Genomic DNA, 114254 nt, shown 5'->3' on the forward strand with positions numbered 1-114254 from the left:
GAGAATTCGAGGAAGGTCTGGCGGAAAACGCCCTGTGCACGGTCACGTGACAGAACCTTCTGGTCGATCTGTGCGCCAGCCAGCGCTTTGTCTACGGCTTCAGCGGGCACGCCCTTGCCAATGGCTTCCGTCTTTACGCCTTGCAGGAAGGTGTTGAGATCGCCACCGCAGGCGACCTGCTTCGGGTCATCCGGCGAGGTAACGAGGGGGACGGCCAATGCGGAGCCGCAAGACAATGTGAAAAGGCTGGCAGCAAGTGCGAAGCTGCGTGGCGAGAAGCTGAACATCCGAATTCCTCAAATGAAATGGTGCCCCTGCGTTCGCCAAGATTTTGGCAGAAGCGTGGGCAAGACGTGGGAAAAGCGTAACCGGACGGTTTGTTTCCAACGCCAAGCGATTATTTCGCAGCACATCTGCCGTATCTGATGGAAAAATCAAGCCACAATCATCAGCTTCTTGGCTTGGATGTGGAGGCCACCCATGTGCGCCAGTTCTTTTCTGACCCGGCAAAGACATTGATATCGGTCGGCGTGCTGATACCGGGGATGACGCCGGTGCCGGTATATTGCCAGAATGACCACTGCCGGTCGTTATAGATATCCGTTGGATGGGCCGCGACGGAGCGCACCCAGAACGGATAGGTCTTGAACTGGCCGACCAGATTGTCGCGGTGGAAATCGACGCTGGTATAGATGATCGGGCGCTTGCCGTAATAGGTCTCGATGCGGCTGAGAAAGCGCTGCATTTCTGCGCGCACCACATCCGGCGCGGGCCGTGTCTTGCAGGTGGGGGAAGCGGGGTTCCACTCCACATCCAGAACCGGCGGCAGCTTCATGGATTCCTTCGGCACGTTGCGAATGAACCAGTCCGCCTGCGCGTCAGCCGTCGCGCAGAAATAATAGAAATGGTAGGGCGCGTGCGGCACGCCAGCCGCCGATGCTTCGCGCCAATATTCATCGAAGCGCGTGTCGATACGGTCCGTGCCTTCGGTGGCCTTGATGAAGGCGAAGGAAACGCCGGATTTGCGCACCGTCGCCCAGTCGATATCGCCATTCCACTTGGACACGTCGATACCGTGGACCTCGTGCTTGTGCGGCGACCGGGAGCCGAAATCCTGTGGGTCATTATCCTTGAAGCGGGGCTTGGCGACGGAGGCGGTTTCCAGAAAATCATAACTGGTGGAGGTGCAGCCGCTCAACAGGAGCATGGTTGATAATAGAGCCGGAAGTAGCCGCTGCATGATGATCCCAGAACGTATGATTTTCCCGCCGGCTGCTTGGTGAGAAGCGCCGTAATCTCCTGTTTACCATAACAGGGTAAACAAGCCGTTATGGCAAGATGGGTGGCGGGAAATTCTGCTGCTCAGCGTAACGTCGAATCAGCACACGGCAGTGGGTGTGGCTAGCCCCCCTCTGCCCTGCCGGGCATCTCCCCCACAGGTGGGGAGATCGACTCGCGGAGAGCTCTTGGCAAACTCTGTCGTCGAAATTGAAGCGCCGCCTGTTCGCCCAGCCAATCTCCCTCCTTGTGGGGGAGATGCCCGGCAGGGCAGAGGGGGGAAACCACAACCACTGCCATGTGTTATGTTTCGACCTCAGCCCTTCGGCAGCGTCAGCACCGCACGCCACGCATATCCCCGCGCAATCGGCTCAAACTCCAGCGTCGCATTGTGGCTGCCTGCCAGAGCTTCCAGCACATAGCGCATATTGGCGCGCGGTGTGACGTGGAACTTGGTCAGCCATGCCTGAAGCAGGTTGCGGAACCAGCGTGGCAAGTCTTCCTGCTGGCCGAAATCGACAATGTGCAGCGAGCCGCCGGGGGCGAGTGACTGTACGGCGCGTTCCACGGCCTTTTCCCATTCGGGGATCATCGAAACCGCATAGGAAATCATGATGCGGTCGAAACCGTTGGCGCGGCCGAATTCACTGAGCCGGAAGGTGGTGGCATCGGAGACGCGCAGTACCGGGCGTTCGCGGTGGCCACCGAAGTTTTCGGCAGCCGTCGTCAGCATCTCGGCGGAAATATCGAGGCCGTAGAGCTTTGCCGTTGGGAAAAGTTTCGAGGCGCGCAGAAGATTGCGGCCTGTGCCACAGCCGACTTCCAGCAGGTTGCCGCCTTGCGGCACGTCTAGCTTGTCGATGGTGGTGTCGCGGCCCAGCAGATAATATTTGCGGGTGATGTCATAGATGTGCCGCTGGTGGCGGTACATGCGGTCCATCAGGTTTGCGTGCTTGATATCGCCAAGGCTGATATTGTCGCCGATGCTCTTCATGCCTGCGCCCTCTGATAGATGTGGAAACCGCCATAGATGGCGGAACGGTCGCGGGCGTTGAGCTCTTGCGAACGCTCGGCCAGATAGGACCACTGCGCGCGGATATCCGGTGACAGACGACCCTCGATGACGCTCTTTTCGGCAGCGGTGCGGAAAATGACACGGGCATCCGGGGCCGCCGTGCGGCTGATCTGCGACCACAGCTCGTTGATCTGCGTGTCGCTCATCCAGTCCTGCGCATCCAGCAGCACGTAACGGTCAACGCAGGAGGCAGGCTTGGAGGCCAGCAGCTCGGTGAAGGTGGCGTGGTGGACATGGACGCGCGCGGCATTTTCGCGGATCGCCTGATAATAATCATCGCGCAGATAGTCCGGCAGATTGCCTTCCTGCGCCTGCGGATAGCGGCGAGCGAAGGCCTGCCATGCGAAGTAATTGTCCTTCAGCGGGAAGTCGCAGGCCAGTTTTTCCAGACGCTGGCGCAGAACCGGTGCGATGGTATTGCCATCCGAAAGGCTTGCAAGTTCGTCATACTGACGCGGTGGAATGCCGAGGCCGAAGAGCGAGCTTTTGCGCTTCGTCAGCCAGCGGATCATTGGCTTGTCGAAGAGCGGTGCTACCTTCTCATCGAAGAACTGACGCTGCTCGTCCATGGAACGGGCATTGGCCATGTCCTGAAGCTTCACGCCGTGCAGGCGGGCCAGCACATGGCCAGCGCCGATGAAGCGACCCAGAAGGCCGGTGCGATAGATATTGCGGTTGAAGACCGAAATGCGACGGCGACCGGTCAGCGTGCGCTTCGACCAGTAGGCGCGGGTCTGTGCGTCGAGGTTCGGCGCAATGAAACGATCATAGCCATCGCTGTTAGAGCGGACATTGGCCACGCCGAACTGGCGCACGACATCGCCATGCGCAGGCAGGTGGCGGAAGGCGGCGAGCTTCAGCTTGTTGAGCGCGATGTGATGCGGGTTGAGATCCACGACATCAATGCGCGACGGATTGCGCGAGAGATAGGCCAGCACATTGCAGCCGCCCGAGCCGATGGTGACGATGCTATGATCATCCCGCAGTTCCATGGCTTCCATATCCACTGCCGGGTCTTCCCAGATTTGCGGATAGACAAGGCCGGAAAACAGCACGCCGAACAGGCGCTCGGACATGCCACTGGTGGACAATGCCTTGTGCTGCAGCAGCGCGGCTTTGAGTTTTACGTTTTTGCTGAAACCGGTTTTCGGCGCGACACCCGTCATATGATTCCACCTCTCGTTCGGTTGAGAGGCGTTTAGCGCTGTGACGCAACAGTTTGATGACGGGGTGTGGATGCTTCGTTAAACGTTGGAGGGCTTGGCTCACCCCCCTCTGTCCTGCCGGACATCTCCCCCTCAGGTGGGGAGATTGGCTGGGCGCGCGCACCTCATCTCATCCTCAACGTTCAATATGGGCAAGAGCTCGCCACGATTCGATCTCCCTCCTTGAGGGGGAGATGCCCGGCAGGGCAGAGGGGGGTAGGCCGCAAGTGCCGACATTTAAAGTGTGGAAAAGACCGAGTCGCCGTCACTTCCGCAGAACGTGCAGCATGCCCTTGCGCTTGGCATCGTAATAATATCCACGAGCATAAAGCCGAACGGCATTGTCGCGGTCGTTGTCGGCCACCAGCCAGGCGCCGCGCAGGTACTTCACGGCATATTTCAGATTGGTTTCCGCATCGAACAGGCCAGACGCCGGGCCGTCGAAGCCCATGGAGCGGGCGGTGGCGTGTTTGATCTGCATGAGGCCGAAATGGCCGCCGTTGACGGCACGGGGATTGTAGCGGCTTTCACGCATGACCACGCGGTGCACCAGATCTTCGGGCACATTATACATGGTCGCGTATTTGGTGATGAGGCCGCTCAGCTGCTGACGGCCCATCATTGTGGGCGCGTCCGGCGCAGTTGTCAGGCTCTCGCGGGTGCTGATGGCGGCAAGCGCTGCATTTTGCGGGGCCGAAGCATAGGCGAGCATGGCGCCTTGCGGTTTCGGAACCGGGATGACGCTCTGCTGCTTCATCATTTCTTCGGTCAGCGGTATGGGGGCTGCCGATGGCGTGCCCGGTGCGCCAGGCGCAGGCGGGAAGCCGCCCTTCAGCGCAACGACCTGTGGAAGAGTGGCAGCGGTGCTTGTCTGATGCGCGACGGCGGCGACTGCTGGCGTTGCCGCCGCTGGCGCTGCGAGCGCAACCTGCTGGGTTGCGGCCTGCGGCTGTATTTGTGCGTCGATGGCGGATGCTGCTGCCGCAGCGGCAATTTCCGAGGCTGGGGGAAGGGCAACGCGACCGCCCTTGACGGCGGCGGTTGAAGGCAGGGCTTCTGCTGCGGAATTGGCTGCGATTTGTGTGGTGGCCGGTGCCGTGCCGGGCAGGGTAGAGGTCGCGCCTGCCGGAGTGGCGGCTGCGGTTTCCTGCGTCTTTTCGGTGGTTGTGGTGGCTGCCGTCTGGGCGGCGGTGCTATCCGGCGTGGCCGGGGCAGATGCTATTTTGGGCTGGGCAATATCGCCTTTGGATGCAACTTCAACACTTGTGCATCCTGCCAGTGTCAGCGCAATGCCCACCGTGGACGACAAAAGTAGAGCCGATTTTCGGCGTAAACTGCCAGAAATTTTCATGCTGCCGCCCTTGAGTGCGCCTGTCGCTTGATACCCCCGTTTCAAGCGAAGCAGGCAGTCCCTATCCGGCGATCATTAACCTATCGTAAGGATTCCGGCAAGCGGCGACTGAACAGCAATTGCTTAAGCAGCGATCCGGCGATATCCGGCGGTCACGGCGCGGCCCGCTATGAAGTGCGTTCTCTTGGGATTACGCAGCTTTTTGGTGACCGACATGCGCCGCACGGAGCGGATTGTCAGGCGGGCAAACGAGGCCTGAATCGTCAGGCAGGCAAAGGCAATCAGCAGCGCGACCGCCTGCATTTGCGACACCATTTCAACGACGTCGCGGGTGCCGTTGACGAATTGTACGATGAAGGCAACGAAGAAGCCGAAATAGCGCAGGCGAAGGGCGGCAAGCACGAAGCAATCGGTAAAAATGGTGCCGAAGCTCTTGCCGCGCAGATTGTCGTTATCGGCATTGGCCTCGCGTGCCGCAGGCGTCGCAATGGTCCACAGGCTGAACAGCATCAGCCAGCCGGTTCCGGCCCATTGAACGATATCGAGAACGGTTGAGGGGAGAAATTCCGCGCCAGCAACCAGAATAGATGCGGCTGTGATGGTGGTGACGATGCCGATGGTGGCGCCGGTTACGGCAGCAATCAGCGCGCGCTTTCCGCGTATGGCGGCATAGCTCGCGACTTTATAGGAAATGGGCGAGGGCAGCGCGAAAAGAATGGCACAGGCTGCACAAAAGACCAGCCAGACTTGTGCGGACATATGCTTTCCTCCTTGCCCTCCCCGACGTCATTTTCTTTTAACCTACAACATCGGCCCAGAAACCGAAACGGATTTCTGGGCTGAAAGTTCATAACGTCGAGAGCGGTGTGTTTACGCCACAGTATTTTAGCGTAACCACATAATGCGGCATAAAGAAGCGCTTTTGCGAATAATCACGCAGCCTTATAGGGCTGGCCGATGTGGTCCATGACCTCACCGAACCACTTTGCCGACAAATCAAAATGCTTGCCGCCCTTGATGCGCGGGAATTCAATGGTGCGCAGCTTGCCACCCTGGTCTTCATCATGACCGGTCACGCCGGAAACCTTGTTCAGGGCGCTTTCCACGGCCAGATCGACCATGCTCTGGATGAGGCGAAGGTCTTCGCCATTGGCCGGGGCGGAGCGGGCGTAGTAGCCGGATTTCTGCACCATGGTCCGCTCCGCGCCGATGAGGCCCGCAAACTGCTTCTGGAACCACCCGCCGACATTGATCGTGTCGATCTTGACGTGACCGAAGGCGTCGCGCTTGACGGTGTCGCCTGCGGCTTCACGCTCGGCAACGATGGAATCGAGGCCCGCACCTTCGGAAACGAAGAGGGTGACGAAGCCGGTCTTGTCCATGATCTTCTTCAGCCGTTCTGCTTCGGCCTGAATGTCGAAGGCCATTTCCGGCAGATAGAGGCCATCGATGCTCTTTAGCTGCTCTCCCATCAGGAGGCCTTCGACATATTCATTGCCCTTGGTCTTCTGAATGTAAGCGCGGGCTGTGGCTGCCGTCAGCCAGCCGCAGTGACGGCCCATGACTTCGTGGATGACGAAGGTCTTGGGCGCAGCACTCTGCTCGTTGCTGACATTGTCGAAGAAATTCGCGCCGACTTCGGCGGCTGTCCATGCGCCGAGCGACTGCTTGATCGGCACGACGTCGTTATCGACCGTCTTTGGCAGGCCGACGACGGTGAGGTTGTAGCCGTTGGCGCCGAGATAGGCGGCTAGATCTGCTGCCGTGGTGTTGGTGTCATCGCCGCCGATGGTGTGGAGAATCGTTACGCCGTCTTTTGCCAAACGGTCTGCTGCCACGGCCAAGGGATTTTGGCCTTCCTTGACGAGGCCGCGTTTGGCACAGTCTGCGGCGTTGGTCAGCTTCACGCGGCTGTTGCCGATGGGCGAACCACCGTAGCGGTGCAGGAGAGGCGCTTTTTCGCGCATGTCCTTGGTGATCTGGATGCTGTCACCCAAAAGAACGCCCTGATAACCGGAGCGGTAAGCCACGATGTCGATGTCTGGTGCAATGTCGCTGTAGCGTTCGATCAGTCCGCCCACGGCGGAAGAGAGGCAGGGCGCGAGACCGCCTGCGGTCAACATTGCGACTTTCTGTTTAGCCATCGTGGCTCTCCTTCGTGTTCATTGCAGAGATAAGGTGTGGCAAATGGATGCGTGAGAGAATGTGGCATGTAAAGTGAATTTCTCAAGAAAATCGCGGAATTTCAAAGCGATTGAATGAGTTAGCCGATATAATCGTTTCAATTGATACCGCAGCCGCGACGATAATGCCGACCTGTGGAAAACCGATTTGCACCACGGAGCGTATTAGAAATCAATGTCAGCCGATATGATCTCAAGATGAAGAAAAGTTAATGACATGCGACCTTTATGCATATTGCAATCAACCGTAGGGGCCGTATGCTGGGAGGCATGATGTACGATTTCGCCTGTTTGCAACTTTCATCTTTGTGGGAACGGCTGCTCGGCGCAATCGGCGATGCAGCAGGTAACGTGCTTGGCCGTGTTATCGAGGCGGTTCGCACCGTCTTTGAAGGCGACCCGGAAACCCGTCGTCAGGTCTCTTTCTCCGTCGCAATCATCGCTCTTTCCGCCAAGATGGCGAAGGCTGATGGCATGGTGAACGATGCCGAAGTGAAGGCGTTTCGCCAGATATTCGATTTTCCCGAGGAAGAAGCCAGAAACGTCGCGCGGCTCTATAATCTGGCGCGTCAGGACGTTGCCGGTTACGAGGCCTATGCGGAGCGGTTGGCGGGCCTCTGCGGTTCCGGTGATCAGAACTGCGAAATGCTGGAAAGCGTCATCGACGGTCTGTTCCACATCGCCAAGGCCGACGGGCTGATTCACGAGCGCGAACTGGCGTTTTTGGGACGCATCGCAGAGATTTTCAGAATCACCGAAGATCATTTCGAGATGATCATGGCGCGGCACGTGCATATGGAAGGACGCGATCCCTACCGTGTGCTGGGTGTTTCGCCAGCCGACGATTTTCTGGATATTCGCAAGCGTTATCGCTCGCTGGTGGCGGAACACCACCCGGACAAGCTCATTGCACGTGGCGTTCCCATGGAATTGCATGCGGCTGCGAATGAGCGTATGGCGGCACTCAACGCCGCCTATGCGGCAATCGAGAAAGAACGCCGCGTCGCATGAGTGAGTTTACAGCGGATTATGCGGGCGCTTCCGTTGTGCCTTCGCCCAACCATGGCGAAAGGGTCGATGTTAGCGCGCCCGACATGATCATTCTTCATTACACCGGCATGCAGAGCGCGGATGGCGCGCTTGCCTGGCTGTGTAACCCTGAGAGCCAGGTTTCCAGCCACTACTTCGTTTATGAAGACGGGCGCGTGGTGCAGATGGTGCCGGAAAGCCGCCGGGCTTGGCATGCGGGCAAAAGCGCCTGGAATGGCGCTGACGACATCAACTCCCGCTCTGTTGGCATCGAGATCGCCAATCAGGGCCACCCTGCAGGCCTGCCGGAGTTTCCTGAACCCCAGATTAACGCGGTCATCGAATTGTGTCGCGATTGCGGCGCGCGCTGGTCCATCGCGCCGGAGCGGGTGCTTGGGCACTCCGATATTGCACCCATCAGAAAGATCGATCCGGGCGAAAAATTCCCGTGGGACATCCTGTCGCAGAAGGGTATCGGGCACTGGGTGGCGCCTGCGCCCATCGGCGGCGGTCGTTTCTTTCAACGCGGCGATAGCGGTCAGCCGGTGGAGGCCCTGCAATCCATGCTGTCTCTCTATGGATACGGCGTTGAAATAACAGGCAGTTATTGCGAGAAGACCGAAGGCGCGGTAGCTGCCTTTCAGCGCCATTTCCGGCCCGCTCTGGTGGATGGTATCGCGGACTTTTCCACCATCGATACGCTGCACCGGCTGATCTCGGCGCTGCCGAAATTTCGTGGCGTTTAAACGCGTTTTTCAGAAAAAGGTTCCCCTGAAGTTGGCTTTGGTAATCGTTTTTTCTGCCTTGCCACAGTAAATCCTTATTAGACCCCTTTATAAGCCTCATCAAACCGCGACATGTTTCAGTGTGAAGCGTTGGTCGTCAATATCAATGGTGAGGACTTATCACGGATGGTTCCGATGAACTTTCCGGTTGGCCCGGCTTTGCGCTGGTGGTCTTGAAGTCTTCACGCCCGGAGACCCTTAATACTAATGAGAAGACTAATTGTTGCTGTCTCGGCTTGTCTTGCCATGCTTGCCGCGCAGAGTGGACCCGTTTTTGCCAAAGATGAAGTGAAGACCAAAACCGTCACTCTGGAAACCTACTTCCGCAAGCCTGGCTATCCCATCCCCGAAAAGACGCTTCCAACCGGTCTGAAGAACAACTACTCCGACCTCATCGTCAAATATGCCAAGCGCTACGGTGTCCCGACCAATCTGGCCCATGCGGTGATCTCGGTCGAAAGCCGCTTCAACCCGAAGGCGCGCGGCAGCGCTGGCGAAGTTGGGCTCATGCAGATCAAGCCAGCCACGGCGCGCATGATGGGCTATCGCGGCACCACCAAGGCGCTCTACGATCCCGAAACCAATATCCGCTGGGGTATGCAATATCTGGCAACCGCCCACCAGCTCGGCGGCGGGCAGGTCTGCAGCACGATTCTCCGCTACAATGCCGGTCATGGTGCCACGCGCATGAACCCGGTTTCCAAGCGCTATTGCGGCAAGGTGCAGGCACTGCTGCAGAGCTGAATGAGGATTGCCGCTTTTGAAAGCGGCCTGACTTTGCTAGGCAGCGCATTCGGCAGCGGGAGCAAGGTCATGGTGGATTTCAAATATATCGTCGTCGGTGCAGGCATGATGGGTGCGGCGGCGGCGCGGCATCTTTCAGCGCAGACGGATGGCGTGGCCTTGATTGGGCCTGCCGAGCCAGTGGATATCAAGAGCCACAAGGGCGTCTTTTCCAGCCATTACGACGAGGCGCGCATTACCCGCGGCTTCGATGGTGATCCTGTCTGGGCGGAACTGGCGAAGCGTTCGATTGCTCGTTATGCCGAGATCGAAGCCAGGAGCGGCATTCGGTTTTACCACGAGGCCGGTTGCCTCTTTACCGGCAATAGCAAAGGGCTGGGCGGCGATTATGTAGCGGGGGCTATGGCAGCGCGGGACCGGCTGGGACTTGAGGTCGAGGAATATGCTGCCTCGCAACTCGAAGCGCGTTTCCCGATGTTTGCTTTGCCTGATGATCACGACGGCTGGTTCGAGCCGCGCAATGCCGGCTACGTCAATCCACGCGCGCTGGTGAAAGCGCAGGTCGCGATTGCCGAAAGCCAGGGTGCCACGCTGATGCGCGAGACCGTGGTGAGAATCGATGACACCGCTTCTGGCGTCACGGTGGTCACGGAGGAGGGACGGCGATACACGGCGGAAAAGGTGATCGTTGCGGCGGGTGGCTTCACCAACATGGCCGATCTTCTGCCCTCGAAAGTCGATATGGCGGCAACAGGCCGGACCATTGCGTTCTTCGAACTGGACGAGCAAAAGCAGCGCGATTTCGCTGATATGCCGTCCACAATCGTGCTGGCGGAAAACGCTGACGACATCGTCTATATTCTGCCGCCGGTGCTTTATCCCGATGGCAAGACCTATCTGAAAATCGGCGGTGAAAGCGAGAAGGGCAGGCTCGAGACGCTGGATGACGCGGTGAGCTGGTTCCACTCCGATGGGACGGCGAGCGAGGTCGCGTTTCTGGTGAAGCGGGCCGTGGAACTCATGCCGAAGCTTGAGGGCTGCCCGCTCACGTCAGGCTCCTGCGTCGCATCCATCACCCGCACCGGATATCCCTATATCGGTTACACGCAGTCATCGAATATTGCGGTGCTGACTGGTGGCAATTTTGTTTCGGCCAAGTCTTCCGATGAGATCGGACGGCTGGGGGCGGTGCTTTTGCTGGATGGGCAGCTGGCGGAAGAGGATTTTGCGGGGCAGGTGGGGCCGGTGTTTGTGTGAGGTGGGTGTTTACGGTTAAGGTTGGCGGGTGTGGTTCACCCCCCTCTGTCCTGCCGGACATCTCCCCCTCAAGGGGGGAGATCGACTCGTGGTGAGCTTTCGGTGATCTCGAACGTTGCGAATGAAGTGAGGAGCGCGCCTCTAGCCGATCTCCCCACCTGAGGGGGAGATGCCCGGCAGGGCAGAGGGGGGTAAGCCACACCCACTGCTCTCAACTATCTTCGTAACCCAAAACCTCTGGAATCGATTCACCAAACCGCTACAACACCTTGTAACAGAGTCTAAAATCGGTGAGCGCAAACATGGCAACACAGTTCAAATATATCGTGGTCGGTGCAGGCATGATGGGGGCTGCTGCGGCGCGTCATCTTGCTGGAAGCGGCGATGGCATTGCGCTGATCGGGCCGCGAGAGCCTGACGATATCAAAAACCACACCGGCGTTTTTGCGAGCCACTATGATGCGGCGCGCATTACCCGGACCATCGATAGCAACGCAGACTGGGCGCGGCTCGCCAATCGCTCCATTGCCAGATACGCCGAGATCGAGCGCGAGAGCGGCGTGGAATTTTACGGCGAAGTCGGTTGCCTCATTGTCGGCAAGAAGCGTGGCACGGGGTTTTCCTATATCGAGAATGTCTGCGCGGCGGCGGAGACGCTGGGTGTCGAGACCGAGATTCTGGATGACGCGGCGCTTGCGGATCGCTTTCCCTATTTTGCTTTCGAGAACGGATGCGAAGGTGTGTTCGAGAAGAGCAATGCCGGATGGGTCAATCCGCGCGAGCTGGTGCGGGCGCAGATCGTCAGCGCCGAAAAGCGCGGTGCGACGCGGATTGATGACATCGCAATCAGTGTGCGGGAACAGGGCGGGGTTGCGACCGTGACGACCGGTTCCGGCCAAACCTACACCGCAGAGAAGGTGATCGTTGCGGCCGGTGGTTTTTCCATTGCCGAAGGGCTGTTGCCGCAGGCGCTGGAGATGGAAGTCTATGCCCGCACAGTAGCGTTTTTCGAAATTCCCGAGGACGAGCTGCATCGCTATGCGGGCATGCCATCGCTGATTTATGAGCCTGCCGACCCGCGCAAGCATATCTATCTCTTGCCGCCGGTGCGTTACCCGGATGGGAAGTTCTATCTCAAGATTGGTGGTGAGCCCGTGGATGTCCCGTTGCGCACAGACCCTGAGATTCGCGACTGGTTCCGTTCAGGCGGAAACGCAACCGTTCGCGATGATTTCGTTGAGATCATCGATAGCCTGATCCCCTCGATCGACACAACGCGCGTGTCTATGGCCGCTTGTGTAACGTCTTACACACCGAGCGGATTTCCCGCCATCGGTTACACGGCCTCGCCCAACATTGCAGTGCTGACCGGCGGATGCGGTGCTGCTGCCAAAAGCTCGGATGAAATCGGGCGGCTGGGTGCGGAGCTTCTGGTCGAAGGGCGGATCATCGATAGGGGCTATGAAGCGGATTTCGCGCCGGTTTTCTCTTCGTAATAATGCGTTTGCGGATTTTGTGTTGGCTTTCACGGTCGAACCCGTCTAAGGAGCCCCTGCCAGTTGGCCGGGCAGCCGCGCTTTACCAATGTCGAAAGACGGTAGGGTGAGGAAAGTCCGGGCTCCACAAAGACACGGTGCCGGATAACGTCCGGCGGGGGCGACCCTAGGGAAAGTGCCGCAGAGAGTAGACCGCCATCTTTAAGATGGTAAGGGTGAAAGGGTGGGGTAAGAGCCCACCGCGCCGCTGGTAACAGGGGTGGCATGGTAAACCCCACCGGGAGCAAGACCGAATAGGGATAACGCGGGGTGCGCGCAAGCGTATCTACAGCCGGTTTTTGGGCGAGTTATCCGGGTGGGTTGCGAGAGGCGGTGTGCAAATGCCGTCCCAGATGAATGGCTGCCACGTTCCGGGTCAAACCGGGGCCATACAGAACCCGGCTTACAGGCCAACTGGCAAATTCCTTTTATGAAATAGTCTCATGGGCTTAACCCGAAAGGGTTAGGCAAGTATTTGTTATTGCTTATGAAATTAAATTTCAGAGGCCGTTTTTTATTTGCTTTGGCCAAGTGCTTGAATGCACACGGTAAACCATTCGTTAAACTTAACGGGATATGAATATTCGATCCGAAGCTGGCATTCTGCTGGCTTCTCCCATTGACGCCCAAAGTGTCCCATGGTATCCCAAATGCACACCACAAAGGGTCGTGTTTTTGACCCGCAATCTCTGAAACGGAGAGGCCTGCAAGGGTCCGATGGGCATTACGTCCTACCGGTCAGCGATGTGTCGTGCGTAACGGTGTTGCCGGGCGGTGCGGGTTTTTGCCCGGCATCAGGCGGTTTTGGCGAGTTTTGCAATGGGTCGCTTTTTATCGAACGTGACGAACAGGATCGACGCCAAGGGGCGCGTTTCGGTTCCGTCGCTGTTTCGTTCGGTCTTGGCGGAGCGCGGCATTCAGGAGCTTTATTGTCTTCAGGATTTCGCATTTCCGGCGATCAGTGTTGGCGGACCGGACTTGCTGGAACGATACGAACGGCAGATCGCGTCCATGGACGCGTTTTCGCCGGAAGCGAACGCGATGTCGCTGCTGGTTCACGGTGGCGGCGTTTTCATGAAGCTCGATGCAGAAGGGCGGTTGATGGTGACGGATTTCATCCGGGAATTCACCGCCATCACCACGGAAGTCACCTTCGTCGGTCGGGCGGATCATTTTCAGTTGTGGCAGCCGGAAGCGTTTCACGAGGCGCAGAAGGCAGCAAGAACGGGGCGCGGATTTTCTGCTGTTCGCCCCGGATAGGACGGGGAAACGGAATGGCGGCGAATTCTGGCGGACGATCTTCTGATGCCGGTGGCGGACCGGTTCGCCACATTCCGGTTCTTCTCCATGAGGTTCTGACGGCGCTGGAGCCAGCGCCGGGTAAAGTCATTCTCGATGGCACATTCGGTGCCGGTGGCTACACACAGGCTATTCTCGATCAGGGCGCCAACGTCATCGCTCTGGACCGCGACCCCACGGCGATTGCCGGCGGGCAGGCGATGGTTACGGCCAATGGCGGGCGTCTTTCGCTGATCCAGTCCCAGTTTTCCAATCTTGCAGACCATGCGCCAGCCGAAGGGCTGGATGGCGTCGTACTGGATATCGGCGTTTCCTCCATGCAGATCGATGAGGCAGAGCGCGGCTTCTCGTTCCAGAAGAACGGTCCGCTGGATATGCGCATGTCCGCATCCGGTGTTTCGGCGGCAGATGTCGTCAACCGCGCCAAGGTTTCCGATCTCATCCGTATTTTCGGTTTTCTCGGAGAAGAAAAGCAGCCGGGTCGCATCGCCCGCGCTATCGAAAAGAAGCGCGCCGAAGAGCCTTTCCGCACCACACGTGATCTGGCCGGGCTGATCGAAATCGTCACACCACGCAAGGCCAAGGACAAGATTCATCCGGCAACGCGGGTGTTTCAGGCGCTGCGCGTCTTCGTCAATGATGAGCTGGGTGAGTTGGCGCAGGCGCTGTTTGCGGCAGAGAGAGCGCTGAAGCCCGGCGGGCGGCTTGTGGTCGTCACGTTCCATTCGCTGGAAGACCGCATCGTCAAAAAATATTTCGCGGACCGTTCCGACCGTGCGGCTGGCTCGCGCCATATGCCTATGGTCGCCGCAAAGTCGGCCATTTTCGATTCTTTGGGCAAGCCGATGATTGCGGCGAGCGACGAGGAGGCGGAGATCAACCCACGCGCCCGCTCCGCCAAGCTGCGCGCCGGTGTTCGTACGACTGCACCGGTTCGGCCTGCCGATTTCTCGATTTTCGAACTTCCCGACCTTGCCAGCCTTGAAAAGATGGGAGGCTGATATGCTGCGGACCTTTGACCTCGTTCTCATGGGTGTGATGGTGGCGGCGGCCGTCGTGACCTATTCCATCAAGCATCAGGCCGATTTGAAACTTGAATCGGTGAAGAAGCTGGAAGCCGAAATCAAGCTGGAGAAGGACACCATCGACCTTCTGCGCGCAGACTGGGCGCTGCTGACCCAGCCAAACCGCCTGCACCGGCTGGTCAACGCTTACCAAGGCGACCTTTCGCTGGCACCCACGCAGCCGACGCAGCTTTCGCAGCCAAAGGAATTGCCGATGCTGCGCTCGCAATTGCCGCAGCCGCCTGAGCCGCAGGGCATGAGCGTGGAAGACGTGATTGCCGCTGCCATGAACGGCTCCAAGCCGGGCGCGACGCTGGGTGGCGTTAAGCCGAAGTCGACACCCGCAGGTCAGATTGCGGCAACGGGCGGCATTCCCGTGCCGCAGCCGCGTGCGGCTGGCGCTGCGCGTCCTGCCGCCCCAATGCCGGTTGCGCGCGGCGAGCTGGGCGACGAAACGGGTGATATGGATGAAACGATAACTGGAGCGGTTGACTGATGTCTTTTCTGTCTCGCGTCATGGTTCTGAAAAGCAGGGCTCATTTTTCCGCCAGCACAAGCGGTTTTACCGACCATGCTGCCTTTGAAGGTGCGCGCAAGCGGCGTGCATCGCAGGCAAAGACCCGCGTCGGTCTGCTGATTTTCGGCTTCATCGCTTTTTACGGCGTCGTTGGCGGTCGTCTGGTTCAATATGGTATGACGCAGCCGGAAACTGTTTCCAGCATTGCGCCCGCAGACCGGCTGATGGCCTCGCGCCCCGATCTTCTGGATCGCAATGGCGAAGTGTTGGCAACCGACATCCGCACCGTTTCGCTGTTTGCCGAACCGCACCGCATCGTTGATGTGGATGAAGCCATCGAGAAGCTGCGCACCGTTCTGCCCGATCTCGATACGCGCGGCACCTATCAGAAACTGAAATCCGAATCACGCTTCCAGTGGCTGCGCCGTCAGTTGACGCCGAAGCAGCAGAGCCAGATTCTGGCGCTGGGTATTCCCGGCATCGGCTTCCGGCCTGAGAAGCGCCGCTTCTATCCCGGCGGCCCGACTGCGGCCCACGTCGTCGGTCACGTCAATATTGATAACCGCGGCGTTGCGGGCATGGAGCGCTATCTGGACAGCCAGGGCCTTGCCGACCTGACGGCGCTTGGCATGACATCCGATCAGCCGCTGGAGCCGGTCAAGCTTTCCATCGACCTGCGCGTTCAGGCGATTGCCCGTGAAGTCGTGAGCGAATGGATCAAGAAAACAGAGGCTCTCGGCGCGGGCGCCGTCGTGATAGACGTGCATACCGGCGAGATCCTCGCCATGGTTTCCGAGCCTGATTATGATCCGAACAACCCGGCGGAAGGCGCTAAGGAAGGCTGGCTCAACCGCATGTCGAACGGCACGTTCGAGATGGGCTCCACCTTCAAGTCCTTCACTATCGCCATGGGTCTGGATTCCGGCAAGGTCCGCATCAACGATATGTTCGATGCCCGCGCGCCGATCCGCATCGGTGGCTTCACCATCAAGGATTTCCACGGCAAAGGCCGCATGCTGTCTGTGCCGGAAATCTTCCAGTATTCGTCCAACATCGGTACGGCCAAGATTGCCGACACCGTGGGCATTGACGGCCACAAGGACTTTTTGACCAAGCTTGGCCTGCTGTCGAGGATGAAGACGGAACTGCCGGAAGTGGCGATGCCGTCGCAGCCGCGCACATGGAAGAAGATCAACTCCATCACCATCTCCTTTGGTCACGGTGTGTCGACAACGCCGTTGCAGACGGCGATTGCCGGTGCGGCGCTCGTCAATGGTGGAAAGCTTATCGAACCGACCTTCTTGCCTCGCACCAGAGAGCAGGCAGATCAGGTAGCAACGCAGGTCATGAAACCCACGACCAGCAAGGACATGCGCTTTCTGTTCGACTGGAACGGCACCAAGGGTTCCGGTCGTAACGCGCGCGTCGAAGGCTTTGACGTTGGCGGCAAGACTGGAACGGCAGATAAGGTCGTGAACGGTCGTTACGTGCACGACAAGAACTTTAACGCGTTCCTGGGTGCTTTCCCGATCTACGACCCGCAATATGTGGTGCTGACCTTCATCGACGAGCCGCGTACTGACAAGGGCAATGGTGCCGCGCTTGCCGGTAATACGGCAGCGCCAATGGTGAAGGATATCATCAGCCGCTCTGCCGCCATTCTCGGTGTAAAGCCAAAGTTCGGCAGCGACGGTTCGGCCTTGCTGGTGTCTTATTGATTGTTACAGCTTACCATGGACCGGCGAATCGCGCCGGGGGACAAGACGGACATATCGATGAAATTGCGAGATCTCTCGGGGAGCGAATTCCCGGAACTGAATGAGTTGCTGCGGACGGACACCGGAGCGCTGGATATTTCCGGGATTACGGCGGATAGCCGTAAAGCCCAGCCGGGATCGCTGTTCGTGGCGGTGGCCGGGACGAAAGCCGATGGCAGCACCTATGTGCAGGACGCCGTGGCCAAGGGTGCCGTTGCCGTCGTCTCCGGTCATGCCATAGACGCCGGTGTGCCGGTTCTCGTTGTTTCCGACCCGCGCCTGTATCTCTCGCTGTCTGCCGCCCGCTTCTACGGAAAACAGCCGGACACCATGATTGCCGTGACCGGCACTGCGGGCAAGACCTCCGTCGCCTCTTTCATTCGTCAGATTTGGAAGTCTGCGGGCCATGCCGCAGCACAGATTGGCACGACGGGCGTGATTGCGCCGGGCCGCGAAGAGTATGGTTCGCTGACGACGCCGGATCCGGTTTCGCTGCATAAACTTCTGGCAGAACTCGCCTCCGAAGGCGTGACCCATGCCGCAATGGAAGCCTCCAGTCACGGCCTCGACCAGCGTCGTCTGGATGGTGTAAAGCTCAAGGCCGCCGGGTTTACCAATCTCGGTCGCGACCACATGGATTACCATCCGACCATCGAAGACTACATGGCCGCCAAGATGCGGCTGTTCGATACGCTTTTGCCGAAGGGTTCACCGGTCGTCATCTTCTCGGACGATCCATGGTCGGACCGCGCCATTCAGGTGGCGAAGGAAGCGGGGCACGATGTGCGCACCGTCGGTCGCAAGGGCGATTATCTGGCGCTGAAGCGCGTCGAGCATTTCCGCCATAAGCAGATGATCGAGGTGCACCACCAGGGCACGATCTACGAGGTGGATATCCCGCTGGCCGGTGATTTTCAGGTGGCCAATGCGCTGGTTGCCGCAGGGCTTGCGATTTCCACTGGCGTTTCGGCGTCCGTGGCGCTGAAGGCGTTGGAAAAGCTGGTGGGTGCCGCTGGCCGTCTCGAATTGATCGGCCAGACGAAAAACGGTGCGCTGGCCTATGTGGATTATGCCCACAAGCCGGATGCGCTGGAAAATGTGCTGACCTCCGTGCGGCCCTTCACATCGGGTCGCATCATTACCGTGTTCGGTTGCGGCGGAGACCGCGACAAGGGCAAGCGCCCGATCATGGGTGAGGTCGCGACGCGGCTTTCCGACATCGTCATCGTGACGGATGACAATCCGCGTTCGGAAGAGCCGCAGACCATCCGTTCCGAAATCATGGTGGGGGCCCCCGGTGCGCTTGAAATTGCGGATAGGGCAGAGGCTATCAGCCACGCGGTTTCGCTGCTGGGGAATGGCGATACGTTGATTGTAGCGGGCAAGGGGCATGAGGAAGGTCAGATCATCGGCGGCGTCACGCTGCCATTTTCGGACCATGAACAGGTGCGTACTGCGCTGGAAGGATTGAAAATTTGAACTGGTTATGGACAGTGCCGGAAATGGTCGCCGTCATGGCAGGCCGTCCGGTTGGCAATCTGCCGCAAGGCATCACAGGCATTTCTATCGATAGCCGCACCGTTCAGGCGGGCGAAGCCTTCTTCGCCATCAAGGGCGACCGGGTGGACGGCCATGATTATGCAAGCTTTGCCGTGGCAAACGGTGCGGGGCTTCTGGTGGTGTCGGAATCCAAACTACCAGCCCTTGGCCGTTTGACCGTACCAATGATCGTCGTGGAAGATGTGCTCGCAGCCATGGTCAAGCTGGGTATTGCTGCCAGAGAGCGGACATCTGCACGCATCATCGCCATCACCGGTTCCGTCGGCAAGACGACGACAAAGGAAATGCTGCGGCAGGTCCTGTCGCCCTCCGGTAAGGTCCACGCAGCCGTTTCCTCCTTCAACAATCACTGGGGCGTGCCGCTGACGCTGGCGCGTATGCCTGCCGATACGGAATTCGGGATTTTCGAAGTCGGCATGAACCATGCGGGTGAAATCAGCCCGCTGGTCAAACAGGTAAAGCCGCATCTCGCCATCATCACCACCATCGCAGCAGCGCATCTGGGCAATTTCAACAGCTTGGAAGAGATTGCTGCGGCGAAGGCTGAAATCTTCGACGGCGTATTGCCGGGCGGAGCTGTCATTCTCAACCGCGACAATGCCCAGTTCGAGCAACTGGAGCGAGCAGCCTATGATGCAGGTATCGAGCATGTGCTGACATTCGGCCAGCATGCCAAGGCCGACTTCCGCCTTGCCGATTATGAGAGCACGCCAAACGGTTCCACCATCTGGGCCATCATCAATGGCGAAACCAGCGAGCTGCATATCGGTGCCGCCGGTCGCCACATTGCCGAAAACGCTATGGCCGCTCTTGGGACTGTCGCGGTGACCGGAGCCGATCTCGACCGGGCCTTCGCCGCGCTCGGAACATTGGAAGCCGTGAAGGGCAGGGGCCAGCGCCACCGTCTTTCGGTCGGCGAGGGCTCGTTCCTTTTGATCGATGAGAGTTACAATGCCAACCCGGCCTCCATGCGCGCAGCCATTGCGCTGCTTGCCTCTGCGGAAGTGCGTGGCAACGGACGGCGCGTCGCGGTTCTCGGCGACATGCTTGAAATGGGCGAGTTTGCGACGGAAGTGCATGAGGAATTGTCCGGTCCGCTTCTGTCTGCCGGTATCGAACATGTGTGGCTGGCGGGTGAGTCGATGGCTGCACTTCGCGATGCCCTGCCGGAGAGCGTGACCGTTGCGTGGTTCCCCACCACTGCCGAACTCAATGAATTCGTGCTCAAATGGGTCCAGCCTGGCGATGTGGTGATGATAAAATCATCACTTGGCATCGGTTTCGGCAAGATCGTCACTGCCCTTCTTGACAAGCATCCGGCATTCCCCGAGACGGAACGCCAAATCTGAGCATTTTAGCCGGACGCAAGTAGCTGCCTCCGGCGACACGGTGCTGAAACGAAAACTTGGAGCGGCGCAGGCTTACCCCTTGTCTGCCCGCCGCTTTAACCGGCCTTTTGAAAGGGCAAACATGCTGATCTGGCTCGTTGAACTGTCGGACAAAGTTCAAATCTTCAATCTGTTCCGGTACATTACGTTCCGGGCCGGTGCGGCACTGTTTACCTCTGCCCTCATCGTCTTCCTGTTCGGCCCCGCCATCATCAATTCGCTGCGCATCCGTCAGGGTAAGGGTCAGCCGATCCGCGCCGATGGTCCGCAGACGCATTTCAAGAAGGCCGGTACGCCCACCATGGGCGGGCTGATGATCCTTGCGGGCATTCTCGGCGGTTCGTTGCTGTGGGGTGATCTCTCCAACGTCTACGTCGTCGCCGTGCTGATGGTGACGCTCGGCTTCGGGGCCATCGGCTTTTACGATGACTATCTGAAAGTCACCAAGCAGAGCGACAAGGGCTTTTCCGGCAAGGCGCGTCTTGGCATCGAATTCGTGATTGCGGCCATTGCCGTCTTCTTCATGATGGAAGTTGCGCTGGCAACCGCGCCGCATGGCGGCACGCTGGGAAGCTCCATTGCCTTCCCGTTCTTCAAGGAATTCGTCGTCAATCTCGGCTATTTCTTCGTGCTGTTCGGTGCCTTCGTCATCGTCGGTGCGGGCAATGCGGTGAACCTGACGGATGGTCTCGATGGTTTGGCTATTGTGCCTGTGATGATTGCGGCGGCAACCTTCGGCGTCATCTCCTACCTCGTCGGTAATGCCATCTTCGCCAATTACCTCCAGATCAATTTCGTACCCGGTACGGGTGAGCTTGCCGTCATCGTCGGTGCGGTCATCGGCGCTGGCCTAGGCTTCCTGTGGTTCAACGCACCGCCCGCCGCTATCTTCATGGGTGACACCGGTTCGCTGGCACTTGGCGGCCTCATCGGCTCCATCGCCGTTGCCGTCAAGCACGAGATCGTCATGATCATCGTCGGCGGCCTGTTTGTCATGGAAACGCTGTCGGTCATCATTCAGGTGTTCTGGTTCAAACGCACCGGCAGACGTGTCTTCCTCATGGCCCCCATCCACCACCATTTTGAAAAGAAGGGCTGGACGGAAAGCCAGGTCGTGATCCGCTTCTGGATCATCTCCGTCGGTCTTGCCATGCTCGGCCTTGCCACGCTGAAACTGAGGTAACGGCATGATCCCTGTCACCTCACTTGCTGGAAAAAAGGTAGCCCTGTTCGGTCTCGGCGGCTCGGGCCTCGTCACCGCAAGGGCGCTGGTCGCTGGCGGTGCTGAGGTGACAGCGTTCGATGACAATCCCGATAGTGTCGCCAAGGCTCAAAGCGAAGGCATTCACACGGCAGACCTTCGCACGCTTGACTGGTCGAAGCTTGCGGCCTTCGTTCTGGCACCCGGTGTTCCGCTGACGCATCCAAAGCCGCACTGGTCTGTCGATCTGGCAAAGGCGGCGGGCGTCGAAGTGATCGGCGATGTCGAGCTTTTCGTGCGCGAACGCCGGGCGCATGCGCCCGATTGCCCCTTTATCGCGATCACCGGCACCAACGGCAAATCCACGACGACGGCGCTGATCGCGCATATTCTGACATCGGCTGGACGCGATACGCAGCTCGGCGGCAATATCGGCACGGCGGTCTTGAGCCTCGATCCGCCGAAAGCGCAGCGCTTCTACGTTGTCGAATGCTCATCCTACCAGATCGATCTTGCGCCGACGCTGAATCCCACCGCAGGCATTCTGCTGAACCTGACGCCCGATCACCTCGACCGTCACGGCACGATGCAGCATTATGCAGATGTCAAGGAACGCCTCGTGGCTGGCAGCGATACCGCTGTGATCGGCGTGGATGACAGCTACTGCACGCTGATCGCTGATCGCATCGAGCGGGCTGGCGTCAAGGTCTCGCGCATTTCCAAACGTAGCGTCGTGGCAGATGGCCTTTATGCCGAGGGCAGCCGGATCATGAAGGCAGAAGGCGGCACGTCTTCGCTGCTGGTCGATCTCGATGGCATCCAGACCTTGCGCGGCAGCCACAATGCCCAGAACGCGGCAGCGGCTATCGCTGCCTGCCTCGCTGTTGGCGTTTCTGTTGATGAAGTCCGGGCAGGGCTGAACTCCTTCCCCGGCCTCAAGCATCGCATGCAGCCGGTGGGCCGTCGCGGTAATGTGACCTTCGTCAATGACAGCAAGGCCACCAATGCGGATGCGGCGGCACCGGCTTTGTCCAGCTATGACCGCATCTACTGGATTGCCGGTGGTCTGCCCAAGGCGGGTGGCATCACCAGCCTTTCGCCGCTGTTTTCGCATATCGCCAAGGCCTATCTCATCGGTGAGGCGGCGGCAGAATTTGCAGCGACGCTGGGTGAGGCCGTGCCCTATGAGATCTCCGGCACGCTGGACAAGGCCGTACAGCACGCGGCGGAGGATGCGCAAAAGGATGGCCGCGACGGTAATGTCGTGATGTTATCACCGGCTTGCGCAAGCTTCGATCAATATAAGAACTTTGAAATACGTGGTGATTCGTTCGTTTCGCATGTTGCGGCACTTGGCAACGTGACGATGTTGGTTGGCTCGGAAAAGGGGGGCTGATGAAATGGTAAGCCGTATTGACCGTGGACCGGTCGCGGAATGGTTCTGGACCATCGACCGTTTCTTCCTTGCTGCTTTCATCACCTTGATGGGTATCGGGCTGATGCTGTCCTTTGCGGCGTCGCCCGCGGTGGCAGAGCGCATCGGCCTCAACAGCTTCTTCTTCGTCGAGCGTCAGGCCATGTTCATGGTGCCGTCTCTGGCCATCATGGTGGGGCTGTCGTTCCTGTCGCCACGTCAGGTGCGCCGTGTGGCGGTCATCATCCTCATTGCATCGCTGCTGATGATGATTTTTGCGCTGTTCTTCGGCATTGAGGTCAAGGGCGCGCGTCGCTGGATTTCCATCGGCAGCTTCTCCATTCAGCCGTCAGAATTCATGAAGCCCGCCTTCGTCATCGTCTGCGCATGGCTGTTTGCGGAGCGTGCGCGTCACCCTGAAATTCCCGGCAATCTCTTTGCCATCATCACCTTCGGCATCGTGGCAGCACTTCTCATCGCCCAGCCGGACTTCGGCCAGACCATTCTGACATCCGTCGTCTGGGGGGGCATGTTCTTCATGGCTGGCGTGCCGTGGTTCTGGATCATCATGTTGGGCGGTCTTGGTGTTGGCGGTATCGTGACGGCCTATCTAATGTTGCCGCACGTTGCCGGTCGTATCGACCGGTTCTGGACGGGTGAGGGTGACACGTTTCAGGTGGACACCGCCCGTGAAGCCATTATTCGCGGTAACTGGTTCGGCCAAGGCCCCGGCGAAGGCATCGTAAAGCGTATCATTCCCGATAGCCACACCGACTTCATCTTCTCCGTTGCGGCGGAGGAATTCGGTATTCTGTTCTGCATGCTGCTGGTTCTGATCTTCGCCTTCATCGTGCTGCGCGGTCTGGCGCATGCCTTCAAGGAAAAGGACGATTTCGTCCGTTTCGCCGTTGCCGGTCTGGTGCTTCAGCTCGGCGTGCAGTCGATGATCAACATCGGCGTCAATCTGGAACTCATGCCTGCCAAGGGCATGACCCTGCCGCTGATTTCCTATGGTGGTTCGTCTATGATGGCGATTTGTGTTACGGCTGGTTTCCTGCTGGCGCTGACCCGCCATCGCCCTGAAAAACGTGCGCAGGAGCGCAGTTTCTTCCGGGTCAATGCAGGCCTTCCTGCGGAGTAAAGACTATGAGCAAAGGCATCGTTCTGCTTGCCGCCGGGGGAACCGGCGGCCATGTGTTTCCGGCAGAGGCGCTGGCTTACGAGTTGAAGGCGCGCGGATATTCCGTGCATCTGGTAACCGATAGCCGTGCCGAACGCTACGCGGGCAAGTTTCCAGCCGATGAAATCCACGTCGTTCCATCGGCTACCATCGGCTCCAAGAACCCCATTTCGGTCGCCAAGGCGCTGCTGAAGCTGTGGACCGGACTTCGTGCTGCGCGTCGTCTGGTGACGAAGCTGAAGCCGGTGGCAGTTGTTGGTTTCGGTGGTTACCCCACCGTGCCGCCGCTTCTGGCCTCCACGGGTCTGGGCGTGCCATCGATCATCCATGAGCAGAATGCTGTTATGGGCCGTGCCAACAAGGCGCTAGCAAAGCGCGTCAAAGCAATCGCGGGCGGTTTTCTGCCTGAGACGCAAGGCCAATATGCCGACAAGACGGTGGCGACGGGTAACCCGGTTCGCCCTGCCGTGTTGTCTGCTGCCGATGTCGCCTATACGCCGTCCCATGCCGGTGAGCCGTTCCAGCTGGTCGTCTTCGGCGGAAGTCAAGGCGCGCAGTTTTTCTCCGGCGCCGTGCCTGCCGCCATCTGCCTGATGCCGAACGACATGCGCTCGCGCATTTCGGTGACGCAGCAGGCGCGTCCCGAAGACAAGGACAGCGTGATTGCGTCCTATACCAAGCTCGGCGTGAAGGCGGATATCTCGCCCTTCTTCGGCGATATGGCAGAACGCATCGCCGGGGCCGATCTCGTCATCAGCCGTTCGGGCGCATCGACCGTCTCGGAACTGTCCGTCATCGGGCGTCCATCCGTGCTGGTGCCTTATCCGCATGCGCTCGATCACGATCAGGCGGCGAATGCCGCAGCCCTTTCGGCAGCCGGTGGCGCAAGTGTCATCAAGCAGTCTGAACTGTCTCCACAAAAACTGTCGTCGCTGCTCAGCGACGCCATGAACGATCCTCAGCGGTTGGCAACGACGGCGGCGGCGGCGAAAGCGACCGGCAAGCCGGATGCGGCCCAGCGTCTGGCCGATCTGGTGGAGGCGATTGCCGCAGGGCAATCCGTTCAGCAATTCAAATTGAAGAATAAAGAAGGAGTGCATCCATGAAGATGCCGAAAGCCATAGGTCTCGTCCATTTCATCGGAATCGGTGGCATCGGCATGAGCGGCATTGCCGAAGTGCTTCACAACCTCGGCCACCGCGTTCAGGGCTCCGATCAGGCAGACAGCGCCAATGTGCAGCGTCTGCGTGACAAGGGCATCGAGGTCTTCGTCGGTCAGGCTGCGGAAAACCTTGGCGATGCCGAGGTCGTTGTCGTTTCCACGGCTATCAAGAAGAATAACCCGGAATTGGCGGCAGCGCGTGAAAAGCACCTGCCCATCGTTCGCCGTGCTGAAATGCTGGCCGAACTGATGCGCTTTCGTAATGCGATTGCCATTGGCGGTACGCATGGCAAGACGACGACGACCTCCATGGTCGCGACGTTGCTGGAAGCGGGCAATCTCGACCCGACCGTCATCAATGGCGGCATCATCAACGCTTACGGCACCAATGCCCGCATGGGTGAAGGCGAGTGGATGGTGGTGGAGGCCGACGAGTCCGACGGCACTTTCCTGAAGCTGCCTGCCGACGTCGCAGTCATCACCAATATCGACCCGGAGCATCTGGATCATTACGGCAATTTCGATGCCGTGCGCGCCGCGTTCCGCCAGTTTGTGGAAAATGTGCCCTTCTACGGCTTTGGCGTGCTGTGCATCGACCATCCCGAAGTGCAGACGCTGGTAGGCAAGATCGAGGACCGCAAGGTCATCACCTATGGCGAAAACCCGCAGGCCGATGTGCGCTTCTCGAATGTGCGTATCGACGGGACCAAGTCCATCTTCGACGTGGAAATCCGCCGTCGCCGCACGGGCAAGATTTTCACTTTCACCGATCTGGTGCTGCCGATGCCGGGCCGTCACAATGTGTCGAATGCCACGGCGGCGATTGCCGTTGCCAATCGTCTGGGCATTTCGGTCGAGGATATCAAGAAGGGGCTTGCCTCCTTCGGCGGCGTCAAGCGTCGCTTTACGCTGACGGGCGAATCCAACGGCGTGCAGGTGTTCGACGATTACGGCCACCACCCGGTCGAGATCAAGGCGGTGCTGAAGGCAGCGCGTGAGGCATGCAGCGGGCGCATTATCGCCGTGCATCAGCCGCACCGTTATTCGCGTCTTTCCAGCCTGTTTGAAGATTTTGCGCATTGTTTCAACGATGCCGACACAATTCTTCTTGCTCCGGTCTATGCGGCGGGTGAAGATGCAATCGACGGTGTGAACTCCGAAGCGCTCGTTTCTGCCACAAGGGCAGCGGGCCATCGGGATGCACGCCATCTGGCCTCCCGCGACGATCTGGCAAAGACCGTTGCGGCCATTGCGAATCCCGGTGATTTCGTGGTTCTCTTGGGGGCTGGTAATATTACGCAGTGGGCAGCAGTGCTGCCCTCGGAATTGGATAGCATTTCAGGAAAGTCTGCATGAGACAGGTGGATGGGGTAAAGTTGCTGGAAAGGCTCGGCGACGGAGTAAAGGAACTCAGAGGACGTTTGACGCCGGACAGTCCGATGGATCGCGTAACGTGGTTCAGGGCAGGTGGTCTGGCGGAACTGATGTTCCAGCCCCATGATACCGATGACCTCATCGCTTTCCTCAAAATCCTGCCGGAAGACGTGCCGTTGACGGTCGTCGGCGTCGGCTCCAACCTGTTGGTGCGTGACGGCGGTATTCCCGGTGTTGTCGTTCGCCTGTCCGCCAAGGGCTTCGGCCAAGTGGAACTGGCTGGCGAAAACCGCATCAAGGCTGGTGCCATCTGCCCGGACAAGCATATCTCCGCAATGGCGATGGACAATGGCATCGGCGGGTTCCATTTCTACTACGGCATTCCCGGCTCCATCGGTGGTGCGCTGCGCATGAATGCCGGTGCCAATGGCGGAGAAACGCGTGACCGCGTGGTGGAAGTCTACGCCGTGGACCGTCAGGGCAATCAACATGTCCTGTCCAACGCCGATATGGGCTACAGCTACCGTCATTCCGAAGCGTCCAAGGATCTGATCTTCACGGGTGCTCTGTTCGAAGGTCACCCGGAAGACCGGGCAAAAATCCGCGCCGACATGGATGCGGTCCGCCATCACCGCGAAACGGTTCAGCCGATCCGCGAACAGACCGGCGGCTCGACCTTCAAGAACCCCGAGGGTCATTCGGCCTGGAGCCTCATCGATGAGGCCGGCGGTCGCGGCATGGTCATCGGCGGCGCGCAGATGTCTTCGCTGCACTGCAACTTCATGATCAACACCGGCCACGCGACTGGCTATGATCTGGAATATCTGGGTGAAGCCGTGCGCAAGCGCGTGTTCGAACATGCGGGCATTCGCCTGGAATGGGAAATCAAACGGTTGGGGTTGTTCATGCCGGGCCGAGAAGTGGAGCCGTTTCTAGGACTTGCGCAGTGATGTCAGAGGTTGGCTCGGGAGGACAGGATCGTCGCAGGTATGATCTTATCTCGAACGAGCGCCGAAAATTGCTGGCTAATGCGCTAGATCGGCTTTCTACTGCGTTTCTCGCGATAGGTGTTGTGGGCCAAGTGTTGTCGCTAACACCGTCATCAGCAACTATGTTGAACGTTTCCGTGATGGCCGGTTGGATTTCAGGCGCTGTTATATTACATTTGATAGCAAGACGCGTCCTTGGAGGACTTAGGGTATGAATTCTCAGGAATTCTTTTGGTACGTTTTCCCATGGCTGGTGTCCGCTTCCGGTCTATGCTGGCTGGTATATGACAAGTACAGGCACCGTCAGCGATAAGAGCACCAAGACAATAAAAACCCGCGAAGCCAATGACTTCGCGGGCTTTTTTGTGTGTTTGATTCAGGCTTAGACTTCGTCTTTGCCGGAGAGCAGAATGCAAAGCAACGTGATGATGGCTGCAACGCAGAGGTAGTAGCCGACATAGCCCATGCCGTAGTTCACCTGCAGCCATGTGGCGATGTAGGGCGCGAGCGATGCGCCGAAGATGCCGGCCATGTTGAAGGTGATGGAGGAGCCGGTGTAGCGAACCGTCGTCGGGAAGGGGGCAGCAAGCGCCGTTCCGATGAGGCCGTAGGTCATGCCCATCAGTGCCATGGCGAGAGCTGCGAAGACGAAGATGGAGCCTTCGCCGCTGGTCATCAGGCTTGGCAACAGGAAGGAGAATGCACCGATCAACACTGTGGTGGCGATCAGGACTTCACGACGACCGAAGCGCTCTGCCAGCTTTCCAGCGATCGGAATAAAGATACCGAAGACGATGGAGCTGAGGATTTGGACTTCCAGCGCGTCGAGGAACGGAATTTTCAGAACCTTGACGTTGTAGGACAGCAGATAGGCCGTGCCGATGTAGAACAGCACGAAGGTTGCCAGCGCAACGAAGGTGCCGAGCGCCAGGCTGCGCTTGTGGTGGCGGAAGAGTTCAGCGACCGGAACGGCAACGCGCTCCTGCTTGTCGATGGCCTTCTGGAAGGCTGGCGTCTCAGTGATGGAAAGGCGAACCCACAGGCCGACGGCGATCAGGATGATCGACGCGACGAAGGGAATGCGCCAGCCCCAGCTGAGCAACGCTTCCTGCGACATGAGGTGCAGCAAGAGCCAGAACACGCCGGACGACAGGAAGAGACCGAGAGGTGCGCCCAGCTGCGGGAACATGCCGTACCAGCTGCGCTTGCCGGGGGGAGCATTTTCCGTTGCCAGAAGCACGGCGCCACCCCATTCACCACCAAGACCGAAGCCCTGACCGAAACGGCACAGCGCCAGAAGCAGTGGCGCGAGAACGCCAGCGGTTTCATAAGACGGCAGCAGGCCGATGATAACGGTAGAGACACCCATGGTCAGAAGGGCTGCGACGAGCGTCGTCTTGCGGCCCACGCGGTCGCCGTAATGGCCGAACACCACGGCACCCAGCGGGCGGGCGAAGAAGGCGATGGAGAAGGTGGCAAAGGATGCAAGAAGCGCCGTCATCGGATCATTGTTCGGGAAGAACAATGTCGGGAACACGAGCACTGCGGCAGTCGCGTAGACATAGAAATCGAAGAATTCGATGGTCGTGCCGACCACGCTGGCAGTAAGAACTCGTGCAGGCGAATTTGTCTTTACATCGTTCGGATTTGCAGCGGTCGGCGATACCTTGGATATCGCGTCGGTCATGATTTTGGTTCCGTTGTTAAGTAACACTTATCACTCTTGGAAGAGATTGTGCTGCGTTAACGCAATTTTCAGTCCTTTGGAACGCCTTGAACGCAATATTTTATAAAAAAGAGCGAATATACGCAGCTGAAATCATCATCGAGCTCTAGTCCGAATTTCTTCGGCACGTCTTAAATGCGTAAGACCAGTTGCTGAGCCTGTCCCAAAATTGGTTGGGGAAAAGCCTCTGTCGTTAACGAATCGATCTTGCTTTTACGGGTGCGGCTTTGCGTCCGTGCAACGATTTTATTTCGCTCCGTTGAAATTCTGAATCTTGCATTGGCTCCAACTCTCTGATTCCAAGGGAGGAATTCGTGGTTCGAGTGATTCTTTAAGAAAAATCACTCAGGCGGCGTCTCCGGTTAACGAAAGTAAACGCTTCATTAACCTTAATGACGCTTAAGTGTTTCCTACGAAGCGGGCGAGAGAATCGCGGGACAGATGAGTTCCAGTGATCTCGCTTGAGTGATTTTGGTGTCAGAGGTTTTCATGGGCGGCAAGCACGTAGCTGTTCTTATGGGTGGGTTTTCTTCAGAGCGGCCAGTCAGCCTCTCATCGGGAGAGGCTTGCGCATCGGCGCTGGAGGGCGAGGGCTATCAGGTCACGCGTCTCGACGTGGACCGTGATGTCGCTGCTACGCTTGCCAAGCTTCGCCCGGATGTAGCCTTCAATGCGCTGCACGGCCCCTATGGCGAAGATGGTACGATCCAAGGCATCCTCGAATATCTCGAAATTCCCTATACGCATTCCGGCGTGCTGGCGTCCTCTTTGGCGATGAATAAGTCGCTGGCCAAGAAGATTGCTGCGACCGTTGGCATCCCTGTTGCTGCTGAGAAACTGATGGGCCGTTTCGATATCGGCAATCAACATCCTATGGAGCCACCCTATGTTGTGAAGCCCGTGCGTGAGGGCTCCAGCTTCGGCGTCGTTCTCGTCGAGGAAGATCAGTCGCATCCGCCGCAGGTGCTTGGCTCTTCGGAGTGGCGCTATGGCGATGATGTCATGGTCGAGCGTTATATCCATGGTCGCGAGTTCACCTGTGGGGTGATGGATGGCGAGGCTTTGGGTGTGACGGAGGTGGTGCCACTCGGTCACACATTTTACGATTACGATGCGAAATACGCCAAGGGTGGCTCAAAGCATGTCATTCCCGCGGAAATTTCACCGAAAATTTACCAAAAAATCCAATCATTGGCGGTTATGGCGCATCAGGTGATTGGCTGCCGTGGCGTGAGCCGTTCCGACTTCCGCTACGACGATCGTTTCTCCGAAGATGGCGAGCTTATCTGGCTTGAGGTTAACACTCAGCCGGGCATGACGCCAACCTCCCTCGTGCCCGAAATGGCAGCTCATGCGGGCCGCTCCTTTGGCGAGCTTGTCCGATGGATGGTGGAGGACGCTTCGTGTTCGCGGTAAACGGCAAAAAGTCGGCGGTTAAAAAACGCGAGCAGTTCGCTTCGGCTTCGGTCGATGAGCGGATGGTGCTGCCACGTCCTTTGCGCAAGAGCTTCCGCTTCGTCGTATCGCTTGCCACGGGTCGCATTCACATTCCTGCCCATACGGGTACGCTTGCCACGATTGCTTTCTTCTCGTCGATTGGCCTCTACGGCATGTCGCTGGGTGGCCATACGGATTTGGTAACGCAGGCAACGACATCTGCTGCCGGTTTTGCCATCGAAGACGTCAAAGTGTCCGGCAACATTCAGACGTCCGAAATCGACGTGTTCCAGCTTTTGGGGCTTGACGGTGCAACGTCGCTGATCGCGCTCGATGTGAATGCTGCGCGCAAGAAGCTGACTGAGCTGCCTTGGGTCGAAGATGTCGACGTTCGCAAGATCTATCCTAAGACCATCGAGGTGCGTCTCAAGGAGCGTCAGGCCTTCGGTATCTGGCAGCATGGTTCTGAACTGTCGCTGATCGAAAAAAGCGGCAGCGTCATCGCGCCGCTGCGCGACAACAAATATGCCGGTCTGCCGCTGTTCGTCGGGCGCGATGCTGAGACGGGTGCTGCTGGCTTCGTGGATGAGTTGGCCGACTGGCCGGAAATCCGCAACCGCGTGCGCGCCTATGTCCGCATTGCTGGACGTCGCTGGGATTTGCATCTGGACAACGGCATCGTGGTCAAGCTGCCGGAAGAAAACGTGCCGAAGGCGCTGCAACTGCTGTCGCGCATGGACATGGAAGAAAAGGTTTTGTCGCGTGATGTTGCGGCGGTCGATCTGCGTCTGCCGGATCGCACCACCGTTCAATTGACTGAAGGTGCTGCAGAGCGTCGTCAGAAGGCGGTCGAAGCCCGGTCGAAGGCACTCAAGGCTGCGGAGAAGAACACATGAGCTTTTTTGGTTCTTCCCATTTCGGTCTTCCGCGCTTGAAGCCTTTGTCTTCCAAGCGCAGCCATGTGGTCTCGGTTCTCGATATCGGCTCCACCAAAGTTGTTTGCATGATCGGTCGTCTGACGCCGCGTCAGGAAACCGAAGTTCTGCCGGGTCGCACCCACAAGGTTGAGATCATCGGTATCGGGCATCAGCGTTCGCGCGGCGTCAAATCCGGCGTGATTGCCGATCTGGATGCGCTTGAAGGCGTGATTCGTTTGGCCGTGGATGCTGCAGAGCGCATGGCCGGGCTGACCGTCGATAGCCTGATCGTGAATGTCTCTGCCGGTCGTCTGGCCAGCGACATCTACACTGCCAGCATCGATCTGGGTGGTCAGGAAGTCGAATCGGGCGATCTGCGCAAGGTTCTGATTGCGGCCAGCCAGCAGTCGCTGCGGCAGGATCGTGCCATTCTGCACTCGCTGCCAACCGGCTACTCGCTGGATGGCGAACGTGGCATTCGCGACCCGCTGTCCATGTATGGCGACATGCTGGGCGTGGACATGCACGTCGTGACTGCCGAGCGCACGGCGCTGAAGAATTTGGAATTGTGCATCAACCGCGCTCACCTGTCGGTCGAAGGCATTGTTGCGACCCCTTATGCCAGCGGTCTTGCGGCACTGGTGGATGATGAAGTCGAGCTTGGGTGCGCGGCCATCGATATGGGCGGCGGCACAACGACGATTTCGGTTTTCGCCGAAGGACGTCTGGTTCACACCGATGCCATCGGCCTTGGCGGACACCACGTCACCACCGATCTGGCGCGCGGCCTGTCCACCCGTATCGAAGATGCGGAGCGTCTGAAGGTCGTGCATGGTTCGGCGCTGGCCAACGGTTCCGACGACCGTGACATGATTGCCGTTCCGCCAATCGGCGAAGACGACCGCGACCAGCCTTCGCAGGTGTCGCGCGCTCTCGTCAGCCGCATTGTTCGGGCGCGCATCGAAGAGACATTGGAACTGATCCGCGACCGCATCCAGAAATCGGGTTTTTCCCCGATTGTCGGCAAGCGCGTGGTTCTGACGGGTGGTGCAAGCCAGTTGACCGGTCTGCCGGAAACGGCGCGGCGCATTCTGGCCCGTAACGTCCGAATCGGCCGCCCCATGGGCGTGTCCGGTCTGCCGGTCGCGGCCAAAGGCCCGGCCTTTTCGACAGCCTGCGGGCTGATGATTTATCCGCAGATCGCGGACATCGAAATCCATGCGGCGCAGAGCGGAATGTTCTCGCCGTTCGGAACGGGTAGTGGCCGGATTGCCCGGGTAGGGCAGTGGCTGAAGGAAAGTTTCTGATCCTCTGTCTAGAGTTTCGGCAGAGGACCGAGTGAAGTTGATACAAATTGACCGCGGGGCGATGCGGCCAGAAAAAGAAGGAATGTTAAAATGACGATACAGCTGCAAAAGCCGGATATCACCGAGCTGAAGCCACGCATCACTGTTTTCGGCGTTGGCGGTGGCGGCGGTAATGCTGTCAACAACATGATCACGGCAGGCCTCCAGGGCGTCGATTTCGTCGTCGCCAACACGGATGCGCAGGCACTGACGATGACGAAGGCCGACCGGGTCATCCAGCTCGGCGTCAACGTCACCGAAGGTCTGGGCGCCGGTTCGCAGCCGGAAGTCGGTCGCGCTGCTGCCGAAGAGTGCATCGATGAAATCATCGACCACCTGAACGGCACGCATATGTGCTTCGTCACTGCCGGCATGGGCGGTGGTACCGGTACCGGTGCTGCTCCTGTCGTAGCACAGGCTGCCCGCAACAAGGGCATTCTGACGGTTGGCGTCGTGACCAAGCCTTTCCACTTCGAAGGCGGTCGCCGCATGCGTCTGGCCGAGCAGGGCATCGAAGAGCTTCAGAAGTCCGTCGATACGCTGATCGTCATTCCAAACCAGAACCTGTTCCGTATTGCCAACGACAAGACGACCTTTGCCGATGCCTTCGCGATGGCTGACCAGGTTCTCTATTCCGGCGTTGCCTGCATTACCGATCTGATGGTGAAGGAAGGTCTTATCAACCTCGACTTCGCTGACGTTCGCTCCGTAATGCGCGAAATGGGCCGTGCGATGATGGGTACCGGCGAGGCTTCCGGCCAGGGCCGTGCAATGCAGGCTGCGGAAGCAGCGATTGCAAACCCGCTGCTGGACGAAACATCGATGAAGGGCGCACAGGGCCTGCTGATCTCCATCACCGGTGGTCGCGATATGACCCTGTTCGAAGTCGACGAAGCCGCGACACGTATTCGCGAAGAAGTCGATCCGGATGCGAACATCATCCTCGGCGCAACATTCGATGAAGCTCTCGAAGGCCTCATCCGCGTGTCCGTCGTTGCTACCGGCATCGACCGCGTTCCCGGCCAGATGGAACAGAACATCGCAGAAATGCGTGCTGCTGCCGCTGCAAAGCCGCTTATCCGTCCTTCCGCGGCCGTTGCTTCTGCTCCGGCCGCAGCTCAGCCTGCTCCAGTCATGCAGGCACCAAAAGTAGACCCGATTGCCCAGACCATTCGTTCGGCTGAAGTCGAAATGGAACGGGAACTGGCACTGGCAGCTGCCGAACAGCAGCTCCGTCAGGCCCAGGCAGAAGCCGAATTCCGTCCTCAGAGCAAGTTGTTCGCATCTGCTCCAGCGGAAGCACCGGTTGCTGCTCGCCCCGCAGCACCGGTGCACACCGCCCCGGCGCCTGCCTACCATGCACCGGAACAGGTGGCAGCACCTGCACCGCGCATGCAGCAGGCCCCGGCGCCGGTTTACCATGAGCCCGCTCCAGTCGCCCGTGCGCCTGAGCCGGTCCGCATGCCGAAGGTCGAGGATTTCCCTCCAGTCGTTAAGGCTGAGATGGATCACCGCGCCCACCCGGCCTCTGCCGTTCCGGACGAGCGTGGCCCAATGGGTCTTCTGAAGCGCATCACCAACTCGCTCGGTCGCCGTGATGAGGAAGAAACTGTTCCTTCCGACATGATGGATGCGCCAAGCATGGCTCCACAGCAGCGTCGCCCGCTGTCTCAGGAAGCCAGCCTCTACGCTCCGCGTCGTGGCAATCTGGACGATCATGGCCGTCAGACGCAGTCTTCCGCCAGCCAGCATGACGACGATCAGCTCGAAATTCCGGCCTTCCTGCGCCGCCAGTCGAACTGATCAGGCAGCTGATCTTGTGATTCTTCACCATGTGGTACCCGGGTTCGAAAGAGCCCGGGTATTGCTGTTTCATGACAGTTCGCACGCGCCGGTTACATTAGGTTTTTCAAAGCTTTGAGTCTGTTACAAAGCGAAATCAACAGTGATTTGAGATAGCCATCCACAGTGCGTATGTATGACGATGAGACGAGAATATAACGCGGTTTCACCGGTGCTTATTCCCCTCGGTAGACATTTGGATCGCGCCGGTATAGCAGGCAGGTCCGCACGAAAAGGCTTTATTCGCATGACCATCGGACTGCTCGGTTTCCAGACAACAATCGCCAATCCTGTTCAGCTCAAGGGCATTGGCGTGCATTCGGGCAACCCGGTGTCCATGACGTTCCAGCCTGCGGAAGCGGGCACGGGTATCGTTTTCAGCCGCCAATATGAAGATGGCAGCGCGGTCGAACTCAAGGCCGTTTCCTCCAATGTTGGCAACACTGATCTCTGCACCGTCATCGGTCGTTCGCTGCCGCAGTCCATCGCAACCGTCGAACATGTCATGGCTGGCATCTACGCCATGGGCATCGACAACCTCATCGTTGAGGTCGATGGTCCTGAAGTTCCGATCATGGATGGCAGCTCGATGCCCTTCATCGAAGCCATCGAATCAGTCGGCATCGTGAACCTAGGCGTGAAGCGCCGCTACATTCGCGTTATCAAGCCTGTGCGCATTGAAGCCGGTGCTTCATGGGCCGAGTTCCGCCCGTATGACGGCACGCGCTTCGAAGTCGAGATCGATTTCGACACGCCATTGATCGGCCGCCAGGTATGGAAGGGTGATCTGACTGCCGAAACCTTCAAGAATCAGCTGTCGCGCGCCCGTACCTTCGGCTTCATGCGTGATGTCGAGCGCCTTTGGGCTGCCGGTTACGCGCTGGGTTCGTCGCTTGAAAATTCCGTCGTCATTTCCGACGACCACACGGTCATCAACATGGAAGGCCTGCGTTACGAGAAGGACGAGTTCGTCCGTCACAAGACGCTGGATGCCGTTGGCGATCTGGCTCTTGCAGGCGCGCAGTTCATCGGTTGCTACCGTTCCTATCGCGGTGGCCACAAGGTCAATGCCAATGCGCTGAAGGCTCTGCTGAACGATCCTTCGGCCTATGAAATCGTCGAAGCTCCGGCAGCACGCCATCCCGTCGTTCGCGCCCGTGAGTTCGTAGCCATCCAGCAGACAGAGTTTGCTCCCTGGTCTGCCTGATGAAAAGTTAAAATACAAAAAGCCGTCCTATTGGGCGGCTTTTTGTATTTTTTATTGCTGTCGATAATCAACCGGAAATCAAGTCGAAAGAAGCGGGACAGCTTTGTATTCAGGGCTGGAGTGGTTTGGTTTGATCAACTGTGCGCTCGGTCTCAACTCGCAGGGCGTTTTCAATTCGCTCCCCAAGGGACCACCAGACGATACCGAAACATATCGGGATCAAAACGACTGCGCAGGCAAGAGCGCCTTTGATCCAGCTGGCATTTGATTCTATAGTGCGAAGACGCCCGTCAACGTCGTTAACCGTTCGATCAATGTTACTTAACTGACTTTCAATTCGACCGAGCGAATGCTGCATCTCAAAAAGAATTTGAGTGCTGTACATACCCATGTCTGAAACTCTGGGATTCACCTCAGGAAACTCGCTAGGTGGTGTATCTTTCCCTTGATCTGTTGAGGGAGGGTTCAATTGTCGCCCTCCGACTTTGTTTTTATCCAGTCCCACAGATCAGTTGCTGCTCTGCCGTAGTAACTTGCCATCTTGAAGACGATGCCTGAGCCGTTCTCCCCACCCGTAATTCTCAATGTATCAGACAGCTCTTTTGCCGTCATATTCGCAGATATAATCCATTCATCTACGTCGGCTTGATAATGGTCATGCGGGAAGGAGGCCTCTATCGCGGCCTTAACAGCTTGTGGATTAGTTACCCGAAATACTACGAAAATGCTCATGTCAGCTTTCAGAACATACTAAGAAACTGGTGTCAAACTTGTACGCTAAACCGGATATGTAAATAGTATGTTTGTTCCCCGTTGCAATCGGATAGGCACACCGACGTCACTGTGGTCCCGTTTTATGTGCTAACACATTCCATGAGGGACGCCTCGAGTTGCTTTTCTTTTTCGCAGCGAGCCTTCCAACATGTGATTTGGTACACATTAATGCGCGTAATGCGAAACCATGCCATAAAAATGCGTTATTGCGTCATCATTGCGTTGCCCTGCGGACGCTTTTATGGCTAGAAACGCCACTGGAAAAGCCGATGTTCTGTATTGACGCAGGAAGTGGGAACTGACGAATGAAGCGTGTAGTGTCTGGTGCGATGAATGGAACGGTGCGGGGCGTGCTCGTATCGCTTATGCTGATTGGCGCCGGAACGCTGGTAACTGCTTGCCAGTCCGACCCTGACATCGACATCACCAAGCTTGGCGTCGAGACCGATCCGCCGGATGTTCTCTACAAACAGGGCCTTGCCAACATGAATGCCGGCAACATGACCGAAGCCGGTCGTAAGTTCTCGGCCATCGACAAGCAATATCCGTTCACGGACTGGGGCCAGAAGGCGCTGGTCATGAACACCTTCATTGCGACCCGACAGAACAAGAACGATGTGGCCATCGCTTCCGGTACACGCTTCCTCAAGCAGTATCCGCGTGCCAAGGACGCCGCTTACGTTCAGTACATGATCGGTCTTGCTTACTCCAAGCAGATTGCCGACGTGACGCAGGACCAGCGCGCCGCGCAGCGTACCATCGAAGCGATGAACAAGGTCGTCACCGATTATCCTGATTCGGAATATGTGCCCGATGCGCAGGCGAAAATCCGTTTCGCGCGTGACCAGCTGGCCGGACGTGAAATGCAAGTCGGTCGTTATTACCTTGAGCGCAAGGAATATCTGGCTGCCGTTTCGCGCTTCCGCATCGTGGTGGAGCAGTATCAGAACACCAACCAGATCGAAGAAGCTCTGGCCCGTCTGACGGAATCCTATTACGCCATGGGTCTGGCGGATGAAGCCCAGACGGCAGCGGCTGTTCTCGGCAACAACTATCCTGACAGCCAGTGGTACGACGATTCCTTCAAGCTCCTGAAGGGGCAGGGGCTTGCGCCTCGTGAAAACAAGGAATCCTGGATTTCCCGTGCCGGTAAAAAACTGGTGGGAGCCTAAGGACAGAGCCTAAGCCATGCTGGTCCAGCTATCGATCCGCGATATCGTTCTGATCGAACGGCTCGACCTTGGGTTCGAGGCCGGCCTTTCCGTGCTGACCGGCGAAACGGGCGCCGGTAAATCCATTCTTCTCGACAGTCTGTCGCTGGCGCTCGGTGGGCGCGGTGATGGCGGACTTGTGCGCCACGGCGAAGACAAGGGGCAGGTGACGGCCACTTTCGAAGTTGGCATGCAGCATCCCGCCCGCCTGATGCTTCGGGAAAACGGCCTCGATGATGACGGTGATCTGATTTTCCGCCGCGTTCAATCTGCCGATGGCCGCACCAAGGCCTATGTCAATGATCAGGCTGTTTCCGTTCAATTGATGCGCCAGCTTGGCCAGCACATGGTCGAAATCCATGGCCAGCATGATGACCGCGCACTGGTCGATACGAATGCTCACCGCACCCTTCTGGACGCTTTTGCCGGTCTGACTGACGACGTCATATCCGTTCAGTCGCTTTACCGCATCTGGAAGGATGCCGAGCGCGGCCTGAAAGTGCACCGCGCCAAGGTGGAGGCTGCTGCCCGCGAGGCTGATTATCTGCGGGCATCCGTCGAAGAGCTCGAAATTCTGTCGCCACGCGATGGTGAAGAGGACGAGCTGGCGGAACGCCGCGGCGTGATGCAGAAATCCGAGCGGATTGCCGGTGATATCGGTGAGGCAAGCGAGTTCCTCAACGGTAACTCATCGCCTGTTCCGATGATCGCTTCCATGATGCGCCGTCTGGAGCGCAAGAGCCATGAAGCGCCCGGTCTGTTGGAGGAAACCGTTCAGCTGCTGGATGCCGCACTTGAAAGCTTGTCCAACGCGCAGATGGAAGTCGAAGCCGCGCTTCGCCGCACCGAGTTCGATCCGCGTGAGCTTGAGCGGGTTGAGGAGCGTCTGTTTGCCCTGCGTGCCGCTGGCCGCAAATATTCCGTTCCCGTCACCGAGCTTCCGGCGCTGGCCGAGCGTATGGTCGCTGATCTCGCTGATCTCGATGCTGGTGAGGAAAAGCTGGCCCAACTGGACAAGCATTTGATTGTCGTAAAGGCGGATTTCGACCGGGCGGCCCAGTCGCTTTCCGAAAAACGCCACAACGCAGCCTCGGCTCTGTCCGAAGCTGTGATGGCCGAGCTTCCGGCCTTGAAGCTGGAGCGCGCGCGCTTCACCGTGGAAGTCACCAGTGATGCCTCTTCCGGCACCGCGGATGGCATCGATATCGTCGAGTTCCACGTTCAGACCAACCCCGGCACACGCCCCGGCCCAATCATGAAAGTGGCGTCGGGCGGCGAGCTTTCGCGCTTCCTGCTGGCGCTGAAGGTGGCTCTGGCGGACCGTGGCTCCGCACCCACGCTGGTCTTCGATGAAATCGACACCGGCGTTGGTGGTGCCGTGGCAGATGCCATTGGCCAGCGGCTGAAGCGCCTTTCGAAAACCGTTCAGGTTCTCTCCGTAACCCACGCCCCGCAGGTCGCTGCCCGCGCTGCTACGCATCTGCTCATCTCCAAGGGCCCATCCGGCGACGGAACAGAGCGCATAGCCACTCGCGTCGCCACCATGCAGCCCGAACACCGCACCGAAGAAATCGCCCGCATGCTGGCAGGCGCTTCGGTCACGGATGAGGCGAGGGCTGCCGCTGCCAAGCTGCTGGCAGCGCAGGACTAACGGCTGACGGCCACCGCAACGCCCGAACCAATCATCACGCCACCTGCTGTGCGGTTGACCCGACGCACGATTTTCTCCGAGCGCAGCAGGCTGCGGGCGCGCACGGCCAGCGCGACGTGGCCGCCGATGACGATGGCTTCTACGCAGAGAATAACGCCAGCCAGCGTGGCCAGATGATCGACCGTCAACGAGGCTCCAACCACGTTTGGCAGCAAGGCCACATAGAACAGTGGCATTTTGGGATTGCCGAGATTGAGGGCCATGCCGGTGGCGAAGATCGACAGCAGGCTGCCGCGTGCTTTCACCGCTTGCAGCTCCGGCACGACCGGGTCCGCCGTCCATAATTTGATACCCATCCAGACCAGATAGGCCGCGCCCGCATATCGCAGGACCGTCATCAACGTTCCCATTTCTGCTGCGAGTATGGACAGGCCAAAGGCGGCGAGCGTGAGGAATACGAGAATGCCCGCCACGGTGCCTGCGCCATAGGCAAGACCGGATGCCGCGCCGTGGGTAATGGTGCGTGCGACGATGGTCATATTATCCGGGCCGGGGCTGGCTGCAAAAACGAAGAAGGCGGCGGCGAATGCGATGAGTGTCATCATGTCCATGGTCGTGTCCCCGTTGCTGCTCGCTCCCGGAAATCAGATTACGCGAAAGCTTGGCGTTGAAAAGTGGGCAGGCTGCGTTAAAAACAAATTCGATTCCTGCACGAGGCCTGCCCAATGTCCCAAGATCAAATTCCGGTGGAAAAACTGTCCGAGCTTGAGGCGTCTGCCGAGCTTGCCTTTCTGGCGGCGGAGCTTGCCCGGCATGATGCGCTGTATCACGGCAAGGATGCACCAGAGGTCTCGGACGCCGAATATGACGCGCTGAAGCGTCGCAATGATGCCATCGAGGCGGCATTTCCTGATCTCATGCGGGCGGACAGTCCTTCCAAGAAAGTCGGCTTCGCGCCACTGCCTACGTTTGCGCCCATCGTTCATGCGCGGCCCATGCTGTCGCTCGACAACACGTTTTCGGATGAGGACGTCAGCGATTTCGTGGCGTCCGTCTATCGCTTCCTCGGCAACATGCCCGACGATTCGATTGCCTTTACCGCAGAGCCGAAGATCGATGGCCTTTCCATGTCGATCCGTTACGAGAACGGCAGGCTGAAGACCGCCGCCACACGTGGCGATGGCACGACGGGCGAGAACGTGACCGCCAACATCATGACCATCAAGGAAATTCCGAACGATCTGCCAAAGGGCGTGCCTGATGTGGTGGAGGTGCGTGGTGAGGTCTATATGGCCAAGAGCGACTTTCTGGCGCTGAACGCGCAGATGGAAGCCGAGGGAAAGCAGACCTACGTCAACCCGCGCAACACGGCCTCCGGCTCGCTGCGGCAGCTGGATGCGAATGTAACGGCCAAGCGTAAGCTGCGTTTCTTCGCCTATGCGTTGGGTGAGGTATCCAATGGCGGTCAGCCGACGCGCCTTGCCGATACGCAATACGGCATCGTTGAGAAGTTTCGGGAATGGGGCTTCCCGGTGAACCCCTTCATGAAGCGATTCACCTCCGGTCAGCAACTGATTGAACATTATCAGGAAATCGGCATCGCGAGGCCTGATCTCGATTACGATATCGATGGTGTGGTCTATAAGGTAGACCGGCTGGATTTGCAGGAGCGCCTCGGCTTCCGCTCTCGCAGCCCACGCTGGGCAACGGCGCACAAGTTCCCGGCGGAACAGGCGTTCACGACCGTCGAAAAGATCGATATTCAGGTTGGGCGAACAGGCGCGATGACCCCGGTGGCTCGGCTGAAGGCAGTCACAGTCGGAGGTGTCGTTGTGACAAACGCGACACTGCACAATGCGGATTACATCGAAGGCTTAGGAAGTAAGGGCGAGCGCATCCGACCAGAGGGACACGATATTCGCGTTGGTGATACCGTCATAGTGCAGCGCGCTGGCGACGTAATTCCTCAAGTGCTGGATGTACTGCTAGACAAACGCTCACAAGATTCTAAGCGTTATGAATTTCCCAAAACGTGCCCAGAATGCGGCAGTCATGCCGTGCGGGAAGACGGGGAATCGGTCTGGCGATGCACTGGTGGTTTGATTTGCTCAGCCCAACAGATCGAAAGGCTTCGCCACTTTGTCTCTCGAACTGCTTTCGATATTGAAGGTTTTGGGGATCAATATGTTGAGCTCTTTTATAACTCCGAACTAGTCAAAACCCCTGCTGATATATTTCGCCTTCATCTAAATGCTGATCGCGTCAAATCGATAATTTTGGAATACCGGAAGCAGCTTCAGTCGCAGCGCGATGAGCGAGCAGGAAAACAGCGAAAGAAGGTGCCGGCTGATGACGCTAGATCGTTTGAAGGTGTTGAAAAGCTTTTTTTATCGATAGACAATAGTCGCAGGGTTTCTTTTGACAGATTTTTGTTTGCGCTAGGCATACGTAATATCGGTGAAATCACGGCAAAAGCGTTAGCCAAACATTATCGCGCTCCGACAACGCTGATTGATGCGGTAGTGTACGCATCCATAGGTCGCCCAAGCGAGCATTGGTTAGCGTTGTACTCAATTGATCGAATTGGTGACGGCGCTGTCAAAACGCTTTTAGCGTCAGTCGGTCCCGATGCGCCAGTGGGTTACTCGTTATCGCCCAATAGTTGGCTTTCGGCGGTTAAGATCAATAAAACGCAGAAACAAAGATTGTTGGAGCAGTTCCATACTCCCGAAAAAATCTTTGATTTCGTCTCCACCGCTCACGGTGGAGCTCCTACCGGAGCTTACAAAGAGCTTGTTGAACTGGCAGATGTTGGGACCGTAGCTACCAACTCGTTGATCGATTTTTTTACTGAAAATCACAATATTTCAGCTGTGACTGATTTGTTGTTACACCTTGATGTCTTCTTTGATGAGCCTGTGAGCACAAGTAGTGATATTTCAGGGAAAACGGTTGTGTTTACTGGCAATTTGGAGAAGATGACGCGTAACGAAGCTAAAGCCACAGCCGAACGACTTGGCGCGCGTGTTTCAGGATCAGTTTCTGGGAAAACTGATATGGTCGTTGTTGGATCGGGAGCGGGCTCGAAGCTCGCTGATGCACAAAAACATGGCGTAAAAATACTTACAGAGGACGAATGGCTCACGCTAATCCAATGAGCCTTAACTTTTCGGTGGTAGACTACAGATATTTGATCCAATGCTCCTCCGAGACGATGGCTATGGAGTGCCCATTATCTCGTAGTTCAGATGCCTGAACTATTTTGTTCCCAAATGAAGAGTGTTTCCAGGATTCCGTAGCATAGACACCGATTACTAGAATGTTAGTTTTTCGGGTCAAGTTGCCTGTGGATGCTCCACGCTCTACGACTGCAGCCTCGCAGTGCTTTCTCTGGCCGAAGTTAAATGTACCGGTGAAACAATAGTTTTGACCTAAGAATGTAAGGTCTGGCGCCGGAGAACATAAGGGTAGTGTCGTTGATTTGAGGATTTCTCCTAACTCAAAATCATTGTTAGCAAAGCGTCTAAGAGTTTCTAGAAGTGCTGACATCTCCGCTTGATCGACGTGACCATCCGCTAAAATATCAGTTACACGCCTATAGAGCGTTCCAATCAGCGGATTGTCGCTGAGCACTTCATTTGCTGCCAGCCATCTTTGTAAAAACTCGACCTCTTGCTGATTTATAGCGCCGTCCGCAATGAGGCCACGTGCAAGACCAATTAATTCGTCAACCTGTCGGCTAGACAGCCGGTCGTTCGAAATTCTAACTAATTTATCTGGATTCATATACTTAACCCCAAAATTCCCCTTTCATATGAAATCAAAAATACAAGCAAAAGTCGAGTTGAAACTTAACCGATAGCGCTGTGCTACCTCTTGAAAACGCTACTTAACAGCAACCTGCTGCCAGAAAAGGCAACAAGCTGATCAAACGATTATATGACGCCAGTAAAGAATTTTAAGATCACAACGAATACGATTAGGCCACCCGGCATCGAAACACCCGCCCATCAATCGCCACCAGTCCAGCTGCAATCATCGCCATGCCAATCAGATGTTTTGCTTCCAGCTGTTCGCCCAGCACCAGAGAGCCCAGCAGAATGGCGCTGACGGGGATGAGAAAGGTCACCAGCGCGAGGTTGGTGGCACCGGCTGAGGAGAGGATGCGGAAGAAGATGAGGTAGGCGAGCGCCGTGGACAGAAGCGCGACGCCGAGCAGGGCGGCCCAGACCTCGCCGCTTGGCATGGAGAGCGTCCATGGCTGGTCGATGATGAGGGCGAGGGGAATGAGCATGATGGTGGATGCCGAGATCTGCCCGGTTGCGGTGACCAACGGTGGCACGCCCATCGCTTTGAAGCGGCGGCCGAAGATTCCGGCGAAGGCGTAGGAAATGGCCGCGCCGAGAATGGCGAGCTGGCCCCAGAGGCTGGAGCTTTCGCCTGTCAGTGCCGAAGGGCCGATCATGGTGGCGACACCGGCAAAGCCGATGACGATGCCTGCAAGCTTGTTGATGGTCAGCTTTTCATCAGTGGTTAGCATGTGCGCCACAATAACGGTGAAGAGCGGCGTGGTGGCGTTGAGAATCGAGGCAACGCCGCTGGCGATGTGGGTCTGGCCCCAGACGATGAGGCAGAAGGGGATGATGTTGTTGAGCAAGCCCATGCCGAAAAAGGGGCGCAACACCTGTGGCGATTTGGGCATGGCATAGCCCATGATGCGGCAGACGGTGAGTAGGGCCAGCGCGGCGATGGATACTCGCAGCGTGACGATGGTCACTGGCGGCAGTTCCTTGACGGCGATGCCGACGAAAAAGAACGATCCGCCCCACAGGACCGAAAGGATGCAAAGCAGCGACCATTCGGTCGCATTCATCTGTTTATGCACGGCCACGTTTGATTTCCCCTCACAACATCGATCCCTGCTTTTGCTGTAATCCTGGCTGTGGCGCTTGACCACCCGATTCCTGTGAGGCGGTTCATTTTCACGACGGTTTGCTTTATGCCGTGCGAAGAGCAAACGGGAATCACTCCTTGAAGACCATCGCCATCGATTTCGAGACCGCCAATGAAGAGCGTGGCAGCGCCTGCTCCGTCGGTCTCGCGTGGATCGAGGATGGACGGATCGTGCGGGTGGAGGAGCGGTTGATCCGGCCCAAGGAGATGCGGTTTTCGTCTTTCAATGTCGCCATTCACGGTATCAAGCCGCACGATGTAGAAGATGCGCCGGAATTCCCCGAGGTGATGGACGAGTTTGCCGATGACCTGCGTGACTCAACGATGATCGCGCATAATGCGGCTTTCGATTTCAGCGTCATGCGGGCGAGTTTCGACAAGTATCGACAGAGCTATCCGCAGCTGTCCTATTTTTGCAGCGTGAAGATGTCGCAACGCGTCTGGCCGTCGCTACCATCACACAAGCTCAATATCATCGCCCATCATCTGCAACTGCGCTTCGTGCACCACAATGCCGCGGAAGATGCTGTTGTCTGTGCGGCGGCGTCTATTGCTGCGGCCAAAGCGCTTGCCGTCGAGCACATTCATCACATACCCGAAAAGATCGGCATGGTGACTGGACGGCTGCACGCCACCGGCTATGCGCCCTGCACCATGAGAAAACGCTGACATCATGCCTTGTTGTACGCCTGCGCAGACCTATCTCTATGGCAGTTCATGTGAGGGTTTGGGTTATGGCTAAAGCGTTTCGTTCCTTGGTTATTGCAGGTCTTGCACTGTTGCCTGTCGCCGCTGTTGCGCAGGTGGTGGGCAAGGTGGGTGTCGACTGGACCGGTAATGATATCGTTGTCGAGGCAATCGCCGACCCGCAGGTCAAGGGTGTGACGTGCCACGTTACCTATTTCGACCGTGGTGTGATCGACCGGCTGAAGAACGGCAACTGGTTTGAAGACCCATCCAACAATGCCATTTCCTGCAGCCAGACCGGTCCTGTGGAAGTTGGCGATATCGATCTTGGCAAGGAGGGCGAGGAAGTCTTCCGGCAGGGCATGTCGCTGGTGTGGAAAAAGATGGTCGTCAACCGCATCTATGACAAGGCGAATGATACGCTGATCTACCTCGTCCACACGCGCGAGCTGACGGATGGTTCGGCCAAGATGGCGATTTCGACGGTGCCGCTTTATGGGCAGACAGTGACGTGGACGAAGGGCAAGCCTTGATGGGGCCAAACATTATGCCGTCATCCTCGGGCTTGTCCCGAGGATCTAACCACGTTTGACGTCGGGATTCGTTAGATCCTCGGGACAAGCCCGAGGATGACGTCGAGGGTGGTAAGCACCTTTTCGTCCCGCCGTTTGCGTTTGTGGTCTAAAAATCGCCTCAAGCAGCTTCGCGCGAAAGCTCGTCGGCAATAACCGTGTCGAGGTTGAGGAAGCAGACCATGCTTTTTTCCAGCGCCACGATGCCGTGGCAGAAATTGCGCTGGTCTTCCGGGATGATTTCAGGCGCAGGCTGAAGGTCTTCGGATTTGATGGTCATCATGTCGGAGACTTGTTCGACCAGCAGACCAACCAGCTTGCCGCCGATGTCGGTGACGATGATGGCGGAGCGCTCGGATGGTTCGGTCATCTTCATGCCCAGACGGCATGCCATATCGATGACGGGGATAACCGCGCCACGAAGGTTGATGAGGCCCAGAACGTAAGGTGGTGTGTGCGGCATCGGGGTCACCGGCGCCCAGCCGCGAATTTCGCGGATCGCCATGATGTCGATGCAGAATTCCTGATCGCCGAGATGGAAGGAAACGATTTCCAGATATGCGCCTGATTGTTTGATGGCGTTCGACATGGTCGTACTTTTCCTGACGGCTCTCTTGGCTGGCCGAATTTGATTTTTGAAGGTGATGCGGCGTCGGAGCTAGTCCGGTTGACATCATGTCGTGCGCCGCAAGGGCTGACCGCTGGCAATCATAATGCCCAAAAACAATTTAAACTTTCCCTAACGCGGCACTATAAACAGCGGTAATGCAGGCCATTTCGTGGTTTCGCCGCACCCGTTTTTCCGGTATATTTGCGCCATGAGAGTTTTACTGACCGGCCCGATGAAATTGCTTGCCGCTGCCCTCGCAACGGGTGCTGCGTTGTTTCTCGTTTTGCTGACATTCGATGGCTGGATGCGCCACGGAACGGATATTTTTCTCTCTGCGGTCCAGAGCGGCATTGCCTGGTGCTTTTGAGCGCATTGCTGTTTGAGACAAAACAGCGCGGTTGCCGCTTCAAACCTTTTCTTGAATTGCCGAAATGACGTGGCTCGGGCTAGAAGCTTTCCAAACGCTGGCTCTATGCTGATCGGGGAATGGCATGAAGAATATTCGTATCGCGCTTTGGGGTGCTGTCGTGGTCCTGCTGGGTGTCATGGGCTGGCTGACGATGGAGCTGACCAAGAGCCGTGAGGAGATGGTCGAAGAAGTTTATGGCACGCCCTTCCAGCTTGTTGCGCAAAACGGCCAGCCGATTACCGAAAAAGCCTTTCAGGGCAAGCCGACAGCGCTGTTCTTCGGCTTTACCCATTGCCCGGAAGTCTGCCCCACCACGCTGTTTGAGCTGAATGGCTGGATGGAGAAGGTGGACCCTGCGGGTGACAAGATGCAGGCCTATTTCGTCTCGGTCGATCCCGAGCGCGACACGCCCGAAATCCTCAGTCAGTATGTGTCGAACGTCTCCAAGCGCATTACCGGCATCACCGGTGCACCGGATAAAATTGCCGAAACGCTGAAGGGCTACCGCATCTACGCCAAGAAGGTGCCGGTGGATGAGAAGGACCCCAAGGGCGATTACACCATGGATCACACCGCCTCGGTCATCCTTCTGGATGCCAAGGGCCGCTTTGCCGGGACCATCGCTTATGGTGAGAATCCCGATGTTGCCGTGCAAAAGCTGGAAAATCTCACCAAGACCTGATTTCGGCTGAATAATCTCGCTGTCACTCCATTGGATCGCAGCCGCTTTTGTGGCAAAGGCTGACGGCTGGAACCTATGTAAGGAAAGCGTCAGCCGTGAGCGAAATCCGTCTTTTTGTAACCACCACCGAAGTTCAGGCCGGGGAAGTGCTGGATCTGCTGTCGGAGGTGTTCGGCGAAGAAGATGTTGCCATCGCCACGACCGAGGTGGATGAGAAGCGCGATATCTGGGAAGCCTCGGTCTATCTGCTGGAATCCGAGGAAGAAGACGCCCGCAGCCGCATCGAAGACGCGCTGAAGATTGCCTATCCGAAGCTTGTGCTCGAACGCGAAGTCATTCCCGATGTCGACTGGATTGCCAAGTCGCTGGAAGGCCTGAAGCCGGTGCGGGCAGGGCGTTTCATCGTTCACGGCTCGCATGATCGGGATAAGGTGCGGGTCAACGATATCGCCATCGAGATTGAGGCCGGTCAGGCCTTCGGCACCGGTCACCATGGCACCACGGCGGGTTGTCTGGAGATGATCGAGCAGGTGCTGCGCGCGCGGACAATTCGCAACGCGCTTGACCTCGGCACCGGCAGTGGCGTTCTCGCCATCGCGGTTGCCAAAATGCGCCCGGTGCCGGTTCTGGCAACAGATATCGACCCGATCGCGATCAAGGTCGCAAAGGAAAATGCGCGGCTGAACGGCATCGTCTCCGGCATGGCGCTGGAAACAGCTCCCGGCTTCCATTCGGATTCCTTCCGCAAGCACGGTCCGTTCGACCTCATCATCGCCAATATTCTCGCCCGCCCGCTGATCAAGATGGCACCGCAACTGGTGACGCATCTGGCACCCGGCGGCACGGTCATCCTGTCGGGCATTCTGGCCTCGCAGCGCTGGAAGGTGCTTTCGGCCTATAACGGCATGCATCTCAGCCACGTCAGAACCATCTGGCGCAATGGCTGGGTTACGATCCATCTTCGTAACGACTGAGTGTTATCACCATCTGACCGAAAACCGCTTCACAGCTTTCGGTCAGATGCTTATGGTCTGCTCCGAAATCAGGCATTCGGAAAGCAGTTCATGTTCCAGTCATTCGAAAACAAATCCACTCCGCAATTCGGCAAGGCTCGTGTCGAGGCTCTGCGCGCAACATTCGATGCGCTCGGTATCGATGGCTTTCTGGTGCCGCGCGCCGATGAATATCAGGGCGAATACGTGCCGGAATGTGCCGAACGTCTGGCGTGGCTGACCGGCTTTACCGGTTCTGCCGGCATCGTGCTGGTTACGCGCAATGAGGCTATTGTCTTTGTGGACGGTCGTTACACCACGCAGCTTGCTTCGCAGGTCGATCAGTCGGTCTTCACCGGCGGTGATCTTGTGGGTGCGCCGCCTGCGAAATGGCTTGCCGACAATGCGCCGAACGGCTTTCGCCTGGGCATCGACCCGTGGCTGCATACGGGCGCAGAGCTGAAGCGTTTCGAAAAAGCCTTGTCTGAAAAGAGTGGATCGGTTGTTCTTCTGGAGAGCAACCCGCTTGATCCGCTGTGGGAAGATCGCCCGGCGGAACCGATGGAGCCGGTCAACATTCAGCCGGATCATGTCACGGGTCTGCCTGCGCAGGTGAAGATCGCCACGATTGGTGAGATCGTTTCGGCACGCAAGGCAAATGCCGTGCTGATCACCGATCCATCCTCCATCGCGTGGATATTCAATATTCGCGGTAACGACGTGCCGCACACGCCGCATCCGCTGGCGCGCGCCATCATCTATGCGGATGGCAAGGCCGATCTGTTTGTGGATGAGCGCAAGACGGGCGAGGAGGTGAAGGCCTATCTCTCGCCACTGGCAACGCTTTTGCCGCCCGAAGAGATCGCAGCGCGTCTGCATGCGATTGCCAGCGCAGCTGGCCGTATTCTGACCGATGTGGATGTGACGCCGGTGGCGCTGACGCTTTCCATCACCGAAGCGGGTGGGGAAGTGGTGGAAGCTGCCGACCCGGTCAAGCTGCCGCGCGCCTGCAAGAACGAAGCAGAGATTGCCGGTTCCGCCGCCGCACATGTGCAGGACGGTGCCGCCATGGTGGAATATCTGGCATGGCTGGATGGGCAGCAGCCCGGCACAGTGACGGAAATTCAGGCCGTCAAAACTCTGGAGGCTGCGCGGGCGCGGGTGGGGCAGGCCATGCAGAACCCGCTCAAGGATATTTCCTTCGATACGATTTCCGGTGCCGGTCCCAACGCCGCCATCATCCATTACCGCGTGACGACGGATAGCGACCGCGCCTTGCAGGATGGCGAGATGTTCCTCGTCGATTCCGGTGCGCAATATGTGAACGGCACCACGGATATTACCCGCACGGTCGCCATCGGCAATGTGCCGGAAGAGCAGAAGCGGTTCTTCACGCTGGTGCTGAAGGGTGTCATCGCCATCAGCGCCGCCCGTTTCCCAAAGGGCACGCGTGGTTGCGATCTCGATCCGCTGGCGCGTATTGCACTGTGGAAGGCGGGGGCGGATTACGGCCATGGCACGGGCCATGGCGTGGGCTCATATCTTTCCGTGCATGAAGGTCCGCAGCGCATTTCCCGCGTTTCACAACAGGAAATCCTGCCCGGCATGATCCTGTCGAACGAGCCGGGCTATTACCGCCCCGGCGCATTCGGCATCCGCATCGAAAACCTGATCTATGTGCGCGAGGCTGAGGCCATCGACGGTGGCGATCAGCCGATGCTGTCTTTCGAGACGCTGACATGGTGCCCCATCGACCGGCGTCTCATCGTCGTGTCGCTTCTGACCGAGGAAGAGCTGGCGTGGTTGAATACCTACCACGCCACGGTTCGGGAAAAGCTGATGCCGCTAATCTCGGACGCTTCCGTGCAGCAGTGGCTGACTGCCGCCACGGAAACACTTACGCGATAGAGAAGTAGCGCATCGCCACGACCAGCGCCCAGCCTGATATCAGCATGATCAGGCCGGGAAAGCGCAGGCCGACGACGAGCGCGAAGATCATGCCCAGCTTCACCTCGTATCCGCCTTCGAAAAAGGCGGGTGCGACGAGAGTGGTCAGAACCGCGACGGGAACCGCATTCAGCCCGGCCTCGACGCGCGGCGGAATGGTCTTCATGCGCACCATCAGCACATAGCCGCCGACGCGGGTGAGGTAGGTCGCCAAGGCACCGGCAAAGATGATCAGCAAAGTGTGGGGATCGAACAGGTCGCTCATCATGCGATCTCCCCGTTCTTGGCGTCGGTTTGCGGATCAACCGGTGCAGGCGGCAGAATGACCGCGAGCAGAATGCCGGCGATGGCACCGATGCTGACATGCCACGGTGAGCCGACGAAGTGATAGGCAGCAATGGCACCCACGGCACTGGCCAGCATGACGGGATAGAAGTTGCTGCGGGTGCGGAAGCCCAATACCATGCCCATAAAATAGACCGGCAGCAGCACATCAAAGCCAGCTTCCTTCGGGTCGCCGATGAGATTACCGAGCAGTGCACCGGCGACGGTGGACAGCATCCAGCCAACATAGACGATCAGCGCGTAGCCCATGTACCAAGCAAAGCCGACCCTGCCGTGAATTTCCTTCTGGCGCACAGATTCGGCAAATTGCGGATCAACCAGAAAGAAGAAGCCCAGAGCCTTACGGGCAATCGACCATTCCGGCACCACGCGCACCATGGCTGCGGAATAGAGCACATGGCGGAAATTGACCGCGAAAATGGACAGCACGACGAGCCATGCCGGGAGATTCTGATTGAACAGCTCGATACCGACCAGCTGGCTGGCACCGGCATAAATGCTGCCGCTCATCAAAATAGCTTCGGCGGCCGTCAAGCCGTTGTCAATCGCAACGGCACCGAAGAGGGCGCCGAAGGGCATGACGGACAGGGTAACGGGCAAGCCACGTCTCAGGCCGGACCGGAAGGGGGAAGCTGACATATGTTGGGGGCTCCGAAATTTCTTCTGCTCCTAACGCCCTGCGGACCAGATGACAAACAAATTGCTGGAATAGCTTGATTGATTTCATTGAACCATCGATTACGTTTGCCGCAATCCAAGGAGACTGTGATGAAAGATTTGAAGCTGGAAAAGCAGCAGAAGGCCGATATGGTTCTGGCACTGCGCAGCTATCTCGCCGATGAACTCGATGTCGAAATCGGCGCACTTCAGGTCGAGATACTAGTGGACCATCTGGCGGAGGTAATTGGCCCGGTGTTTTACAACAAAGGCCTGCGCGACGCGCATGAGGCGGTGCTGCAACGTCTGGAATACGCCGCCGCCGACATCGATCTGCTGGAAAGGTCCGTACCGCGGCGGTGAAGAGGGCTTAATCCATCAGGATGTCGCTGCTGTTGACCACTGTAACGCCCTTTGCCCGCATCGCGGCGATGGCATTTCTGATGCCTTCTGGATCGATGCCGCGGCTGGCGTCTTCGATGAAGCGGACTTTGACGCCCGGCAACATCTCCAGGGCGTCCAGCACGGAGAAGCTGACGCAGTAATCAGTCGCCAGTCCGCAGACGTCCAGAACAGTCACGCCCTGCCGCTGCAGGTACTCCGCAAGGCCTGTCGTGGCGAACTGGTCGTTGTCGCGAAAGGCGGAGTAGCTGTCCACCGCCGGGTTTTCACCCTTCTGCTGAATGTAATCGAAGGCTTCCGTCTTGAGATCAGGGTGGAAATCGGCGTCCGGCGTTTCCTGCACGCAATGGTCCGGCCACATGACCTGCGGCTTGCCGGAAAGCTCACCCATGTCGAAAGGCTGTTTGCCTGCGTGCTGGGATGCGAAGCTGCCGTGATTGGCCGGGTGCCAGTCCTGAGAGGCGACGATGAGGTCGTAGCCGCCATTGTCGATCAGCGCATTGGCAATCGGAACGATCTTGTCACCATCCGCCACGGCCAGGTTTCCGCCGGGGCAAAAACCATTCTGGATGTCGATCAAAAGCAGCGCCTTCATGTTTTTCTCCTCCAAGGGGTGCGTCAAGATGCCAAGCCGTAGCCTGTGGATCAAGCCGAAAAGCTGTGATTTGGTGGCTGGAATACAGGCTCTGCCCCAACGCTGCCGCATTTGTAGCCAATTTTCGGCCAAGTCGGCATATAGGGGAGCGGTGTCGATGGGGAGAATCAGTTAGAGTCCATATCGAATATCTCTGGCAGCCATTTTTACCGAAATGGCCACGTATCTTATTGCGTGGCTGATTGGTAGCTGCCCTTAGAGAAACGCATGCAAGCTTCAAAGAACTCTCGTTTTCAGGGGACTTGTAAAGACTTTGGTTACCATAATTCGGCATGCTTTGAACCAGTCAGCCTCGGGGCCTGTGCAATCTTCGCACAGCACGCGCGGCATTAACACGGTGACCGGTGTCGTCCGGTTTTGCGTAAACGGTTCGAGTAACGAGTATCATGGCGTCATCAGTCGTGGCCTGTAGAGATGCGCGCATCGGCGCGTCCTTCACCAAAAAACGCAAGGGCTCCGGCCTCAGCGGCTTTTCCGCCCTTGTTGGCGGCGGGGTTCTGGCAAGCGTCTGTGCCATAACGGCTTTCGCCTCGCTGCATGGCATGGCGCAGGCGTCGCATGGCGCACAGCGTTTCGATACCATGCTCGTTTCAAATATGGACAGGCTGGAGCGGGCATCAATCGATGCGGCTGAACGCAATGTCCATATCCGCAAATTTTCCCGCCTGTCTGAAAGCGGCCATCTGGGCAACCAGAAGGGCACGCGCCTTGCTGCCGAACATCATATTGGCGCAAAGGCATTTGCAGACCGCTTCGGTGGCGCTGCCGCAATCAATGCGCAGGGGCAGGCCACGGTTCAGGCGCTTGCAGCACTTCGCCCATCCGCTATCGTGGATTCGGCGCTTGGCCGCACGACCGATAATCCGGAACTGGCAATGCTGGAAACGCAGGCCAAGGAACATCCGGCCTTCGAAGTGGCGCTTGGCAAGCCGCAGACCACCACGGATGATGAGATAGACCTGCTGCCGGAAACTGTTCCGCTGCCGAGCTTCCGTCCGCAGATTGCCAAGGCGGATGTTGAGCCGACACCGCGTCCGGCTAATCCTGCCGCTGCAGAAAAGCAGCTGGCCGTCGCAACACCTGCGCCCACCCGCCCGGCGGCACCGCAGGCGCCAGCGACGAACACCATGGTAGCTTTCGCGCGCCCGGACAATCCGATGCGCGAAACCAAGATGGATGCGGTTCCATGGCCTGATCGCGGCAATGGCACGGCGATCTACGATATTTCGGCAGGCGTCGTTCACATGCCGAGCGGCGAAAAGCTCGAGGCCCATTCCGGCATCGGCAAGATGCGCGACAACCCGGATTTCGTGCATGTCAAAATGCGCGGCGCAACGCCTCCGTCTGCTTACAAGCTGACCATGCGCGAGTCGCTGTTCCATGGCGTCGAAGCCATTCGCCTGACGCCAGAAAGCGGCATCAAGCCGCATGGTCGTGATGGCCTTCTGGCTCACACCTATATGCTGGCCCGTCGAGGTGAATCCAACGGCTGCGTCGTGTTCAAGGATTATTCGAAATTCCTGGCGGCCTTCAAACGCGGCGAAGTCAAGCGCATCGTCGTGGTTCCCAAGCTCTCCGGTCGTCCGGCCATGACGGCGAGCGGTTCCAAGAGCGGCGGCAAGACGCTGTTCGGCATGCTTTCGGGCACGGACTCCTGACGCGGCCTATTTCCGGCGCTGCGTCAGCACCATTCCACCGAGAATGAGCAGAACACCGAGGGCGCTTGCCCATAATTTCGGTGGCTGGTCGCTGAAAAGATCAAGGATCACACCCGACACCATCTGACCGCTGATGACGAGAAGGGCCGTATTGACCGCGCCGATGCGCGGAATGAGCCAGCTTCCCGAAGCGATGAAGATTACCCCGATGGGGCCGCCGATGAAGGCGTACCACGGCGCATCCGCAGCACCCGGCGGCAGAAGCCCGCCGAGGAGGAGGCCGAGAATCGTTAGCACGATGAAGCCGACGATGTGGTTCCAGAAGGATGCGATCAGCGGCGAGTTTGACAGGCTGAGGCGACCGTTGATCTGGCGGCTGAGCGAAACGAAAACGCCGCCCATGAAAGCCATGGCGATCCAGAGCGTCATGCTGCTCTCCCCACAAGAATAATGAGTGCACTGCCGCCGAGAATGAGCGCGATGGCTGTCAGGTCGCGCGCATCCGGACGCCGTTTCGGCAATCCGAACAAGCCCCACACATCGGCAGCGAGGCTGAAAATGACCTGCCCGCCAAGCCCGAGCGCAATGGTGCCGGAAAGCGCCAGCGGCGAGTTGACCGCGCTGGAGGTCAGCATGACGATGGCCGCACCCACGACGCCGCCGAAGTAAGCCCAGAGCGGTGCCTTTGGCTTCGCAACCGTCTCGCCCTTCGGCTTTCGATAGAGAATGGCAAGGTAGATCAGCGCCGCAACCGTTCCGGTACCGTGCGCCGTCCAGGACGAAAATAGAGCGCTGCCAAAATGGGCCAGCATGCCATTGAAATGCACCATCAGCGTCAAAAGACAACCGCTAGCAAAGGCCGCGGCGAGGTGAAGCGGGTTGAGGCGCGTGTGTATATCGTTTTTCATGAGAGGCCAGAGCTTGAGAAGGTGATTCAGCTTTAGCCGATATGTCTTTGAAGCGAAATCGGAATTCGCCAAAAACGGTATCCCGGCACCATCCATTGAGCTTTTTATCGGAACCAAAAACCGCCTCGGCGGTTATCAGGCCATGAAGAAAACGACCCGCAAACCCCTGAACCGCATGACACTTTTCGTCATCTCAATTTTCATTCTGGCCATCGTTATTGCCGCAATTTACCTGATCGGATTTACGCCGGGCGAAGTTTGATCCGCATCTGAAAGCAATTTGCAGCCATACTGAACCGGCTTAGAAACTCGATGTGACAGAGGCGCGGTACCAAGCCATAGGAGAGAGAAATGTGGCGTCAGATGCTTCAAACGATCTCCGTGGTTTTTGTTGTCTGCACCGGCGTAGCACTCACCAATTCCAGTTCCGCAGACGCTTCGGGAATGACGGTAGAGAAAGACATTTCCTACGGCAGTGATGCGAAGCAGCGGTTGGATGTCTATCTTCCGGAAAAGCCCAATAACGCGCCCCTCATTGTTATGATCCATGGCGGCGCATGGGCGTCCGGCTCCAAATCTGCCAAAAACGTCGTCGATAACAAGGTTCGACATTGGGTTCCAAAGGGATACATCTTCGTATCGCTTGATTATCGTCTTGTTCCGGAGGCAAACCCGCTTGAGCAGGCTGACGATGTCAGTAAGGCATTGGCCTATGTGCAGAAAATGGCAGGCACATGGGGAGGCGATAGCCAGAAGATCGTTCTGATGGGTCATTCGTCCGGTGCGCATCTTGCCGCCTTGATGTCGGCAGACCCCTCCATCGTCACTCGGCAAGGCGCAAAGCCGTGGCTTGCAACGATTGCCCTAGATAGCGGCGCTTACAACGTCTCGCGCGTCATGAAAAACCGCCGACCGGCGCTATACGAGAAGGCTTTCGGGACCGATCCTGAGTTTTGGAGACAGGCATCGCCGTTTTTTCGTTTAAACGGAACCGTGCCGCCGATGCTGCTCGTATGCTCCTCCCTTCGTCGCGTTTCCTGCAATCAGGCAGACGCATTCGCGACAAAGGCCGGTAACGCGGTGGAGGTGTTGCCTGTCGCTTTGCGGCATGCGCCCATCAATGCAGAACTAGGCCTGGACAATGACTACACCGGAAATGTGGATCGTTTCCTGAACAAGCTTGGGCTCCCCTGAGTAGCTCAGATCACACCCGCTCGACAAAACCATCCAGCACCTTTTTCTGCCCGGCGCGGTCGAAGTCGATTGTCAGTTTGTTGCCTTCGATGCTGGCGACATTGCCGTTGCCGAATTTGATGTGGAAGACGCGGTCGCCGATTGTATATTTCGACGGCGTGTCTGCCACGGATTTTGCGACCAATTCACCGTCAATGGTTCGGGTTTTCGGGCCGCTTTCGCCGTAGCCTATACGTTCCACCGCGTGGCCGGAGCGGGTGCCCCAATTGTCGCGGGTCGCGTCGGACTTGTTGGCCTGGGCGCGTTTCCAGCCCGGCGTGGAATAATTGTTGGTGAAGGGATCGGCCTTGTCGAAGCGCGACTGGCCGTAGCCGCCACGCCCGCCATATCCACCGTAATTGCTTTCTGATGCCGACACCTCGACATGCGAAGGCGGAAGTTCGTCCAGAAAGCGGGAGGGCAGGGTGGATTGCCACAGGCCGTGGATGCGGCGGTTGGAGACGAACCAGATGTGGCAGCGGCGTTTTGCACGGGTGATGCCGACATAGGCGAGGCGACGTTCTTCCTCGAGGCCAGAGCGACCGCCTTCATCCAGCGAGCGTTGATGTGGGAATAGGCCTTCTTCCCAACCGGGCAGGAAAACGGTTTCGAATTCCAGACCCTTTGCCGAGTGAAGCGTCATGATGGAGACGGCATCAAGCTCTGCATTCTGCTCGGCATCCATGACCAGCGCGACGTGTTCCAGAAAGCCGCGCATGCTTTCATAGGCTTCCATGGAGCGGATCAGTTCTTTCAGGTTTTCAAGCCTGCCGGGTCCTTCGGCGGTTTTATCCGCCTGCCACATGGCCGTATAGCCGCTCTCATCAAGGATCTGTTCGGCCAGCACCGTATGATCCGTGTTTTCCAGCAGGTTCTGCCAGCGGCGGAAATCCTGTATCACATCGAACAGCGCCTTGCGTGCCTTCGGCTTCAACTCATCGGTTTCGATGATGTCGGCGGCAGCGGCCAGCATGGGAATGTCGCGGGCGCGGGCATAGTCATGCAGGTTGCGAACAGTCGTGTCGCCAAGGCCACGCTTTGGTGTGTTGATGATGCGCTCGAATGCGAGATCGTCGGCGGGTTGGCAAACAAGGCGGAAGTAGGCGAGTGCATCGCGAATTTCCAGCCGCTCATAGAAGCGCGGGCCGCCAATGACACGGTAATTCAGGCCGAGCGTGACGAAGCGGTCTTCGAATTCACGCATCTGGAACGAGGCGCGCACGAGGATCGCCATATTATTCAGCGGATGCTTGATGCGCTGCAACTGCTCGATTTCCTCGCCGACAGCGCGGGCTTCCTCTTCCGAGTCCCAGGCGGCATGCACCACGACCTTTTCGTCATTGGGATCGACACGGTCGGTGAACAGCGTCTTGCCAAGACGGCCCTCATTATGGGCAATTAGATGGCCAGCGGCACCGAGAATATGTTCGGTGGAGCGGTAGTTGCGCTCCAGCTTAATGACCTTTGCGCCGGGAAAATCCTTGTCGAAGCGCAGGATATTATCGACCTCCGCACCGCGCCAGCCATAGATCGACTGATCGTCATCACCCACGCAGCAGACATTCTGCGGCTCGCCCTTCGGACGCTGGGCAAGAAGCCGAAGCCACATATATTGGCAGGTGTTGGTGTCCTGATACTCGTCCACCAGAATGTAGCGGAACTTCTGGTGATACTCTTTGAGAATATCGGGGTGCTTGCGGAAGATGGTGATGGGGTGCAGCAGGAGATCGCCAAAATCGCAGGCATTCAGCGTTTTCAGCCGCGCCTGATAGGCGGCGTAAAGCTCACGCCCCTTGCCGTTTGCAAAGGCACGGCTGTCACCTTCCGGGATTTCCGACGGCGTCAGGCCCTTGTTCTTCCAACCATCGATCATGCCTGCGAATTGTTTGGCGGGCCAGCGCTTGTCATCAAGACCTTCGGCCTGAATGAGCTGCTTGATAAGCCGCACCACATCATCCGTATCGAGGATGGTGAAATCGGATTTCAGGCCCATCATTTCCGCATGGCGACGCAGCAGTTTCACACCGATGGAGTGGAAGGTGCCGAGCCATGGCATGCCTTCGACAGCACCGCCAACGAGAACGCCGATACGTTCCTTCATTTCGCGCGCGGCCTTGTTGGTAAAGGTTACGGCCAGAATCTGGCTGGGATAGACGCGGCCTGTCGCGAGAATGTGGGCGATACGGGTGGTCAGTACTCGCGTCTTGCCGGTGCCCGCACCTGCCAGAACCAGAACCGGGCCTTCCAGAGTTTCGACGGCTTCGCGCTGTTCCGGGTTCAGACCCGCCAGATAATCCGGTGCGGAACGGGACTTGTCGCGCGCTGCCATCGCCTGCGCAGCAATGCCCAAACCACCAGCAGCGGCAGGGGCTGCGGGCTGACGGCGTGGCTCGGAGGGTTCTTCATCGAAGAACGGCATATCGTCGAAACTGTTGCTCATGCGGCCCAATGTAGTGATTCGGGGCGGAAAGGCCAGAACCGTGTTCTGCTTTTATTCCACTATCAACCGTCAAAATGCCTATTCCAAGGCGTTTTTTAGGACGGCTTGGTGTCCGCATCAAAAGCGGTATCGACGGGAAGTTGTAGCGCGGTGGCGAGTTGGTTGGTCTTGCCCGCAAGCGCGATGACGCGCATGAGGTCCGCATGTTCTTCCTTCGTCATGCCCTTTGCCTTTGCCGCAGCCGTATGGGAATGGGCGCAATAGGAGCAGCCATTGGTAACGGAGACGGCGATATACAGCATTTCCTTCACCACCGGGTCGAGCGCCGAAGGCGTGGCCATCACGGCTTTGACCTCCGCCCAGGTCTTCTCCAGAAGGTCGGGATCGAAGGCGAGATAAAGCCACATATTGTTGATGAAGTCGGATTTTCGCGTGGTGCGGATATCATCAAACACAGCTTTGACGCGCGGATCGGTTTCCGGGTTCTGTGCTTTCGAAACGGTGCTCATCGTGGCTCCTCCTCCAAGGTTTGAACGGGCCACCGAAACTTTGTGTCGCGCTGGCAACCAACTACAGGCTATATTATTATAGCGATGTATCGGCTGCACTTTTAGAAAAACGTCGCAAATTACAATTATGTAAGAAACGGATTTGTGCGTTGCGTTGTTTTGGGCCAGCAAACATACTGCCGCGCAATCTAGAAGCGGCCGCAAGTCATGAAATGCAGCGGTTACGGGTATCAATTCGGAGAAGTGTATGCGGGTTTGGAAGCAGGTTGGTGTCAGTCTTGCTGTGGTAGGTGCTGGGGCCTGTCTATGGGCGTTTTATTCGCCGGATGGGCGAAGCTTGCTTGCCAAGACGGGGCTGGTCAGTGCTGAACAACCTGCGGCACAATCCGCCGGTGCTGCCCCTGCGGGCGGAGCCGGGCGCGGGCAGGGCGGTGGCAGAGGCAACAGCGCAACGCTGGTTGCACTCGCTCCCGTCAAAACTGGTACCGTCAACGACCGCATGAACGCCATCGGCAATGGCGAAGCCATCCAGTCCGTGGTGGTCACGCCGCAGGCATCAGGCCTGATTTCCGAAATCCTCGTTTCCTCCGGCCAGAGTGTGAAAAAGGGCGATGTGCTGGCGCGGCTGGATGATGACGAGCAGGTCATCGAGCGCGAAAAGGCGCAGGTCTCCTTGAAGAGCGCCTTCGAGAAATCGACCTCCTATCGCAACCTGCGCTCCGTGGCGCGGCTGGATGTTCTGGATGCGCAAATTGCCGAAGAGGCCGCAAAGCTGGCGCTCAGCACTGCGGAACTGAATTTCAAACGCCGCAACATCGTGGCGCCGATTGATGGCATCGCCGGTATCGTCGCTATCAATATCGGTGACAACGCAACGACGCAGACCAGCATCGTCAGCATCGATGACCGTTCGAAAATCCTCGTCAACTTCTGGGCGCCGGAACGTTTCACCACGGCCATCAAGCTCGGCATGCCGGTGGAAGCAACATCGATTTCGCGTCCCGGCGAAACCTTCAAGGGTAAGGTCGAGGCCGTCGATAACCGCGTGGACGAGGCCAGCCGTACCGTTCGTGTCCGCGCCGTATTCGACAACGCTGACGATGAGCTGCGTGCGGGTATGTCCTTCGCTGTGACGATGGGCTTTACCGGCGAAAATTTCCCGTCTGTCGATCCGCTGGCCGTGCAGTGGGATGCCGAAGGCTCCTACGTCTGGCGCGTGAAGGATGACAAGACGCACAAGGTGCGCGTTCAGGTCGTGCAGCGCAACCCGGACTCCGTGCTGGTGAAAGCTGAGCTTGCGCAGGATGACACCATTGTCATCGAAGGTTTGCAGCGTGTGCGTGAGGGTGGCGCGGTTCGCGTCGCGGGTCAGAAGAAAGCACCGGAGGTCGCCAGCCGATGACAGCGCAGACGCCGCCGAGCGGAACCGATTCAAAGCTCGCCTTCACGGCCCTTTTCGTCCGTCGTCCCATTCTCGCCGCCGTCATCAACACGCTTCTGGTGGTGGCCGGTCTGGCCGCGCTTGTCGGCGTCGATGTGCGCGAATTGCCGGATGTGGACCGCCCCGTCATCACGGTGCGCACGACCTATGACGGTGCTTCGCCGCAGACCATCGACCAGGAAGTGACGCAGACCATTGAAGGTGCTGTTGCGCGTGTCAGTGGCGTGAAGTCCATCTCCTCCGCATCGCAATTCGGTACCAGCCGTGTGACGATGGAGTTCAACGACAAGGTCGATATTGCCGTCGCCTCCAACGATGTGCGCGATGCCATTGGCCGCATCACCAACCAGTTGCCTGACGATGCCGATGAGCCGCAGATCATCAAGGCGGATTCCGACAGCCAGCCAATCATGCGTCTGGCGGTCACCTCCACAAGCCTCAGCATGGAAGATTTGACCAAGCTGGTCGATGACGAAATCATCGACCGTCTGGCTGCCGTTGATGGCGTTGCTGACGTTGAGCTTTATGGCGATCAGGAAAAGGTCTTCCGTATCGATCTCGATCAGGGCGCGCTGGCCAGCCGTGGACTGACAGTCACGGATGTATCGAATGCGCTGGGTACCGCAGCGCTAGACGTTCCGGCGGGCTCTCTTAAAAGCTCGACACAGGATATCGTCGTGCGCGCCACTGCCAGCCTGACGACGCCGGCCGAGTTCGAAAATCTCATCGTCAAGGACCGCGTCCGTCTTCGCGATGTCGCCAGCGTCATGCTAGGTGCGGATGATGAAACCACATCGCTTCGCTCCAACGGCGTGCAGGGCGTGGGCCTCGGCGTCATCCGTCAGGCGCAATCCAATACGCTCAATATTTCGACGGGCGTGAAGGCAACCGTTGCGGCCATGGTGCCGAACCTGCCTGAAAACACTCGCATCGTTATCACCAGTGATGACGCCGTGTTCATCGAAGGCGCGTTGCACGAAGTACAGCTTGCGCTTGGGTTGTCTGCGCTCATCGTCGTCGTGGTGCTCTATCTCTTCTTCCGCGACTGGCGGGCCACGCTCATTCCGGCAATTACTATGCCCGTTGCGCTGATCGGGACGATTGTCGCGATCTACATGGTCGGTTTCTCGATCAATATTCTCACACTGCTCGCCATCGTCCTAGCCACGGGTCTTGTGGTGGATGACGCCATCGTCGTGCTGGAAAATATCGTGCGCCGCCGCGCCGAAGGCATGGGCCCGCGCGCCGCAGCCGTTCTCGGCACGCAGGAAGTTTTCTTCGCGGTCATTGCCACGACGGCAACGCTTGCTGCCGTCTTCATTCCGCTGTCCTTCCTGCCCGGACAGTTGGGTGGCCTGTTCCGCGAATTCGGTTTCGTGCTGGCTTTTGCGGTTGGCTTGTCCTCGGTGGTGGCGCTGACGCTCTGCCCCATGCTGGCATCGCGCATGCTGAAAAACGGCGTTCACGAGCAGACCGGCCCGCTGGCTTGGTTCGGCAACCTGTTTGCTTCCACCTATAAAAGCACGCTGTCTGCCTGCCTCAACAACCCGCTGCTCGTCGTCATCGTCGCTGCCGCCTTTGCTGGCGTGTCGTGGATTGCCTTCGGCATGGTGCAGAATGAGCTGACACCGCGCGAGGACCGCTCCTCTGTCATGATGCGGGTGACTGCGCCGCAGGGCGTAAGCCTTGAATATACGCGTGACCAGTTGCAGCGCATCGAAGAAAATCTGCAGCCGCTACGCGACAGCGGCGAGATCCAGAATATCTATTCCATCACAGGAATGAACGGTTCATCCAACACCGGCTTCGTGGTTATCACGCTGGCCCCTTGGGCCGACCGTGAGCGTACCCAGAACCAGATCGCGCAGGATATCAATGCTGCCGCGCAGACGGTGCCGGGCCTGCGCGCAACGGCATCCCAGCCCAACAGCCTTCGTATCCGCGGTGCCGGCAACGGTCTCAGCATGGCGATGATCGGCACCAATTATCAGGCGCTGACGGAATCCACGCAGAAGCTTCTGCTTGCCATGGAACAGAGTGGCCTGTTCGATACGCCGCGTTTCGACAATGAGCCGAACCAGGCGCAGTTGTCAGTATCGATCGACCGCGAACGGGCATCCGATCTTGGTATCGACATCACCGGCCTCTCCAATGCCATGCAGTCGCTGCTTGAAGGCCGCTCCATCGTGGATGTCTTCGTGGATGGCGATGCCATTCCCGTGCGGCTTCTCTCGTCCACGCGTCCCATCAACGACCCGACCGATCTTGAAAACATCTTCCTGAAGGCCAAGGACGGGCGGATGGTGCCGATGTCGGTCATCGCATCCCTGAAGGAAACCGCCGTTTCGCCGCAGCTCAATCGCGAGCAGCAGCTGCCCTCGGTCGGCTTTACCGCCAACCTCAAGGAAGGCGTGTCGCTGGGCGATGCTGTGGCCAAGGTCAATGAGCTGGCGGGTTCCATCATGCCGTCGGGCGCGCGTCTTCTGCCGCTCGGTGAAGCAGCGACGTTGCAGGAGAACTCCAGCGGCATGCTGCTGACCTTTGGCTTTGCCATTGCCATCATCTTCCTCGTGCTGGCAGCGCAGTTCGAAAGTGTGCTGAGTTCCGTCATCATCATGTCGACGGTGCCGCTGGGTCTCGCCTGTGCGGTCATCGCTTTGCTCGTCACCGGTTCCAGCCTCAATGTCTATAGCCAGATCGGCCTTGTGCTTCTGGTGGGTGTCATGGCGAAGAACGGTATTCTTATCGTGGAATTCGCCAACCATCTGCGTGATCAGGGTGCCACGGTACGGGAGGCCATCGAAAAGGCATGCAGCATTCGCCTGCGTCCTGTCATGATGACCATGATCGCCACCATTCTGGGCGGTGTGCCGCTGGTGCTGGCGCAGGGTGCGGGTGCGGAAGCACGTATTGCGCTCGGCTGGGTTATCGTCGGCGGGCTTGGCTTTGCGACACTGATTACTCTTTACATTACCCCCGTCTCCTATCTGCTGATCGCGCGCTTTGCCAAGCCGCAGGCGGATGCGGAAGTCCGTCTGCACCGAGAACTGGAAACGGCGATTCGCCGCCGCGCTATCGAGGAAGACAAACCGCTGCTTGCGGCGGAATGACTTGCTAAGCCGCGCGCCATTCTGGAAATGGCAGTGCTGGACAAACACAATGTCGTGTCACATACCAACCGGGCTTACCTTCCAGGGTGAGTCCGGTTTTGCATTGCAGTGGAGAAAATCATGGCGTTGAAGGATGTGGTGGCTGGAACGAGAAACGAAGCGGGCATCGCTGCCGTTCTGGACGTTCTGAAACAGCAGCTGGGCGACAAGCTCCAGACCGGCCAGTCCTTCCGCGAGCAGCACGCGCACACAACGACCTATCTCACCACGCAATTGCCCGATGGCGTCGTGTTTGCTGAGAATTCGGATGACGTCAAAGCCGTGGTCACGGCCTGCGCGCAGCACAAGGTTCCCGTCATTCCCTTCGGCGTCGGCTCCTCGCTGGAGGGCCAAGTCAACGCGCCGACGGGCGGCATCTCCATCGATTTCACCCGCATGAACCGCATCATCGCCGTCAACGCGGAAGATCTGGACGTGACCGTCGAGCCCGGCGTCACGCGCGAGCAGCTCAACACTTACCTGCGCGACACCGGTCTGTTTTTCCCCATCGATCCCGGTGCCAACGCCTCCATCGGCGGCATGGCGTCCACCCGCGCGTCAGGCACCAATGCCGTGCGCTATGGCACGATGAAGGACAATGTTCTGGCGCTGACCGTGGTCACTGCTGCTGGCGAAGAGATCAGCACCGGCCGCCGCGCCCGCAAATCCTCCGCTGGTTATGACCTGACGCGGCTTTATGTTGGGGCGGAAGGCACGCTCGGTGTTATCACCTCCATCACGCTGCGTTTGCAGGGTATTCCCGAGAAGATCGCGGGTGGTATCTGCACCTTCGATACCGTCAAACAGGCGTGCGATGCCGTTATCATGACCGTGCAGATGGGCGTTCCCGTTGCGCGCATAGAGCTTTTGGACGAAGTTCAGATGCGGGCGTGCAATGCCTACTCCGGTCTTTCCTACGAAGAAAAGCCGACGCTGTTTCTGGAATTCCACGGCACGGAAGAAACCACAGCGCTGCAATCACAGCAGTTTTCCGAAATCGTTGCGGAATGCGGCGGCAGCGAATTTCGCTGGACGAGCGATGCGCAGGAGCGAGCAAAGCTGTGGAAAGCGCGGCACGATGCCTATTGGGCATCCAAGGCGCTGGCGCCCGACCTTGATGTTCTCTCCACCGATGTCTGCGTGCCGATTTCGCGCTTTGCGGAATGCGTGACGGAGACACAGCAGGATATTCTCGATAACAAGATGCTGGCACCCATCGTTGGCCATGCCGGTGACGGGAACTTCCACGTCCTCGTCTTGTTCGATGGTAAGGATGCGACGAGCGTGGCCAATACCGAGGCTTTCGTCGCGCGTCTCAACCGGCGGGCAATCGCCATGGATGGCACATGCACGGGCGAACATGGGATAGGGCAGGGCAAGATGAGCTTTCTCGCGGAAGAGGTTGGAAATGCTCTGGATGTGATGATTGCCATCAAGCGGTCACTTGATCCCGATAACATCTTCAATCCAGGCAAGCTGTTTCGCATCGATCCTGCATGAGCAGCGATTGTAAAAGCCGAAATGATGCTTGCTCTGGCAGGAAAAAAAGATAATTTTCATCGTCGGTTAAGGGAGACGTCGGGTCGTGCTCGGACGCATATTGGTTTTTCTGGGCGGACTTTTGGTCGTGGCGCTGTTTGCGGCGCTGCTCATCCCCTATTTCATCGACTGGACGGATTTCCGTCGTAACTTCGAAGATCAGGCAAGCCGCATTCTGGGCAAGAAGGTGGTGGTGCATGGTCGCGTTGAAGCGCGGCTTTTGCCATTCCCTTCGGTCACGCTGCATGATGTGCGCGCTGGCATGGATTCCGATGGTTCGCCACAAATTCAGGTCGCCCGATTCTCCATGGATGCCGAGCTTGCGCCTTTCCTCTCCGGAGAAGCGCGCATTTTCGACATGCGTATCGAAGAGCCGAAGGCGCGCATTCGCCTGTTGAAAGATGGCACGCTGGACTGGACGCGCGGCAGCCGCGCCGTCATTCCGGCAAAGACCGTCGTTCTGGAAAATGTCAGCATCGAAGGCGGCCAGATCGAATTCATCGATGAGCAGTCCGGCCGTAACCGCACCGTAACCGGGCTGAATGCCGATATGTCGGCCAAGTCTCTGGCTGGTCCATGGCGGGCGGAAGGCCGCGCTGCGGTGGATGGCCATGCTGGTTCGTTTTCGCTTTCCAGCGGCGAGCCGGATGCCAATGCCGGGCGTATGGGACTTAGGCTGCGCATGTTGCCGGATGAACATCCGGTCGAAATCGATCTCGATGGCGCAATCGCCGCGACCGAAGGACGGCCTATTTACAGCGGCTCCTTCACCTTCAATTTCCGGCAGGACGACAAGCAGAAACAGCAGCAGCAGAACGCGCAGTCCGGTTTCTCCGCACCGCGCACCCGTGGCAGCTTCGAGCTGACCAATGGCCGCGTGCGCGTTCCCAGCTACCGTATGGAACTGGGCGGGGTAGAGAATCCCTATATCATCACCGGCGAAGCGACGCTCGACACCGGCACATCGCCCGAATTCCTGTTGACGGCGGATGGCCAGCAGATCGATTTCAACCGCTTTGCGCCGGCACCCGTGCAGACCGGCAAGACATCGCGCGTGCCGACAGTTCCTGTGCGCCAGCGTATCGAAGCCTTTGCAAGCCTGATTGCCCGCATTCCGGTGCCGCAGGTTCCCGGCAAGGCCAGCATTCGGCTCCCGGCGCTGGTCTCTGACGACACGACCATTCGCGATATTCGCCTCGATGTTCGGCCCAATGGGGCAGGGTGGCAGGTGGAAAATGCCGTTGCCGTGCTGCCCGGTCGCACCCAGCTGGAGGCGAAGGGTTCGCTGACGCTGACGGGCGGTCCGGCTTTCAACGGCGACCTTCTGGTTGCCTCCAACCAGCCATCCGGCCTTGCCAACTGGCTGTCCGGCACTGTAGATCCCGCCATTCGCCAGCTGAATGCCGCCGGTTTCTCGTCCACGGTGTCGTTGACGACGCAGGCGCAGCGCTTCGAAAATCTCGAGCTTGCCATCGGTCAGGCATCCCTGCATGGTCGCCTCGCGCGCCAGGCGGAAGCCAAGGGTGCAAGCATCGACATCGACCTCTCGGGTGACGAGATCGATCTGGATGCCCTGCGGGCGCTGGGCGGGCTGGTGCTGGGCGATCAGGTCGGCAGCTCCGTTCTCGATCATCGCATCACGGCAAAATTCAAGGCGGATCGCTTCAACATGGCGGGCGTAACCGCCAACCGCGTGGAAACCGCCTTCACCATGGCAAATGGCGTGCTGTCGCTCGACACCATGACGGCTGGGGACATTGCAGGAGCAGAGGTGCGCGCAAAGGGGCAGCTGAAGGGTTCCGTCACGGATTTCGCTGGCAAGGGCACCGTCAATCTCCACGCGGTGGATATGCAGCCGGTGTTCGATCTGCTGCGCCAGAAACTGCCGCAGCATCCGCTTCTTGAGCGGCTGGTGCGCAGCGCGGCCTGGTATGCGAACTCCGATATTGCCGTCGATCTGTCGGTCGACAAGAACAATGGCGGGGCCAACGCCGCAGTCTCAGGCACCATCAATGGCAGCCGCGTTTCCGCCGTCGCCAAGCTGCCGGATGTGTTGTCCGACACGGATGACACGGCGCTGACGCTGGAAGCCGTTCTCAAGAACCAGTCAACGGCCATTCTCTTCGGGCAGGCGGGGCTCGATCCGCTGCCCTTTGATGCGGATGGCGAAGGCTTGCTGTCGGTGAAGCTCAACGGCACTCTGGGCTCGCCGGTGCAGACGGATTTCCGTTTCTCGACTGAACGCACGCACTTCTCCGCCAATGGTAGTTTCGCGCTGCGGGCCGAGAATTTCGCGCAGGGCAACGCCGACATCGCGCTGGAAAGCGCCGATATCGAGCCATATCTCATCATGAACGCCGTTGGCCTGCCGCAGCTGGGCGGAGGCATGTCCACCAAGGCTACCGGCAAGTTGGCAGTGGACAAGGACAAGGCAACGTTTTCCAACCTTTCCGGTCAGGCGGGCGGCAACGCGTTCTCCGGTAATCTCTCGGTCCAGAAGGCAGTACCTTACAAGGTCACAGGTGATCTCTCGGTCAATAATGTCGATCTGGCGTGGCTGGGTGACACGATGTATGGACCGGTCATCGACCCGGAATCCGGTGCGTTGAGCGCAAAGCCGGTGTCCATGCAAGCCTTCCCGAAGCTCGATGCTTCCCTGACTGTGAAGACGGCCAATTTTGATACGGGAGCCTTCGGTACCGTTACCGGCCTTTCCTTCGCGCTCAACCACGCCAATGGCACGCTTGCGCTGGAAAACATCACGGGTGACTGGATGGGCGGCAAGGTTTCCGGTCGCCTTTCCATGGCTACGGGTGATGGCGCAGGCATTTTCCGCACCAAGATCGCGGTCTCCGGTGCCAACCCCGAAAGCGTGATGTGGAAAAGCGGCGAGACACCGGTTGCAGGTGGTCGTTTCGCTATGGATTTGACAGCTGAAGCCACCGGTAAAAGCGTGGCCGAACTTCTGTCTTCTGCAGGCGGCTCCGGCGAAATCCGCACCGGCGGTCTGGTGTTGCGCGGTTTGAATCAGGCTGCTTTCCAGCCATGGCTACAGGCAGCCAACGATCTTCAGGGCAATATTGATGCTGCCAAGGTGCGTCCTCTGGTGGATGCGCAGCTGTGGAAGGGCGAAATCCCGCTTGGCGAAGTCGCCATGCCCTTTACGCTCAGCGATGGCAATCTGCGCATGCAGAATATTGCCGCTTCCACGCCGCAACTGGCATTCGATGGTGATCTCACACTCGACCTTGCTGGTGAAACGCTGACCGGCGGTATTGATCTGCTCTACAATGCCGGGACAGAGGAACTTGCCGGTGCCGAACCCTCCATCCACCTGAATTACACCGGTCCACTGGCGCAACCCGCCTTGACCACTGATGTGTCAGGCCTCACCGGCTATCTCTCCTTGCGCGCCTTCGAGCGGGAGCGCCGCCGCGTGGAAGCCTTACAAGCCAGCATCATGGAAAAGCAGCGCCTGCGCCGCGAAGTCGCCCTTTATCGTTTCGCAGCCACAGAGCGACAGGCCGCAGCCGAGCGCCAAAAGGCCGCAGAAGAAGCGCGCAAGCAGGAAGAAGAACGTCTGCGCGCTATGGCGCAGGAACGTCTTGAAGCCGAAAAAGCCTCTCAGGAGCGATTGAAGCGTCAGCAGGAAGCGCAGCCAAAGCCGCAACCTCCGCCAGTCTTCACCGTTCCACCAACCGGCGACGCCTTCCGCGAGGCGCCGCAGCCAAATACCGCAACGCCTTGAGGGGTAGTGGTCACGCTCTTTTAGGAATTCTGGCTAAGATAATCAGTCGGCATGCAACTCAGATTTCAGGAAATTGATTGCGGACCGATAAGCTTCTTCCGCCTGCGTCGTGTCCGGCTTCAGAAAGAAATCGTGTGGGACGCTGTTGATCACAGTCATGGACGCTTTGCCCCCGGCACTCTTTATCGCCTCTGCAAACCGCGTTCCTGACGCGACGGAGTAAACGCGATCTTCTCCGCCCCAGATCAAATGGAATGGCGGCTTTCCTTGAAAAGAGAGCGTTTGATCTGAGGACGGAACGCCATCGACAAGGACGACGGCATCCACAGGCAGTCCCTGCAACACCGCAATTGCCGCGTTTTCTGCGCCGAGTGAGATGCCCAAAATACCGACACGACCGTCATGCTCTGGTCGTCGGTTCAGATGAAACATGAGATCGGAGAGATTTCTCGTCCAGTCTCTGCGACGTTGATCGTAGTAGGCAATTCGCTCACCCGCACTTTTTATGGCGGATATCTTCTCCAAATCCTCTGGCGTCAGCAGATGCGGGAGGTAGACGTCCAAACCTGCGCGGGTGAAATGTTCGGCAATTACGTCGTAGGGCGACGAGCCGAACCCTTTGCTGCCGCTTAGAATGATGACAGCCGGTCTTGGCCCTTTGGCCTCGCTGGTGAAAATTTCGACCTTCATCCGGCCGAATGGCGACACCACATCAACGGTTTGACGCGCAATCGCAGCACCGCTGAAATACACCGCCAAAACACATGCGATGAAAATCCGGGAAACATTCATTGGTCTGAGACACACCCTGAACTATTGGCTCTTCAGCCAGTTCAGCACATAGACGCGAAGAGATGAAGACAGATTGCTGCCTTCGGGCCGGGCGTCATCGATTTCGGCAAGCAGGGCGGCGAAGCTCATTTTTCGCTTTTCGGCGATGATGCGGAGTTCATCCCAGAAAGCGTCTTCGAGCGAGATGCTGGTGCGGTGGCCGTGGAGGGTGGTGGAGTGCTTGCGGATCAAATTTGTGGCTTTCCAAACTGATTCAACGCGCTGCCAGCCGAATTCATGTTTTGCGCGTAAGCTTATGATTTTTTGAATCTGTTTTATTCCGGTGGCGTCCAATAACGCCCTTTGTCCCGGGGAAGTTCCGCACCCCTGAAATCTGATGGTCTTTGCCATCAAGCGTAATCGAACGCTACTCAATAACGACAGGTGGGGCAGGGTGTTTATCAAGGCTCACCCGCCCGCACCTCACTAGATCGTCTACTATTCCACCGGCACTGCGACGAAGCGCAGATTGCCCTGCGCATCCGCCACCATCATATGCGCATTCTTGCGACCGGCGGATTTGAGGCCATTGACGCGTACCATGACGTCGCCGGGCACTTCCATGAAGTCCTGGCCGACCTCCACGATGACATCGCCTGCCTTTACGCCCTTCTGCTCTGCCGCAGAACCGGCATCGACGCTGGCGACGAAGACGCCTTCGACGCTTTCCGCAATGCCCTTTTCGGTGCGCAACTCATCCGTCAGCGTGACGAGGTTCATGCCAAGAACCGTTTGCGGCGCTTCGCGCTGGTCTGGTGCCTGCTGCTGTGTCTGGTCGCCGCCCTTGTCGTTGGGCTCCGTCATCTCGCCGCCTTCGCCATCTTCCGGCATCGCGTCGTCGCTACCGGCGCCCGGTTGCTTGTCCTCGGCGCTATCCTGCAACTGGCCAAGCTTGACCTTCACGGTCTGCTCTTTGCCATCGCGCAGAACCACCACATCGACGTCCTTGCCGACAGGGCTTTCCGCCACGATGCGTGGCAGATCGCGCATTTCGTGAATATCCTTGCCGTCAAAGGTCAGCACCACATCGCCGGGCTGGATCGGGCCGTTCTCGACCGGGCCGCCCTTGACGACGCCTGAAATCAGCGCGCCGCGTGCCGTGTCCATTCCAAGGCTTGCGGCGATATCGTCGGTAACGGGCTGAACGCGCACGCCGAGCCAACCACGACGGGTTTCGCCGAATTCGATCAGCTGCTGGACAATGTTTTGCGCAAGTTCGGTCGGCACGGAAAAGCCGATGCCGATGGAGCCGCCACTTGGCGAGATGATGGCAGTGTTGATGCCGATGACTTCGCCCTTCATGTTGAACAGCGGGCCACCGGAGTTACCCTTGTTGATGGCGGCATCCGTCTGAATGAAATTGTCGTAGGGACCGGCATTGATGTTACGACCGCGCGCGGAAACCACGCCGACCGTCAGCGAGCCGCCGAGGCCGAATGGGTTGCCGATGGCCATGACCCAGTCACCGATGCGCATGGCGCGGGAATCGCCGAATTTCACGGCTTTCAGCGGCGTCTTCGGCTCCACCTTCAACACCGAAAGGTCGGTCTTGGTGTCGGTACCGACAAGCTTTGCCTTCAGCTTGTTGCCATTGGGGAAGATGACTTCGATATCGTCAGCGCCTTCGATGACGTGGTTGTTTGTGACCACGTAACCGGCGGGATCGATGACGAAACCGGAACCGAGCGAGCTGACTTTGCCGCCGTTGTCCGGCTTCTGGTTGTCGAAATAATCTTTGAAGAATTCCTGGAAGGGCGAACCATCCGGAATGCGTGGCGGGGTAGGGCCCTTCCCTTCGCCTTTCACGCTCTGCGATGTGGAGATGTTGACCACCGCATCCAACAGCGGAGCGGCAAGATCGGCCACCGATGCCGGCCCGTTGCTCTGCGCCATCGCGCTTCCCGGAACAGCCATTCCGCCTGCGATCATGGCAAATCCCGCCACGGCGGCAATGCTGCTGCGGAATGGCGAAAGAGTGGTAACGGGCATACAGCGTCCTCGCATCTTGCAAAACCTGGAGCTAGCTTAATAGCCAAGCATAAGGCGGAATGATGAAGTGTAAAAATACCTTTTCGTGAATAGGCACGAATCTAGCGCTCATCCACGAGAATTGAAGCCGTACAGGAAAGAGCGAAACACGCAAGACGGCGATCAGCCGTAATTGTTCATGGCAGGCAAGGAACGCTCAGCGAAGGATTTGCAGGCCGTGTTTTTGAACGATGGCCAGAAGTTTCAGTGCCATGCCGCTAGGCCGTTTGGCTCCAGTTTCCCATTTTTCAACAGTGCTTTCGCTGGTGTTGAGATAACGGGCGAAAACAGGCTGGCTGACCTTGCTGGCTTCGCGCAGCTGCTTGATATCGGCAGGTGCCATTTCCTCCGGGGCGGACAGGTGGCGGGAATCGAAACCACGCATGGTGGTCTTGTCCAGCGCGCCGACCTTGTGAAGCGCAGATGCAGCCGAGTGTATGGCTTCGGATATATCGCTTTTAAACCGCTTCCTGCCTGCCATGGCATATCTCCATCAAATCTTTATCATCCAGAAGTCGGTCCAGTTGCGCTTCGGTCAATGTTGCATAGGTTTTTGCAAGGGTTCGAAAATCTTCCAGTTCTTTGTCGTCAATGTTTGCGCGGTCATTCTTGGCAAAGAGATACTGAAAAATCCAGTATTGGCCTCCCTTGGCCAGAATGATGCTGCGGTGAAGGTTGTTATTCAGTCGCTTCTTGAAAACGCCACCGCCCAAGTCATCCGACTGTCCTTTGAGAACCTCTTCAATAGCCTGACATAATTCACTGTCTTTGATCCGCGTTTTGCGGGCAGCCTTCGTGAACCATGCTGTTTTGAATGCGCGTTGTGACGAATGACAATCAGCCATAAGTATAGCACCAAGTGATATCTTTTTTCAATATGGGTAGAAGTGAAATAGCTTTTGAATATGATGCCGAAAATGAAAAGGGCCGGTAAAAACCGGCCCTTTCGTGTTCATCAATTCGCAGGTGCGGCAGGCGGAGTTGCCTGTGGGGCGGGCTGCGGTGTCGTGCCTTCAATGTTGTTGAAATAACGGAAGAAGGTCGAGTCTGGTGAGAGAACCAGCGTCGTGCCGGTGCCGTTCAGTGCGCTCGCGTAAGCGCCCATCGAGCGGTAAAACTCGAAGAAGCTTGGGTCGCGCTGGAAGGCTTCACCGAAGATGCGGTTACGCTCGGCATCGCCTTCACCGCGTAGCACTTCGGACTGACGGCGGGCGTCGGATTCGAATTCGACCACCTGACGATCCGCAATAGCGCGGCGACGCTGGCCTTCTTCGTTACCGCGGGCGCGGATCAGTTCGGCTTCGGCCAGACGCTCGGACTTCATGCGCTCGAAGGTCTGCTGCGAGACTTCCTGCGTCAGATCCGTGCGGCGAATGCGGACATCGACGATGCTCACACCCAGCGATTCCGCGTCGGGACGCAGATCGTCGCGCACTTCCTGCATCATGGATGCGCGGGCATCCGAGAGCGCAGATTCAAAACCGCGAAGACCGTAGACGCGACGCAACGAGGCATCGAGACGTGTACGCAGGCGCATTTCGGCAGAGAGCTGATCGCCCGACACCGTTTCGCGGAAGCGGCGGGCATCGGTGATGCGGTAGACCACGAAGGCATCGACTTCGTAGAATTTACCGCCCGAAACCTGAACGCGGATGTTGTCATGATCGAAACGCAGGGCGCGATTTTCGATGTACTGAACGCGATCTGCATCCATGAAGGCGAATGGTAGCTTGAAGTAGAGGCCAGGCTCCGTCTTCACATCCTGAATTTGACCGAAGCGGACGACGATGGCCTGCTGGCGCTCGTTGACCACGAAGAAGGACGAGTAAACGAAGAACAGGATGACGGCGAGACCGACGAGAATTGCGGTTAGACGATTGCCCATATCAGTTGCCTCCCTGCTGTGTTGCGCCGGGGTTGCCGCGCATGATTTCGTTCAGAGGCAGATACGGTACCACTCCCTGCTTTTCATCGATGATGATCTTGTTGGAGCCCTTGAGAACCTGTTCCATCGTTTCGATGAACATACGCTCGCGGGTGACTTCCGGTGCCGTGCGATACTGGTCGTAGATCGAGATAAAGCGCTGGGCTTCACCCTGAGCTTCGTTCACGACACGGCCCTTATAGGCGTTTGCTTCTTCAACGATCTGCGCTGCCTGACCGCGAGCTGCACCCAGCTTCTGGTTGGCATACTGGTTGGCTTCCTGAACGAAGCGGTCTTCGTCCTGCTCGGCACGCTGCACTTCGTCAAACGCATCGGCCACTTCACGCGGCGGTGCTGCGTCTTCGATAGCGACGGCATTGATGGAAAGACCTGCGCCATAACCGTCCATCGTCGCCTGAATGATCGAGCGAACGTCTGCGGCAATCGCCTGACGATTATCACGGAAAATGTCCTGTGCCGGACGACGGCCAACCACTTCGCGCATGGCGCTTTCGGAGACCTGCTGCAGCGTTTCGGCTGGCGTATCTACGTTGAAGAGGTAGGATTTCGGATCGGACACCGTGTAGAGAACAGAGAACTGCACGTTGACGATATTCTGGTCGCCCGTCAGCATCACGCCGGTTGCAGCGGATGTGGATGTGGCGCGTGCGCCGATATTCTGCTGCTGCTCGGTGACCTTGACGATCTCGACAGTTTCAATCGGCCAGAAATGGAAATGCAGGCCCGGCATCGAGACTTCGTCCTTCGGCTTACCGAAACGAAGTTCCACGCCGCGCTCATCCGGCTGAACGGTGTAGATGGACTGAATGCCGACAAAGGCAAGAATGACCAGAACGAGAATGGCGATAACGCCACCATTTACACCGCCAGGGAGGATGTTCTTGAAACGGTCCTGACTGCGTCGAATGATTTCTTCGATATCGGGCGGGCCACCATTGCCGCCTCCACCACCGCCACCGCGTGGACGGTTCGGTCCCTGACCCCAGGGGCCACCCTGATTGTTTCCTCCACCGCCGCCGCCGTTACCGCCGCCGCCGCCCCAAGGGCCACCGCCGCCGCCATTCTGATTGCTCCAGGGCATCCATACCTCTTATGCTAAAAAACTCTCCCGCTCCCTCTCGAACACGCATGCGCATGTCAGGCGGGAATGTAGTCTCAGTTATAAGTAGGAGAGCAGTGCGTTTCAACGCAGAGGCGGTAACTTAATACCCAATCACGGTAAATAGTTCACTTAACGGGCTGATGCCGACGATAAGTTGCAAATCTCACCGGATAATTGTCCTTATCCCCCGCAGGAGCGGCTGTTTCATCGATTTTTTCAAAAACGGCCAAATCGATCTGCGGGAAAAACGTATCGCCTTCCAGCGAAACCTCGACATGGGTGACGGAAAGTTGATCGGCATAGGGCATGGCCTGACGGTAAATCTCGCCACCGCCAGCCACGAAAACCTCATCCACGCCAAGTGCTTGCGCTTTGTTCTTGGCAAGCGACAGCGCATCCTCCAGCGACGAAACCACATCGACACCATCCGGTCGATAATCCGGGTTGCGGCTGATGATGATGTGCGGGCGACCGGGCAGGGGGCGTTCACCGACAGAAAGAAACGTCTTGCGGCCCATGATCATGGGTTTGCCCATGGTCAGCGCCTTGAAGCGCTTGAGGTCGGTGGACAGCTTCCAGGGCATATCGAGATCGCGGCCGATAACGCCGTTTTCAGCTACAGCAGCGATGAGGGTGATGCGCGGTTGCGTCATACGGCAATCGGTGCCTTGATGGAGGCATCGGCTTCGTAATTCTCCAGCGTGAAGTCTTCGAAGGTGAAGTCGAACAGGCTTTTGACATCTGGGTTAAGGCGCATGGTGGGCAGCGCTTTCGGCGTGCGCTGCATCTGCAATTCCGCCTGCTCGAAGTGGTTCGAGTAGATATGCGCGTCACCCAGCGTGTGCACGAAATCGCCGGGTTTTAAGCCTGTCACCTGCGCGACCATCAGCGTCAGCAGCGCGTAGGACGCGATGTTGAAGGGCACGCCGAGGAAGATATCCGCCGAGCGCTGGTAAAGCTGGCAGGACAGTTTGCCATCCGACACGTAGAACTGAAACAGGCAGTGGCATGGCGGCAGCGCCATGTCATCGACAAGCGCAGGGTTCCAGGCGGACACGATGTGGCGGCGAGAATTAGGATTGGTCTTGAGGCTTTCGAGCAAGAGCGCGATCTGGTCGATATGGCGGCCATCGGGCGCTGGCCATGAGCGCCATTGCGCACCATAGACCGGGCCGAGATCGCCATTTTCATCCGCCCACTCATCCCAGATGGAAACGCCATGTTCCTTCAGGTAAGCGATATTGGTATCGCCCTTCAGGAACCAGAGCAGTTCGTGGATGATGGAGCGCAGGTGCAGCTTCTTGGTGGTGAGAACCGGAAAGCCTTCCGACAGATCGAAACGCATCTGGTAACCGAAAACAGAACGCGTGCCGGTGCCGGTGCGGTCGCCCCGGTCGGAGCCCGTTTTCATCACATGCGCAAGAAGGTCCAGATATTGCTTCATCTCAGTCCGCCGCCGATTCTTCCAAAGCCATATTATAGGCTTTTGCGGCGGCGGAACCAGTGTCAGGAATGGGCTCGCCCACAGAAATCAGAGCGTTTCGAGTTTCCCGAGATGTTTGGCGACGAGATAATAAAAGGTCACGCGTGATTTTGTGCGGTCGGCTTTCATCGCCGTGATGGTTTCTTCCACGGCCTTGTCGGCATCAGGGCCGGTCACGCCCAGCTTCTTGCCGATCCAGTTCGTCTTTACCCGTGCAAGCTCTTCCGGATCTGATGCCGAGACGAGGGACGAATCGCGATTGCGCAGAGCAATGCCCAAATGCTTGACGATTTTGTTGACCGTCGCCTCATCAGCGCCGGCGTCGTAGAGTTTCACATCTGCAAGATAGTCCGTCATGTCCTCTCCTCCGTGTGTTGCACGGCGCAATTAAGGGGCCGCTTATCAAGCAGAATGTGGCAAGTGCGAAGCGCCGTCAAGAATTGCGCACAACCTTTCATCGAAATGTCACGCAGCCCCTTTTCTCCGCCGTGCGAAACGCCTATATGAGCCTTGCCGGGTGCAAATCCGGCTATGGCGATAAACGGTCGATGGAATAAGCCTATTGGACCCGGGGGCGGTACCCGGCGCCTCCACCAAAAACCGGCGGCTTCTGAATGAGAGGCCGGCTTTTGATGGGGGCGAAATAGGATCGACAAGGGTGTAAAGATCGAACTTTTGCTCGGCATGATACCGCCGTTATCGGGTCACAAGTGTAGTTGCAAATGACAACAACGCTAAGGAATACGCTCTCGCTGCCTAATGGCGGTGCGGGAATTCCGCTCTAAGTCCTTACGGTTAGCCCCGTAAGGCGGGGTTCGGAGGTACCTGGCAACAGAAACCTCCACCTTCTCCATTCCGCCGGAATTGTTTATATGATGCAAATGACTCGCGGCTCGCAGGGCTTTTCCGTTGCTGCGATCTAAGACATTGCGTATACTTAGGTAAAAGACGTTCGAATAAGGAAAGACAGGACCGCATGGGGCAGGATCATATCCGTTACGACATTCTCGCACAGGATGCCCTTCGCGGCGTTATTCGCAAGGTATTGAGCGAAGTCGCAGCCACGAGCAGGCTTCCCGGCGACCATCATTTCTTCATCACATTCCTGACCGGCGCGCCGGGTGTGCGCATCTCGCAGCACCTCAAGGCGAAATATGCCGAGCAGATGACCATCGTCATCCAGCATCAGTTCTGGGACATGAAGGTTACCGATACTCAGTTCGAAATCGGCCTGTCCTTCTCCGACACGCCTGAAAAGCTGGTTGTGCCTTTCAACGCGATCCGCGGCTTCTACGATCCGTCGGTGAATTTCGAACTAGAATTCGACGTTCCCCTGGCGGAAGAAGAGGAAGTCGTCGAAGCGGAAATCACCGCTTACCCGGTACCCGCTGAAGGCAAGCCTGCATCGTCTGAAGACAAGAAGACAGACGAAGAAAAGAAGGCCGGTTCGGTCGTTTCGCTGGACGCATTCCGCAAGAACAAGTGATTGCATGGCGCAGATTGGGAGATGGTCGTGACAGGCGATATCGTAAATCTGCGCCAGTTTCGCAAACAGAAGGCGCGCACCGACAAAGAAAAACAGGCGGAGCAAAACCGCCTGACCTTTGGCCGCACCAAGGCCGAAAAGAACCTCACCTCCGCTTTGAACGACAAGGCCACTCGTGTGCTGGATCAGGGCAAGCTGGATAAGGGTGAGGGGGACGACGCTTAACGCTGGCCGAATCCAGTGATGTCGCGTTGCTCTGTTTTCGAGAACAGCCAAAGACCACGACATTATGCTCGGGCTTGTCCCGTGGATTTAACTACGTTGATTGTTGGGGTTCGTTAGATGCTCGGGACAAGCCCGAGCATGACGGAGGCTGATGTGGCGTCTTGATGTTGCTCGCATCGAAAGAGTCTCACTCCAGAAAACGCCACTCCTATTCATTTATTTTAACGTCATCGCTGCCCGGAGTTGACGGAAATTATGCCTTACTTCCCCAACCACCGCTCCAGCGTCAGCGCGTAAGTAACATGCGGCTTGAGGTGAGGGTGGCTGTCCGGTACGCGGGGGTGCAGGAAATCGCGGGAGGCGTCGCGGATGAGGCCGATGCGTTTCATGACGGCGATTGAGCGTAGATTGTCGTGAACGGCAAAAGACACGATTTCCGGCAGTTTCTTTTCATCGAAAGCCATTGATAGCAGTGATTTCGCCGCTTCCGTGACGTAGCCGTGGCCCCAGTAACGGGTGGCCAGTCGCCAGCCGATTTCCATGGTGCCAAGTGGGAATATGCCGTCCAGATTGGCAGGCGCTATACCGCAGAAGCCGATCGGCTCGCCGGTCTCGCGCAATTCCACCGCGTAAAACCCGTATCCGGTCGCGTGGATCATGTCGTTGACGTGCTTGAGCGCCGCGTCGGATTCGTCATGGCTGCGCTGATGCGGAAAAAATGCCATGACATCGGGATCGGCATTGACCTCACGAAACAGATCGCGATCGGTGTCTTTCCAATCCCGAAGGATCAGTCTGGGTGTTCCACTGACAATCATGGGCTGACGAAATCGGACTTTCTATAGCCCTGAAGGTAAAGAAGCGCGGTGAGATCGCTGTGATCGATGCGGATTTTCGCTTCGGCGGCAACGGCGGGCTTGGCGTGAAGGGCAACGCCGGAACCGGCCAGATGCAGCATGCCGAGATCATTGGCGCCATCGCCCACGGCAATGGCATCCTCGGGCGATATGCCGAGTTTGGTGGCGATGTCGTTTAGGGCATCGACCTTGGCCTGCTTGCCGAGAATGGGTTCGGCCACCGTGCCATCAAGAAGACCGTCCTTTTCGCCCAGAATATTGGCGCGGTTTTCATCGAAGCCAAGCGTCGCCGCGATGCGGCTGGTGAAGACGGTGAAGCCACCGGAAACCAGAGCGGTGTAATGCCCCTTCGCCTTCATGGTGGCGATGAGTTCCATGCCGCCCGGTGTGAGCGTGATGCGTTTTTCGATGACCTCATTCACGACGGAAATCGGCAGGCCTTTCAGCAGCGCGACACGCTCGCGAAGCGCGGGTTCGAAGGCGATCTCACCATTCATGGCGCGGGCGGTGATGGTCGACACCTGGTCCTTGAGGCCAACTTCGGCGGCCAATTCATCGATACATTCCTGGCCGATCATGGTCGAATCCATGTCTGCGATGAGGATTTTCTTGCGGCGCTTGTCTTGATCCTGAATGGCGATATCGATGGGTCGGTCAACGATGGCCATGCGCAGCACGCGTTCGGCTGCCGCGATGTCGGTTCCGTCGCGCAGCACCAGATCGCAGGCGATCCCGTCCGCCAGCCAGTAAAGGCCTGATGCATCGAGCGCCTTGGCGGCGCTTTCTGCAATGGTGGAATTCAGAACAGGATTTGACGGATTGGCGATAAGCGTGGCAACGAGAGCCATGATGAAAAACCTTGTTGACGAATTTGATGCGACCCTGATAACCGGCCCGACGGCGAGCGGCAAGTCCGCGCTTGCGCTTCGTTTGGCGCGGAAGACGAATGGCGTCGTTATCAATGCAGATAGCATGCAGGTCTATGATACGTTGCAGGTGCTGACGGCGCGGCCTTCTGAGGACGACATGGAAGGCGTACCACACCACCTCTATGGCCATGTTCCCGCGGTCAAACTTTATTCGACGGGTGAATGGCTGCGCGACATCACGGCGCTTCTTGAAACGATGCGCGGCGAGGGGCGCTATCCTGTTATCGTCGGCGGCACCGGGCTGTATTTCAAGGCGCTGACCGGTGGCCTGTCCGATATGCCTGCCATTCCCGCAGATATTCGCGAGTGTTACCGCATGCGGCTGCTGGAAGAGGGACCGGCTGAGCTTTACGCCGAACTGGCGATCGACGACCCGCAAACGGCGGCGAGCCTCAGCCCGAGCGATGGGCAACGCATCGTGCGGGCGCTCGAAGTTCTTGCCACGACCGGACAATCCATTCGCGTGTTTCAGGACGCCAGCGGTCCCGTCATCATCGATGCGGCGCGTGCACGCAAATTTGTGGTTCTCCCGGAACGGGCGGTGCTGCATGACCGCATTAACCGTCGTTTTGCAGGCATGATGCAGAGCGGCGCGGTGGAAGAGGTAGAAGCGCTGCTGGCGCTGGATATTCCCCCTGATGCGACCGTTATGAAGGCCATCGGGGTATCGCAGATTGCCGAAATGCTGGCGGGGCGAATGACGCAGGCCGAGGTGATCGAAAAAGCTGCGGCGGCGACACGGCAATATGCCAAGCGGCAAATGACATGGTTTCGCAACCAGATGGGGGAGGATTGGGAGAGGGTGGTGCCGTGAGTTCTCTCTCTTCCCTCATTCCTGTCCTTGTGACAGGAATCCAGTCGATGCGCGTCTGCGCGGCGGGAAAAGTCTCTTCAGCCCAAAGACTTGGGCTGGCTGGATCCCTGTGACAAGCACAGGGATGAGGAAGGTTTGAGCAACGGCCTAGCCCCTCTCAATCCTTCCGATACAAACTTCCCAACGGCTTCTTCAGCAAACTTTCTCTCAGTGAAGACCTCGGCTCCTCGCCAATAAATGAACGCGACGGAACGTCCTCCCGCAACACTGGCGCCGTGCCGGTCGAAACATCAGGCATTTGCGCTCTGGAGGCAAATACCGAGCTTCGCGGCAGCATTTCCGGGCGGTAGGGTTCGCTGCTGCTGTTTGCGTGGAATTCCTTTTTCCAGCTTTCGAATTCTTCCTCGTCGGCATCCTGCGCGATTTTGGCATCGTAGCTCTGGCGGAAGCCGGAGATGTCGGGGCCGTTTACGGCACGCATGCGTTTGACGATGGAGCGCAGATCGACCGTATCCGGCGTATCTTCAACGATGGATGGCATCACGCCATTTGCCTTAGGCAGAATATGCGCAGGCACGCGGTTGAAGCGAATGCGCATGGGAACGCTGATGGCCTCACCAAAGGCGATGGCTTCGCCATTGCCGATGGAGGACAGGAAGCTGGTGGTTGAGACCGATGAGTTCGGAATGGCCGAGCGGATGATTTCCTGATCGTTTTCGTTGGAAAGCCTCATGGCGAAAACGGTGGAACATTGCGAGAGAATCGTCTGATCGAGCTCTCCTGGGCGCTGGGTGATGATGCCGAGTGATACGCCGTATTTACGGCCCTCTTTCGCGATGCGGGCAATGGCCTGACGCGTCGGGAAGAAACCGAGCGCCGGGTCGGCAGGCACGTAACGGTGGGCTTCTTCGCAAACGACCAGCGTGTGGATCGCGCCCTGACTCCAGAGTGCCAATTCGAAGGCCATGCGGCAAAGCACCGAGGCCACCGAATTCACCACCTCGGAGGGAATACCCGCCAGCTGGAACACGGAAATCGGCTTGCCTTCTCCCGGTACGCGGAAAATATGCGCCACCGTCTCCATAATCGTGTCGGAAATGGTGCTATTGGAGAACATGAAGTGATAACGCGGATCGTTGATAGCCGACATGATGCGCATTTTCAGATTGCGCAGAGCAGGCTTCTCGTCGCGACCCTCCAGCCGCCCGATGCGCTCATCGATCAGCGCCAGCAGGTCGGCGATGCGGTAAGGAACCGGTGTATCTGCTGTCAGCGAGGATTTTTCCGAGGCGCGGCGCATGACGGAGTTTTCAGAGCCGCGAAAGGCGCGCTTGGCCTCGGGTATCAGGTCACGCAGAACATCCAGTTCTTCGGAAACCGCCTTGCGTCCCCGATACAGGACTTCGGTAAATTCTTCCAGCTTCATCAACCAGAAGGGCAGGTCCAGCGTGTCGGTATCGATAACGACCGACGTCATGGGGAAAGCTGCGGCGAATTCATTGTGCGGATCGAGAATCAACACGCGCAGTTTCGGGTCCTGCTCAATCGCCTTGTGCAGCAGCAGGGAGACGGCGGTGGATTTGCCGACGCCGGTGGAGCCCAGCACTGCGAAATGTTTCGATAGCATTTGTGGAATGCTGATCGTCGCATCGATGCTGTCATCCTGCGTCAGGCGGCCGACCACGGACGCGCCGCTGCCTGACGTTTCGTAAATGCGCATCAGGTCGCTGGCGCGGATGCGATGGGCGACAGCACCGAGATAGGGATAGCGGGAGATGCCCGTGGAGAAGCGCTCGGAGCCATCCGTCGCGCGATGGATTTCGCCCAGCAGTTCCACCTCGATCAACAGCGTGTTGCTGCGGCTGGCAGACCATTCGGCCTGTCCGGTCTTCATTGCATAGGTGAGGGCGGCAACGCGGGTTTCGCCGAGATCAATGGAGATCAGGCGGCCGACGGACCAGAGTTCGGCAAGGTCGGTCTTGCCTGGCTCAGTCGTTGCGGAAATCGTGGCGCGGGAGCCGGTGCAGGAAATGACGTGACCCAGCAGACGGTTGCCAGCCGATGCTTCATCCCGGCGGTCCTGTTCGCCTGCTTTTGCTGATTTGCGAAGGTCGTCGTTGAACACGTCTCGCCCCTGTCATAGGTCTTGTCGGCCTTTTCCAGGCGGCCGCACACGGGTTGGTCCCGTTCGTTGCCGGAGAGCCTATAAGATTGCGTTTAACAACTGGTGTAGTTCGGGCGTATTTTTATTTCTTCGAATGGGCCTAACTCGCAATAAATGGAATGAATGCCGATTTTTTCCGCAATATGCGTTGACGGAGAATGGTTTTGTGTCTAACACTCGGGCCCATGAAAAATCTTAACGTACTTATCGTGGTGGGACGGCGCATGGGCAGGATGGTGTAACCATCCGGCGAAAGCACCCATGCGCTGAACGAGGCTCCTCAAAGGGGCCTTTTTTTATGTCTTCACTTGGGCCAGATGGCTCCGCGATATCCAAAGCCAAAATCGGGATGGAACAGGCAATGACGGATAAGGACAATACGGACAACAGCAACACCATGACGGGCGCGGAAATCGTTCTGCGCGCGCTGAAGGATAACGGCGTCGAGCATATTTTCGGCTATCCCGGTGGTGCAGTTCTTCCGATTTATGACGAGATTTTCCAGCAGGACGACATCCAGCACATTCTCGTTCGCCACGAACAGGGTGCAGGCCACGCCGCTGAAGGTTATGCCCGTTCCACCGGCAAGGTCGGCGTCATGCTGGTCACCTCCGGCCCCGGCGCCACCAATGCTGTTACGCCCCTGCAGGACGCCTTGATGGATAGCATTCCGCTGGTCTGCATTTCCGGCCAGGTTCCAACCTCGCTCATCGGCTCCGATGCGTTTCAGGAATGCGATACCGTTGGCATCACGCGCCCCTGCACCAAGCACAACTGGCTGGTCAAGGACGTCAACGAGCTGGCTGGCATCATTCATGAAGCCTTCCGCATTGCCCAGACCGGTCGTCCGGGTCCTGTCGTTGTCGATGTTCCCAAGGACATTCAGTTCGCAACCGGCACCTACACGCCGCCATCGGCTGCCATCCAGCAGAAGAGCTACAAGCCGAAGGTTCAGGGTGATCTGAACGCCGTTCACGCTGCCATCGAACTGATGTCGAAGGCCAAGCGCCCGATCCTCTACACCGGCGGCGGCGTCATCAACTCCGGCCCGGAAGCCACGCGTTTGCTGCGTGAACTTGTCGAACTGACCGATTTTCCCATTACCTCGACCTTGATGGGTCTGGGTTGCTACCCGGCATCCGGCAAGAACTGGCTGGGCATGCTGGGCATGCACGGCTCTTACGAAGCCAACATGGCGATGCATGATTGCGACGTTATGGTCTGTGTCGGCGCGCGTTTCGATGACCGTATTACCGGCCGTCTGAATGCCTTTGCTCCGAATTCCAAAAAAATCCACATCGATATCGACCCGTCTTCGATCAACAAGAATGTACGCGTCGATGTTCCCATCGTTGGCGATGTCGGTCGGGTTCTGGAGGACATGGTTCGTCTGTGGCGAGCTCTGCCAAAGCGTCCTGAAAAGGCTCAGACGGAAGAGTGGCATCAGCAGATCGACCGCTGGCGCGCGCGCAAATCCTTCGCCTACAAGAACTCCAACGATGTCATCATGCCGCAATATGCCATTCAGCGTCTGTATGAAGCATCGAAGGGTCGCGACACCTACATCACGACGGAAGTCGGCCAGCACCAGATGTGGGCAGCGCAGTTCTTCGGTTTCGAAGAGCCGAACCACTGGATGACATCTGGCGGTCTGGGCACCATGGGTTACGGCCTGCCTGCCGCCATCGGTGTTCAGGTTGCGCATCCGGAAGCTCTGGTTATCGACATCGCCGGTGACGCATCGATCCAGATGTGCATTCAAGAAATGTCCTGCGCCATCCAGTACAATCTGCCGGTCAAGATTTTCATCCTGAACAACCAATATATGGGCATGGTGCGCCAGTGGCAGCAGCTGCTGCACGGCAACCGCCTGTCCAACTCCTATACGGAAGCGATGCCCGACTTCGTCAAGCTGGCGGAAGCTTACGGCGGCGTTGGCATGTATTGCGATGACCCGAGGGAACTGGATGACAAGATTGCCGAGATGATCGCAGTCGACAAGCCTGTTATCTTCGATTGCCGCGTGGCCAATCTCGCCAATTGCTTCCCGATGATTCCATCAGGTAAAGCGCATAACGAGATGCTGTTGCCGGATGAAGCAACCGACGAAGCCGTTGCAAACGCCATCGACGCCAAGGGCCGTCAGCTAGTCTGATTGGGAGAGGAACACGGATATGAACGCACACCTACAGCCTACCGGTTCGGCCTACTTCATTCAGAAGGAAACGGAAACCGTCGAAAACCACACCCTATCGGTCCTCGTCGCCAATGAGCCGGGCGTTCTCGCCCGCGTCATCGGCCTGTTTTCCGGTCGCGGTTACAACATCGAAAGCCTGACCGTTTCGGAAACGGAACACGAATCGCACCTGTCGCGCATCACCATAGTCACGCGTGGCACGCCGGGCGTGCTGGAGCAGATCAAGGCGCAGCTTGAGCGCATCGTGCCGGTTCACCGCGTCGTAGACCTCACCGTCCGCGCCCGCCAGAACGGTCAGGACCGCCCCATCGAGCGCGAAGTCGCGCTCATCAAGGTGGCAGGACGCGGCGAAGATCGCGCCGAGACCCTGCGCCTGGCCGATGCCTTCCATGCCAAGGTGGTGGATGCGACGCTGGAGCATTTCATCTTCGAAATCACCGGCAAGTCTTCGAAGATCGACCAGTTCCTGACCATCATCAAGCCGCTCGGCCTGCTCGAAGTCTGCCGCACCGGTATCGCGGCGATGAACCGTGGTCCGCAGGGAATGTAATTCCAAGGGACTCTTTAAAAATGCCTGCGGTTACGGTCGCAGGCATTCTTGCAGGGGATGGATGCCTGTTCCACCAAGCTCTGCTTTCAGAACATTTTTATCTCACCGCACAAGTTCACTTTAAGCCCGATCTAGCCAAGAGGTTGGGTCGGGAAAATTACTTTGTGCACATACCAGCGGATTAGTTTGCCGGTTTGACGGCCACTCAACCTTGGCGCTATCAAACTCAGCGAAGTCGCAAAATACGGGACTGGTTTTTAGGAATTCATCAGGAAACCCTGCGACGATTTGTTTGACACAGGACACCCTTTCGTCTCCGCGCCCTGGGCAAAGAAACCAAACGAAGCCTGCCAAAACCACATCATTTCTGTAGCGAAACGTGCCGTCCTGATCAATTCGCCGATCTGCCAAATCCGGCTCCATAGCTCTAGCGACGTAAGATTTGAAGAAACCTTCTCGTAAGGCTTCCGCCATCTCTATGCTGCCGCTGCTGGTGATATTGATGACCGCACGAATAGCGCCGCTCGGGCAATTATCCTGTGGCGCTGGTGATCGCCGAGAGCGCAGCCCACTGAAATAATCGAGCCACGGCACGACCTCTTCTATCTTTTCCAAGGTGAAAGTTTGCCGATCACAGAAAGCACTGGCAGCATCAAAAGACGGTGCGGGGCTGTCTTCCGCACGGCTCGCGACGGCAGAAGCAATCAGAGTAGAAAAGGCTGCAAGACACAGCCCTGCCTGAATTAGGGGTCGAAGCATAGTTCCTCTTTCGCCGTAAAATGTCTCTAGCCCGATGAAATTTATCTGTAAGGCCTTAGATATTGCAGGGATTGTAAAATCATACAAACATTCCATCGAGGTTTCAGGCATGTCAAAACGTTTAAGGCAGTTGGATGGAGCGTTGTTCTGGCGAAGCTATCTGCTTACTGTCGGCTTCCTGATGTTTGCCGGTGCCAGCATCGTGGGCTACGCGGCGTGGGCGGGATCGCTTGAACTGGAGTGGTGGGGCGTACTGATTAGTTCCGCCATTCTCCTTGTTGGCGCTTTGCTTTTCGGTGTGGGTGTATTTGGCAGCAACTCCAAAATGGAGGGCTGGGCGGACGTTGCGTCAACGCATGAGGCGGCTATTATCCTCATCATCATCAGCTATCCCGTCTATCTGTTCCTCAAGCTGTTTTATCGCCCGCGCTGAAATATGACGGACGATGTTTGGATAATGTCGCTGAGATTTTGAATCTGAAAGGCGGCGCAAGTGCTTAAAATCAAAGCATCTCAAGCGAAACCTTCTTCTGTGGCGGCGGGAATGCCGCGTCCAGTGCGGCCCAGTCTTCGTCGGTGATTTCCAGTTCTGTGGCGCCTCGGTTCTCGGCTACACGTTCGGGGTCTGAGGATTTCGGGATGGGCATAACGCCGTCGCGTTCCAGAAGGAAAGCCAGCGCCACCTGTGCCGGTGTGGCCTGATAAGCCTTGGCGATGCGGATGAGTTCGTGGTTGGAGAGGATGCGGCCTTGCTCTATGGGCGAGTAGGCCATAACGGGCACGCCGTGGCTCTGGCACCAGGGCAGCAGGTCGTATTCCGGCCCGCGACGGGAGAGGTTGTAAAGCACCTGATTGGCCGCGCAGTTCTTGCCATCGGTTACGGAAAACAGCTCTTCCATATCGTCGGTATCGAAGTTGGAAACGCCCCAATTCCTGATCTTTCCGTCAGCCTTCAGCTTTTCGAATGCGCCGACCGTCTCTTCCAGCGGATAGGAGCCGCGCCAGTGCAGCAGGTATAGGTCGAGGTGGTCGGTTCCCAGCCGCTCGAGGCTGCGCTCGCAGGCTTCGATGGCGCCTTGGGCGCTGGCATTGTAGGGGTAAACCTTGCTGACGAGGAACACTTCATCGCGCAGGGATTGGATCGCCTCGCCAACGACTTCCTCGGAGCGGCCATCGGCATACATTTCCGCTGTATCAACCACTGTCATGCCAAGCTCTATGGCCTTGCGGATGCTGGCGATTTCCTGAGCCGCATCGGCGGTCGTTTCGCCCATGTTCCAGGTGCCGATGCCCAGCGCGGGAATGGATGTGCCGGAGGGCAGGGTGACGGTGGGGATGTCGTCGAACATGCGGTGTCTCCTCTCAATGCTGTCAGTACCATAAACCAATCAGTCCCAGCGTCGATCCATCAAAACTTGTGGGCATTTCCATTCGCCTCCCTGACTGGTGTTTAAAAGGGAGCGCGCGTAGATTTGGCCGCGAGAGGGACACCATGACAATCGAGACCTTTATCGCGCTTTTGCTTTTCGCTTTCACGACATCGATCACGCCGGGACCGAACAATATGATGCTGTTTGCATCGGGTGTGAATTTCGGTTTTCGCAGGACCATTCCGCACATGCTGGGCATCGGTGCGGGGTTTCTGTCATTGCTGATCGGCGTCGGGCTGGGGCTGGGCGCTTTGCTGCATTCCGTTCCCGTTCTCTACACGCTGCTGAAATTCGCAGGCGGTGCCTATCTGCTGTGGGTTGCGTGGAAAATCGGCACGTCGCGCTCCCTCAGCGATGGCAAGGTGGGTGCGGAGCCGATGACCTTTCTCGGCGCGGCGGCGTTTCAGTGGGTCAACCCAAAGGCCTGGGTTATGGCGGTCACTGCCATGGCGACGTACACGGATGACAGCCAGTATTATTTCACAGTCATGCTTGTTGGCATCGCCTTTGCCGCCGTCAATCTGCCCAGCGTTTCCACATGGGCAGGGTTCGGTTCTGCGCTGCGGGAATGGCTATCGGTGCCTGCGCGGCTGAAATGGTTCAACATCACCATGGCTGTGCTGCTGGTGATTAGCCTGTGGCCGATGCTGAAATAGTTTTAAGCCGGAAACTGCCGGTAACATTCCTCGGCGATCTTCTGCAGATCATCCTTGGAAATCTCGCCGGATACGGCGTATCCCAGCGCATTGTCGATCCAGTAGAAGGTTTCGATGCCATCGGCGCTGGCCAGCCTAAAGCTGGTTTCGCGATTATCAGGGTTATGGCCAATCAGAACCGTAACCCGCTGCCCGGCTTGGTTCTGATACATCAGCATAGCGCCCGGCTTGCCGCTGACGGGAACCAGACGCCCGCCAACGAGAGTAAAGCCGATAGTGCTGAGATCAGGGATCGCAAAGGGTGAACCCAGGCGTTTGCCGAGCCATGTGCCCAGATGCTGCTGCTGGTCTGCGCCAACCTCGACCGGGTGACGCACCTCACTGGCATAGATCAGATAGGCGGATTTCGACTGGCTGGAAATATCCGCAGTCTGGGTCAGCGACGCAGCTTCAGGTGCTTTCAATCGCATCTGCGGCAGAAACTGCCCGGCCACGGCACCGGCGGCAAAGATGAGGCAGGCGGCGGCGGTGCGCGCCAGAAGGGGAGCCCAGCGGCGCGGCGCAGCGGTTAGCATCAGCCGGTCGCTCTCGCGGCTGGTTTCATAAGGGGCAAAGGCGTTGCGCAGCATCTGTGCCTGTGTCTGCCATTCTGCGATGCGTTTACGATCTTCCGGGTGGTCGGCAAGCCAGGCTTCGACGCGCAAACGCTCCGCATCACCAAGGTGGCCATCCACATAGGCGTGCAGGTCTGTTTCTGATATGGCGTCGGTGCTGTTCATTTCGGTCTCCGAAGAGGAATGATATTGTCTGCGGCAAGCTGCGCCCGCAGCGTTTCCCGCGTGCGCGAAAGCCGCGACATGACGGTGCCGATGGGAATGTGCATCATGTCTGCCACTTCCTGATAGCTGTAGCCTTCCACAGTCACCAGCATCAAAACCGCGCGCGCCTCGGGTGCTAGCCCGGCAAGAGCGTGGTGCAGCCGGTCGTTTTCCAGCGTGTCGCCTTGGGTTTCTGTGCTACCCGCATCCTCCTCATGGCCATCGAGGCTTTCGGACGGGTGGCGTTTTTCGCTGCGATGCCGGTTGCGGTAAAGGTTGGTCATGATGGCATAGGCCCATGCCTTCAGCCCGCCGCCGCGCCATTGATGCCGGTTGAGAAGCGCTTTTTCGATGCAGTCCTGAAACAGATCCTCGCCGTCGGCATCATGGCGAGAAAGGCTGCGCGAATAGCGCCGCAGCGATGGCATGAGGGCCAGCATCTGCGCTTCGAACGAGCCGGGGGCGGGGGCAGATTGTCCCCGCCGATCACTACCTTTGCCGTTATGGCTTTGCGACATCCCAATTTCCGCCCATGCCGTCGCCCGTCATGTCACCCTTTTTCATGTCTTTGGCCCAATAATACAGCGGCATGCCATCCTTGGCCCACTGTTTCTTTCCGTCCTTGCGGGTAACAATCGTATAGGCGCCATCGGCTTTGTCGCTGTCCGAGGCAAAGAAAGGTGGCCAGTTGGTAGCGCATTTTTCATAGCAGCTGGACTCGCCCTTCATGTCCTTCTTGTAGGTGTAAAGGGTCATGCCTTTATCACCGGCAAGAACATTGCCCTTATCGGCCTTGACGGTTTCAACCATCGGCGCGGCGAAAGCGGAGCTTGCGATGGCAAAAGCCGCAAGCGAGATTAAAGCACGCATTTTCATGGATGTCCTCCTCTGGATCAGGCAGCGTCTGCCGCCAACGAGAATAAGACACCGGGCAGGGCGAGTTTATTCCCTCCTGTTACGAAAAAACTGACGCGTCAGTTCCAGAGCGGAATATCCGGCTTCATCAGCATCAACCAAACGATTCCAATAACGGCGAAGAATGCGGGAAAACCACATGCAAACCAGATGCGGTAGAGCCGGAACCACTGCGGCGGCAAAGGCTCGCCAGACGCGGCAGCCAGGCGGGCGATGTTCCGCAGCCTTATCTGTATCCACACCACCGGCAGCCAGAAAACGCCGACGAAGACATAGAGCAGCAGGGAAAGGAACACCCAGCCTTCCGTCAATGGCCAGCCGATGATGCGGGCGAGCATATAGCCGGTGATGGGTTGAAGAATGGCAGCCGTTGCAGTGAAGACGGTGTCGGCAATCACCACTGTCCCCGCAACATGCGCAATGAGGGCCGGGTTTTCCGTTCTGCGTGCCATGACCATGAAGAAGGCAATGCCTGCACCCGTGCCAAACAGAACCGTCGCGCCGATGACATGGGCAAGGCGAATGAGGTCCTCCAACATGGGCCTATCTTTCGTCCAGTATCGCCAGTGCGGCAAGGGTTAGAGCAATGGAAGGAATCACCTTGATCAGCGGCCCGAGCGGATCGAGCCACAGTTCGGGTACCAACACCGTTCCGCCAAGCAGGTAGGCGCTTGTTACAAGCAGCATGCCGAACATGGCTTTGCGAGCATAAGGTCGCAGCAGAACGGCTGCTCCCAGCGCAATGTCGATGAAGCAGGTGGCTATCGCAACCGTCAAAGCAGCACCGCTCGGCATGAAAGGCAGAAAATGGGCCGATGCTCTGGAGACATCGAAAAGCGGTATGAGGCCGGAGAGAAGCCAGAACAGTGACAGGCAGATGATGATGACGGGTTTCAGCAGGAAAAGCCGGGCAACCCAAAGGTCTTGAATGCCTGATGGGTTGTCTGCCAGCGTCTGCGCCGCCGTCTTGAATGCGAAACCTTGAGGGTAAGCACCGTCAACCGTTACGCCTTGAGACATCACCGCCATGGCTGTTGAGCGCAGAGGGGAGCGCCATCCAAGCCGCCCCGCCATATCGGCTAGCCATGTGACCGGTGCTGCCAGCATCGCCGGGAGTGAGGCGGTTGGGCTGCTGGCCAGCCCCAGCCATTGACGATGAAGCCCTATCAATTGCTGCAAGGTCAATATTTCGCCTGCCGCCAGATGCAGATCAGCACCCGGTTCGATTTTTCCACTGATTGCGTCGGCCACGACGTTGGCGACATCAGACAGGGCCACGGTTTGCACGGGGCTTTGAGCATGGACCATCGGCGTGACGTAAGGAATGCTCGCCAATGCTCTGAGCAGTGCCGTGCCGCCATGGGCGTTGCGTCCGATGACGAGCGCGGGGCGAAGGATGACATGGGGCAGGCCGCTTGCTGCCAATGCCTGATCGGCACGCTGCTTGGTGGCGAGGAAAGCAGTGTCGGATGCCATGTTGGATGTGCGGGCAGATATCTGCACGATCAGCCGTCCACCAGCCTGCATGCTTGCATGATAAAGCGCCAGCATCGATCTTTCCTGCGTGGCGACAAGATCGTCGGACAGGCCATCCTGAAGCGCGCCCGCGCAGTTGACGATGGCATCGTGGTCTTCAACCAGCGACCGCCAATCCCCTGGCGTCGTCAGGTGTGCAAGATCTGCGGTCACCCAATCTGCAAAGGGGACTTTCCGCTTGGAAGCATCGGTATATCGGCCAAGGCCCGTGACGGCATGGCCATCACGCAGAAGCCTGCGGATGATAGCCGAACCAATAAAACCAGTGGCACCGAGAATCAGAATTTTCATGCGTGTAGTCTATCCAAAGTTTCGCGCAAAACGCCACGGACTGATTTCATAGCCGGCCCAATCATCGCGCAAAAAAAGAGCCCAGGGTTTCCCTTGGGCTCTTTCTTTTTGTGGAGATAGGTGAGGATCAGAATTCTTCCCAGGAGCTGTCGGCTGCTGCCGCGCTGCCGCCGAAGGCGCCTGCCACTTTGCGCATCAGCTGGCGGGTCGGGGAGGCGACCGGGGCGGAGTTGTGCGATGCGACCTGGACTGGACGCGAGGACGAGCCGTTGCCGAGGTTGAACTGGGTGATCAGCTGGTTCAGGGCTGCCGCTTCCTTGGCAAGGCTGTGGCTAGCCGCTGTCGACTGCTCGACCATGGCGGCGTTCTGCTGGGTGCCCTGGTCCATGGTGTTGACGGCGGAGTTGATTTCCTGAATGCCGACGGCCTGTTCGCGGGCGGATTCCACGATGGCGTTGACGTGCTGGTTGATCTGCTGGACTTCGGAGACGATGTTTTCCAGCGCCTTGCCCGTATTGCCGACGAGTTCCACACCGGATCTGACCTGATCACCGGAGGTGACGATCAGCGTCTTGATTTCCTTTGCAGCCGTTGCCGAACGCTGGGCCAGTTCACGTACTTCCTGTGCGACAACCGCAAAGCCCTTACCGGCTTCACCGGCGCGCGCAGCTTCGACACCGGCATTCAGAGCCAAAAGGTTGGTCTGGAAGGCGATCTCGTCGATGACGCCGATGATGTTCGAAATCTCACTGGAGGATTTTTCGATCTGCTGCATGGCGATAACGGCATCGCGAACGACCTGGCCGGAATGTTCAGCGCTGAGGCGGGTCTTGGTAACGAGACCGCCGACTTCTTCGGCACGCTTGGCAGAGTCGCGAACAGTCGTTGCGATTTCTTCCAGCGCTGCTGCGGTTTCTTCGACCGAAGCGGCCTGCTGCTCGGTACGCTTGGACAGATCGTCGGCGGCAGAGCGGATTTCGTTGGCGCCAGCGTCGATACCACGGGCATTCTTGCCCACGGAAACCAACGCTTCATTCAGCTTGCCGACGGAGTTGTTGAAGTCGTTTCTCAGGCGATCGAGGTGATCCACGAAAGGCGCGTTGATGCGGTGAGCGACATTGCCATCGGCCAGCTGGCCAAGGCCCTGGGCCAGTGCATCGACGGCGAACTGAATGTCGGCGGCTTCCTTGGCTTTCTGAAGCTCGCGTTCCTGACGTTCCTTTTCGGTCATGGAGCGGTTGGCATCGGCTTCGCGTTCCATCTGGATTTTGGCGATGGCATTGTCCTTGAAGACCTGTACGGTTTCGGCCATCTGGCCGATTTCGTCCTTGCGGCCAACGCCGGGAACGTCCACCTGCGTTTCGCCGCTGGCCAGACGCTTCATAGCCGACGTCATGGCAAGCAACGGGCGGGAAATGCCGGAACCGATCAGCAGACCGGCAGCGATGGCAATGATGATCGCGCCTGCAAGGCTGCCCCAGATCATGTTGATCGACGATGCAACAGCCGCATCATTTGCAGCGGAGCGTTTTGTCAGCAGTGCTTTTTCGTCGGCTTGAAGGTCAGCGCTTATGGCACGAAAATTGTCGAAATAGGATTTGCCCTGCGATGCATCGAGCTTCTGGTTCATCTCGCCAAGCGATGTTGTGTCGGCCAACGCGCCGCGTGCCTTGATCTGTGGCTCGGCAAAGTTTTTCTGCCAGTCGCTCATGGCGGTCTGGATTTTGTCCAGTCGTCCCAGCTGGGTCGGATTGTCGCTGACCATGGCTTTCAGCTCGTCGACCATTCTATAGATCGCCTGCTGACCCTTGTTATAAGGCGCAAGAAAATCCTGTTTGCCGGTGATGATGTAACCGCGCATGCCTGTTTCCATATCCACGGCAGCAGCGGTGATGTTGTCGGACTTTCGCAGCACCTGATTGGTGTGGTCGACCCAACCGTTGCTCTGCGTCATCGAAGAGATACTCGTGAGCGCGATGGTGCCGACGGCAATGGCAAGCAAAACCGGAGCGGATGTGCCGATAATTACTTTGGTTTTCGTAGAAAGATCCTTGAACGAGAACATGTTTTTCCGACCCCTATTGTGTAAGTTATTGCTGTGGATGTGAGCATGGCGTTGCTCCGAACAACTTTGTTTTTGTTTTCGGGGTTTTCTTTGGGAAAGCCGTCGTGTCGTTCCGGTTCGTTTCATGGCGTTTGTCAGATGTCCCTAATATCTAATTCACGCATTAATGATTTTATTTTATATCAATTTATTGTTAGTTAAAATCCTAACCATAATAAATTATAATTACAGTTTGCTGAAATAACGTTGGCGTCGACATTTACGGTTCGTCTTGAAGCTTTAATCGCGGGACGGTCAATTCACTGCTTTATTCTTCTTTCGTTCTTTTTCAGTTGCGCTTCGCGCTCGAATCCTGCGAAGAGAACGCATGCAATTTTCACCGCAACAGGATGAAGCCTTAAAGGCTGTTTCGCGCTGGTTGAAGGAAGGCCGGACGCCGGTTTTCCGGCTGTTCGGCTATGCCGGTACGGGCAAGACCACACTTGCAAAATATTTTGCCGAACACGTCGATGGTGAGGTTCTGTTTGCGGCCTTCACCGGCAAGGCGGCGCAGGTGTTGCGGTCCCGCGGGGCGACGAATGCCCGTACCATTCACTCGCTGATCTATCGCCCGCGCGGCGAGGAGGCAGTTGAGGACGAAGAGACCGGCAAGACCTCCATCGCGCCGATGTTTTCCATCAACCGCCAGAGCCCTCTTGCCAAGGCGGCACTCATCATCATCGACGAATGCTCGATGGTGGATGAGGCGCTGGGCAGGGACTTGATGAGTTTCAGCACGCCCATCCTCGTTCTGGGTGATCCCGGCCAGTTGCCGCCCGTATCCGGTGGTGGTTTCTTTACCGAGCAGGAGCCGGACTTCCTGCTGTCGGAAATCCACCGTCAGGCGAAGGACAATCCCATCATCCAGCTTGCCATGGATGTGCGGGAGGGCAAGGAGATCATGCGCGGCGATTATGGCGCAGCGCAGGTCATTTCCAAGAATGAGGTGACGCAGGGGCTGGTGCTGGATGCAGATCAGGTTCTGGTTGGCACCAATCGCACCCGCCGTCGCTACAATCAGCGTCTTCGTGAGTTGAAGGGTTTCAGCGCCGATTATCCGCAATCCGGTGACAAGCTGGTGTGCCTGCGCAACGACCCGGCTAAGGGTCTGCTGAATGGTTCTCTGTGGCAGGTGATGAGTTCGTCACGCGAGACAGTGAAGCCCGGCATCAACCTGATGATACGCCCGGAAGACGACGATATGGACCGCGGTGCGGCCAAGATCAAACTGCTGAAGGCTGCGTTCGAGGAAACGGAAACCGAAATTCCGTGGACGACGCGCAAGCGTTATGACGAGTTCGATTACGGTTATGCCCTGACGGTACACAAGGCGCAGGGTTCGCAGTGGAACAATGTCGTCTTGTTCGATGAAAGCTTTGCATTCCGCGATTCGCGTGAGCGCTGGCTTTACACCGCCATTACCCGCGCTGCCGAAACATTGACCATCGTTCGATAAGCATACGCCCGGCACAGTGTTCATACATGTACCGGGCGTTCTTCAAATCTTGATCGAATAAGTGTTATGATGCTGGCTGAATGACGCCCATCATGTAAGCCTTGGCCACCGCCTGAAAGCGATTGCTGGCACTGACTTTTTCCATCACGCAGGATTCAAGCTTCTGCAGTTCGTCATTGGAAATGCCGAGCGTGCGGGCGAGGCGAACCGGCGCGTAACCTTCTGCCATCAGTTCCAGACATTTGCGTTCCTGCGTGCTCAGCTCCACATCGGCTTCGGTCAGCACCTCGGCTTCAGCTTCGAGAGCATCATCATCGGTCAGAACGTCGCTGATCTGCTGGATCTGACGGCGAACGGTCGAGATTTCCGCAGCCAGCTCGCTTTTACGATTGTTGAGAACATCCTGGAACAGGGCGTCAGCATCAGCCTGTGTCGGTGCATCCGCCAGCTTCTGCATAATGTCCTGAATGGTGGCGACAGGAATGCCGATCTCGCGGCAGAAATTGATGACCGCCATGCGGTGAACATCCTGATGCGAATAGATGCGCATCAACCCAGCGCGGCGGGACGAGATGATTTCTTTTTCTTCGTAAAAATGCAGCGTGCGATGCGTGACGCCGAACATGTTTGCCATGTCTGCAATGGCTACCGGTTCCGGTGGCAGAGGCGAAGGAAGAGAGACTTCTGGAAGAAAACCTTTGCGCGCAATTTTCGAAACATCCCTTGTGGGAGATTTCGTCGGCTCTTCCGAATCGCGCATGGGCTTTGCCCTCCATCGGGCTTCATTGCGCGCTCTTCCGGGAATGGACCTTCGCGCAGGCAGCTCGTCTTTCAGGAATTCATCCATTCCCGCTTCGGATGCCATGTCGATATTAGAATGTATTTTGAGTTGTGTTTCTGAAAAAAAGTAATCGTTCGCCATTATAAACCCCAATGCCCAATCGGCGCTTCAATGCGGGTGCGCGCAAATGGTTCCAAAACTTTTCAATTATTTTTTCGAGGGTGCTTGCAGCGGGTGTGATAGTGAAGGAAACAAGACCTTCTTATATCGAACGCGAGCGGTCAGAAATCATGCCAACCACACTCTCCGTCAATCTCAATGCCATCGCCATGCTGCGCAATCGCCGCGATCTTCCCTGGCCGGATGTCGCCCATTTTGGCCGTATCGCGTTGGCTGCCGGTGCCAGCGGCCTGACCGTTCACCCGCGCCCGGACCAGCGGCATATCCGCTTTTCCGACCTGCCGGTCTTGCGCGCTCTGATAGATGACGAGTTTCCGAAGGCCGAGTTCAATATCGAGGGTTACCCATCAGAAGACTTCCTGCTGCTTTGTGAAGAAACCCAGCCGGAGCAGGTGACGCTGGTGCCGGACGAGCCATCACAGGCCACTTCTGATCACGGCTGGGATTTCCGCAAACACGCCTCTTTCCTGAAGGAAACCGTTGCGCGCCTGAACGGCGGCGGCATGCGCGTGTCCCTGTTTGCCGATGGTGATGGCGACGAGGCGGCGGTGCAGCTGGCGGCAGAGACGCGCGCGGCCCGCATCGAGCTTTACACAGGCCCCTATGGTGGTTGCTTCGACAACCCGGAAGCCGCAGACGTTTGGGTCGAGAAGCTTGGCGTTACGGCGGATCATGCCAAGGCTCTGGGGCTCGAGGTGAATGCCGGGCATGACCTGACGGTTGCCAATCTTCCGGCCTTGGTCAAACGTATTCCCTATCTCGCTGAAGTGTCCATCGGTCATGGGCTGACGGCGGATGCCATGGAGTATGGAATGGCGGAAACGGTACGGCGTTTTTGTCGCGCCTGTGGTCAGACTATTTCATAACTATCGTCAATTTTTGCCATTATATTGCAAACCGCGCAGTTGCTGCGCGGTTTTATTGATTTTGAAAAGGGCATTTTTTTATGCAGGAGCATCACGTTGTCGTCGTTGGGGGAGGCTTCGGCGGACTGCAGGTCGTTCATGGGCTGAAAGGCGCGCCGGTTCGCATCACCTTGATCGACCGCCGCAATCACCATCTGTTTCAACCGCTGCTTTATCAAGTAGCGACAACGGCACTGGCCACCTCGGAAATAGCATGGCCCATCCGGCGGCTGTATCGGGACAGGCCGGAGGTTACCACGCTGCTTTCGGAAGTCGGCGGCGTTGATCGGCAAAGCCGCACGGTTATCCTGAAATCCGGCGAGGCCATCCCTTTCGATACGCTGGTTCTGGCCACCGGCGCACGTCACGCCTATTTCGGCAATGATGCCTGGGAAAAGCATGCGCCGGGCCTGAAAACACTGGAAGACGCCACCACCATCCGCCGCCGCCTGCTGCTTGCCTTCGAGCGTGCTGAACTGGCAAAAACCGACGAAGAAAAGCAGGCCTTACTGACCTTCGTGGTCATCGGCGCCGGCCCGACCGGTGTGGAAATGGCGGGTATGATTGCCGAGCTGGCGCATAAGACGCTGCCGCCAGAGTTTCGCAATGTCGATACCCGCAAGACCCGTGTCCTGCTGGTGGAAGCCGGGCCGAGGGTTCTGCCAGCCTTTACGGAAGACCTTTCCGCCTACAGCAAGACCGCGCTGGAAAAGCTTGGCGTTGACGTGCTGCTGGGCACACCCGTTTCCGCCTGCACCGATGATGGCGTGACGGTGGGTGACACGCATTTTCCTGCCAAGACCATCGTCTGGGCCGCCGGTGTGCAGGCATCTCCCGCCGCGCAATGGCTTGGCATCTCGGCAGACAGGGCAGGGCGCGCGGAAGTGACGCCGCAGCTGAACATTCCCGATGACGAGCGGATTTTCGTGATTGGCGATACGGCGCTGGTCAAGCAGGCCGATGGCAAGCCCGTGCCGGGGGTCGCCCCTGCGGCCAAGCAGCAGGGCAGCTATGTCGCCCGCGTCATCAAGGCGCAGCTTGCAGGCCAGTCAATGTCAGCCCCGTTCCACTACCGCCACCAGGGCAACCTCGCCACCATCGGCAAGCGGGCGGCGGTAATCGATTTCGGAAAGTTCAAACTGACCGGCGTTCTGGCCTGGTGGATCTGGGGCCTCGCACACATCTACTTCCTCATCGGCACCCGCTCCCGCCTCGCCGTGGCCTGGAGCTGGCTGTGGATCTACCTCAGCGGCCACCACAGCGCGCGGCTGATTACGCAGAAAGAGACATTGAAGGACGAGGCGTAATTGTTGGAAGCTGTGGGCGAGGTGGTTGCTAGTAGCCACCTCGCGGCTGTTTTGAACACTACAAGGGTCAGGCTGATGTGCTGGAACTGTTGTCAAATATTTGGCTAAGGCGGTATTCCATGCCCTGAATGATCGCATCTGACAATTCGTAACTACCTTGCAGGGTAGAAAGAAAATCTGCTGTAATATTCCCATCGAGCTTGCCGCGGTAGCGCGCATCGGCGATGGCGTGGGCAGCGGCATTAAAAGTGGAGGGATCGTTCGCATCAAAGCCAGTAATGGCTTTATCTTCGTCAGTTAGGATTTCATTGAGATCATAACCCCCACTCAGTCCAGACGCTATAGCTTTGTCATTTGTGGCGGTTACGGCCGCAAGGTTCGGTCCAATATAATTGAATTCCGTTCCGCTTGTCGCCCTATCTAAAGCAGACGCGGCAAGCGAATATTGCAAGGACGTAGCCGACGAGTTTAGGGAGTTGATATTTTCACTATTCTCGCGGACTTTGATTTCTAATGTGCTTGTCTCACCATTTATCAAGCCAACACCGCTCATGATTGAGGCTGTTTGTGAAGCCGGGGTTTGAATATTGTACCTGTTTGACGAAATTTGCATCATCAATACCTTTCCTAGGAATGATATTCATGATTGCATCTGGAGCTTGCGGTAACCTTTCTGGTGGTATTTTTTTAAAAAATTAGACGCTAAAACTGCAAGTTGCGAATCTCATACCTATCCCACTGTTGATTTACAGGAGTTGTAACCCTGGTGGCATAATAAACGCCACTCCAACTTTTTTTCAAAAATGGTCCCGTCTGTAAAAGTAGAGAGGGCAATTGGCCCTCTCGTGGCTGATCAAGCAAGAAGACTAAATTCTCAAGCCGACAGCAACTTCGCCTTATTCGCCTCGAAAAACGCTTCGCTCGTCTGTGGCTTCTCGCCCGTCAGCGTTTCGTAATCGCTCGTCACGAAATCGAAATTGCCCGCAGCGATGTTTGCATCCGCCGATGCCAGCATGGCAGCGACGAAGCCGGGGAGGCCGGCGCTTTCGATGCCCTTCTGCAAATCAGCAGGCGATACCTTGATGACGGCGAGCGGCTTGTCGGCGGCTTGCGAGATGACAGCGGCGATTTCATCGGCGCTCTCCGACTGCGGGCCGGTGACGGTGTAGGTCTTGTTTTCGGCCTTGCTCTTGGCAAGAGCTGCTGCTGCGGCACGGGCGCAGTCATCGCGGGAGATGTTGGAGACCTTGCCGTCAGCCATGGCGGTGAACCACTGACCGCTCTGCAGATTGTGCGGCATGCCATGCAGGTAGTTGTCGTAATACCAGGCATTGCGAATGATGGTGTAAGGCACGCCGCTGGCTTTGATGGCTTGTTCTGTGCCGAGATGGTCTGGCGCAAAGGTGACGAGCGATTTGTCCGGGTTTGGCATGGAGGTGTAGGCGAGGTGCTTCACGCCAGCCTTGACGGCGGCTTCGACAGCGGCCTTGTGCTGCGCCAGACGCTGGCCCGGAACGGCAAGGGCATCTGTGGAAATGAGGAGGGCGGTGTCGATGCCTGCGAAAGCAGCGGCGAGGGAGGCGGCGTCATCGAAATCGGCCTTGCGGGTTTCCACGCCCTTTGCGGCAAGGGCGGAAAGCTTGGCGGTATCGCGGCTGGCGGCGACGATGTCGGATGCGGCAACGCCATAGGTTTCCAAGAGGTGGCGGATGACGGCCTGACCGAGTTGGCCGGAAGCGCCGGTTACGAGAATTTTGCTCATCACATATGTCCTTTTCCGCATCCGTTGAAAGCCGATGCTTTGCTGGTCTCAAAAAGAGAGTAAGGCTAAAATAGGAATTGACTGCATGATGTAAAGAAGGCATTTTTCCTGCCATACGTTACCAAAAGGGAACCACCATGAGCGCGACAATTTCAAGGCTGAAGCCAGCAGCATCTGCGCCAGCGCCAGATTTTGCCAATCTGGATTTCGGCAATTGCCCGGTGCGCGACCTGCTCAACCATATCGGCGGCAAATGGTCGACCCTGCTGCTGCAAGCCTTGGCGGAGAAGCCTTATCGCTTCGGTGAGCTGCGCCGCATGGTGCCGGATATCTCCCAGCGCATGCTCACGCAGACCCTGCGCGACCTTCAGCGCGATGGTTACATTCGCCGCGAGGTTTTTCCCACCAAGCCGCCGAGCGTGGAATACAGCATGACGCCGCTGGGGCGCTCGCTTTATCGCCCGCTCTCGGAAGTCATCAACTGGGCGCTGGAAAACCACGATGCCGTCAAGGTTGCACGCCAGCGTTTTGAGGCTGAGACCTGATATCCGCCTACTTATTACCTGAAGCCATTTTCGCTGACGCTCATATTGCGCCGCGTCAATTCGTGGCTCTTTGTCAAAAAACCTCTTGACCCTTTTCACCACTCCCCGTAAACAACACTCGAACCGTACCGTACGGTACATAACGTCTCAGGTGGAGTGGACAAGGTGGGGACCGATCCGATCACAGCGCAGGAATTTTCGCCGCGTCAGAACGCCGTTCTGGAGCAGGCTTTGCGTCTTCTGGTCGAGGGCGGAGAAAAAGCGCTGACGACATCGGGCTTAGCGCGCGCTGCCAACTGTTCCAAGGAAAGCCTCTATAAGTGGTTCGGCGATCGTGACGGTCTGCTGGCTGCGATGATTACCTTTCAGCAGAGCAAGGTCCGCACTTTCGAGAAGGCAGGGGACCGTGTTTCTGCGCCGCAGCTGACCGACCACCTCGAAGTCTTTGCCCATGATTTGCTCGACGTTCTGGCGGGCGATGTTTCGCTGGCGCTGAATCGTCTCGCCATCGGGCAGGCCAGCCGGGATGGCTCGAAGCTGGGCAACCTGCTTCTGGAGCGCGGCCGCCGCCAGATCGATAAGCGGGCGCGGGGTCTTATCGAAGCCGGTCGCCGCTCCGGTTATCTGCGCTTCGATGATCTCGAAGACGCCTATCGCAGCTTTTATGGCCTGATCGTCTCCGACCTGCATGTGCGCATGCTGTTGGGTGAAGCGCAGCAGGCAAAGGATTTTTCCGCCCGGGCACGCAAGGCCGTTTCGGCCTTTCTCACGCTCTACGGCACGGAGAAGGTACATTCGGAAACTGGTGGAAAGGTCGCCTGAGTTCCGGTCTAAACAACGTCAAATATCCAAGGAAGGACTACCGAAATGCGCGTCTATTACGATCGTGATGCCGATCTCAATCTCATCAAGGCGAAGAATGTCGCCATCGTCGGTTATGGTTCCCAGGGTCGCGCCCATGCGCTGAACCTGAAGGACAGCGGCCAGAAGAACATCGCCATCGCGTTGAAGGCTGGTTCCGGCACCATCAAGAAGGCTGAAGCCGATGGCTTCAAGGTCATGACCGTTGCCGAAGCTGCCAAATGGGCCGACCTTTTGATGATGGCAACGCCTGACGAACTTCAGGCCGACATCTACAAGGCAGAGATTGCCGACAACATTCGTGATGGTGCCGCGATTGCATTCGCCCACGGCCTCAACGTTCACTTCGGCCTCATCGAGCCGAAGGCTTCGCTCGACGTCGTCATGATCGCACCGAAGGGCCCAGGCCATACGGTTCGCGGCGAATACCAGAAGGGCGGCGGCGTTCCTTGCCTCGTTGCCGTTCACCAGAACGCTTCCGGCAACGCGCTTGAAGTTGCTCTCTCCTACGCCTGCGGCGTTGGCGGCGGTCGCTCCGGCATCATCGAAACCAACTTCAAGGAAGAGTGCGAAACCGACCTCTTCGGCGAACAGGTCGTTCTGTGCGGCGGTCTCGTCGAGCTGATCCGCGCTGGTTTCGAAACGCTGGTCGAAGGCGGTTATGCGCCTGAAATGGCCTATTTCGAGTGCCTGCACGAAGTAAAGCTCATCGTAGACCTGATCTACGAAGGCGGCATTGCCAACATGAACTACTCCATCTCCAACACGGCAGAATGGGGCGAATACGTCACCGGCCCGCGCATCATCACCGCTGAAACAAAGGCTGAAATGAAGCGCGTCCTGCACGACATCCAGACCGGCAAGTTCACGTCTGACTGGATGCAGGAATACCGCTCTGGTGCTGCCCGCTTCAAGGGCATCCGCCGCATGAACGACGTTCACCAGATCGAAGAAGTCGGCGCAAAACTTCGCGGCATGATGCCTTGGATCGGCAAGAACAAGCTGGTTGACAAGGCTGTGAACTAAGCTTCACTGCTTGGATGAATTTGCGAAAGGCCGGGGCGAAAGCTCCGGCCTTTTTTTGGTGGAGTGTTCACGCTCTCGTCCGTCATGCCGGGCTTGACCCGGTATCCAGCAGCGTCGCGTCTGCGGCGCGAAAGAGTCTTTTGACCTGACAGACGTCAGGTCACTGGGCCCCGGATCAAGTCCGGGGTGACGGCGGCGTGGGACTGGCATTCCAAGGGCAGATGCTACATGTCTTGCTCGATATGCACTGTGATGTTATTCATGTGTACAGAAATACGTACAGGATGCCTCCATGCCAAATGTCCGCTTCACCGAATTCCGCCAGAATTTTGCAACGCATTTCGATGCGGTGCTGGAATCGCGCGCGCCGTTGCTCGTGACACGACAGGGTAGGGAAGCGGTGGTCGTTCTTGCAGAGGGGGAATATGAAAGCATGCAGGAAACGTTGCATCTTCTTTCCAACCCCGCCAATGCGGAGCGGTTGCGGGCCAGCATGGATCAGCTTCGCAACGGTGATGTCATCGTGCGTGACCCCACCGAAGAATGAAGCTGGTCTGGACCTCAAACGCCTGGGACGATTACGAGTTCTGGAAGAAGACCGATCTGCGGATGGTCCAAAAGATCAATGAGATCATCAAGAATGCAAAGAGAACGCCCTTTGCAGGGTTAGGAAAGCCGGAACCGCTAAAAGGGGATTTGTCCGGCTTCTGGTCTCGCCGCATTACCGGCGAGCACCGTTTTGTTTATCGCGTGGCTGGCAGTGGTGATGAGCAGCGACTGGAGATCCTCCAGTGCCGTTTCCACTATGCCTGAGACGGAGCAATCACACCCTTCGTCAGAATAAAGCAGCCATAAAACCGCGTTTCACCCGTCGTGATCACGCAATAGGCGTCCTTTGCCTGCTCGTAAAACGCAAAGCGCTCGATGCCGTACATGGGCGCGGATTTGCCTTCGGCGGCGTCGATTTCGGCCTGCACTTCTGCCTGCACCGGCTCGATCTGGTCTGGCGCGCCCATGACTTCCATGCGGCCGACGGAGGGCTGGATGGGGGTGTCGAGGGGGAAGACGGAGAGGATGGCTTTCATGGCGCGGGCGGCGGAGATGTTTTCCATGCGCAGAACCTGACCGACGACCGTGTGCTGGGCGATGCTGTCGGACGGGAAGTTGGTGTCTGTGATGACAAGCGTGTCGGCGTGGCCCATGGCGCGCAGCGCGTGCAGCACATCGGCGTTGAGAGCCGGGTCGATATTCTTGAGCATTGTATCCTCCGTCATGCTTCAAATCAGTGGTTTGCAATCGACCCGGAAATTGCCTCGCCGTCAATCCATCGTGATGCCGATTGTAGACTCTGGGCCAAAGATGTATTGCGGGTGCGCCATCTGGGAGGCTGCGCAGAAAAGCTGAAAAACCGTACTGAAAATCGATAAGTCAGTATTGCTGACCTATCAGTGTTTCGGTACATATATGCGCAAGAAAACGAAACAAGAGGAAACGAACCCATGCTCGATTGGGAACAAATATTCGCCACGCGCTCTTCGCGCATGAAGGCGTCTGAAATCCGCGAATTGCTGAAGCTGCTGGAGCAGCCGGATATCATTTCCTTTGCCGGTGGTATTCCCGACCCGGCGCTGTTTCCAGACCAGGAATTCAAACAGGCTTACGCGGATATTTTCTCTGGGCCGCAGGTCAATTCCGCCCTGCAATATTCCGTCAGCGAAGGCTACAAGCCGCTGCGCGAATGGATCGTGAAAGACATGGAAAAGATCGGCATCGAGTGCTCGGTCGATAACGTCTTCATCACATCCGGTTCGCAGCAGGCGCTGGATTATCTCGGCAAACTGTTCCTGTCGCCCAACGATACGGCGCTGGTGACGTGGCCGACCTATCTCGGCGCGCTCTCGGCCTTCAACGCCTATGAGCCGACCTACGACCAGCTGAACCCTGGTGGTAACCGCACACCGCAGACCTATCGCGATGCGGCTGCCAAGGCTGGCGGAGCAGTGAAGTTTGCCTATCTCTCGGCTGACTTCTCCAACCCGACCGGCGAAACCGTCGATCTGGCAGGCCGCAAGAAGTTGCTGGAACTGGCAGACGAGCTGGATATCGCCGTTCTAGAAGATGCGGCCTATCAGAACCTGCGTTTCGATGGCGAGCCCGTCACGCCGATTCTGGCGCTGGATATCGCCCGCAGCGGCACCATCGAAAAGACCCGCACGATCTATTCCGGCAGCTTCTCCAAGACGCTGGCCCCGGGCTTGCGCGTCGGCTTCGTGGTTGCGGCCATGCCTGTCATTCGCAAGCTGGTGCTGATGAAGCAGGCGGCAGACCTGCATTCTTCGACCATCAACCAGATGGCCGTCGAGCATGTCGCCTCGCGCGGTTTCGACAAACAGGTTGCCAAGATCAAGGCCGCGTACAGCGCGCGCCGCGATGCAATGCTGGTCGCCCTCGAAAAGTACATGCCAAAGTCTGCCCGCTGGACGAAGCCGGAAGGCGGCATGTTCGTCTGGGTCACCCTTCCGGAAGGCATGGACGGTGCGGAACTGCTCGCCAAGTCGCTGTCTACAGAGCGGGTGGCCTTCGTACCGGGCAAGGCCTTCTTTGCCGATGGGTCGGGTGCCAACACCTTGCGTGTCAGCTTCTCCTGCGCCAACGAACAGATGATCGATGAAGGCATCAAGCGCCTTGGTCGTTTGATTGCCGGTGCGGAAACGACATCGAATGCGACGATGCCGCTGGTTTAAGCAGCAACGTTTTTACGTCATTCTCGGGCTTGTCCCGAGGATCTAACGCACCCCGACATCAAACGTGGTTAGACCCTCGGGACAAGCCCGAGGGTGACGAATACTTGTGTCTCCAGATTCCCACGAAAGGGTTCGCTCATGACCAGCCACCATGCATTCCAGCAAGTCGATGTGTTCTCGGCAGAACCACTCAAGGGCAATCCTCTCGCCGTCGTCTGCGATGCGGATGGTCTGTCGGATGCGCAGATGGCGGCCTTTGCCAACTGGACGAATCTGAGCGAAACGACGTTTCTGCTGAAACCGACATCGCCGGATGCCGATTACCGGGTGCGGATTTTTACGCCGCATGGTGAGCTGCCATTTGCCGGCCATCCAACGCTTGGCACATGCCATGTCTGGCTTTCACGTCAGGGCACGGCAGACAAGAGCGAAGTGGTGCAGGAGTGCGAGGCGGGTCTGGTTCGGATCAGGGTATCTGACGGCAAGCTCGCTTTTGCCGCACCGCCCTTGCGTAAATCCGGCCCGGTGGATGCCGAAACGCTTGAAAATGTCGTCGCGGGTCTTGGTCTTTCGAAAGACGCCGTTGTCGATGCGAACTGGACGGATAACGGCCCCGGCTGGGTTTCGCTTTTGCTGCGCTCACGTCAGGATGTTTTGAATATCAAGCCGAACTATGCGGTTCTTGGCGGCTTCAAGGTTGGCGTGGCGGCACCTTGCGGTGCGGATGACGCTATCGAGGCGGATTTTGAGCTGAGAGCCTTTGCTGATGGGTATGAAGATCCGGTCACCGGCAGCCTGAATGCAGGCATTGCGCAGTGGCTGATTGGAGCGGGAATCGCGCCGCACAGCTATGTTGCAAGCCAGGGCACGGTTCTTGGCCGGGCAGGGCGCGTCAGCGTCGACAAGATCGGTGACGATATCTGGATTGGTGGTGCGGTGACGGTGTTGATCGAGGGGACTGTCACCCTGTAACGGGTGCGCAAAACCTGCCTGTCACATACATGTTATGGATTTGTGTTTTAGCGGTGCCAGATCGCAACTGGAACCGCATTTATGAAAACGCTTCTCTCCGCCTTCACGGCCATCGTTTCGCTCGGCATGCTCTTGGGCAACGCCCAGGCGGCTGATCTGGTTCTCTACACCAGCCAGCCGAACGAGGATGCTCAGGCAACCGTCGATGGCTTCAAGGCTGCCAACCCAAACATCGACATTCAGTGGGTGCGTGACGGAACGCCGAAGATCATGGCAAAGCTGATGGCCGAGATCGAAGCGGGCAACCCTGTTGCCGACGTGCTGCTGATTGCCGACACGGTCACGCTGGAGCGCATGAAGCAGAACAAGCAGCTTCTGGCCTACAAGTCGCCGGAAGCCGCCCATTACGATGCAGCCTTCTATGATGCAGATGGCTATTATTACTCCACCAAGCTCATCACCACCGGCATCATGTATAACACTCAAGCGGCAATGAAGCCAACGAGTTGGAAGGATCTGGCAAAGCCGGAAGCCAAGGGCCTCGTCACCATGCCAAGCCCGCTGACCTCCGGTGCCGCTCTCATTCATGCGCAGACGCTGGCGGGTGTCAGCAGCCTCGGTTGGGATTATTACAAGGCACTCAAGGAAAATGGCGCGATTGCCGCCGGTGGCAACGGTGCCGTGCTGAAGTCTGTCGCATCGGGCGAAAAGGCCTATGGCGTCGTGGTCGATTACATGCCGATCCGTGAGAAGGCCAAGGGCGCGCCAGTGGAATTCGTGTTCCCGGAAGAGGGCGTTTCTGCCGTAACAGAGCCCGTCGGCATTCTCGCCAACACCAAGCATGCCGAAGCCGCCAAGAAGTTCGTGGATTACGTTCTGTCCGCCAAGGGCCAGGAAGGCTTCGTCAAGCTCGGCTACATTCCAGCCCGCAACGACGTTGCCCTGCCGGAAGGCTTCCCGGCACGCGACAAGATCAAGGTGCTGCCGATCAATGCGCCTGAAGCGCTGAAGAACTCGGAAAAGGACCTGAAAACCTTCTCGGATATCTTCGGCTCCAAGGGCTGATCTGCATTCATGCAAAGCGTGTCCAAGACAGGAAACAGCCAGCCGCGCTGGCTGTTTCCCTTTGTGGTTTCAGTCGTATTCATGCTGAGCGTCCTGCCGCTGGGGCGGCTGGCCTATACCGGCATCGTCTCGTCACTCAAAGGTGACATGTGGCCGCTGCTGAGCGACCCGGCGCTGTGGAACGCGGTGGTGAACACGCTGTCCACATCCTTCTTCGGCATGGTCATTTCGCTTACCATCGGGGCCGGTTTCGCGCTGGCGCTGACACTGTGCGATATCAGGGCCAAGTCGGCGCTGAGCTTCCTCTTCATGCTGCCGATGATGATCCCGCCGCAGGTGACAGCACTGTCGTGGATCGGCATGACCGGGCCATCCAGCACACTGCTGAAGGCCATCGGTCTTGCGCCGCCCTTGGGCTCGCCACAGCCGCTCTATTCCATTGCTGGCATTGCGCTGCTGCTGGGCGTGCAGCATGCGCCGCTGGTTTACCTCTCTCTCCGCGCCGGGCTTCTGGCCTTGCCACAGGAGGGTATCGAGGCGGCCAAGCTTTCCGGCGCATCTTCCTGGCAGGTGCTGAAAGACATCATCCTGCCGTTGGCCATGCCGGGGCTGATTGCGGGTGCGGCCATCTCCTTTGTGTCAGGCGTCGGCAATTTCGGCATTCCCGCGATCCTCGGTATTCCGGCCTCGATCTTCACTCTGCCGACACTGATCTACAGCCGTTTTGCCAGCTTCGGCAGCAGCACCTTCGGCGATATCGCCATGCTGTCCGGCATGATCGCCATCATCTCCGTCCTTGGTCTTGCGATACAGGAACGGGCGATGAAGGGGCGCGATTACCGCATCATCGGCCTGTCCGGCAAGGCTGCGACCTTCCAGCTTGGTGGTTGGCGGATGCTGGCGGAGTTGGCGCTCTGGCTCGGCATTTTTTTCATGCTGGTCGCACCGTTGACGGCACTCGTCGTCAGTTCGCTGGCGCCTGCCTATGGCGTGCCGCTGACCCTCAAAACCGCGACGCTACATGCCTATGAGGAAATTCTGTTTCGGCAGGCGGTAACGCGCACGGCCTTTGCCAACTCGCTGTTTCTCGCCACGGCTACCTCGCTTTGTCTCCTGGCGGTGACAGTGCTGACGGCCTATTTTTTGGTACGGGGCAAAAGCCGGTTCATGTTCCTGCTATCGGCGCTGGTGGATATTCCCTACGCGCTGCCGGGCGTGGTCATTTCCGTGTCCTATGTCCTTCTGTTTGCCGCACCCATTCCGTTGCTGGGCGTGACGCTTTACGGCACGCTGTGGATCATTCTGCTCGCCTATTTCTCCTCCTTCTTCGCCGTCAGCTTGAAGCCCATGGTCTCGGCTTTCACGCAGTTCGACCCCGCACTGGAAGAGGCGGCACGGCTGGCTGGCGCGGGGTTCTGGCGGCGGATGTTCGATATCATTCTGCCGCTGGTTGGGCCTGCGGCGGGTGCCTCGGTCATTCTCGTGTTTCTCATCGCCTGCAACGAGCTGACCGTGTCGGCGCTGCTCTGGTCCGCAGGCACGCAGACGCTGGGCGTGGTGATCTATAATCTTGATGACAGCGGCAGTTTCGATCTCGCCTCGGCACTTTCCGTTCTGGTGGTGGCGATGGTGATCGTCCTCATGCTGCTTCTGGAAGTGCTCGGCCGAAAGCTGCCGAAGGGAGTTGTGCCTTGGCGAAACTGATCCTTAACCGCCTGTCCAAGAGTTTTGGCGGCGGCAAACCCGCCGTCAACGACGTGTCCATGACCATTCGCGAAGGCGGCTTTCTGGCGCTGCTCGGCCCTTCCGGCTGCGGCAAGACCACCGTTCTGCGCATGATTGCCGGTTTCGAACAGCCCACGGACGGTGCCATTTTGCTGGGGGACCGCGTGCTGGCCGATGCCGGCAGCATGGTGCCGCCGGAACGCCGTAATATGGCGATGGTGTTCCAATCCTACGCGCTCTGGCCGCATATGACCGTGGCCGATAATGCAGGCTATCCGCTAAAGGTGCGCGGCATTTCCGGCGAGGCCTACAAGCGCAAGGTGGCAGACGCACTAGCCACCGTGCGGCTCGAAGCCTATGCGGACCGTCGCCCATCAGAGCTTTCCGGCGGTCAAAGGCAGCGCGTGGCGCTGGCTCGCTGCCTCGTGACCGAACCTGATGTCGTGCTGCTGGACGAACCGCTCGCCAATCTCGACCGGCATCTGCGCCAGGAAATGGAAGAAACCTTCCGCGAATTCCACGCCACATCAGGCGCAACCATGGTCTATGTCACCCATGATCAGGCCGAGGCCATGGCGCTCGCGACCGACGTCGCCGTCATGTCCGAGGGCAAGCTGCTGCAGATGGCAGCACCGGCGGAACTCTACGCTCGCCCCGAAGGCAGGCTCGTCGGCGGGCTGGTGGGGCAGGGCGCGATACTCTCTCTGCCAGTGCCCGATGGTGCGCCACGGTCTCTGGACTGGAGCCAATTGCGGCCACTCATGACAGGTGAGAACTCGTCATCACCGAGTGGAGACATTCTGGTGCGTCCGCAGGATGTGATCCAGGATGGCGAAGGCATAGAATGCCGCGTTGCCAACATTCTCTACGAAGGTGAACGCTATGCCCTACGGCTAACCCTGCCGGACGGGCAGGTGCTACGCGCCTATTCCCGCGAACCCGCCGCCATCGGCTCGCTGTTCCCCATCGTCATCCGTTCGGCCTGGCGGCTGTAATCCTTGCCGTGACAGGAGAAACGGATAGTCTTAGCTGAGACCAAACCGGGAATGATTCATGTCGCTGCGGCTTGCCACGTTCAACATCGAAAACCTGATGACGCGTTTCGATTATACCGGCTTTCGCAACCAGACGCGGCGCGACCGGGCCATGCAGCTTTTCGATGTGCGCGATGAGGCGATCTATCAGGCGCTGGAAAGTGCGCGCATGCTGGCATCCACCGATGATACGCGCCAACTTTCGGCTCTGGCCATTGCCGATGCTGACGCCGATATTCTCTGCCTGCAGGAAGTCGATAACATGGCTGCGCTTCAGGCCTTCGAATACGGCTACCTCTACCGCATGGTGGGCAATGGCTACCGCCAGAAATATCTGGTGGAAGGCAATGACAGCCGCGGCATCGATGTGGCCGTTATCATGCGCGAGGAAACACTGGATGGCGAAAAGATCGAGCTTGTCGAGATCAAAAGCCATGCGACACTGACCTATCGCGAGCTGGGCCTGTTCACACCAGAACTGGCGCTGACCAACCGCATCGACGACAAGATTTTCAAACGTGATTGCCTGGAACTCGATCTGCGCATCGGCGGCAAGCCGTTCACGCTTTACGTCACGCATCTGAAATCCATGACCAATGCGCGGGAGGCGGGCGATGCCCGGCTTTCCACCATGCCCGTGCGCGAAGCAGAGGTTCGCGCCATCCGCCGCATCATCGAAAACCGGTTCGGAGCGGACAAAACCCGCTCCATGAATTTCGCAATCTGCGGCGACATGAACGATTATCAGGAACGCGTCGCCATCTCCGGCAACCGCCGCACTGGCTACAGCTTTACGCCGGTGAAAGAAGAGCGCAGCGCGCTCGATATCTTCAGCAAGGACGGCTTCGCCATAAACCCCATGCTGCGCCGTGACGAAATGGACCGCTGGACGCTCTACCACTCCCGCGGCCCGCAGGAGCAGCATCTTTGCCAGCTCGACTACATCTGGCTCTCACCGCATCTGGCAGACATCAACGCCACCAGCGCGCCAGAAATCATCCGTGGCGGCCAGCCTTATCGCACGATCTTTCCGCCGGGGCAGGAGGTTGAGCGTTATCCAAGGACGGGGTGGGATAGGCCGAAGGCTTCGGACCATTGCCCGGTGGTTATGACGTTGGATTTGGGGTGACATGGACTCGATTTATTTTCGATAGTATCGGAGCATTTCTTGGAAATGGGCGGAAAGAACATCAAATTATCCGATTTGGGGTGGGCGGCTGCGACGCTAGCTTTTGGAGCAATCTTCGGATTTATGTTCGGCATGCTGGGATTCGTGGTCTTTCACGGCTTTGGAATGGTTCTGATTCTGATGCTGCCATTCTTCTTGATTCAATTGCTGTTTCAAGCGGCTTTTTCTCGTATGTTATTGTTTGTGATAAGTTTTTTTAAAAAGGCACCAGAGGAAAAGCCTGAGCCGCCGCCTGAGGAATATCCTTGGTGGCGCCGCTACAGTTTCCACACGGGATTTCCGATAGGTGCCGCCTATGGAATTTTCTCGGCCTGGCAAATTTAGATCGGGAAAGACCAATCTTAATGCAGGCGAAGCGTGTCTCGCACATCATCGGGTGGACGGCTTCAAAGCGGTTTATGAGGACGGTGCGGCGCAAATTCCGAATCACAACGTCGATTTATTTCTTTGGGAAAGAAAACTGGTGCCCCCGACAAGGTTCGAACTCGTGACCCCTGATTATCAATCAGAAATATCGCATCATAATTGAGTAGGCTATTTTAGTTGTGATTTCATGTGTGCGAAAAAATGTGCGTGTGAGTGTTTTTGAGAGGCAGACCATCAAGAGAAAAATGAGTGCCCTTGAAAGAGCACGATCATGTTATCTCCGGTAGGACGAAAAGCAGGGTGAAGAGCCGATTCCTCAGCACTTCACCCAGCCACTGAATTATCCTTCCATATGGCCAGCAGCAACACCACCGGCGGACTCCACCGAGATAGCCACATCAACCCCCTTGATGACCGAGGCTCCGACTGCCCGCAAATCCGCAACGTTTTTCAGATTGCCTGTCGTGGGGTCAGCTAGCGGTGTGACAGTTCCCGCGTCGATATCCACAACCCAAAGGCCTTTTTCACCCTCAACACCAATTATAACAACTTTTGCCATTCAATAATTTCCTTCCTTTGAACGAACTAGAAACCAGCCTTCTTTAGACCCTCTCGGTAAATATCTTTTTGCCATTGTTCCTTGAAAGGAACGATTGCTAGCCATTTATCAAGATCGAATTGAGGATTTGCTTCAAGAGCCCTCCGAACGAAAAAGCGTGACTTCTTTTCGTCTCCGAGCATTGCCCAACTGGCTGCCGAGAGCCTGTCCGCCAGATCGCTATCGACCATTTTATCGATATAACCGAGTGCATCGTTGAATTTGCCGAGGCTATAGCTCGCTCCTGCTGCAGTCCACAAATAGGAGTCCGGACCGAGTGGATTGAGCTCCATCGCCCGTTCAAGCTTTTGCAGCGCTAGGTCAGGCCGCGACAAATGATTTAGGGTGTCGGCATGGTCAGCGATAATGTCGGCATAGTGAGGACTGAGCGTTTCCGCGACTTCCAAAGTCTGCGCGCTTTCTTCCATTTCCCCCATTAGAAGCTTGGTGACGCCCAGCTCACGGTAGCCATCAGCAAAGTCGCGCCGTGCCTCGATCGCTCGCGTTGCGTATTCTGCTGCAGTCTGTAGAAGGTCGATATCTCCCCGGGCAGTCAGAAGCCATTCTTTTGAATAGGTTCGTGCCATCGCGCTCAAGGCTGGTGCGAAATTTGCATCCTCCTGTAGCGCCCCTTTCAGTTCTTTCCGCGAGCGGCGCAGGTTCTGAAGCGTCAGGCGATTGAGGTAGTGACGGCCAATAAGGTAGCGATGATAGGCAGCGGCACTGCGCTCAAAATAGGGACGAGTGATCTGATGGCTATCTATCCGTCCCGCCACGGAGAGTGTAATTTGCCGCAAGAGGTCTCGGCGTCTGTCTATGAGGTTTAGGCTTTCGAGCTTGTAGCGCTCTGCCCAGACGATCTCCGAGTTGTTCACATATGTAAGCTGAACGAAAAGGGACAGATCGTCATGATCCACGCCGCTCAAACGGGTGTCCAAAACATAGTTGATGTCATAGCGTTCAAAAACATCTGGCTTGTTTTCAGATGTTTTTCCGATCCGCAGCGCCGTATGAGGAGCAATGATCTCAAGGCTATTGAGGGCGCAGAACCCTATCGTAATGTCCTCGATCAACGAGGATGCGACCATGTCGACCATCGGATCGCGATGAACAATCGTAGGAGGTAGCAAAGCGAGACGCGGGACAGCACTTTTTAGTGTTTGTCCGGGGTGAGAGAGGGGATCAGGAATTGATCTATCCCTTGCGGACAACCCTTCGTGCCTGTCCTTTTTTGCGACGGTTTCTGCGGTATCTCTATCGGAATTTGCAGTTAGATGGCCCAAGCCTCGGGAAAGTGATTGTTTCCGTTGCTCAAGGTATTTCCGAAAGTACTCAACTTCTTCCTCTGCATTGAATATCTGCACGAGAAACTTGAGTGTATCTGGATTTTCCGGTTCTGCATGGAAGATAAGGATCGCAGCATTTTTTATGATCTCCTCTTCCTTTGGTGTCGTTGCCAATTCGGAAGTTTCTTTTAAAAGCCCCTTAAGAAGAGCGCTATGATAAATTTTACGCTGAATCAGCCATACGTCGAACTCGCGACTTTGGCAGGTAATCGAAGCCAAAAATGTTCGATTGAAAAGCGTAACGAGCCGTCCTAGCCAGATGAGGGGTTCCTCGAACT

At 57.7% G+C, this 114254-nt stretch carries 107 protein-coding genes and 2 other RNA genes (2 of these 109 running past the window's edge); 62 read left to right on the forward strand and 47 right to left on the reverse strand.

The annotated features are described in order from the left end of the window. From ABUK73_RS15400 to ABUK73_RS15430, 7 genes are all read right to left on the reverse strand, one after another. Positions 1-287: the start of a lytic murein transglycosylase gene (locus tag ABUK73_RS15400; protein ID WP_353578055.1), read on the reverse strand. The gene continues 940 nt to the left of window position 1, outside the view; the window shows 287 of its 1227 coding nt (coding positions 1-287); its start codon is at positions 285-287; its stop codon lies off the left edge, out of view. 161 nt (positions 288-448) lie between these two features. Further along, a complete protein-coding gene (locus ABUK73_RS15405; protein WP_353578056.1) occupies positions 449-1240 on the reverse strand; it encodes a glycoside hydrolase family 25 protein in 792 nt (263 codons plus the stop codon). Between the two features lie 354 nt (positions 1241-1594). After that, positions 1595-2272 (reverse strand): class I SAM-dependent methyltransferase, encoded by a 678-nt coding sequence (locus ABUK73_RS15410; protein WP_353578057.1) that lies wholly within the window; start codon positions 2270-2272, stop codon positions 1595-1597. Continuing rightward, on the reverse strand, positions 2269-3519 hold the full coding sequence (locus tag ABUK73_RS15415; protein ID WP_353578058.1) for a DUF3419 family protein: 1251 nt from the start codon (positions 3517-3519) through the stop codon (positions 2269-2271). The genes ABUK73_RS15410 and ABUK73_RS15415 overlap by 4 nt, the downstream gene beginning before the upstream one ends. A 304-nt stretch (positions 3520-3823) precedes the next feature. After that, complete coding sequence (locus ABUK73_RS15420) at positions 3824-4909, reverse strand: lytic transglycosylase domain-containing protein (RefSeq protein ID WP_353578059.1); 1086 nt, start codon at positions 4907-4909, stop codon at positions 3824-3826. A 123-nt stretch (positions 4910-5032) separates the two neighbouring features. Continuing rightward, a complete protein-coding gene (locus tag ABUK73_RS15425) occupies positions 5033-5668 on the reverse strand; it encodes a LysE family translocator (protein ID WP_353578060.1) in 636 nt (211 codons plus the stop codon). 173 nt (positions 5669-5841) lie between these two features. Further along, a complete protein-coding gene (locus ABUK73_RS15430; RefSeq protein WP_353578061.1) occupies positions 5842-7053 on the reverse strand; it encodes a pyrophosphate--fructose-6-phosphate 1-phosphotransferase in 1212 nt (403 codons plus the stop codon). Between the two features lie 309 nt (positions 7054-7362). Here ABUK73_RS15430 and ABUK73_RS15435 point away from each other — a divergent pair, with 309 nt between their 5' ends. The 18 genes from ABUK73_RS15435 (at position 7363) to murB (ending at position 27308) form a co-directional block, all read left to right on the forward strand. After that, entirely contained in the window at positions 7363-8103 is a 741-nt protein-coding gene (locus ABUK73_RS15435) for a TerB family tellurite resistance protein (protein WP_162727931.1), read from the forward strand. After that, positions 8100-8867, forward strand: a complete 768-nt coding sequence (locus tag ABUK73_RS15440; protein WP_353578062.1) for an N-acetylmuramoyl-L-alanine amidase — start codon at positions 8100-8102, stop codon at positions 8865-8867. The genes ABUK73_RS15435 and ABUK73_RS15440 overlap by 4 nt, the downstream gene beginning before the upstream one ends. Positions 8868-9113: 246 nt before the next feature. Then, positions 9114-9650 (forward strand): lytic transglycosylase domain-containing protein, encoded by a 537-nt coding sequence (locus tag ABUK73_RS15445; RefSeq protein ID WP_113090089.1) that lies wholly within the window; start codon positions 9114-9116, stop codon positions 9648-9650. Positions 9651-9719: 69 nt separating this feature from the next. Then, entirely contained in the window at positions 9720-10907 is a 1188-nt protein-coding gene (locus ABUK73_RS15450; protein WP_353578063.1) for an FAD-dependent oxidoreductase, read from the forward strand. A 302-nt stretch (positions 10908-11209) separates the two neighbouring features. Continuing rightward, positions 11210-12403 (forward strand): NAD(P)/FAD-dependent oxidoreductase, encoded by a 1194-nt coding sequence (locus ABUK73_RS15455; RefSeq protein ID WP_353578064.1) that lies wholly within the window; start codon positions 11210-11212, stop codon positions 12401-12403. A 59-nt stretch (positions 12404-12462) separates the two neighbouring features. Next, positions 12463-12864, forward strand: an RNA gene (rnpB, locus tag ABUK73_RS15460) — RNase P RNA component class A. Positions 12865-13261: 397 nt separating this feature from the next. Continuing rightward, positions 13262-13702, forward strand: a complete 441-nt coding sequence (gene mraZ / locus ABUK73_RS15465; RefSeq protein ID WP_353578065.1) for a division/cell wall cluster transcriptional repressor MraZ — start codon at positions 13262-13264, stop codon at positions 13700-13702. Positions 13703-13716: 14 nt separating this feature from the next. Further along, positions 13717-14742, forward strand: coding sequence for a 16S rRNA (cytosine(1402)-N(4))-methyltransferase RsmH (gene rsmH, locus ABUK73_RS15470; RefSeq protein WP_353578066.1), 1026 nt, complete (start codon positions 13717-13719; stop codon positions 14740-14742). A gap of 1 nt (position 14743) precedes the next feature. Then, the gene (ftsL, locus tag ABUK73_RS15475) at positions 14744-15301 is read left to right on the forward strand and encodes a cell division protein FtsL (protein WP_353578067.1); all 558 of its coding nucleotides are present in this window, start codon (positions 14744-14746) and stop codon (positions 15299-15301) included. Then, a complete protein-coding gene (locus tag ABUK73_RS15480; protein ID WP_353578068.1) occupies positions 15301-17040 on the forward strand; it encodes a peptidoglycan D,D-transpeptidase FtsI family protein in 1740 nt (579 codons plus the stop codon). The genes ftsL and ABUK73_RS15480 overlap by 1 nt, the downstream gene beginning before the upstream one ends. Positions 17041-17097: 57 nt before the next feature. Then, positions 17098-18558, forward strand: coding sequence for a UDP-N-acetylmuramoyl-L-alanyl-D-glutamate--2,6-diaminopimelate ligase (locus tag ABUK73_RS15485; protein WP_353578069.1), 1461 nt, complete (start codon positions 17098-17100; stop codon positions 18556-18558). Further along, the gene (locus ABUK73_RS15490) at positions 18555-19988 is read left to right on the forward strand and encodes a UDP-N-acetylmuramoylalanyl-D-glutamyl-2,6-diaminopimelate--D-alanyl-D-alanine ligase (RefSeq protein ID WP_353578070.1); all 1434 of its coding nucleotides are present in this window, start codon (positions 18555-18557) and stop codon (positions 19986-19988) included. Before ABUK73_RS15485 ends, ABUK73_RS15490 begins: the two co-directional genes overlap by 4 nt. Before the next feature lie 121 nt (positions 19989-20109). After that, positions 20110-21210, forward strand: a complete 1101-nt coding sequence (mraY, locus tag ABUK73_RS15495; RefSeq protein WP_353578071.1) for a phospho-N-acetylmuramoyl-pentapeptide-transferase — start codon at positions 20110-20112, stop codon at positions 21208-21210. A 4-nt stretch (positions 21211-21214) separates the two neighbouring features. Continuing rightward, a complete protein-coding gene (gene murD, locus ABUK73_RS15500) occupies positions 21215-22624 on the forward strand; it encodes a UDP-N-acetylmuramoyl-L-alanine--D-glutamate ligase (protein WP_353578072.1) in 1410 nt (469 codons plus the stop codon). Between the two features lie 4 nt (positions 22625-22628). Beyond that, positions 22629-23783, forward strand: a complete 1155-nt coding sequence (gene ftsW, locus ABUK73_RS15505; protein ID WP_113087931.1) for a putative lipid II flippase FtsW — start codon at positions 22629-22631, stop codon at positions 23781-23783. A 5-nt stretch (positions 23784-23788) separates the two neighbouring features. Beyond that, on the forward strand, positions 23789-24928 hold the full coding sequence (gene murG / locus ABUK73_RS15510) for an undecaprenyldiphospho-muramoylpentapeptide beta-N-acetylglucosaminyltransferase (protein WP_353578073.1): 1140 nt from the start codon (positions 23789-23791) through the stop codon (positions 24926-24928). Further along, a complete protein-coding gene (gene murC, locus ABUK73_RS15515; protein WP_353578074.1) occupies positions 24925-26340 on the forward strand; it encodes a UDP-N-acetylmuramate--L-alanine ligase in 1416 nt (471 codons plus the stop codon). Before murG ends, murC begins: the two co-directional genes overlap by 4 nt. Next, the gene (gene murB, locus ABUK73_RS15520; RefSeq protein ID WP_353578075.1) at positions 26337-27308 is read left to right on the forward strand and encodes a UDP-N-acetylmuramate dehydrogenase; all 972 of its coding nucleotides are present in this window, start codon (positions 26337-26339) and stop codon (positions 27306-27308) included. Before murC ends, murB begins: the two co-directional genes overlap by 4 nt. Before the next feature lie 421 nt (positions 27309-27729). On the opposite strand, the gene ABUK73_RS15525 is transcribed toward murB, so the two are convergent. Beyond that, positions 27730-29034: an MFS transporter gene (locus tag ABUK73_RS15525; RefSeq protein ID WP_113087927.1), complete on the reverse strand. Its 1305-nt coding sequence runs from the start codon at positions 29032-29034 to the stop codon at positions 27730-27732. A 528-nt stretch (positions 29035-29562) separates the two neighbouring features. Between ABUK73_RS15525 and ABUK73_RS15530 the strand changes: the two genes are divergently transcribed. From ABUK73_RS15530 to lpxC, 5 genes are all read left to right on the forward strand, one after another. After that, on the forward strand, positions 29563-30489 hold the full coding sequence (locus ABUK73_RS15530; RefSeq protein ID WP_353578076.1) for a D-alanine--D-alanine ligase: 927 nt from the start codon (positions 29563-29565) through the stop codon (positions 30487-30489). Continuing rightward, a complete protein-coding gene (locus ABUK73_RS15535; protein ID WP_162727775.1) occupies positions 30477-31406 on the forward strand; it encodes a cell division protein FtsQ/DivIB in 930 nt (309 codons plus the stop codon). Before ABUK73_RS15530 ends, ABUK73_RS15535 begins: the two co-directional genes overlap by 13 nt. Then, positions 31403-32734 (forward strand): cell division protein FtsA, encoded by a 1332-nt coding sequence (ftsA, locus tag ABUK73_RS15540; RefSeq protein ID WP_113087924.1) that lies wholly within the window; start codon positions 31403-31405, stop codon positions 32732-32734. The genes ABUK73_RS15535 and ftsA overlap by 4 nt, the downstream gene beginning before the upstream one ends. Positions 32735-32824: 90 nt before the next feature. Continuing rightward, the gene (gene ftsZ / locus ABUK73_RS15545) at positions 32825-34576 is read left to right on the forward strand and encodes a cell division protein FtsZ (protein ID WP_353578077.1); all 1752 of its coding nucleotides are present in this window, start codon (positions 32825-32827) and stop codon (positions 34574-34576) included. Positions 34577-34862: 286 nt separating this feature from the next. Further along, positions 34863-35822 carry a UDP-3-O-acyl-N-acetylglucosamine deacetylase gene (gene lpxC / locus ABUK73_RS15550; RefSeq protein WP_113087922.1) on the forward strand — a complete coding sequence of 320 codons (960 nt, stop codon included), beginning with the start codon at positions 34863-34865 and terminating at the stop codon, positions 35820-35822. A gap of 465 nt (positions 35823-36287) precedes the next feature. Here lpxC and ABUK73_RS15555 read toward each other — a convergent pair whose 3' ends face one another. After that, complete coding sequence (locus ABUK73_RS15555; protein WP_353578078.1) at positions 36288-36554, reverse strand: hypothetical protein; 267 nt, start codon at positions 36552-36554, stop codon at positions 36288-36290. A gap of 347 nt (positions 36555-36901) precedes the next feature. Between ABUK73_RS15555 and ABUK73_RS15560 the strand changes: the two genes are divergently transcribed. Then, positions 36902-37768, forward strand: a complete 867-nt coding sequence (locus ABUK73_RS15560) for an outer membrane protein assembly factor BamD (RefSeq protein WP_113087921.1) — start codon at positions 36902-36904, stop codon at positions 37766-37768. A gap of 16 nt (positions 37769-37784) precedes the next feature. Continuing rightward, positions 37785-39458 carry a DNA repair protein RecN gene (recN, locus tag ABUK73_RS15565; RefSeq protein ID WP_353578079.1) on the forward strand — a complete coding sequence of 558 codons (1674 nt, stop codon included), beginning with the start codon at positions 37785-37787 and terminating at the stop codon, positions 39456-39458. On the opposite strand, the gene ABUK73_RS15570 is transcribed toward recN, so the two are convergent. Beyond that, on the reverse strand, positions 39455-40069 hold the full coding sequence (locus ABUK73_RS15570) for a LysE family translocator (protein ID WP_353578080.1): 615 nt from the start codon (positions 40067-40069) through the stop codon (positions 39455-39457). The genes recN and ABUK73_RS15570 overlap by 4 nt on opposite strands. Positions 40070-40183: 114 nt before the next feature. Between ABUK73_RS15570 and ligA the strand changes: the two genes are divergently transcribed. Then, the gene (gene ligA, locus ABUK73_RS15575) at positions 40184-42616 is read left to right on the forward strand and encodes an NAD-dependent DNA ligase LigA (protein ID WP_353578081.1); all 2433 of its coding nucleotides are present in this window, start codon (positions 40184-40186) and stop codon (positions 42614-42616) included. Between the two features lie 22 nt (positions 42617-42638). Here the strand turns inward: ligA and ABUK73_RS15580 are convergent, their stop codons facing one another. Together ABUK73_RS15580 and ABUK73_RS15585 are read right to left on the reverse strand one after the other, a co-directional pair. Further along, positions 42639-43244 carry a BRCT domain-containing protein gene (locus ABUK73_RS15580; RefSeq protein ID WP_353578082.1) on the reverse strand — a complete coding sequence of 202 codons (606 nt, stop codon included), beginning with the start codon at positions 43242-43244 and terminating at the stop codon, positions 42639-42641. A gap of 193 nt (positions 43245-43437) precedes the next feature. After that, the gene (locus ABUK73_RS15585) at positions 43438-44331 is read right to left on the reverse strand and encodes a DMT family transporter (protein ID WP_353578148.1); all 894 of its coding nucleotides are present in this window, start codon (positions 44329-44331) and stop codon (positions 43438-43440) included. Positions 44332-44489: 158 nt separating this feature from the next. Here ABUK73_RS15585 and ABUK73_RS15590 point away from each other — a divergent pair, with 158 nt between their 5' ends. Next, a complete protein-coding gene (locus ABUK73_RS15590; protein ID WP_113087914.1) occupies positions 44490-45080 on the forward strand; it encodes a 3'-5' exonuclease in 591 nt (196 codons plus the stop codon). A gap of 65 nt (positions 45081-45145) precedes the next feature. Then, a complete protein-coding gene (locus ABUK73_RS15595; RefSeq protein WP_113087913.1) occupies positions 45146-45631 on the forward strand; it encodes a CreA family protein in 486 nt (161 codons plus the stop codon). Between the two features lie 160 nt (positions 45632-45791). On the opposite strand, the gene ABUK73_RS15600 is transcribed toward ABUK73_RS15595, so the two are convergent. Next, positions 45792-46259, reverse strand: coding sequence for a chemotaxis protein CheW (locus ABUK73_RS15600; protein ID WP_113087912.1), 468 nt, complete (start codon positions 46257-46259; stop codon positions 45792-45794). 229 nt (positions 46260-46488) lie between these two features. On the opposite strand from ABUK73_RS15600, the gene ABUK73_RS15605 reads away from it, so the two are divergent. The 4 genes from ABUK73_RS15605 (at position 46489) to ABUK73_RS15620 (ending at position 50271) form a co-directional block, all read left to right on the forward strand. Next, entirely contained in the window at positions 46489-46647 is a 159-nt protein-coding gene (locus ABUK73_RS15605; protein WP_353578083.1) for a hypothetical protein, read from the forward strand. A 124-nt stretch (positions 46648-46771) separates the two neighbouring features. Further along, positions 46772-47371 carry an SCO family protein gene (locus ABUK73_RS15610; RefSeq protein ID WP_353578084.1) on the forward strand — a complete coding sequence of 200 codons (600 nt, stop codon included), beginning with the start codon at positions 46772-46774 and terminating at the stop codon, positions 47369-47371. A gap of 95 nt (positions 47372-47466) precedes the next feature. Continuing rightward, positions 47467-48345, forward strand: a complete 879-nt coding sequence (locus ABUK73_RS15615) for a 50S ribosomal protein L11 methyltransferase (RefSeq protein ID WP_113087909.1) — start codon at positions 47467-47469, stop codon at positions 48343-48345. A gap of 90 nt (positions 48346-48435) precedes the next feature. After that, positions 48436-50271, forward strand: coding sequence for an aminopeptidase P family protein (locus ABUK73_RS15620; RefSeq protein WP_353578085.1), 1836 nt, complete (start codon positions 48436-48438; stop codon positions 50269-50271). Here ABUK73_RS15620 and ABUK73_RS15625 read toward each other — a convergent pair. Continuing rightward, the gene (locus ABUK73_RS15625; protein WP_353578149.1) at positions 50261-50575 is read right to left on the reverse strand and encodes an AzlD family protein; all 315 of its coding nucleotides are present in this window, start codon (positions 50573-50575) and stop codon (positions 50261-50263) included. The genes ABUK73_RS15620 and ABUK73_RS15625 overlap by 11 nt on opposite strands. After that, a complete protein-coding gene (locus ABUK73_RS15630) occupies positions 50575-51294 on the reverse strand; it encodes an AzlC family ABC transporter permease (RefSeq protein WP_353578086.1) in 720 nt (239 codons plus the stop codon). The genes ABUK73_RS15625 and ABUK73_RS15630 overlap by 1 nt, the downstream gene beginning before the upstream one ends. A gap of 129 nt (positions 51295-51423) precedes the next feature. On the opposite strand from ABUK73_RS15630, the gene ABUK73_RS15635 reads away from it, so the two are divergent. After that, positions 51424-51675 (forward strand): DUF2164 domain-containing protein, encoded by a 252-nt coding sequence (locus tag ABUK73_RS15635; RefSeq protein ID WP_353578087.1) that lies wholly within the window; start codon positions 51424-51426, stop codon positions 51673-51675. Between the two features lie 7 nt (positions 51676-51682). Here ABUK73_RS15635 and pncA read toward each other — a convergent pair whose 3' ends face one another. Next, complete coding sequence (gene pncA / locus ABUK73_RS15640; RefSeq protein WP_353578088.1) at positions 51683-52309, reverse strand: bifunctional nicotinamidase/pyrazinamidase; 627 nt, start codon at positions 52307-52309, stop codon at positions 51683-51685. Positions 52310-52755: 446 nt separating this feature from the next. Here pncA and ABUK73_RS15645 point away from each other — a divergent pair, with 446 nt between their 5' ends. Continuing rightward, a complete protein-coding gene (locus ABUK73_RS15645; RefSeq protein WP_353578089.1) occupies positions 52756-54027 on the forward strand; it encodes a DUF2778 domain-containing protein in 1272 nt (423 codons plus the stop codon). A gap of 6 nt (positions 54028-54033) precedes the next feature. On the opposite strand, the gene ABUK73_RS15650 is transcribed toward ABUK73_RS15645, so the two are convergent. Further along, positions 54034-54456 (reverse strand): DMT family transporter, encoded by a 423-nt coding sequence (locus ABUK73_RS15650; protein ID WP_353578090.1) that lies wholly within the window; start codon positions 54454-54456, stop codon positions 54034-54036. Beyond that, positions 54453-54935 carry a DMT family transporter gene (locus tag ABUK73_RS15655; RefSeq protein WP_353578091.1) on the reverse strand — a complete coding sequence of 161 codons (483 nt, stop codon included), beginning with the start codon at positions 54933-54935 and terminating at the stop codon, positions 54453-54455. The genes ABUK73_RS15650 and ABUK73_RS15655 overlap by 4 nt, the downstream gene beginning before the upstream one ends. A gap of 351 nt (positions 54936-55286) precedes the next feature. Here ABUK73_RS15655 and ABUK73_RS15660 point away from each other — a divergent pair, with 351 nt between their 5' ends. Beyond that, complete coding sequence (locus ABUK73_RS15660) at positions 55287-56129, forward strand: alpha/beta hydrolase (RefSeq protein ID WP_353578092.1); 843 nt, start codon at positions 55287-55289, stop codon at positions 56127-56129. Positions 56130-56139: 10 nt separating this feature from the next. On the opposite strand, the gene ABUK73_RS15665 is transcribed toward ABUK73_RS15660, so the two are convergent. Both ABUK73_RS15665 and ABUK73_RS15670 read right to left on the reverse strand, forming a co-directional pair. Next, positions 56140-58608, reverse strand: a complete 2469-nt coding sequence (locus ABUK73_RS15665; protein ID WP_353578093.1) for an ATP-dependent helicase — start codon at positions 58606-58608, stop codon at positions 56140-56142. Positions 58609-58703: 95 nt separating this feature from the next. After that, a complete protein-coding gene (locus ABUK73_RS15670; RefSeq protein ID WP_353578094.1) occupies positions 58704-59117 on the reverse strand; it encodes a carboxymuconolactone decarboxylase family protein in 414 nt (137 codons plus the stop codon). A gap of 247 nt (positions 59118-59364) precedes the next feature. Between ABUK73_RS15670 and ABUK73_RS15675 the strand changes: the two genes are divergently transcribed. From ABUK73_RS15675 to ABUK73_RS15690, 4 genes are all read left to right on the forward strand, one after another. Beyond that, positions 59365-60519, forward strand: coding sequence for an efflux RND transporter periplasmic adaptor subunit (locus ABUK73_RS15675; RefSeq protein ID WP_353578095.1), 1155 nt, complete (start codon positions 59365-59367; stop codon positions 60517-60519). Next, positions 60516-63668, forward strand: coding sequence for an efflux RND transporter permease subunit (locus tag ABUK73_RS15680; RefSeq protein ID WP_353578096.1), 3153 nt, complete (start codon positions 60516-60518; stop codon positions 63666-63668). Before ABUK73_RS15675 ends, ABUK73_RS15680 begins: the two co-directional genes overlap by 4 nt. Positions 63669-63788: 120 nt before the next feature. Next, on the forward strand, positions 63789-65207 hold the full coding sequence (locus ABUK73_RS15685; protein WP_353578097.1) for an FAD-binding oxidoreductase: 1419 nt from the start codon (positions 63789-63791) through the stop codon (positions 65205-65207). A gap of 85 nt (positions 65208-65292) precedes the next feature. After that, on the forward strand, positions 65293-68994 hold the full coding sequence (locus tag ABUK73_RS15690) for an AsmA family protein (protein WP_353578098.1): 3702 nt from the start codon (positions 65293-65295) through the stop codon (positions 68992-68994). Between the two features lie 42 nt (positions 68995-69036). Here the strand turns inward: ABUK73_RS15690 and ABUK73_RS15695 are convergent, their stop codons facing one another. From ABUK73_RS15695 to ABUK73_RS15740, 10 genes are all read right to left on the reverse strand, one after another. Next, positions 69037-69786 (reverse strand): dienelactone hydrolase family protein, encoded by a 750-nt coding sequence (locus tag ABUK73_RS15695; protein WP_353578099.1) that lies wholly within the window; start codon positions 69784-69786, stop codon positions 69037-69039. Positions 69787-69807: 21 nt separating this feature from the next. Further along, on the reverse strand, positions 69808-70017 hold the full coding sequence (locus ABUK73_RS15700; RefSeq protein WP_113087969.1) for a ribbon-helix-helix domain-containing protein: 210 nt from the start codon (positions 70015-70017) through the stop codon (positions 69808-69810). Between the two features lie 246 nt (positions 70018-70263). After that, positions 70264-71814 (reverse strand): Do family serine endopeptidase, encoded by a 1551-nt coding sequence (locus ABUK73_RS15705; RefSeq protein ID WP_353578100.1) that lies wholly within the window; start codon positions 71812-71814, stop codon positions 70264-70266. Between the two features lie 196 nt (positions 71815-72010). Next, on the reverse strand, positions 72011-72334 hold the full coding sequence (locus tag ABUK73_RS15710; protein WP_353578101.1) for a helix-turn-helix domain-containing protein: 324 nt from the start codon (positions 72332-72334) through the stop codon (positions 72011-72013). After that, positions 72312-72698 (reverse strand): type II toxin-antitoxin system RelE/ParE family toxin, encoded by a 387-nt coding sequence (locus ABUK73_RS15715; protein ID WP_353578102.1) that lies wholly within the window; start codon positions 72696-72698, stop codon positions 72312-72314. Before ABUK73_RS15715 ends, ABUK73_RS15710 begins: the two co-directional genes overlap by 23 nt. 110 nt (positions 72699-72808) lie before the next feature. Next, positions 72809-73738, reverse strand: a complete 930-nt coding sequence (gene hflC, locus ABUK73_RS15720) for a protease modulator HflC (RefSeq protein ID WP_353578103.1) — start codon at positions 73736-73738, stop codon at positions 72809-72811. 1 nt (position 73739) lies between these two features. Next, positions 73740-74879: an FtsH protease activity modulator HflK gene (gene hflK, locus ABUK73_RS15725; protein WP_353578104.1), complete on the reverse strand. Its 1140-nt coding sequence runs from the start codon at positions 74877-74879 to the stop codon at positions 73740-73742. 146 nt (positions 74880-75025) lie between these two features. Further along, positions 75026-75553, reverse strand: coding sequence for a dihydrofolate reductase (locus ABUK73_RS15730; RefSeq protein ID WP_353578105.1), 528 nt, complete (start codon positions 75551-75553; stop codon positions 75026-75028). Further along, the gene (locus tag ABUK73_RS15735; protein WP_353578106.1) at positions 75550-76344 is read right to left on the reverse strand and encodes a thymidylate synthase; all 795 of its coding nucleotides are present in this window, start codon (positions 76342-76344) and stop codon (positions 75550-75552) included. The genes ABUK73_RS15730 and ABUK73_RS15735 overlap by 4 nt, the downstream gene beginning before the upstream one ends. Positions 76345-76431: 87 nt before the next feature. Beyond that, on the reverse strand, positions 76432-76740 hold the full coding sequence (locus ABUK73_RS15740) for a DUF2853 family protein (protein ID WP_113087888.1): 309 nt from the start codon (positions 76738-76740) through the stop codon (positions 76432-76434). A 116-nt stretch (positions 76741-76856) separates the two neighbouring features. On the opposite strand from ABUK73_RS15740, the gene ssrA reads away from it, so the two are divergent. The 3 genes from ssrA (at position 76857) to ABUK73_RS15755 (ending at position 78094) form a co-directional block, all read left to right on the forward strand. Next, positions 76857-77229: a transfer-messenger RNA gene (gene ssrA / locus ABUK73_RS15745) on the forward strand. A gap of 130 nt (positions 77230-77359) precedes the next feature. Continuing rightward, the gene (locus tag ABUK73_RS15750; protein ID WP_113087887.1) at positions 77360-77869 is read left to right on the forward strand and encodes an SspB family protein; all 510 of its coding nucleotides are present in this window, start codon (positions 77360-77362) and stop codon (positions 77867-77869) included. A 27-nt stretch (positions 77870-77896) separates the two neighbouring features. Next, a complete protein-coding gene (locus tag ABUK73_RS15755; protein WP_353578107.1) occupies positions 77897-78094 on the forward strand; it encodes a DUF4169 family protein in 198 nt (65 codons plus the stop codon). Between the two features lie 260 nt (positions 78095-78354). On the opposite strand, the gene ABUK73_RS15760 is transcribed toward ABUK73_RS15755, so the two are convergent. After that, positions 78355-78912: a GNAT family N-acetyltransferase gene (locus ABUK73_RS15760; protein ID WP_353578108.1), complete on the reverse strand. Its 558-nt coding sequence runs from the start codon at positions 78910-78912 to the stop codon at positions 78355-78357. Continuing rightward, positions 78909-79799 (reverse strand): phosphoserine phosphatase SerB, encoded by an 891-nt coding sequence (gene serB, locus ABUK73_RS15765; RefSeq protein WP_353578109.1) that lies wholly within the window; start codon positions 79797-79799, stop codon positions 78909-78911. Before serB ends, ABUK73_RS15760 begins: the two co-directional genes overlap by 4 nt. Here serB and miaA point away from each other — a divergent pair. Next, on the forward strand, positions 79798-80694 hold the full coding sequence (miaA, locus tag ABUK73_RS15770; RefSeq protein WP_353578110.1) for a tRNA (adenosine(37)-N6)-dimethylallyltransferase MiaA: 897 nt from the start codon (positions 79798-79800) through the stop codon (positions 80692-80694). The two genes, serB and miaA, sit on opposite strands and share 2 nt — an antisense overlap. A gap of 157 nt (positions 80695-80851) precedes the next feature. Here the strand turns inward: miaA and ABUK73_RS15775 are convergent, their stop codons facing one another. Next, the gene (locus ABUK73_RS15775) at positions 80852-82819 is read right to left on the reverse strand and encodes an ATP-binding protein (RefSeq protein ID WP_353578111.1); all 1968 of its coding nucleotides are present in this window, start codon (positions 82817-82819) and stop codon (positions 80852-80854) included. 400 nt (positions 82820-83219) lie between these two features. Here ABUK73_RS15775 and ABUK73_RS15780 point away from each other — a divergent pair, with 400 nt between their 5' ends. Both ABUK73_RS15780 and ilvN read left to right on the forward strand, forming a co-directional pair. Continuing rightward, positions 83220-85013, forward strand: coding sequence for an acetolactate synthase 3 large subunit (locus ABUK73_RS15780; protein WP_353578112.1), 1794 nt, complete (start codon positions 83220-83222; stop codon positions 85011-85013). A gap of 19 nt (positions 85014-85032) precedes the next feature. After that, a complete protein-coding gene (gene ilvN / locus ABUK73_RS15785; RefSeq protein ID WP_113087878.1) occupies positions 85033-85605 on the forward strand; it encodes an acetolactate synthase small subunit in 573 nt (190 codons plus the stop codon). Between the two features lie 120 nt (positions 85606-85725). Here ilvN and ABUK73_RS15790 read toward each other — a convergent pair whose 3' ends face one another. Beyond that, on the reverse strand, positions 85726-86475 hold the full coding sequence (locus ABUK73_RS15790; RefSeq protein ID WP_353578113.1) for a hypothetical protein: 750 nt from the start codon (positions 86473-86475) through the stop codon (positions 85726-85728). Here ABUK73_RS15790 and ABUK73_RS15795 point away from each other — a divergent pair. After that, positions 86474-86797, forward strand: a complete 324-nt coding sequence (locus ABUK73_RS15795; protein WP_353578114.1) for a hypothetical protein — start codon at positions 86474-86476, stop codon at positions 86795-86797. The two genes, ABUK73_RS15790 and ABUK73_RS15795, sit on opposite strands and share 2 nt — an antisense overlap. A 70-nt stretch (positions 86798-86867) precedes the next feature. On the opposite strand, the gene ABUK73_RS15800 is transcribed toward ABUK73_RS15795, so the two are convergent. Continuing rightward, complete coding sequence (locus ABUK73_RS15800; RefSeq protein WP_353578115.1) at positions 86868-87713, reverse strand: aldo/keto reductase; 846 nt, start codon at positions 87711-87713, stop codon at positions 86868-86870. 143 nt (positions 87714-87856) lie between these two features. Here ABUK73_RS15800 and ABUK73_RS15805 point away from each other — a divergent pair, with 143 nt between their 5' ends. Next, on the forward strand, positions 87857-88450 hold the full coding sequence (locus ABUK73_RS15805) for a LysE family translocator (protein WP_353578116.1): 594 nt from the start codon (positions 87857-87859) through the stop codon (positions 88448-88450). Positions 88451-88452: 2 nt separating this feature from the next. On the opposite strand, the gene ABUK73_RS15810 is transcribed toward ABUK73_RS15805, so the two are convergent. The 6 genes from ABUK73_RS15810 to ABUK73_RS15835 all read right to left on the reverse strand — a co-directional run bounded on the left by ABUK73_RS15810 (position 88453) and on the right by ABUK73_RS15835 (position 94075). Next, on the reverse strand, positions 88453-89229 hold the full coding sequence (locus ABUK73_RS15810) for an anti-sigma factor family protein (protein ID WP_353578117.1): 777 nt from the start codon (positions 89227-89229) through the stop codon (positions 88453-88455). After that, positions 89226-89786, reverse strand: coding sequence for an RNA polymerase sigma factor (locus ABUK73_RS15815; protein WP_353578118.1), 561 nt, complete (start codon positions 89784-89786; stop codon positions 89226-89228). Before ABUK73_RS15815 ends, ABUK73_RS15810 begins: the two co-directional genes overlap by 4 nt. Next, positions 89770-90144, reverse strand: coding sequence for a COG4315 family predicted lipoprotein (locus tag ABUK73_RS15820; RefSeq protein ID WP_353578119.1), 375 nt, complete (start codon positions 90142-90144; stop codon positions 89770-89772). Before ABUK73_RS15820 ends, ABUK73_RS15815 begins: the two co-directional genes overlap by 17 nt. A 98-nt stretch (positions 90145-90242) precedes the next feature. After that, positions 90243-90722 carry a DUF2269 family protein gene (locus ABUK73_RS15825; RefSeq protein WP_353578120.1) on the reverse strand — a complete coding sequence of 160 codons (480 nt, stop codon included), beginning with the start codon at positions 90720-90722 and terminating at the stop codon, positions 90243-90245. Between the two features lie 4 nt (positions 90723-90726). Continuing rightward, on the reverse strand, positions 90727-92010 hold the full coding sequence (locus ABUK73_RS15830; protein ID WP_353578121.1) for an SDR family oxidoreductase: 1284 nt from the start codon (positions 92008-92010) through the stop codon (positions 90727-90729). Positions 92011-92137: 127 nt separating this feature from the next. After that, complete coding sequence (locus tag ABUK73_RS15835) at positions 92138-94075, reverse strand: methyl-accepting chemotaxis protein (protein WP_353578122.1); 1938 nt, start codon at positions 94073-94075, stop codon at positions 92138-92140. Between the two features lie 367 nt (positions 94076-94442). On the opposite strand from ABUK73_RS15835, the gene ABUK73_RS15840 reads away from it, so the two are divergent. Continuing rightward, on the forward strand, positions 94443-95570 hold the full coding sequence (locus ABUK73_RS15840) for an ATP-dependent DNA helicase (protein WP_113087868.1): 1128 nt from the start codon (positions 94443-94445) through the stop codon (positions 95568-95570). A gap of 64 nt (positions 95571-95634) precedes the next feature. On the opposite strand, the gene ABUK73_RS15845 is transcribed toward ABUK73_RS15840, so the two are convergent. Then, complete coding sequence (locus ABUK73_RS15845) at positions 95635-96330, reverse strand: MerR family transcriptional regulator (RefSeq protein WP_353578123.1); 696 nt, start codon at positions 96328-96330, stop codon at positions 95635-95637. Positions 96331-96641: 311 nt separating this feature from the next. On the opposite strand from ABUK73_RS15845, the gene ABUK73_RS15850 reads away from it, so the two are divergent. Further along, on the forward strand, positions 96642-97397 hold the full coding sequence (locus ABUK73_RS15850; RefSeq protein WP_353578124.1) for a pyridoxine 5'-phosphate synthase: 756 nt from the start codon (positions 96642-96644) through the stop codon (positions 97395-97397). An 80-nt stretch (positions 97398-97477) separates the two neighbouring features. Further along, the gene (locus tag ABUK73_RS15855; RefSeq protein WP_353578125.1) at positions 97478-98743 is read left to right on the forward strand and encodes an NAD(P)/FAD-dependent oxidoreductase; all 1266 of its coding nucleotides are present in this window, start codon (positions 97478-97480) and stop codon (positions 98741-98743) included. A gap of 67 nt (positions 98744-98810) precedes the next feature. Here the strand turns inward: ABUK73_RS15855 and ABUK73_RS15860 are convergent, their stop codons facing one another. Both ABUK73_RS15860 and ABUK73_RS15865 read right to left on the reverse strand, forming a co-directional pair. Continuing rightward, positions 98811-99359: a hypothetical protein gene (locus ABUK73_RS15860; protein WP_353578126.1), complete on the reverse strand. Its 549-nt coding sequence runs from the start codon at positions 99357-99359 to the stop codon at positions 98811-98813. 258 nt (positions 99360-99617) lie between these two features. Next, positions 99618-100508: an NmrA family NAD(P)-binding protein gene (locus tag ABUK73_RS15865; protein WP_353578127.1), complete on the reverse strand. Its 891-nt coding sequence runs from the start codon at positions 100506-100508 to the stop codon at positions 99618-99620. A 134-nt stretch (positions 100509-100642) separates the two neighbouring features. Between ABUK73_RS15865 and ABUK73_RS15870 the strand changes: the two genes are divergently transcribed. The 5 genes from ABUK73_RS15870 to ABUK73_RS15890 all read left to right on the forward strand — a co-directional run bounded on the left by ABUK73_RS15870 (position 100643) and on the right by ABUK73_RS15890 (position 103750). Further along, entirely contained in the window at positions 100643-101050 is a 408-nt protein-coding gene (locus ABUK73_RS15870) for a winged helix-turn-helix transcriptional regulator (protein ID WP_353578128.1), read from the forward strand. A gap of 165 nt (positions 101051-101215) precedes the next feature. Then, positions 101216-101872 (forward strand): TetR/AcrR family transcriptional regulator, encoded by a 657-nt coding sequence (locus tag ABUK73_RS15875; RefSeq protein WP_062450018.1) that lies wholly within the window; start codon positions 101216-101218, stop codon positions 101870-101872. Positions 101873-101917: 45 nt separating this feature from the next. Beyond that, positions 101918-102937 (forward strand): ketol-acid reductoisomerase, encoded by a 1020-nt coding sequence (ilvC, locus tag ABUK73_RS15880; protein ID WP_353578129.1) that lies wholly within the window; start codon positions 101918-101920, stop codon positions 102935-102937. Between the two features lie 292 nt (positions 102938-103229). Further along, the gene (locus ABUK73_RS15885; protein ID WP_353578130.1) at positions 103230-103484 is read left to right on the forward strand and encodes a type II toxin-antitoxin system Phd/YefM family antitoxin; all 255 of its coding nucleotides are present in this window, start codon (positions 103230-103232) and stop codon (positions 103482-103484) included. Beyond that, entirely contained in the window at positions 103481-103750 is a 270-nt protein-coding gene (locus ABUK73_RS15890) for a Txe/YoeB family addiction module toxin (RefSeq protein ID WP_353578131.1), read from the forward strand. Before ABUK73_RS15885 ends, ABUK73_RS15890 begins: the two co-directional genes overlap by 4 nt. On the opposite strand, the gene ABUK73_RS15895 is transcribed toward ABUK73_RS15890, so the two are convergent. Further along, entirely contained in the window at positions 103741-104196 is a 456-nt protein-coding gene (locus tag ABUK73_RS15895) for an RbsD/FucU family protein (RefSeq protein WP_353578132.1), read from the reverse strand. The two genes, ABUK73_RS15890 and ABUK73_RS15895, sit on opposite strands and share 10 nt — an antisense overlap. 240 nt (positions 104197-104436) lie before the next feature. Between ABUK73_RS15895 and ABUK73_RS15900 the strand changes: the two genes are divergently transcribed. The 7 genes from ABUK73_RS15900 to ABUK73_RS15930 all read left to right on the forward strand — a co-directional run bounded on the left by ABUK73_RS15900 (position 104437) and on the right by ABUK73_RS15930 (position 111990). Continuing rightward, positions 104437-105681, forward strand: coding sequence for an aminotransferase-like domain-containing protein (locus tag ABUK73_RS15900; RefSeq protein ID WP_353578133.1), 1245 nt, complete (start codon positions 104437-104439; stop codon positions 105679-105681). Between the two features lie 138 nt (positions 105682-105819). Further along, entirely contained in the window at positions 105820-106653 is an 834-nt protein-coding gene (locus tag ABUK73_RS15905; protein WP_353578134.1) for a PhzF family phenazine biosynthesis protein, read from the forward strand. An 81-nt stretch (positions 106654-106734) separates the two neighbouring features. Further along, positions 106735-107718, forward strand: a complete 984-nt coding sequence (locus ABUK73_RS15910) for an ABC transporter substrate-binding protein (RefSeq protein ID WP_353578135.1) — start codon at positions 106735-106737, stop codon at positions 107716-107718. 9 nt (positions 107719-107727) lie between these two features. Next, positions 107728-109422, forward strand: coding sequence for an ABC transporter permease (locus ABUK73_RS15915; RefSeq protein ID WP_353578136.1), 1695 nt, complete (start codon positions 107728-107730; stop codon positions 109420-109422). After that, positions 109410-110438 carry an ABC transporter ATP-binding protein gene (locus ABUK73_RS15920; protein ID WP_353578137.1) on the forward strand — a complete coding sequence of 343 codons (1029 nt, stop codon included), beginning with the start codon at positions 109410-109412 and terminating at the stop codon, positions 110436-110438. Before ABUK73_RS15915 ends, ABUK73_RS15920 begins: the two co-directional genes overlap by 13 nt. A 58-nt stretch (positions 110439-110496) precedes the next feature. Beyond that, the gene (locus ABUK73_RS15925; protein WP_353578138.1) at positions 110497-111606 is read left to right on the forward strand and encodes an endonuclease/exonuclease/phosphatase family protein; all 1110 of its coding nucleotides are present in this window, start codon (positions 110497-110499) and stop codon (positions 111604-111606) included. A 39-nt stretch (positions 111607-111645) separates the two neighbouring features. Then, the gene (locus ABUK73_RS15930) at positions 111646-111990 is read left to right on the forward strand and encodes a hypothetical protein (protein WP_353578139.1); all 345 of its coding nucleotides are present in this window, start codon (positions 111646-111648) and stop codon (positions 111988-111990) included. Between the two features lie 382 nt (positions 111991-112372). On the opposite strand, the gene ABUK73_RS15935 is transcribed toward ABUK73_RS15930, so the two are convergent. Then, positions 112373-112591: a hypothetical protein gene (locus ABUK73_RS15935; RefSeq protein ID WP_353578140.1), complete on the reverse strand. Its 219-nt coding sequence runs from the start codon at positions 112589-112591 to the stop codon at positions 112373-112375. A 26-nt stretch (positions 112592-112617) separates the two neighbouring features. Next, positions 112618-114254: the 3' portion of a hypothetical protein gene (locus ABUK73_RS15940; RefSeq protein WP_353578141.1), read on the reverse strand. The gene runs 322 nt beyond the window's last position; only the last 1637 of its 1959 coding nucleotides appear in the window; its start codon lies beyond the right edge, outside the window; its stop codon occupies positions 112618-112620.

It is taken from the genome of Agrobacterium vacciniicorymbosi (genome assembly GCF_040427045.1).
GTDB lineage: Bacteria > Pseudomonadota > Alphaproteobacteria > Rhizobiales > Rhizobiaceae > Agrobacterium.

What these genes read in the sequence shown, in the direction of transcription:
- ABUK73_RS15405 (WP_353578056.1), bottom strand. Translation starts at nt 1,240, where the DNA reads ATGCAGCGGCTACTTCCGGCTCTATTATCAACCATGCTCCTGTTGAGC.
- ABUK73_RS15410 (WP_353578057.1), bottom strand. Translation starts at nt 2,272, where the DNA reads ATGAAGAGCATCGGCGACAATATCAGCCTTGGCGATATCAAGCACGCA.
- ABUK73_RS15415 (WP_353578058.1), bottom strand. Translation starts at nt 3,519, where the DNA reads ATGACGGGTGTCGCGCCGAAAACCGGTTTCAGCAAAAACGTAAAACTC.
- ABUK73_RS15420 (WP_353578059.1), bottom strand. Translation starts at nt 4,909, where the DNA reads ATGAAAATTTCTGGCAGTTTACGCCGAAAATCGGCTCTACTTTTGTCG.
- ABUK73_RS15425 (WP_353578060.1), bottom strand. Translation starts at nt 5,668, where the DNA reads ATGTCCGCACAAGTCTGGCTGGTCTTTTGTGCAGCCTGTGCCATTCTT.
- ABUK73_RS15430 (WP_353578061.1), bottom strand. Translation starts at nt 7,053, where the DNA reads ATGGCTAAACAGAAAGTCGCAATGTTGACCGCAGGCGGTCTCGCGCCC.
- ABUK73_RS15435 (WP_162727931.1), top strand. Translation starts at nt 7,363, where the DNA reads ATGATGTACGATTTCGCCTGTTTGCAACTTTCATCTTTGTGGGAACGG.
- ABUK73_RS15440 (WP_353578062.1), top strand. Translation starts at nt 8,100, where the DNA reads ATGAGTGAGTTTACAGCGGATTATGCGGGCGCTTCCGTTGTGCCTTCG.
- ABUK73_RS15445 (WP_113090089.1), top strand. Translation starts at nt 9,114, where the DNA reads ATGAGAAGACTAATTGTTGCTGTCTCGGCTTGTCTTGCCATGCTTGCC.
- ABUK73_RS15450 (WP_353578063.1), top strand. Translation starts at nt 9,720, where the DNA reads ATGGTGGATTTCAAATATATCGTCGTCGGTGCAGGCATGATGGGTGCG.
- ABUK73_RS15455 (WP_353578064.1), top strand. Translation starts at nt 11,210, where the DNA reads ATGGCAACACAGTTCAAATATATCGTGGTCGGTGCAGGCATGATGGGG.
- mraZ (WP_353578065.1), top strand. Translation starts at nt 13,262, where the DNA reads ATGGGTCGCTTTTTATCGAACGTGACGAACAGGATCGACGCCAAGGGG.
- rsmH (WP_353578066.1), top strand. Translation starts at nt 13,717, where the DNA reads ATGGCGGCGAATTCTGGCGGACGATCTTCTGATGCCGGTGGCGGACCG.
- ftsL (WP_353578067.1), top strand. Translation starts at nt 14,744, where the DNA reads ATGCTGCGGACCTTTGACCTCGTTCTCATGGGTGTGATGGTGGCGGCG.
- ABUK73_RS15480 (WP_353578068.1), top strand. Translation starts at nt 15,301, where the DNA reads ATGTCTTTTCTGTCTCGCGTCATGGTTCTGAAAAGCAGGGCTCATTTT.
- ABUK73_RS15485 (WP_353578069.1), top strand. Translation starts at nt 17,098, where the DNA reads ATGAAATTGCGAGATCTCTCGGGGAGCGAATTCCCGGAACTGAATGAG.
- mraY (WP_353578071.1), top strand. Translation starts at nt 20,110, where the DNA reads ATGCTGATCTGGCTCGTTGAACTGTCGGACAAAGTTCAAATCTTCAAT.
- murD (WP_353578072.1), top strand. Translation starts at nt 21,215, where the DNA reads ATGATCCCTGTCACCTCACTTGCTGGAAAAAAGGTAGCCCTGTTCGGT.
- ftsW (WP_113087931.1), top strand. Translation starts at nt 22,629, where the DNA reads ATGGTAAGCCGTATTGACCGTGGACCGGTCGCGGAATGGTTCTGGACC.
- murG (WP_353578073.1), top strand. Translation starts at nt 23,789, where the DNA reads ATGAGCAAAGGCATCGTTCTGCTTGCCGCCGGGGGAACCGGCGGCCAT.
- murC (WP_353578074.1), top strand. Translation starts at nt 24,925, where the DNA reads ATGAAGATGCCGAAAGCCATAGGTCTCGTCCATTTCATCGGAATCGGT.
- murB (WP_353578075.1), top strand. Translation starts at nt 26,337, where the DNA reads ATGAGACAGGTGGATGGGGTAAAGTTGCTGGAAAGGCTCGGCGACGGA.
- ABUK73_RS15525 (WP_113087927.1), bottom strand. Translation starts at nt 29,034, where the DNA reads ATGACCGACGCGATATCCAAGGTATCGCCGACCGCTGCAAATCCGAAC.
- ABUK73_RS15530 (WP_353578076.1), top strand. Translation starts at nt 29,563, where the DNA reads ATGGGCGGCAAGCACGTAGCTGTTCTTATGGGTGGGTTTTCTTCAGAG.
- ftsA (WP_113087924.1), top strand. Translation starts at nt 31,403, where the DNA reads ATGAGCTTTTTTGGTTCTTCCCATTTCGGTCTTCCGCGCTTGAAGCCT.
- ftsZ (WP_353578077.1), top strand. Translation starts at nt 32,825, where the DNA reads ATGACGATACAGCTGCAAAAGCCGGATATCACCGAGCTGAAGCCACGC.
- lpxC (WP_113087922.1), top strand. Translation starts at nt 34,863, where the DNA reads ATGACCATCGGACTGCTCGGTTTCCAGACAACAATCGCCAATCCTGTT.
- ABUK73_RS15555 (WP_353578078.1), bottom strand. Translation starts at nt 36,554, where the DNA reads ATGAGCATTTTCGTAGTATTTCGGGTAACTAATCCACAAGCTGTTAAG.
- ABUK73_RS15560 (WP_113087921.1), top strand. Translation starts at nt 36,902, where the DNA reads ATGAAGCGTGTAGTGTCTGGTGCGATGAATGGAACGGTGCGGGGCGTG.
- recN (WP_353578079.1), top strand. Translation starts at nt 37,785, where the DNA reads ATGCTGGTCCAGCTATCGATCCGCGATATCGTTCTGATCGAACGGCTC.
- ABUK73_RS15570 (WP_353578080.1), bottom strand. Translation starts at nt 40,069, where the DNA reads ATGGACATGATGACACTCATCGCATTCGCCGCCGCCTTCTTCGTTTTT.
- ligA (WP_353578081.1), top strand. Translation starts at nt 40,184, where the DNA reads ATGTCCCAAGATCAAATTCCGGTGGAAAAACTGTCCGAGCTTGAGGCG.
- ABUK73_RS15580 (WP_353578082.1), bottom strand. Translation starts at nt 43,244, where the DNA reads ATGAATCCAGATAAATTAGTTAGAATTTCGAACGACCGGCTGTCTAGC.
- ABUK73_RS15585 (WP_353578148.1), bottom strand. Translation starts at nt 44,331, where the DNA reads ATGAATGCGACCGAATGGTCGCTGCTTTGCATCCTTTCGGTCCTGTGG.
- ABUK73_RS15595 (WP_113087913.1), top strand. Translation starts at nt 45,146, where the DNA reads ATGGCTAAAGCGTTTCGTTCCTTGGTTATTGCAGGTCTTGCACTGTTG.
- ABUK73_RS15600 (WP_113087912.1), bottom strand. Translation starts at nt 46,259, where the DNA reads ATGTCGAACGCCATCAAACAATCAGGCGCATATCTGGAAATCGTTTCC.
- ABUK73_RS15605 (WP_353578083.1), top strand. Translation starts at nt 46,489, where the DNA reads ATGAGAGTTTTACTGACCGGCCCGATGAAATTGCTTGCCGCTGCCCTC.
- ABUK73_RS15610 (WP_353578084.1), top strand. Translation starts at nt 46,772, where the DNA reads ATGAAGAATATTCGTATCGCGCTTTGGGGTGCTGTCGTGGTCCTGCTG.
- ABUK73_RS15620 (WP_353578085.1), top strand. Translation starts at nt 48,436, where the DNA reads ATGTTCCAGTCATTCGAAAACAAATCCACTCCGCAATTCGGCAAGGCT.
- ABUK73_RS15625 (WP_353578149.1), bottom strand. Translation starts at nt 50,575, where the DNA reads ATGAGCGACCTGTTCGATCCCCACACTTTGCTGATCATCTTTGCCGGT.
- ABUK73_RS15630 (WP_353578086.1), bottom strand. Translation starts at nt 51,294, where the DNA reads ATGTCAGCTTCCCCCTTCCGGTCCGGCCTGAGACGTGGCTTGCCCGTT.
- ABUK73_RS15635 (WP_353578087.1), top strand. Translation starts at nt 51,424, where the DNA reads ATGAAAGATTTGAAGCTGGAAAAGCAGCAGAAGGCCGATATGGTTCTG.
- pncA (WP_353578088.1), bottom strand. Translation starts at nt 52,309, where the DNA reads ATGAAGGCGCTGCTTTTGATCGACATCCAGAATGGTTTTTGCCCCGGC.
- ABUK73_RS15645 (WP_353578089.1), top strand. Translation starts at nt 52,756, where the DNA reads ATGGCGTCATCAGTCGTGGCCTGTAGAGATGCGCGCATCGGCGCGTCC.
- ABUK73_RS15650 (WP_353578090.1), bottom strand. Translation starts at nt 54,456, where the DNA reads ATGACGCTCTGGATCGCCATGGCTTTCATGGGCGGCGTTTTCGTTTCG.
- ABUK73_RS15655 (WP_353578091.1), bottom strand. Translation starts at nt 54,935, where the DNA reads ATGAAAAACGATATACACACGCGCCTCAACCCGCTTCACCTCGCCGCG.
- ABUK73_RS15660 (WP_353578092.1), top strand. Translation starts at nt 55,287, where the DNA reads ATGTGGCGTCAGATGCTTCAAACGATCTCCGTGGTTTTTGTTGTCTGC.
- ABUK73_RS15665 (WP_353578093.1), bottom strand. Translation starts at nt 58,608, where the DNA reads ATGAGCAACAGTTTCGACGATATGCCGTTCTTCGATGAAGAACCCTCC.
- ABUK73_RS15670 (WP_353578094.1), bottom strand. Translation starts at nt 59,117, where the DNA reads ATGAGCACCGTTTCGAAAGCACAGAACCCGGAAACCGATCCGCGCGTC.
- ABUK73_RS15675 (WP_353578095.1), top strand. Translation starts at nt 59,365, where the DNA reads ATGCGGGTTTGGAAGCAGGTTGGTGTCAGTCTTGCTGTGGTAGGTGCT.
- ABUK73_RS15680 (WP_353578096.1), top strand. Translation starts at nt 60,516, where the DNA reads ATGACAGCGCAGACGCCGCCGAGCGGAACCGATTCAAAGCTCGCCTTC.
- ABUK73_RS15685 (WP_353578097.1), top strand. Translation starts at nt 63,789, where the DNA reads ATGGCGTTGAAGGATGTGGTGGCTGGAACGAGAAACGAAGCGGGCATC.
- ABUK73_RS15695 (WP_353578099.1), bottom strand. Translation starts at nt 69,786, where the DNA reads ATGAATGTTTCCCGGATTTTCATCGCATGTGTTTTGGCGGTGTATTTC.
- ABUK73_RS15705 (WP_353578100.1), bottom strand. Translation starts at nt 71,814, where the DNA reads ATGCCCGTTACCACTCTTTCGCCATTCCGCAGCAGCATTGCCGCCGTG.
- ABUK73_RS15710 (WP_353578101.1), bottom strand. Translation starts at nt 72,334, where the DNA reads ATGGCAGGCAGGAAGCGGTTTAAAAGCGATATATCCGAAGCCATACAC.
- ABUK73_RS15715 (WP_353578102.1), bottom strand. Translation starts at nt 72,698, where the DNA reads ATGGCTGATTGTCATTCGTCACAACGCGCATTCAAAACAGCATGGTTC.
- hflC (WP_353578103.1), bottom strand. Translation starts at nt 73,738, where the DNA reads ATGGGCAATCGTCTAACCGCAATTCTCGTCGGTCTCGCCGTCATCCTG.
- hflK (WP_353578104.1), bottom strand. Translation starts at nt 74,879, where the DNA reads ATGCCCTGGAGCAATCAGAATGGCGGCGGCGGTGGCCCTTGGGGCGGC.
- ABUK73_RS15730 (WP_353578105.1), bottom strand. Translation starts at nt 75,553, where the DNA reads ATGACGCAACCGCGCATCACCCTCATCGCTGCTGTAGCTGAAAACGGC.
- ABUK73_RS15735 (WP_353578106.1), bottom strand. Translation starts at nt 76,344, where the DNA reads ATGAAGCAATATCTGGACCTTCTTGCGCATGTGATGAAAACGGGCTCC.
- ABUK73_RS15740 (WP_113087888.1), bottom strand. Translation starts at nt 76,740, where the DNA reads ATGACGGACTATCTTGCAGATGTGAAACTCTACGACGCCGGCGCTGAT.
- ABUK73_RS15750 (WP_113087887.1), top strand. Translation starts at nt 77,360, where the DNA reads ATGGGGCAGGATCATATCCGTTACGACATTCTCGCACAGGATGCCCTT.
- ABUK73_RS15760 (WP_353578108.1), bottom strand. Translation starts at nt 78,912, where the DNA reads ATGATTGTCAGTGGAACACCCAGACTGATCCTTCGGGATTGGAAAGAC.
- miaA (WP_353578110.1), top strand. Translation starts at nt 79,798, where the DNA reads ATGATGAAAAACCTTGTTGACGAATTTGATGCGACCCTGATAACCGGC.
- serB (WP_353578109.1), bottom strand. Translation starts at nt 79,799, where the DNA reads ATGGCTCTCGTTGCCACGCTTATCGCCAATCCGTCAAATCCTGTTCTG.
- ABUK73_RS15780 (WP_353578112.1), top strand. Translation starts at nt 83,220, where the DNA reads ATGACGGATAAGGACAATACGGACAACAGCAACACCATGACGGGCGCG.
- ilvN (WP_113087878.1), top strand. Translation starts at nt 85,033, where the DNA reads ATGAACGCACACCTACAGCCTACCGGTTCGGCCTACTTCATTCAGAAG.
- ABUK73_RS15795 (WP_353578114.1), top strand. Translation starts at nt 86,474, where the DNA reads ATGTCAAAACGTTTAAGGCAGTTGGATGGAGCGTTGTTCTGGCGAAGC.
- ABUK73_RS15790 (WP_353578113.1), bottom strand. Translation starts at nt 86,475, where the DNA reads ATGCCTGAAACCTCGATGGAATGTTTGTATGATTTTACAATCCCTGCA.
- ABUK73_RS15800 (WP_353578115.1), bottom strand. Translation starts at nt 87,713, where the DNA reads ATGTTCGACGACATCCCCACCGTCACCCTGCCCTCCGGCACATCCATT.
- ABUK73_RS15805 (WP_353578116.1), top strand. Translation starts at nt 87,857, where the DNA reads ATGACAATCGAGACCTTTATCGCGCTTTTGCTTTTCGCTTTCACGACA.
- ABUK73_RS15810 (WP_353578117.1), bottom strand. Translation starts at nt 89,229, where the DNA reads ATGAACAGCACCGACGCCATATCAGAAACAGACCTGCACGCCTATGTG.
- ABUK73_RS15815 (WP_353578118.1), bottom strand. Translation starts at nt 89,786, where the DNA reads ATGTCGCAAAGCCATAACGGCAAAGGTAGTGATCGGCGGGGACAATCT.
- ABUK73_RS15820 (WP_353578119.1), bottom strand. Translation starts at nt 90,144, where the DNA reads ATGAAAATGCGTGCTTTAATCTCGCTTGCGGCTTTTGCCATCGCAAGC.
- ABUK73_RS15825 (WP_353578120.1), bottom strand. Translation starts at nt 90,722, where the DNA reads ATGTTGGAGGACCTCATTCGCCTTGCCCATGTCATCGGCGCGACGGTT.
- ABUK73_RS15830 (WP_353578121.1), bottom strand. Translation starts at nt 92,010, where the DNA reads ATGAAAATTCTGATTCTCGGTGCCACTGGTTTTATTGGTTCGGCTATC.
- ABUK73_RS15835 (WP_353578122.1), bottom strand. Translation starts at nt 94,075, where the DNA reads ATGTTCTCGTTCAAGGATCTTTCTACGAAAACCAAAGTAATTATCGGC.
- ABUK73_RS15840 (WP_113087868.1), top strand. Translation starts at nt 94,443, where the DNA reads ATGCAATTTTCACCGCAACAGGATGAAGCCTTAAAGGCTGTTTCGCGC.
- ABUK73_RS15845 (WP_353578123.1), bottom strand. Translation starts at nt 96,330, where the DNA reads ATGCGCGATTCGGAAGAGCCGACGAAATCTCCCACAAGGGATGTTTCG.
- ABUK73_RS15850 (WP_353578124.1), top strand. Translation starts at nt 96,642, where the DNA reads ATGCCAACCACACTCTCCGTCAATCTCAATGCCATCGCCATGCTGCGC.
- ABUK73_RS15855 (WP_353578125.1), top strand. Translation starts at nt 97,478, where the DNA reads ATGCAGGAGCATCACGTTGTCGTCGTTGGGGGAGGCTTCGGCGGACTG.
- ABUK73_RS15860 (WP_353578126.1), bottom strand. Translation starts at nt 99,359, where the DNA reads ATGATGCAAATTTCGTCAAACAGGTACAATATTCAAACCCCGGCTTCA.
- ABUK73_RS15870 (WP_353578128.1), top strand. Translation starts at nt 100,643, where the DNA reads ATGAGCGCGACAATTTCAAGGCTGAAGCCAGCAGCATCTGCGCCAGCG.
- ilvC (WP_353578129.1), top strand. Translation starts at nt 101,918, where the DNA reads ATGCGCGTCTATTACGATCGTGATGCCGATCTCAATCTCATCAAGGCG.
- ABUK73_RS15885 (WP_353578130.1), top strand. Translation starts at nt 103,230, where the DNA reads ATGCCAAATGTCCGCTTCACCGAATTCCGCCAGAATTTTGCAACGCAT.
- ABUK73_RS15890 (WP_353578131.1), top strand. Translation starts at nt 103,481, where the DNA reads ATGAAGCTGGTCTGGACCTCAAACGCCTGGGACGATTACGAGTTCTGG.
- ABUK73_RS15895 (WP_353578132.1), bottom strand. Translation starts at nt 104,196, where the DNA reads ATGCTCAAGAATATCGACCCGGCTCTCAACGCCGATGTGCTGCACGCG.
- ABUK73_RS15900 (WP_353578133.1), top strand. Translation starts at nt 104,437, where the DNA reads ATGCTCGATTGGGAACAAATATTCGCCACGCGCTCTTCGCGCATGAAG.
- ABUK73_RS15905 (WP_353578134.1), top strand. Translation starts at nt 105,820, where the DNA reads ATGACCAGCCACCATGCATTCCAGCAAGTCGATGTGTTCTCGGCAGAA.
- ABUK73_RS15910 (WP_353578135.1), top strand. Translation starts at nt 106,735, where the DNA reads ATGAAAACGCTTCTCTCCGCCTTCACGGCCATCGTTTCGCTCGGCATG.
- ABUK73_RS15915 (WP_353578136.1), top strand. Translation starts at nt 107,728, where the DNA reads ATGCAAAGCGTGTCCAAGACAGGAAACAGCCAGCCGCGCTGGCTGTTT.
- ABUK73_RS15925 (WP_353578138.1), top strand. Translation starts at nt 110,497, where the DNA reads ATGTCGCTGCGGCTTGCCACGTTCAACATCGAAAACCTGATGACGCGT.
- ABUK73_RS15935 (WP_353578140.1), bottom strand. Translation starts at nt 112,591, where the DNA reads ATGGCAAAAGTTGTTATAATTGGTGTTGAGGGTGAAAAAGGCCTTTGG.